Consider the following 88,290-nt stretch of genomic DNA (forward strand, 5'->3'; position numbering starts at 1 on the left):
GGGATATCAGCCATTTTTTGATGCACCGATACAACTGGATTCGACCGCACCAATTTAATGGTGGGCTGCCACCGGCTCAGGCCGAAAAAAAACTTAACGTCGTGTCCGGGATTAGTTGACCACTACACCCCGAGCCTAACGACTTCAATGTGGAGGTTCGTCAAAAAGGCTTGGCCTGGTTGGCCAAGCATAATATCCATCTGAATAGTGCCCCTCCTAAAGCTTCAAAATTACCTAGGTATTGGGCGCACTCCAACCTCCAATTGTGGAAGGCGTATTCGGGTACGTGCGCCTATCTGGCTATTTACTTTGAGTGGAGTACTGGGGCGAGTTCAACAGACCATTTCATTGCGAAGTCGACTCGGGCGGGGGACGCCTATGAGTGGGATAACTACCGTCTTTCCTGCTTGGGCGCGAATCGGAGCAAGGGCGCGCATAGTGTGCTGGACCCTATCGGACTCACACCGAATACATTTTTCCTGAACTTGGCGAAGGGAAATATTCGAGTCAATCCTGCGCTGGCTACGTTGCACAAGAAACACGCTCGCAGAACGATGACTCGCCTGAAGCTAAATGCACCTGAACTCAAGGCCGCCAGGGCACGACACTATCAGGAGTATACGGAGCACAAACACCAGAAGACCTTCAAGAAGCTATCACCCTTTGTTTGGTATGAAGCGAATCGACAAGGGTTGTTATAACCCCCTCCCAACAATGCAGGGGTGTCATTGATGTTTGTGCCACGTTCCTTAATTAATGTGTCTTCCAGGTAATCTGCTCTTCGCCGTCCGCACTGATCCGAATCCAGGTGTCGGCACTTTCCTCGCCTTCTTCCTCGACCCACGTCCCCGGCGCGCAGCGCACTTCCACGTTCAGCGCGGCAAATGCGGCGCGGGCGCAGGCGATGTCGTCGTCCCACGGCGTCTGGTCGCTCTCCAGGTACAGGCTGTTCCATTTGCCGACGGCTTTGGGCAGCCAGGTCACGGGCACGTTGCCGGCCTTGCACTTGTAGGTCTGGCCCTTCTGTACCCAGTCGGTGCACGAGCCGAGCGCTTGGGCCAGCCAGGCGGCGATGGCCTTGTAGTCGACGTCAGCGTCCTTCAGGTAAATCTCGATATCGGGTTGGCGCATGGATGTTCCTCGTTGCGGGATTCGAAAATCCATTCGCGGATGCTTAAAAGTCGCTTATTGAAGCACGAAATAGTCGTAGCGCATCGATACGGTGACCTGCAGCGGCTCAGCGGCTTCGATCACCTCGGCGCGCCGTTCGGCGCTGGCGCGCCAGCCGTGCGGTGTCATCGCCAATAGGTTGGCACGGTCCTGAGGCTCGGCCAGGCTCAATGTGAACGTCAGGGTTTCGCTGTGGGCCAGGCTCATGCCTTCGGGGACCAGGGCCAGGTGCTTGTCGTCGGTGTATTCGCGCACCTCGTCGTACAGGCGTTCGCGCAGTTCCATCAGATGGCCGCTGGTGGGGCCGACCTTCATCAAGCCGCCGCCAGGGCTGAGCAGGCGCTTGGCCTCCAGCCAGTCCAACGGACTGAAGACGCTGGCCAGGAACTGGCAGCTGGCATCGGCCAACGGTACGCGGGCCATGCTGGCGATCAACCAGGTCAGCGCCGGCTTGCGCTTGCAGGCGCGCTTGACCGCTTCCTTGGAGATGTCCAGCGCGTAGCCGTCGGCGTGGGGCAGGGCGTCGGCTATTTGGGCAGTGTAGTAACCCTCGCCACAACCGATGTCGACCCAGCGCTGCGGCGCGCGCTCGGCCGCCAGTTCTGCCAGGCGTCTGGCCACGGGGGCGTAGTGCCCGGCGTTGAGGAAGTCGCGGCGCGCCTCGACCATGGCCAGGTTGTCACCCGGATCGCGGCTGTTCTTGTGCTGCACCGGCAACAGGTTCAGGTAACCCTGGCGCGCGCGGTCGAAGCGGTGCCCGGCCGGGCACGCCACGCCATTGTCCACCGCATTGAGCGGAGCGCTGCAAATGGGGCACGCGAGCATCAGGCGAGCAACTTGATCAGGGTTTGGTAGTAGATGTCGGTCAGCACGTCGAGGTCGCTGGCGAGGATGCGCTCGTTGACCTGATGGATCGTTGCGTTGACCGGGCCCAGTTCGACCACCTGGGTGCCGAGGGTGGCGATGAAACGACCGTCCGAAGTGCCGCCGCTGGTGGACGCTTGGGTCTCGCGACCGGTGATCGCCTTGATGCTGGCGGACACGGCATCGAGCAGCGCGCCGGGTTCGGTGAGGAACGGCAGGCCCGACAGCGCCCATTCCACGTGCCAGTCCAGGCCGTGTTTGTCGAGAATCGCCGCGACCCGCTGTTGCAGGCCTTCGACGGTGGATTCGGTGGAGAAACGGAAATTGAACACCGCGGTCAGGTCACCGGGAATCACGTTGGTGGCGCCAGTGCCGGCATTGAGATTGGAGATCTGGAAACTGGTCGGTGGGAAGAACGTGTTGCCGTCGTCCCAATGTTCGGCAGCCAGTTCGGCCAGGGCGGGGGCTGCCAGATGGATCGGGTTCTTCGCCAGGTGCGGGTAGGCCACGTGGCCCTGTACACCGCGCACGGTCAGCGTGGCGCCGAGGGAGCCGCGACGGCCGTTCTTGACCACGTCACCCACCAGCGTGGTGCTCGACGGTTCGCCGACGATGCACCAGTCCAGACGCTCTTTGCGTGCGGCCAGGCGTTCGATCACGGCTTTGGTGCCGTGGTGCGCCGGGCCTTCTTCATCGCTGGTGATCAGGAAGGCGACCGAACCCTTGTGGTCCGGGTAGTCGGCAACGAAACGCTCCGACGCCACCAGCATGGCGGCCAGGCTGCCTTTCATATCGGCGGCGCCGCGCCCGCAGAGCATGCCGTTTTCGTCGATCAGCGCGTCGAACGGGTCGTTCTGCCAGGCCTGCACCGGGCCGGTCGGCACCACGTCGGTGTGGCCGGCAAAGCACAGCACCGGGCCTTCATGCTTGCCGTGGGTGGCCCAGAAGTTGTCCACGTCTTCGATGCGCATCGGCTCCAGCGCAAAACCAGCGTCGCCCAGGCGCTGCATCATCAGCTTCTGGCAATCGGCATCGATCGGCGTGACCGAGGGGCGACGGATCAAGTCGATGGCAAGTTGAAGGGTCGGCGAAAGGTCGGCATGGGCCGTCATGGGGGAAACTCCACAGCTTTATAGATGAGCAGGCAAGGCGCACAAAACGGCCGTTATCTTATAGCAAAACGGCGACCAGAGGCCGCCGTTTAGTGCATTGCGCAAGTTTTTACACAGTGCTTGCAGGCTCCACCGCCACTGCCGGTTTAGGCAACGACGAGAGGAACGCCATGACCAGCGCCGCCACGTACGGGAGCGATTGCACCAGCAGCATCACCACCCAGAAGCGCATGTCATTGCTCGGCAGGCCCTGCACCAGGTAGATCCCCAGCGCCGCGCCCCACAACAGCAGCATGATGAACATTTCTTCGCGGGCTTCGGAAATGGCCACCCAGAAGCCGTGGTTGTCGGCGTTTTTCGGTGTACGGAAGAACGGAATGCTGCTGGTGAAGAAGCCATACAGCACCGCTTTGGCGATGGTGTGGGACAGCGCCAGGCCGGCCAGGGCCGCGCAGAACGCGTCCTTGAGGTTGACGCCTACCGCACGGCGGTACAGGAAGATGATCTTGCCCACCTTGAACACGAACAACGCCAACGGCGGAATCGCGAAAATCAGCAGCGGCGGGTCGACCCGGGTTGGCACGATGATCATCGCCGCCGACCACAACAGTGCGCCGACGGTGAAGAAGATATTCATGCCGTCCGCCACCCACGGCAACCAGCCCGCGAGGAAGTGGTAACGCTGACCACGGGTCAGCTCTGTGTCCTTGCCGCGCAGCAGGCTGGCCGTGTGACGCTTGATGATCTGGATCGCGCCATAGGCCCAACGGAAACGCTGCTTCTTGAAGTCGATAAAGGTATCCGGCATCAAGCCCTTGCCGTAGCTGTCGTGGTAATACGCGGCCGACAGACCTTTCTCGAACACGCGCAGGCCCAGTTCCGCGTCTTCACAGATACACCAGTCGGCCCAGCCCAGCTCTTCAAGCACCGAGCGGCGGGTCATGGTCATGGTGCCGTGCTGGATGATCGCGTCGCGGTCGTTACGGGTGACCATGCCGATATGGAAGAAGCCTTTGTATTCCGCGTAGCAGAGCTTCTTGAAGGTGCTTTCGTTCTGGTCGCGGTAGTCCTGGGGCGACTGCACCACGGCGATTTTCGGGTCGGCGAAGTGCGGCACCATGTGCTTGAGCCAGTTCGGCGACACGCAGTAGTCCGAGTCGATCACGGCGATCACTTCAGCATCCTTGGCCGTATGCGGAAGCAGGTAGTTCAGCGCGCCGCCCTTGAAACCGGCCAGGGGCGCGACGTGGAAGAACTTGAAGCGCGGACCCAGGGTTTCGCAGTAGTCACGCACCGGTTCCCATACCGCCGGGTCTTTGGTGTTGTTGTCGATGATCAGGACTTCGTAGTCCGGGTAATCCAGGGCAGCCAGGGCGTCGAGGGTCTGTTTGACCATCTCGGGTGGCTCGTTGTAGCAGGGCACGTGGATCGACACTTTCGGGCGGTAGTCCGAATCCCCTTCGACCGGCAGGAATTCACGTCGACGCTTGTGGGTCCACACGGCTTCGGCCAGTTCGTGGGCTTCGGTCAGCAACACGATGAACACACCCAGGGCGCCGAGGGCCAGGAGCACGCCCACGGTCACGCTGAACCAGGTGCTGTATTGCTGGCTGTAGTCGTAGCCGATCCACACCAGCACCGAACCGCACAAGAACGCGATAAAGGTCAGGAAGGTACGGCCACGTTGGCGCAGGGATGAGCCGTCGATCATCAACAGGGTCAGCGACAGCAACGCAAGCACGACCGATCCGATCGCCAGCACGCGCCATTGCGGGATCGCCACCACCGGGCCTTCAAAATTGAATTTCTGCTGGCGCGCGGCGTTGAACACGCCCCAATAAGCGCCGGCCGAGCCTTCGTCGCTGACTTTCCACGGCTGATCGAAGGCCTCGATCACGAAGTAGTTGTAGCCTTGGCGATTGAGCTTATTGACCAAGGTACGCAGGTAAATGGCCTGGTCGGCAGGGGAGGTTTCGTTGCCACCGCGCATGCGTCCGTTGCTCGGCCAGCCCACTTCCGACAGCAGTAATTGCTTTTTCGGGAACAGTTTTTTCAGGTCCCTGGCGCGATCGAGTACGTACTGGCCGGCCTTGTCCATGGGAATGAATTCCCAGAACGGCAGGATGTGCGCGGCAATCAGGTCGACGTGCTTGGCCAACTGTGGGTTTTTTTCCCAAATGTGCCATTGCTCAGAGGTGGTCACCGGCACTTTTACGGCGGCGCGCACCCGGTCCAGCAGCACGATCAGTGCCTCTGGGGTGATCTCTTCACGGAACAGCGCTTCGTTACCCACCACCACTCGCACGACACTGCGCGAGTTGTTGGCAATTTCGATAGCGCGTTGGATCTCGCGTTCGTTGCGTTCCAGGTCGGGGCTGATCCAGATGCCCAGGGTCACGCGCAGGCCGAACTCTTCGGCCAGCTTGGGGATATCGCCCAAGGTGCCGTCGACCGAATAGGTACGGATGTTGTCCGTCAGCTTGCTCATGATGGCAAGGTCCTGACGCATCTGTTCGTCGCTGGGGTATTGGTTTTTCTGTGGGTACTGGCCTTGCTGGAACGGCGAGTAGGAAAAACCGGATATCTGCTCAGGCCAGTTGGGAGCGGTGACCGGGCGGTTGATCAGCGCCCAGAAGCCGGTGAACAGCGCGGCAATTGCCAGCACCACCACCAGGTTGAGTCCAAATTTACGCGATGCCATGGTTATGTCGGGTTCCAAAAGGTGTGGAACGAAAAGAGGTGCCGGCCTGCGCCGAACGGCGCGCATCCTACACCGGCCTTTCCCCGAGCGTACAGCGGACAGAGAAAAGCCGGACGTTAGTCAGCGAAAGGCCATCTAAGTTCTTTACTTGTAGCTTGTCGCTTCGAACTTGTCGCTGCGTAGTCCATAATGCGCGCCGGTTTTTGGGGTAATGGTCATGAGTACAGAAGATCCGCGGTTTGCAGGCGTCGCCCGTTTGTATGGCATTGAAGGCCTGGAACGCTTGAAAGCGGCCCATGTGGCGATCGTCGGCGTCGGCGGCGTAGGTTCCTGGGCAGCCGAAGCCATGGCCCGTTGCGGGGTGGGTGAGATTTCGCTGTTTGACCTGGATGACGTCTGTGTCAGCAACAGCAACCGCCAGTTGCATGCCCTGGACAGCACCGTGGGCAAGCCCAAGGTCGAGGTGATGGCCGAGCGCCTGCGCGGCATCAACCCGGACTGCACGGTGCATGCGGTGGCGGATTTCGTCACCCGCGACACCATGGCTGAGTACATCACCCCCAATATCGATTGCGTGATCGATTGCATCGACGCGGTTAACGCCAAGGCCGCGCTGATTGCCTGGTGCAAGCGCCGCAAGATCCAGATCATCACCACCGGTGGCGCCGGCGGGCAGATTGATCCGACGTTGATCCAGGTGTGTGACCTGAACCGCACCTTCAACGATCCCTTGGCCTCGAAAGTGCGCTCAACCCTGCGCCGTGACTACGGGTTCTCGCGCACGGTGACCCGCCATTACAGCGTGCCGTGCGTGTTTTCCACCGAGCAACTGCGCTATCCCAAGCCGGACGGCAGTATCTGTCTGCAGAAGAGTTTTGTTGGCGACGGGGTGAAGCTGGACTGCGCCGGGGGCTTTGGCGCGGTGATGATGGTCACTGCCACCTTCGGCATGGTGGCGGCCACCAAGGCGGTGGACAAGATTGTCGCCGGGGTGCGCCGGCCTTCAGAGCGGGTCAAGCCCGCCTGAGTGTCAGTGTGGCGAGTGGCTGAGTTCGCGCATGCGCTGCAGGACGGCATTCAAGCCGTTGCTGCGCGACGGCGACAGCTGGCGTGAAAGCCCGAGTTGATTGAACCAGTCAGGCAAGTCGACCGCCTGCAACTCGGGCGCCGACAATCCGTTGACCCGCGCCAGCAGCAAGGCCACCAAGCCCCGAATCATCCGCGCCTCGCTGCTGGCGGCAAACTGCCAATGACCCTGTTCCAGGCGCCCGACCAACCACACCAGACTTTCGCAGCCCTGCACCAGGTTGGCATCGACCTTGTCGTCATCCGCCAATACCGGAAGCCGTTCGCCCCATTGCATCAGCAAGCGGGCGCGTTGTTCCCAACTGCCGACGGCCTGGAAGGTTTCCAGTGCCGCGATTGCGTCGACCGGCAGGCTCATCGCAGCATGTCCAGGGCTTGGTCCAGTGCCTCGAAAAAACGTTCCAGGTCGTCGGAATCGTTGTAGAGCGCCAGGGACACACGGATCGCCCCCGACAACTGCAGCGCCTTGAGCAGCGGCATCGCGCAGTGGTGCCCGGCACGTACGGCAATGCCTTGTTCGGTCAGCAGGTGCGCGAGGTCGGCGTTATGCACGCCCTCAACCACGAAGCTGACCAATGCCGCCTGCGGTGCGCCCAGCACGCGCACGCCGTTGCGCGCTTTCAAACCGCGTAACAGGTAGTCGTGCAGCGCGGCTTCATGGGCGATGACGGCCTGCTGATCCAGTGAGCTCAGGTAATCGAGGCTCGCGCCTAAGCCGATCACGCTGGCAATCGGCGGCGTGCCGGCTTCAAAGCCCAATGGCGCGGGGCGAAAGCTTGCGCTGTGGTAGTCCGCCTGCTGCACCATTTCGCCGCCGAACTGCCAGTGACGCAGGTGGTGCAGGCCGTCGTTGCGCCCGTAGAGCACGCCGACGCCATCCGGGCCGTAGAGCTTGTGACTGGAAAATACATAGAAATCGCAGCCCAGGGCCTGTACGTCGTGGCGGCCATGGACGATGCCTTGGGCGCCATCGATCACACTCAGGGCACCGTAGGCTTTGGCCAGGGCCAACAGTGCTTCAAGCGGTTGCCAGGTGCCGAGCACGTTGGACAACTGGCTCACCGCCAGCAGGCGCGTGCGCGGCCCGATCAACGCGGTGGCGGCGTTTAAGTCAATCACACCGTCATCATCCAGAGGCAATACCACCAGCGTGAGTGCGCGGCGCTTGGCCAGTTGCTGCCAGGGCAGCAGGTTGGCGTGGTGTTCCAGGGCGCTGATAACAATTTCATCGCCCGCATTGAATAAGTGCTCAAGGCCATAGGCCAAGAGGTTCAGCGCAGAGGTCGCGCCGTGGGTGAAAACGATTTGCCCGGTGTCGCCTGCATTGAGCCACTGCGCGACCTTGCTGCGGCTGTCCTCGAACGCCTGGGTCGCGTGAGCCCCCGGCAAATGCTGGGCGCGGTGCACATTGGCTGCGCCATTGGCGTAGTAATGGCTGATGGCATCCAACAAGGCTTGGGGTTTTTGCGTGGTGGCGGCGCTGTCCAGATAGGTCTGGTCTTGCCGTTGCAGGGTGGCGATGGCCGGAAAATCGGCGCGCCAGGGGGAGGGCACAAGCATGGTGTTCAAAACTCGTATAAGCGAGCCGCCCCCCGCAGGGCGCGGCTCGCTAGTGGCATCGAGTGGCTGCTTAGTTGTGAGCGTGCAGCGCTTCGTTCAGTTCGATGGCCGATTTGTGGGTTTTGCACTCCACGGCACCGGTCTCGGAGTTACGACGGAACAACAGGTCCGGCTGGCCGGCCAGCTCACGCGCCTTGACCACTTTGACCAGTTGGTTCTGCTCGTCGAGCAGGGCAACTTTGGTGCCGGCCGTGACGTACAGGCCCGACTCCACGGTATTGCGGTCGCCCAACGGGATGCCGATACCGGCGTTGGCGCCGATCAGGCAGCCTTCGCCCACCTTGATCACGATGTTGCCGCCGCCCGACAGGGTGCCCATGGTGGAGCAACCGCCGCCCAGGTCCGACCCCTTGCCAACGAACACGCCTGCCGAGACACGGCCTTCGATCATGCCCGGGCCTTCGGTGCCGGCGTTGAAGTTGACGAAACCTTCGTGCATCACGGTGGTGCCTTCGCCCACGTATGCGCCCAGGCGCAGACGCGCGGCGTCAGCGATACGCACGCCGGCCGGGACCACGTAGTCGGTCATTTTCGGGAATTTGTCCACCGAGAACACTTCCAGCAACTCGCCACGCAGGCGTGCTTCCAGTTGGCGCTCGGCCAATTCGCCGATGTCGATCGCGCCCTGGCTGGTCCAGGCCACGTTCGGCAGTTGCGGGAACACACCGGCCAGGTTCAGGCCGTGGGGCTTGACCAGACGATGGGACAGCAGATGCAGCTTGAGGTAGGCCTCTGGGGTGGAGGTCAGTGCGGCGTCTTCGGCCAGCAAGGTGGCGACCAGCGGCGTGTGGCTTTCGGCCAGACGGCTCAGCAAAGCAGCCTGGGCGGTGTCGACGCCTTTGAGGGCGTCAGCCAGTTGCAGGGCCTGGGTCACGGTGAAGGTGATGGCCTGGTTGCCCTCGGTGTAACCAAGGATCGGCGCAATGGCGGCGACGATTTCAGCCGACGGGTTAAGCAACGGTTGTGCGTAAAACACTTCCAGCCAAGCACCTTGGCGGTTCTGAGTGCCGACGCCGAAGCCCAGGCTGAACAGGGAATTGGACATGCTGTTACCTCTAAAAATATGGAAGGCTGGCCTACTTGAGGGCCGCCGAATAACTTTCTGGCTTGAAGCCAATCAGGGTTCTGTCACCGAGATCGAGCACCGGGCGCTTGATCATCGAGGGTTGTGCGAGCATCAATTCAATGGCTTTCGACTGATCGAGATCGGCTTTGCGTTCGTCTTCGAGTTTGCGAAAGGTGGTGCCCGCACGGTTCAAAACCACCTGCCAACCGTGCTCATTGCACCATTGGGTCAAGTGTTCGCGGTCGATACCGGCCGTTTTGTAGTCGTGGAACTCATAGCTCACAGCGTGTTCATCGAGCCAGGTGCGCGCCTTTTTCATGGTGTCGCAGGCTTTGATGCCGAAAAGGTGCAAGGTTTTGCTTGAAGCGGTCAAGGAATTGCCCCCTTTTGGACGTATGAAAATGAAAGGTTACGGATTATGCCATGACCAGCGGGTTTGGGTGCCGTTCGTCCCGCGTCATGCGACGTTTGTGCAAAAGCCAGCGCGCAGCATAGATGGGTAACATAGCCGGGTAATATGGCACTTCAACGGCCAGTTGTTGCCTGATGTGTGTTGTTGCGAGTCGATTGTCCGGGAAACCCGCTTTATGCAAACCGCTTACACCGTTCTTATCCTGCTGATGCTGGTCAGCGTTTCGCGCCTGGTCGGGCGTGTCATCCCGCTGCCGTTGCCCCTGGTGCAGATTGCCGCCGGCGCACTGTTGGCCTGGCCCTCGCTTGGCTTGCACGTGGCGCTGGACCCGGAGCTGTTCCTCTTTCTGTTCCTGCCGCCCTTGCTGTTCTCCGACGGTTGGCGCATGCCCAAGCGTGAGTTGTGGCGTCTGCGCGGGCCGATCTTGACGCTGGCGGTGGGGTTGGTGCTGTTTACCGTAGTCGGCGCCGGTTATTTCATCCATTGGCTATTGCCAGCGATCCCCTTGCCGGTGGCCTTCGCCCTGGCGGCTGTGTTGTCGCCGACGGATGCCGTGGCGGTGTCAGCCATTTCCCAGAATCGCCTGCCAAAGCCGTTGATGCATATGCTTCAAGGCGAAGCATTGATGAATGATGCCTCGGGCCTGGTGACCTTCAAGTTCGCCCTGGCAGCGGCGTTGACCGGTGTGTTTTCCCTGGCGGATGCCAGCCTGACGTTCGTGTTGGTTGCCGTGGGCGGCCTGGCCGTCGGGGTGGCGCTGAGCTGGCTGGTCGGCCGGCTGCGTGCCTGGATGATCGCCCGCGGTTGGGACGACCCGGCGACACACGTGGTGTTCATGTTGCTGTTGCCGTTTGCCGCCTATGTGCTGGCCGAGCGTCTGGGCGCATCGGGCATTCTGTCGGCGGTGGCCGCCGGCATGATGCAGAGCTGGCTCGACCTGCTGCCACGCCAGACCAGCACCCGCCTGCTCAACCGCAGCGTCTGGTCGTTGCTGGAGTTTGCGTTCAACGGCCTGATCTTCCTGCTGTTGGGCTTGCAGCTGCCGGACATCATCAAGGCCGTGGCCAGCCATGAGCCGACGCTGTGGCCGACCCTGATGTATCGCTGCCTGGATGTGGTCGCAATCTTCCTGGTACTGGTGGTACTGCGTTTTATCTGGGTGCAGAGCATCTGGCGGCTGTCGGGCCTGTTGCGGCGCCTGCGTGGGAAAAGTGAGCTGACGCTTGTGCCGACTGCCCGTTCCTGCTGGCTGTTGACCGTCGGCGGTGTGCGCGGTGCGGTGACGTTGGCCGGTGTCATGTCGGTGCCATTGCTGTTGGCGCCGGGCCAGGCTTTCCCCGAGCGTGATCTGCTGATCTTTATCGCGGCCGGGGTGATCCTGTTGTCACTGGTGGCGGCCTGCATTGCCTTGCCGTTGCTGTTGCGCGGTATCGAACAGAGCCCCGATGAAAAACGCCACAACGAAGTGCGCGAGGCTTGGAAAAAGACCGCCGTGGCGGCGATCCATGCCCTTGAAGCTGAAGAGCCTGCCGGAAGTGAAGCCCCGGACGCCGCCCAGGCCGCACTGGCCGCCGAGCTCAAGGCGCGGTTGATGTCGGAATATCGCCATCAGTTGGACGTATTCAACGACTCGGCCGAAGCCCAGGCGCTGGCGCAGCAGATGGACCTGCTTGAGCGTAAATTGCGCCTCAAGGCCCTGCGTGCCCAGCGCCTGGAGTTGTACAGCCTCAGCCGTCATCACCAGATCGGTGATGACGTGTTGCGCGAAGTGTTGGCGGATCTGGATATGAGTGAGGCGAATCTGGGCGTGATGAAATAGCGGCCAGCCGGCGTTGTACTGCGTCAGCGGGTCAGTCTGTACAGTTTACGTGCGATAGCTTTGTCGCCGTCAGAAAGCCAGTTGTTGGCATCGACACCTTTGCCGTCGTGGGTGATGTAGCCGGGGTACGCGTAATGCATGACGGATTTACTGTCATAGGTTGTGACCCCCAGATGATCACCAACCGGCAGTTCCAGAATCTGGCTATAGACGAGTGCTTTGGGAAAATTGTCGCTGGCATAAGCCTTGTAGACAGCCTCTTTTTTCCAGTTGATGGTGTGCTCGGGGTTCTGGTGTTCATGCAGCAGTCCCAGGGCATGTCCGAACTCGTGCAAAACCGTTGCGCGGAATGTCTTCGAGTCATCGTTGCGGTCCAAATGCATCGTGGGCTCGCTCAGGGGGACGTTGTCCGCGTCGGTGCCAATCACGGACCAGTCTCCTTTCAGGCCTTCGTCATCTGAAATGCGGATATCACCCTCTCTGCCGCTGACGATGCGAAATTGCAGGGCCGGAGTGTTGTGGGCCCACTCCCGGATGGCATCCACCACCAGGGCGGAGCTTTTTTGATCTCGCAGGTCCAAGGCAACCGTAATGACGCCGGGCGGCCAGAGCCTGCGGGTGTCGGCCAGTCCTCTTTTTGCCCGTGAGGCGCCGGCAGGGGCTGGCGGTTCGTTGTCGGCGGGGGACGGGGTGGACGGGGGGGTGCCCGAGTTTTGGGATGTCACACGCATAGGGTCTACTCTTTGGGAGGAATACGCCGAGTAGTGGCAAGCGCGGGACATTGGGTTCCCTGTGCTATCGCACTGGGCGCCCGCACTGCAATGCACAGTGCGGGTTTTTCAGGGATTACGACTTGCGCTGAATAAATGCACGAATCCGCTCAGCCGCTTCCACGCACTCGGCCAACGGTGCAACCAATGCCAGGCGGACTCGGCCGGCGCCAGGGTTGAAGCCCTCCACTTCCCGCGACAGGTACGAGCCGGGCACTACGGTCACGTGTTCTTCCACGAACAGGTCACGGCAGAAGGCGGCGTCGTCGCCATTCACATTCGGCCACAGGTAAAAGCCACCGTCGGGGTGCTGCACATCCAGCACCGGCTTGAGGATCGCCAGCACCGCGTCGAACTTCTCGCGATACAGGTCGCGGTTCGCCAGTACGTGGGCTTCGTCCTGCCAGGCCGCGATGCTGGCGAGCTGGGTTTGCACCGGCATCGCGCAGCCGTGGTAAGTGCGGTACAGCAGGAAGGCCTTGAGGATATCGGCGTCGCCGGCCACAAAACCGGAGCGCAGGCCGGGCAGGTTGGAGCGCTTGGACAGGCTGTGGAATACCACGCAGCGCTTGAAGTCCTGGCGACCCAGCTCGACGCAGGCGCTCAGCAAGCCGGGCGGCGGGGTTTGTTCATCGAAGTACAGCTCGCTGTAGCACTCGTCGGCAGCAATCACGAAGTCATATTCATCGGCCAGGGCGATGAGTTTTTTCAGGGTGTCGACCGGGATCAATGCGCCGGTCGGGTTGCCGGGGGAGCACAGGAACAGGATCTGGCAGCGTTTCCAGATGTCCGGGGTGACGGCATCAAAGTCCGGGTTGAAGCCGTTCTCATCCAGGCACGGCAGGTAATGCGGTTTGGCCCCTGCCAGGAACGCCGCACCTTCGTAGATCTGGTAGAACGGGTTCGGGCTGACCACCAGAGCGTCGTCGCCACGGTTGACCACGGTCTGAGTGAAGGCGAACAGCGCTTCACGGGTGCCGTTGACCGGCAGGATATTGCGCGCCGGGTCCAGCCAGCCCTTGGGCACGTTGAAGCGACGTTCGCACCAGGCTCCAATGGCCTCGCGCAGCGCCGGGATGCCCAGGGTGGTGGGGTACACCGCCATTTGGTCGAGGTTGCTGCTCAGCGCTTCGGCCACGAACGTCGGCGACGTATGCTTGGGCTCGCCGATGGACAGGGCAATCGCTCGCTTGTCCGGGTTTGGCGTGACGCTGCCCAGCAGGGCGCGCAGTTTCTCGAACGGGTAGGGCTGCAGCTGGTTCAGGGCGTTGTTCATCGGTGGATCTCGTGCAAGGCGTTAAAAACTGGAAAGGGAGCGGTGGGCCGCTCCTGATATCAAATCGTCAGGCGAGTTAGCTCGACACCGGGTTCCTGGGTCACGCTCAACTGCTGCACGATCGCCGCCTGTAAGCGCAGGCACAGCTCCGGATCGGACAGTGGCTGGTTGTTGGCGTCGGTGATGAAGAACACGTCTTCCACGCGCTCGCCGAGCGTCGCAATCTTGGCGTTCTGCAGCGACAGGTCGAACTCCAGGAAGATCCCCCCTATGCGCGCCAGCAGGCCGGGTCGGTCCGGCGCACTCAGCTCCAGGACGGTCACCGGGCGCTGTGCATCGTTGGAGATGGTCACCTGTGGCGCAAAGGCAAAGTGCTTGAGTTGGCGCGGCACCCGACGCTGGATGATCGTCGGGTAGTCGTCCGGATTGCGCAGCGCTTCGGTGAGGCCTTCGCGAATCTTTTTCACCCGCGCCGGGTTGTCGCCGATGGACTCGCCTTCGGTGTCGAGCACGATGTAGGTGTCGAGGGTGAACTGGCTGCTGGAGGTGATCACCCTCGCGTCATGGATGTTCAGGTTGAGCTGGTCCATGGCCGCTACGGTCACGGCGAAGAAGTCGTGTTGGTCGGGCGCATAAATGAAGATCTGCGTGCCGCCTTCGAATTCGCGCTGAGTGGTTTCCTTGATCAGTACCAGCGGGCCGCCATCGACAGGCTGCTGCAGGATTGCGTCAGTGTGCCAGGCGACGTCGCCGGCGGTGTGGCGCAGGAAGTAATCGTCCCCCAGTTGCGACCACAGCTGTTCGACATCGTCCGGGTCGTTGCCGCCGCGCACCAGAATATCCAGGGCCGCGCTTTGGGTGCGGCGGATCTGCTCTTCGCGGTCCACTGGGTTCTCCAGGCCGCGGCGCAGGGCGCGCTTGGTTTCGGTGTACAGCTGGCGCAACAGGCTCGCACGCCAGGAATTCCATAGCGTGGGGTTGGTGGCGTTGATGTCGGAGACGGTCAGCACATACAGGTAGTCGAGGCGGGTTTCATCGCCGACGATCTGCGCAAAATCGTGGATCACCTGCGGGTCCGACAGGTCCTTGCGCTGGGCGGTGGTCGACATGACCAGATGGTTCTGCACCAGCCAGACGATCAGTCGGCTGTCCCACAGAGGCAACTGATGGCGCTGGCAGAACGCTTCGGCGTCGACGGCGCCGACTTCCGAGTGGTCGCCATGCCGGCCTTTGCCGATGTCGTGGTACAGGCCGGCCAGGTAGATCAGCTCGGGCTTGGGTAGCTTGGCCATCAACTTACTGGCCAGTGGGAATTTCTCTGACACCTGGGTGTACTGCAGCTTACGCAGATGTTTGATCAGGTTCAGCGTGTGCGCGTCCACCGTATAGATGTGGAACAGGTCGTGCTGCATCTGCCCGACGATGAAACCGAATTCCGGCAGGTAGCGTCCGAGGATCCCGTAACGGTTCATGCGGCGCAGGTTGCGGTGTATGCCGATCTTGCACTTGAACAGTTCGATGAACAGGCTGGTGTTGCGAATATCGTTGCGAAACTCATCGTCGATCAGGTGGCGGTGTTCCCGCAGCAGGCGGATGGTGTCGGCACGTACGCCTTTGATTTCCGGCTGCTGGGCCATCAATACGAAGATTTCCAGCATGGCGAACGGCGTGCGGCGGAATACGTTGTCGTTGCGCGCCTCGATGTAACCATCGTGCAGTTGGAAGCGTGCATTGATCGGCTGTGGCGGCGCTTCGTCGTCGGGGGCCAGGATCACTTCTTCAAAGTGCTGGATGATCAGGTCGCTGAGCTGGGCAATGCTCATGACCACCCGGTAATACTGCTGCATGAAACTTTCTATGCTGGTCTTGGCGTCTTCGCCCTCGAAGCCCAGCAGGGTGGCTATGGAGCGCTGGTGGTCAAACAGCAGGCGGTCTTCAGAGCGCCCGGCGAGCATGTGCAAGGCGTAGCGCACCTTCCACAGGAACTCCTGGGACGAGGCCAGCAGGGCGTTTTCGCTCTCCACCAGAAAGCCTTCGCCGGCCAGGGCGCGCAGGTTCAGGGTGCCGTATTGGCGACGGGCTACCCACAAAATCGTCTGGATGTCGCGTAGCCCGCCCGGCGAGCCTTTGACGTTGGGCTCCAGGTTGTATTCGGTGTCGTTGTACTTGTGATGACGCGCCTTCTGCTCGGCGCGCTTGGCCAGGAAGAAGTCTTTGCTCGGCCACATGTGTGCGGTACTGGTGACCTCGAGCATGCGCTGGCGTAAACGCTCGGGCCCGGCAATGGTGCGGCTTTCCATCAGGTTGGTGATCACGGTGAGGTCGGCGCGGGCCTCTTCGGCGCATTCGTCAACCGAGCGCACGCTCTGGCCGACTTCCAGGCCGATGTCCCACAACAGCGTGAGAAAACGCTCGATGGAATCGCGAAAAATCTCATGATCGGCGCTGTCCAGCAGGATCAGCAGGTCGATGTCGGAGTAGGGGTGCAGTTCGCCACGGCCGTAGCCACCGACAGCCACCAGGGCGATATCGGCGTCTTCGCTCCAATTGAACTGTTCCCAGGCCTTTTGCAGGATATTGTCGACAAACCAGGCGCGGTCCTCGATCAGTCGGCGGATGTCCCGGCCGCGGCGAAAGCGCTCGTCGAGCACCTCGCGGGCCTGGCGGATTGCCTTCTTGAACGCGGCGATGGGGCTTGCCTTCAGAGCCAGTTCCGCCTGGAACTGGCCACGGTCGAAGAGTTCGGGATCCACCTGGGGCATCGATCGGCTTTCCTTTCTATCTGTCAGTCGGTCACAACACGCTATGGGAAAACCTGAACAACCTGTCAGGCCGAGACGCGAGGGATCGTGTCGTCGGCGCGCAGGGTGAAGATCTCGTAACCGGTTTCGGTGACCAACAGGGTGTGTTCCCACTGGGCCGAGAGCTTGCGGTCCTTGGTGATGGCGGTCCAGCCGTCGCCGAGTACCTTGGTGTCGGCCTTGCCCTGGTTGATCATCGGCTCGATGGTGAAGGTCATGCCGGCCTTGAGTTCCATGCCGGTGCCGGCGCGGCCGTAGTGCAGAATCTGCGGCTCTTCGTGGAAAACGGTGCCGATGCCGTGGCCGCAGAATTCGCGCACGACCGAGAAACCGTTCTTCTCGGCGTGCTTCTGGATCACTTCACCGATGTCGCCCAGGCGGCAGCCGGGTTTGACGATTTCGATGGCCTTGTACATGCATTCCTGGGTGACCTGGGACAGGCGCTCGGCCCAGACCGGCACGGTGCCGACGTGGAACATGCGGCTGGTGTCGCCGAAATAGCGGTCCTTGATCACGGTGACGTCGATGTTCAGGGTGTCGCCGTCCTTCAACGGCTTGTCGCCCGGAATCCCGTGGCACACCACGTGGTTGACCGAGGTGCAGATCGACTTGGGGAACCCTTTGTAGTTCAGTGGCGCAGGAATGGCGCCCTGCACGTTGACTATATAGTCATGGCAGATCTGGTTCAGGGTTTCGGTGGTGACGCCGGGCTTGACGTGTTCGGCAATCATTTCCAGCACGTCGGCAGCCAGTTTGCCGGCGATACGCATGCCGGCAATGTCTTCGGCGGTTTTCAAACTAACGGTCATACAGGCTCTCTCTAGCGCGACGCGCTGAAATCAATACGGTTTACGGGCGTGCGACAAAAGGTTGCATGATTCGCACGAGCCCCAAAAAACGCGATTCTAACAGACGCGGGCTGCAAACCATGAGCCCCTGACGATCGCTTCTCTCTATAGAGTGGGGTTAAATTCGCTCTATTCAAAGGGTTACGGATCACGTGCGCACTGCAAATGTGATTGCGGGTTTCGTTTTCGCCCTTCGTGTGGTATAAAATGCGCCGCTTTCCGGGGATGCCCCGAAGAGCTTAAATCCACACACGTGTCGACACGATGACCTGGGTGCCGGAGGCCTTGATGCCGCTGGTTGGTCATTGGGATACGTGGAGGCCAAACCCGACTTATTAAGGAACTATCATGTCCCAAGTCAACATGCGCGATATGCTGAAGGCCGGTGTGCACTTCGGTCACCAGACCCGTTACTGGAACCCGAAAATGGGTAAATACATTTTCGGCGCGCGTAACAAGATCCACATCATCAACCTTGAAAAAACCCTGCCAATGTTCAACGAAGCGCTGACTTTCGTAGAGCGTCTGGCCCAGGGCAAAAACAAGATTCTGTTCGTCGGCACCAAGCGTTCCGCTGGCAAGATCGTTGCTGAAGAAGCAGCACGTTGCGGTTCGCCGTACGTCGATCACCGCTGGTTGGGCGGCATGCTGACCAACTTCAAAACCATCCGTGCTTCCATCAAGCGTCTGCGTGACCTTGAAGTGCAAGCCGAAGACGGTACTTTCGCCAAGCTGACCAAGAAAGAAGCGCTGATGCGCTCCCGTGACCTGGAAAAGCTCGATCGTTCCCTGGGTGGTATCAAGGACATGGGCGGTCTGCCTGACGCACTGTTCGTTATCGACGTTGATCACGAGCGCATCGCGATCACCGAAGCCAACAAGCTGGGCATCCCTGTTATCGGCGTAGTCGATACCAACAGCAGCCCGGAAGGCGTTGACTACATCATCCCAGGCAACGATGACGCAATCCGCGCTATCCAGCTGTACATGGGTTCGATGGCTGACGCTGTAATCCGTGGTCGTAACCACGTTGCTGGTGGTACCGAGCAGTTCGTTGAAGAAGCTCCGGTAGCCGCAGCTGAGTAATTGACGCCCTGGCGTTGACTCAGTAAGCAAAAAGGGGGCTTGGCCCCCTTTTTGCCACCTCGAAAACCGTTTGTCGGCAGCGCAGCTACATCATTTGTAACGTGCAGCGGCCTACAACACAGATTCGGGAAGAATTGATCCCCCGTTCGATCGGGTGGAATGGTTGAAAACCTATCCAAGAGGAATTTGAAAATGGCAGCAATTACTGCAGCGTTGGTTAAAGAACTGCGTGAGCGTACTGGCGAAGGCATGATGGATTGCAAGAAAGCCCTGGAAAAGGCTGACGGCGACATCGAAAAAGCCATTGATGACATGCGTGCTTCCGGCGCCATCAAGGCTGCCAAGAAAGCAGGCAACGTAGCTGCTGAAGGCGCGATCGCTCTGAAAGAAGACGGCAAATCCGCTGTTCTGCTGGAAGTGAACTCGCAGACCGACTTCCTGGCTCTGCAGGACGACTTCAAGGCGTTCGTTGCTGAAAGCGTCGAAAAAGCCTTCGCTGACAAGCTGACCGCTGTTGAGCCGTTGATCGAAGCTCAAGAAGCTGCGCGCCTGGTACTGGTCGGCAAGGTTGGCGAAAACGTCAACATCCGTCGCTTGAGCCGCGTGGAAGGTGATGTTGTTGGCGGTTACCTGCACGGCAACAAAATCGGTGTCGCGGTTGTTCTGAAAGGCGGCGACGTTGAGCTGGCCAAAGACATCGCTATGCACGTAGCGGCGAGCAACCCTGAATTCCTGCTGCCATCGGAAGTGTCCGCTGAAGCAATCGAGCGCGAAAAAGCCGTGTTCCTGAGCCTCAATGCTGACAAGATCGCTGGCAAGCCAGAGAACATTGTTGAAAACATGATCAAAGGCCGCATCAGCAAGTTCCTGGCTGAAGCAAGTCTGGTTGAGCAGGCGTTCGTCAAGAACCCTGAAATCAAGGTTGGCGAACTGGCCAAGAAAGCCGGTGCTGAAATCGTTTCCTTCACTTACTACAAAGTAGGTGATGGCATCGAGAAGCCGGTCGACAACTTCGCTGAAGAAGTTGCTGCCCAGCTGGCTGCCGCCAAGCAATAAGACAGTTTTTAACTGTCGCCGAAAGAGGCTGCCCGCTCACGCGCGCAGCCTCTTTTCAAATGGGCAGGCCGATTTTATTTGGCTTCCCTTCGGAACTGGCTTACAAAGCCGTGTTCCGATGGCGCTGTGAAAGCGTCCAGCTGGAGTGAACGCAAGCCGTAAACGGCTCGCCAAGAATTTTTAAAATACGCCGCAGGAGAGATTCGCAATGGCTCAGCAGGGCAGTGGTTATCAGGCTCGCTATAAACGCATTCTACTCAAGCTCAGCGGCGAGGCCCTGATGGGCTCGGAAGAGTTCGGGATCGATCCCAAAGTGCTCGACCGCATGGCGCTGGAAGTCGGCCAACTGGTCGGAATCGGCGTGCAAGTCGGCCTGGTGATCGGTGGCGGCAACCTGTTCCGCGGCGCTGCACTGAGTGCGGCGGGCATGGATCGGGTCACCGGCGACCACATGGGCATGCTGGCCACTGTGATGAACGCTTTGGCCATGCGTGACGCCCTGGAGCGTGCCAATATCTCGGCTATCGTGATGTCGGCTATTTCCATGGTAGGCGTGACCGATCACTATGATCGCCGCAAAGCCATGCGTCACCTGAACGCCAAAGAAGTGGTGATCTTCGCTGCCGGTACCGGCAACCCGTTCTTCACGACCGATTCTGCGGCGTGTCTGCGCGCTATCGAGATCGACGCCGACGTGGTGCTCAAGGCCACCAAGGTGGATGGCGTGTACACCGCAGACCCATTCAAAGACCCGCATGCCGAGAAGTTCGATCATCTGACCTACGATGAAGTACTGGATCGCAAGCTGGGCGTGATGGACCTGACGGCTATTTGCCTGTGCCGCGACCATAAGATGCCGCTGCGCGTATTTAACATGAACAAGCCCGGCGCCCTGCTGAATATCGTACACGGCGGCGCAGAAGGGACTCTGATCGAGGAAGGCCAACAATGATCAACGAAATCAAGAAAGACGCTCAAGAGCGTATGCAGAAATCCCTGGAGTCTCTGGCCCATGCATTTGGCCAGATTCGTACCGGCAAGGCTCACCCGAGCATCCTGGGCAGCGTGATGGTGCCGTACTACGGTACCGACACCTCTATCACCCAAGTGGCCAATATCACCGTTAAAGACTCGCGCACCCTGCAAGTTGTGGCGTTCGAGCGCAACATGCTCGCCGCGGTCGACAAGGCCATCCAGAGTGCCGGCCTGAACCTCAACCCGACTAACCTCGGTGAGTTGCTGCTGATCTCCATGCCTGCCCTGACCGAAGAAACCCGCAAGGGCTTCACCAAGCAGGCGCGCAGTGCCGCCGAAGACGCCCGTGTTGCCGTGCGCAACATCCGTCGTGACGCCTTGGGTGATCTGAAGAAACTGGTCAAGGACAAGGAAATCAGCGAAGACGAAGAACGTCGCGCCGTTGCCGATATCGACAAGTTGACCAAAGATGCCGAGGCCCAGATCACTAAGGCCACGGAAGAAAAAGAAAAGGACCTGATGGCCGTATAAGGGGTCAGGACGCCTTCATGGAAAAGACCAAGCAGACTGTACCCTCAGTGGTGCCGCGCCATGTCGCGATCATCATGGATGGGAATAATCGCTGGGCGAAAAAACGCTTTATGCCGGGTGTCGCCGGGCATAAAGCGGGTGTCGACGCGGTACGGGCTGTGATTGAGGTGTGCGCTGAGGCCAAGGTCGAAGTATTGACCTTGTTCGCTTTCTCCAGTGAAAACTGGCAGCGTCCGGTCGATGAGGTCACCGCCTTGATGGACTTGTTCTTCAAGGCGCTGCGTCGTGAGGCCAAGCGCCTCAACGATAACAACATCAGCCTGCGTATCATCGGTGATCGCTCGCGGTTCCACCCGGAGCTGCAGACCGCCATGCGCGAAGCCGAGGCCATCACCGCCGGCGCCAACCGCTTTGTGTTGCAGATAGCGGCCAATTACGGTGGTCAGTGGGATATTGCCCAGGCGGCGCAGCGGCTTGCCCGCGAAGTGCAGGCCGGCCATCTGCGGCCCGACGACATCACGCCTGAACTGTTGCAAACCTGTCTGGTGACGGGCGATCTGCCGTTACCGGACTTGTGCATCCGTACCGGTGGCGAGCACCGCATCAGCAATTTTCTCTTGTGGCAGCTGGCTTACACTGAGCTGTACTTCTCCGACCTGTTCTGGCCGGACTTCAAACACGATGCCATGCGTACAGCGCTGGCAGATTTCGCTTCCCGTCAGCGGCGCTTTGGTAAAACGAGCGAGCAGATCGAAGCTGGAGCCCGGGTTTAAATGCTTAAACAACGAATCATCACAGCACTGATCCTGTTACCCATTGCCTTGTGTGGGTTTTTCCTGCTCAACGGTTCCGGCTTTGCGCTGTTTATCGGCCTGGTGGTGACCCTGGGTGCCTGGGAATGGGCGCGCCTGGCAGGTTTCAGTGCGCAGTTGCCGCGCGTGGCCTATGCCGCTGTCGTGGCGGTGTTACTGTTTCTGATGCACACCTTGTCGAGCATCGTGGTGCCTTGGGTGTTGGGCGCGGCGGTGTTGTGGTGGGTGCTGGCGACTTATCTGGTACTGACGTATCCGCGTACCAGCGGCCAGTGGTCCAGCGTTGCCAGCAAGTTGGTCATTGGCTTGCTGATTCTGCTGCCGGCCTGGCAAGGCCTGGTGGAGATCAAGAATTCGCCGATGGGCAACTGGTTGATCATGGCGGTTATGGTGCTGGTGTGGGGTGCTGATATCGGCGCTTACTTCTCCGGTCGCGCGTTCGGCAAGCGCAAGCTGGCGCCGGCGGTCAGTCCTGGTAAGAGCTGGGAAGGCGTGTATGGCGGCCTGGCCTTGACCCTGCTGATTACCGTCGTGGTGGGCGTTATGCGCGACTGGTCGGCAAAGGGGATTTTCCTGGCTCTGGTGGGTACGGCCGTCGTCGTATTTATCTCGGTCGTGGGCGACCTCACCGAAAGCATGTTCAAGCGTCAGGCCGGGATCAAGGACAGCAGTAACCTGCTGCCGGGTCATGGCGGCGTGCTGGACCGTATCGACAGTCTCACCGCCGCTATCCCGATCTTTGCCGTACTGCTGTGGATGACCGCTTCGTGAGCCGTCTGCAACAAGTGACTGTGCTGGGTGCTACCGGCTCGGTGGGGTTGAGCACGCTGGATGTGATTGCTCGTCACCCTGAGCGCTACCAAGTCTTTGCCCTGACCGGGTTCACCCGTTTGAGTGAGTTGCTGGCGCTGTGCGTTCGCCATGCGCCGCGCTTTGCGGTCGTGCCTGAAGCCGCTGCTGCGCGCGGCCTGCAGGATGAGCTGCGGGCTGCTGGCTTGGCTACGCAGGTGCTGGTTGGCGAAGAGGGCTTGTGCCAGGTATCGGCTGACGCCGAGGTGGATACCGTCGTGGCCGCGATTGTCGGGGCTGCGGGCCTGCGTCCGACCTTGGCGGCCGTCGATGCGGGCAAGAAGATCCTGTTGGCCAATAAAGAAGCATTGGTCATGTCCGGCGCGCTCTTTATGCAGGCGGTGCGTAAAAGCGGTGCCGTGCTGCTGCCGCTGGACAGCGAACACAACGCCATCTTCCAATGCATGCCAGGTGACTACGCCCGCGGCCTTGGCCAGGTGGGTGTGCGTCGCATCCTGTTGACTGCTTCCGGTGGGCCGTTCCGGCAGACCCCGTTGGCGGAGTTGGAGCATGTGTCACCCGATCAGGCGTGCGCCCATCCGAACTGGTCCATGGGGCGCAAAATCTCCGTGGATTCGGCCAGTATGATGAACAAGGGTCTGGAGTTGATCGAGGCCTGCTGGTTGTTCGATGCGCGGCCGGAGCAGGTCGAGGTGGTGATTCACCCTCAAAGTGTGATTCATTCTCTTGTCGACTATGTGGATGGCTCAGTATTGGCCCAGTTGGGCAACCCCGATATGCGTACGCCGATCGCCAACGCCCTGGCCTGGCCGGAGCGGATTGATTCGGGCGTGGCGCCATTGGATCTGTTTGCAATTGCCCGTCTGGACTTCGAGGCGCCGGATGAGCAGCGTTTCCCGTGTCTGCGGTTGGCACGACAGGCAGCCGATGCGGGTAACAGCGCCCCGGCCATGCTCAACGCCGCCAATGAGGTGGCCGTGGCAGCGTTTCTCGAACGGCGCATCCGGTTTCCCCAGATCGCGAGTATCATCGAGGACGTCTTGAGCCTTGAGCCTGTTGTAGCGGTGAGCGACCTTGCCGCAGTATTCGAAGCGGATACCAAGGCCCGGGTTCTGGCCGAGCAATGGTTGGTCCGCAACGCGCGTTAGTCTGTGGGAGCGTTTGAGCCTTCAGGCACTGGATTGGAATGCGGAGAAATTAGATGAGTGCGCTTTATATGATCGTCGGCACCCTGGTTGCTCTGGGTGTGCTGGTTACCTTCCACGAATTCGGCCACTTCTGGGTGGCGCGTCGTTGCGGCGTCAAGGTACTGCGCTTTTCCGTCGGTTTCGGCATGCCGTTGATTCGCTGGCACGATCGTCTTGGCACCGAGTTCGTGATTGCGGCCATCCCATTGGGTGGCTACGTCAAGATGCTTGATGAACGCGAAGGGGAAGTGCCGGCTGATCAGTTGGACCAATCGTTCAATCGCAAGACGGTCCGTCAGCGGATTGCCATTGTTGCCGCGGGCCCCATCGCCAACTTCCTGCTGGCAATGCTGTTCTTCTGGGTCCTGGCTATGCTGGGGAGCGAGCAGGTGCGTCCGGTCATCGGTGCGGTCGAGGCGGACAGTATCGCGGCCAAGGCTGGTTTGGTTGCGGGGCAGGAAATTATTTCCATTGATGGCGAGCCTACCACCGGGTGGGGCGCGGTCAATTTGCAGTTGGTGCGTCGACTGGGCGAGAGCGGTACCGTCAACGTCGTGGTGCGTGAGCAGGACTCCAGCGCCGAGACCCCGCGCGCGCTGGCCCTGGACCATTGGCTCAAGGGTGCTGACGAGCCTGATCCGATCAAGTCCCTGGGGATCCGTCCATGGCGCCCTGCGCTGCCGCCGGTGCTCGCTGAGCTGGATCCGAAGGGGCCGGCCCAGGCCGCAGGTCTGAAAACCGGTGATCGCTTGTTGGCTCTCGATGGCCAGGCGCTGGGAGAATGGCAACAAGTGGTCGATCTGGTGCGTGTACGCCCTGATACCAAAATTGTGCTGAAAGTTGAACGCGACGGTGCTCAAATCGACGTCCCGGTGACCCTGGCGGTACGTGGCGAAGCCAAGGCGGCTGGGGGTTACCTGGGCGCTGGCGTCAAGAGTCCTGAGTGGCCGCCATCGATGGTGCGTGAGGTCAGTTTCGGGCCGTTGGCGGCAATTGGCGAGGGTGCAAAACGCACCTGGACCATGAGTGTGCTGACCCTCGAATCCCTCAAGAAAATGTTGTTCGGCGAGCTCTCGGTAAAAAACTTGAGTGGACCGATAACCATTGCTAAAGTGGCGGGCGCTTCTGCCCAGTCGGGTGTCGCGGATTTCCTGAATTTCCTGGCTTATCTGAGTATTAGCCTGGGCGTTCTGAATTTGCTGCCCATCCCTGTATTGGATGGGGGGCATCTGTTGTTTTATCTGGTCGAGTGGGTGCGTGGTCGCCCCTTGTCGGATCGGGTGCAGGGTTGGGGGATACAGATCGGTATCAGTTTGGTGGTCGGGGTGATGTTATTAGCCCTTGTCAATGATCTGGGTCGACTGTAACGCTTCGCTGAATTGCGAATCTGCCGCATTTTGCGGCAGTTTGTTTATTGCCAGTTGGAATAAGAAAGGACTTCATGAAACGTCTGCTGCTAACTGCGGTTCTCACCGTATTGATGATCGCCGAAGTTCACGCCGAGTCCTTCACCATCTCCGATATTCGCGTCAACGGCCTCCAGCGGGTTTCCGCAGGTAGCGTCTTTGGTGCCTTACCGTTGAACGTCGGTGAACAGGCTGATGACCGTCGCCTGGTGGAATCCACTCGTGCGCTGTTCAAAACCGGTTTCTTTCAAGACATCCAGCTGGGGCGCGAAGGTAACGTCCTGGTCATCACTGTGGTCGAGCGACCTTCCGTCGCCAGTATCGAGATCGAGGGCAACAAGGCGATCTCCACTGAAGACCTGATGAAGGGTCTCAAACAGTCCGGCCTGGCGGAGGGCGAGATCTTCCAGCGCGCCACCCTTGAAGGTGTGCGTAACGAACTGCAACGCCAGTACGTTGCCCAGGGCCGCTACTCCGCGACCGTGGAAACGGAAGTGGTGCCGCAACCTCGTAACCGTGTAGGCCTCAAGGTCAACATCAACGAAGGTACCGTGGCGGCCATTCAGCACATCAACGTGGTGGGTAACACCAAGTTTGCTGATGAAGACCTGATCGACCTGTTCGAACTCAAGACCACCAACTGGCTGTCGTTTTTCAAGAACGATGACAAGTACGCCCGTGAAAAACTCTCCGGTGACCTTGAGCGTCTGCGTTCCTACTACCTGGACCGCGGTTACATCAACATGGACATCGCTTCGACCCAGGTGTCCATCACCCCGGACAAGAAGCACGTCTACATCACCGTCAACGTCAACGAAGGCGAGAAGTACAAGGTCCGTGACGTCAAGCTGAGCGGCGACTTGAAAGTGCCTGAAGACCAGGTCAAGTCCCTGCTGCTGGTGCAGAAAGACCAAGTGTTCTCGCGCAAGCTGATGACCACCACTTCCGAACTGATCACCCGTCGTCTGGGTAACGAAGGCTATACCTTCGCCAACGTTAACGGTGTGCCGACCCCGCACGATGAAGACCACACCGTGGATATCACGTTCGTGGTTGACCCAGGCAAGCGCGCCTACGTGAACCGCATCAACTTCCGTGGCAATACCAAGTCTGCGGACGAAGTGCTGCGTCGTGAAATGCGTCAGATGGAAGGTGGTTGGGCATCGACTTACCTGATCGACCAGTCCAAGACCCGTCTTGAACGCCTGGGCTTCTTTAAGGAAGTCAACGTCGAAACCCCAGCCGTACCGGGTGTGGACGACCAGGTTGACGTGAACTACGCCGTAGAAGAACAAGCGTCGGGTTCGATCACCGCCAGCGTTGGTTTTGCACAGAGTGCCGGTCTGATCCTGGGTGGTTCCATCACTCAGAACAACTTCCTCGGTACCGGTAACCGTGTCTCCATTGGCCTGACCCGAAGCGAATACCAGAGCCGATATAACTTCGGTTATACCGACCCCTACTGGACAGCAGACGGTGTGAGCCTGGGCTACAACGCCTTCTACCGCACCACCGACTACAAAGACCTTGACGTCGACGTTGCAAGCTATGCGATCGACAGCCTGGGTGCCGGTGTCAACGTGGGTTATCCGATCAGTGAAACGTCGCGTCTGACCTTCGGCCTGACCGCGCAGCAGGATGAGATCAAGACCGGTGTCTATACCGTGGATGAGATCTTCGACTTTACCCGTCGCGAAGGCGACAAGTTCCTGAACTTCAAGGCGTCTGCCGGCTGGTCCGAGTCGACCCTGAACAAAGGCGTACTGGCAACCCGTGGCCACTCTCAGAGCCTGACCCTGGAAACCACCACGCCGGGCAGCGACCTGTCGTTCTTCAAGCTCGATTACCGCGGCCAGTTGTTCCAGCCGCTGAGCGATAACTACACCATGCGCCTGCACACTGAGCTGGGTTATGGCGACGGTTATGGTTCGACCAATGGCTTGCCGTTCTATGAGAACTACTACGCGGGTGGTTTCAACTCGGTACGTGGCTTCAAGGACAGTACGCTGGGGCCGCGTGGTACCCCAAGCCGTGGTGTGGGCGTGACCGGTAACCAAGGCACGACCGTCGACTCCGACAACGACCCACTGCCATTCGGTGGTAACGTGTTGATCCAGGGCGGTGCCGAGATTCTGTTCCCGTTGCCATTCGTGAAAGATCAGCGCTCTCTGCGGACTTCGGTCTTCTGGGACGTGGGTAACGTGTTCGACTCCAAGTGCGAGCAGATCACCAACCCAAGCGGCGTGAAGTCCAACACTCAGTGTAACGACGTGAGCCTCAGCAACCTGGCGAGCTCCGTGGGTGTGGGTGTGACGTGGGTGACTGCGCTTGGTCCGTTGAGCTTTGCTTTGGCCATGCCGATCAAGAAACCGGATAACGCTGAAACCCAGATTTTCCAATTCTCCCTCGGCCAGACGTTCTAAGCGTCTGACCCAAGATAACGACAACGGATTCTGTAGGAGTTGCATTGTGCGTAAGTTGACTCAATTGGTTCTGCTGGCCACCGTGCTGGTAACCACCCCGGCCTTCGCCGAAATGAAAATCGCCGTCCTGAACTATCAGATGGCTCTGTTGGAGTCCGACGCGGCCAAGAAATACGCCGTGGACGCCGAGAAAAAATTCGGTCCGCAACTGACCAAGCTCAAGACCCTGGAAAGCAGTGCCAAGGGCATCCAGGATCGTCTGGTAGCCGGTGGTGACAAGATGCAGCAAGGCGAGCGCGAGCGTCTGGAGCTTGAATTCAAGCAAAAGGCCCGTGACTACCAGTTCCAATCCAAGGAACTGAACGAAGCCAAAGCTGTTGCTGACCGCGAAATGCTCAAGCAGCTCAAGCCGAAACTCGACAGCGCAGTGGAAGAAGTCATCAAGAAAGGTGCCTTTGACCTGGTGTTCGAGCGTGGCGCAGTGATTGACGTCAAGCCTCAATACGACATCACCCGTCAGGTGATCGAGCGCATGAATCAGCTGAAGTAAGCCATGACCGCGACTATCAAGCTCGGCGAGTTGGCCGAGTTCCTGGGGGCTACCTTGCTTGGCTCCCCGGAGAAGGAAATCACTGGGCTAGCCACCTTGCAGGAGGCTGGCCCAGCTCAGTTGAGCTTCCTCGCAAATCCTCAGTACCGTAAATACCTGGTCGACAGCCGCGCTGCAGCCGTATTGCTGAAGGCTGCTGACGCCGAAGGGTTTGCCGGGGATGCGCTGGTCGTAGCCGACCCCTACCTGGCCTATGCGCGGGTGTCGCACCTGTTCGATCCCAAACCCAAGGCAGCTGCTGGTATTCATCCGTCGGCCGTCATTGCCGATGATGCCCAGGTTGATCCTGCGGCCAGCATCGGCGCCTTTGCGGTGATCGAGAGTGGCGCACGTATTGGTGCCGGTGTCACGGTGGGTGCCCACTGCTTTATCGGCGCTCGCTGCGAAATCGGTGCCGATGGCTGGTTGGCGCCCCGCGTCACCCTGTACCACGATGTGCGTATCGGGCAGCGTGTGGTGATCCAGTCCGGTGCAGTGATCGGGGGGGAAGGCTTTGGCTTCGCCAACTCGAAGGGCATCTGGAACAAGATCGCCCAGGTTGGCGGTGTTGTGATCGGTGACGACGTGGAAATCGGTGTCAACACAGCCGTCGATCGCGGGGCCCTGGCCGATACCGTGATCGGTAACGGTGTGAAGCTCGACAACCAGATCCAGATCGCCCACAACGTACAGATTGGCGATCACACCGCCATGGCGGCGTGCGTGGGGATTTCCGGCAGCACCAAAATCGGCAAGCATTGCATGCTCGCCGGTGGCGTTGGGCTGGTAGGGCATATCGATATTTGCGACAACGTATTCATCACCGGTATGACCATGGTCACTCACTCGATTACCGAGCCAGGGGCCTATTCGTCCGGTACCGCCATGCAGCCTGCGGCTGAGTGGCGCAAGAGTGCAGCGCGGTTGAGGCAGCTCGACGACATGGCTCGACGTCTCAAACAGCTGGAAAAGCGTGTTGGGGACGTGACCCCTGGCGGTAATGCTTCATCAGAAGGCTGATACCATTTCCATATCAAGTGTGCACAGCCGCTAGACTTGCCTCCTTGATTTGCTAGCGGGGCGTGCGTTTAGTCGCACGCCCCCAATCTTTATTACAGGCTTCCCCCCGAAATGATGGACATCAACGAGATTCGCGAATACCTGCCTCACCGTTACCCGTTCCTGCTGGTGGACCGCGTAGTGGACCTCAATGTTGAGGAAAAGCGCATTCGTGCCTACAAGAATGTCAGCATCAACGAACCGTTCTTCAATGGTCACTTTCCCGCGCATCCCATCATGCCGGGCGTGTTGATCATCGAAGCGATGGCCCAGGCTGCCGGTATTCTTGGTTTCAAAATGCTCGACCTCAAGCCTGCCGATGGCACGCTTTACTATTTCGTGGGTTCGGACAAGTTGCGTTTCCGCAATCCGGTTACCCCGGGTGACCAGTTGATCCTGGAAGCCAAATTCATCAGCTGCAAGCGCCAGATCTGGAAGTTCGAATGCCAGGCCTCGGTAGATGGCAAGCCGGTGTGCTCCGCCGAGATCATCTGCGCGGAACGCAAACTATGAGTTTGATTGACCCTCGCGCAATCATCGATCCGTCGGCCGTTCTGGCCGCCGACGTTGAGGTCGGCCCCTGGTCGATCATCGGCGCAGGTGTGGAAATCGGCGAGGGGACTGTCATCGGGCCGCACGTGATCCTCAAAGGTCCGACCCGCATTGGCAAACACAATCGTATCTACCAGTTCTCCTCGGTAGGCGAAGACACCCCGGACATGAAGTACAAGGGTGAAGAAACGCGCTTGGTAATCGGTGACCACAACATCATCCGTGAAGGCGTGACCATTCATCGAGGCACTGTGCAGGACCGTGCGGAAACCACCCTGGGTGACCACAATCTGGTGATGGCGTATGCCCATATCGGCCACGATAGCGTGATCGGCAATCACTGCATCCTGGTCAACAACACTGCGTTGGCCGGCCATGTGCACGTCGACGATTGGGCAATCCTGTCCGGATTTACCCTTGTGCACCAGTACTGCCATATCGGCGCTCACAGCTTTTCGGGGATGGGCACCGCCATCGGCAAGGACGTTCCGGCGTTTGTGACCGTATTCGGCAACCCGGCCGAGGCGCGTAGCATGAACTTCGAAGGCATGCGTCGTCGAGGCTTCAGCGAAGAGGCCATCCACGCGTTGCGCCGTGCCTACAAGGTGGTTTACCGCCAGGGCCTGACGGTGGATCAGGCATTGACCCAACTGACCGAGCCGGCAGCGTTGTTCCCGGAAGTCGCGGTGTTCCGTGACTCGATCCAGGCGTCGACCCGCGGCATCACCCGCTGATCATGGCTAATCTGCGTATCGCGCTGGTGGCAGGCGAGGCTTCAGGTGACATTCTGGGCGCAGGTCTTATGCGAGCCCTCAAAGTCCAGCACCCGGCAGTGGAATTTATCGGTGTCGGCGGCCCGCTGATGCAGGCTGAAGGTCTCACCTCCTATTTCCTCATGGAGCGTCTGTCGGTCATGGGCCTGGTGGAAGTGCTGGGTCGCCTGCGTGAGCTGTTGGCTCGACGCAAGCTGCTGATCAAGACCCTGATCGAAGAAAAGCCTGACGTCTTTATCGGAATCGACGCGCCGGACTTCACCCTCAATATCGAACTCAAGTTGCGTCAGGCCGGCATCAAGACCGTGCACTACGTCAGCCCCTCCGTGTGGGCATGGCGGCAGAAGCGCGTGCTCAAGATACGCGAAGGCTGTGACCTGATGCTCACGTTGCTGCCGTTCGAAGCCCGGTTCTATGAAGAGAAGGGCGTGCCGGTGAGGTTCGTGGGTCATACGTTGGCCGACACCATCCCGTTGCACGCTGATCGCGCAGCGGCCCGCGTCGAATTAGGCCTGGCTGACGGCCCGCTCGTCGCGCTGATGCCTGGCAGTCGAGGCGGCGAAGTCGGGCGTCTGGCCAGCGTGTTTTTCGATGCCGCCGAGCGCCTGCGAGCCCTGAAGCCGGGTGTGCGTTTCGTGCTGCCGTGTGCCAGCCCGCAACGTCGCGTGCAAATCGAGACGTTGCTTGAGGGGCGCAATCTGCCGCTGACTCTGCTCGACGGCCAGTCGCACCTGGCCCTGGCCGCCTGCGATGCGGTGCTGATCGCCTCGGGAACCGCGACGCTGGAAGCCTTGCTGTACAAACGTCCGATGGTTGTGGCTTATCGCTTGGCGCCGCTGACGTTCTGGATTCTCAAGCGCATGGTCAAGAGCCCCTACGTTTCCTTGCCCAACCTGCTCGCCCAGCGCTTGTTGGTGCCGGAGTTGCTGCAGGACGACGCAACCCCCGAAGCCCTCGCGCAAACGCTGCTGCCTTTGATCGACGGCGGCGACGAGCAGACCCGTGGCTTCGACGAAATTCATCGCATCTTGCGTCGTGATGCTTCCAACCAGGCGGCTGACGCTGTATTGAGCTTGATTGGCAACAAACAGGAAACCTTATGACGACGCAAATGGGCCTGGATTTCAGCCTGGTCGCCGAGGCCCGCGCACTGGTGGCCGGTGTTGACGAAGTCGGGCGCGGGCCATTGTGTGGCGCTGTCGTTACGGCGGCGGTGATCCTCGACCCAAGCCGTCCGATCCTGGGGCTGAATGACTCGAAAAAGCTCACCGAGGCCCGTCGGGAAAAGCTCTTCGACGAGATCTGTGAGAAAGCCCTGAGCTGGCACATCGCCCGAGCCGAAGTTGAAGAAATCGACGAACTGAATATCCTTCACGCCACCATGCTCGCCATGCAGCGCGCGGTGGAGGGCCTGCACATCACGCCCAGGATGGCGATGATCGACGGTAACCGTTGCCCCAAATTGGCGATGCCGTCCGAAGCGGTGGTCAAGGGCGATAGCAAGGTTCCGGCCATCGCTGCCGCATCGATCCTGGCCAAGGTCAGCCGTGACCGTGAGATGGCCGCGTTCGAATTGATCTATCCCGGCTACGGGATCGGCGGTCATAAAGGCTACCCGACGCCCGTTCATCTGGAAGCCCTGGCGCGCCTTGGCCCGACGCCGATCCACCGCCGTTCGTTTGGCCCGGTCCGCCTGGCTTACGAGGCGCGTGAGAGTCTCAGCGAGGTGTAGTCGCGAGGCTGATGTTTTTGCCAAGGCCCGGTACAATCCGGGCCTTGTTGTTTCCACGTATAAGACAGGATCACTATGCCGGCTTCATTCGTTCACCTGCGCCTGCACACTGAGTACTCCCTGGTCGACGGCCTGGTACGAATCAAACCCCTGGTCAAAACCCTGGTGGGCATGAACATGCCTGCAGTCGCGGTGACCGACCAGAACAACATGTGTTCCCTGGTCAAGTTCTACAAGAACGCCATGGGCGCCGGCATCAAGCCGATCTGCGGTGCCGACCTGTGGCTGTCCAACAAGGACCCGGACAATGCCCTGAGCCGTATCAGCCTGCTGGCGATGAACGGCGTGGGTTATCGCAACCTTACCGAACTGATTTCCCGCGGGTTTATCGATGGTCAGCGCAATGGCTCGATCATCATTGAGCGCGAGTGGGTGGCCGAGGCCAGTGAAGGTCTGATCATGCTGTCGGCCGCCAAAGAGGGCGAGATCGGTCTTGCGCTGCTGGGCGGCAACCCCCACGAAGCTGAAGTGCTGGCCAAGGAGTGGATGCAGGTCTTCCCGGATCGCTTCTACCTGGAAGTGCAGCGCACCAACCGCCCCAATGATGAGGAGCACCTGCACGCCGCCGTGGCCCTGGCCGACAAGCTGGGCGCGCCGCTGGTGGCGACCAACGATGTGCGGTTTATCAAGAAAGAAGATTTCGAAGCCCACGAGACCCGCGTATGCATCGGTGAAGGTCGGGCCCTGGATGACCCGCGCCGCTCCAAGAATTACAGCGAAGAGCAGTACCTCAAAAGCGCCGAGGAAATGGCCGAGCTGTTCAGCGACTTGCCCGAGGCCCTGGAAAACTCCGTCGAGATCGCCAAGCGCTGCAACATCGAAGTGAAGCTGGGCAAGCACTTCCTGCCCAACTTCCCGATCCCCGATGGCATGACCATCGACGAGTATTTCCGCAAGGTGTCGTTTGATGGTCTGGAGGAGCGTCTCAGCGTTCTGTTGCCCAAGGACACCACCGAAGATTACGAAGCCAAGCGCCAGGTCTACGTCGATCGGCTGAATTTCGAGCTGGATATCATCATCCAGATGGGGTTCCCCGGTTACTTCCTGATCGTAATGGACTTTATCCAGTGGGCCAAAAGCAACGGCGTGCCGGTAGGGCCTGGCCGTGGGTCGGGTGCCGGGTCGCTGGTGGCCTATGTGCAGAAGATCACCGACCTCGACCCCCTGGAATATGACCTGCTGTTCGAACGGTTCCTGAACCCGGAGCGGGTCTCCATGCCCGACTTCGACGTCGACTTCTGCATGGACGGTCGCGACCGCGTAATCGAATACGTGGCCGAGAAATACGGCCGCAACGCCGTGAGCCAGATCATCACCTTCGGGTCCATGGCCGCCAAGGCGGTTATCCGCGACGTGGCACGGGTGCAGGGCAAGTCTTACGGCTTGGCGGATCGCCTGTCGAAGATGATCCCGTTCGAAGTCGGCATGACCCTTGAAAAGGCCTATGAGCAGGAAGAGATCCTGCGCGACTTTATCAAGGTCGATGAAGAAGCCGCCGAAATCTGGGACATGGCGCGCAAGCTTGAAGGTGTGGTGCGTAACGTCGGCAAACACGCCGGTGGTGTGGTTATCGCGCCGACCAAGCTCACCGACTTTTCGCCGATCTACTGCGATGAAGAGGGCGGCGGCCTGGTGACCCAGTTCGACAAAGACGACGTGGAGGCGGCCGGCCTGGTGAAGTTCGACTTCCTTGGCCTGCGGACCCTGACCATCATCGACTGGGCGCTCAAGACCATCAATCGCGACCGCGCCAAGGTCAACGAAGAGCCGCTGGATATCGCGTTTATCCCGCTGGACGACAAGCCGACCTACACCCTGCTGCAAAAAGCCGAGACCACCGCGGTGTTCCAGCTCGAGTCGCGCGGCATGAAAGAGCTGATCAAAAAGCTCAAGCCCGACTGCCTGGAAGACTTGATCGCACTGGTGGCGCTGTTCCGTCCAGGCCCGCTGCAATCGGGCATGGTTGACGACTTTATCAACCGCAAGCACGGCCGCGCCGAACTGGCTTACCCGCACTCCGACTACCAGTACGAAGGCCTCAAGCCCGTATTGGCACCCACCTACGGCATTATCCTGTATCAGGAACAGGTGATGCAGATCGCCCAGGTGATGGCCGGTTATACCCTCGGCGGCGCGGACATGCTGCGTCGAGCCATGGGTAAAAAGAAACCCGAGGAAATGGCCAAGCAGCGCGGCGGTTTCATTGAGGGTTGCGCCACCAACAATATCGACGCGGACCTGGCGGGTAACATCTTCGACCTGGTGGAAAAATTCGCCGGTTATGGCTTCAACAAATCCCACTCCGCGGCCTACGGGCTGGTGTCGTACCAGACCGCCTGGCTCAAAGCCCACTACCCGGCGCCGTTCATGGCCGCGGTACTTTCGGCGGATATGCACAACACCGATAAGGTCGTGACCCTGATTGAGGAAGTGCGCACCATGAAGCTGCGCCTCGACGCGCCGGACGTGAACGCCTCGGAGTTCAAGTTCACGGTGAACGACGAAGGCCGCATCATCTACGGCCTCGGTGCAATCAAGGGCGTGGGCGAAGGCCCGGTGGAAGCGATTACCGAAGCGCGTCAGGACGGACCGTTCAAGGACCTGTTCGATTTCTGTGCGCGGGTTGACCTCAAGCGCATCAACAAGCGAACCCTTGATGGCCTGATCCGCAGCGGCGCGTTGGACCGTCTCGGCCCGTATTTCCATGATGAGCCGAAGGCCTATCAGGCCAATATCGACCGCAACCGCGCGGTGCTGCTCACCGCCATGGAAGAAGCGATCAAGGCCGCCGAGCAGACCGCCCGCACCCACGACAGCGGCCACGCCGACCTGTTTGGCGGGTTGTTCGTCGAAGAGGACGCAGATGTCTACGGCAATCACCGCAAGGCCAAGGAACTGACCCTCAAGGAACGCCTCAAGGGTGAAAAAGACACCTTGGGTCTGTATCTGACCGGCCATCCGATCGACGAATACGAAGGCGAGATCCGCCGTTTTGCCCGCCAGCGCATCATCGACCTGAAACCGGCACGGGATACCCAGACCGTGGCCGGCATGATCATCGCCCTGCGGGTGATGAAAAATAAAAAGGGCGACAAGATGGGCTTCATCACCCTCGACGACCGCTCGGGCCGGATCGAAGCGTCGCTGTTTGCCGATGCGTTCCATTCCGCGCAATCGCTGTTGCAGACCGATGCGATGGTGGTGGTGGAAGGGGAGGTCAGCAATGATGACTTCTCCGGCGGCCTGCGCCTGCGCATCAAACGCGTGATGAGCATGGAAGATGCGCGCACCAACCTGGCCGAAAGCCTGCGCTTGAAGGTGAAAACCGAAGCGCTCAAAGGCGATCAGCTACGCTGGTTGGGCGACCTGCTCAAGCGCCACCGGGGTGCATGCCCGGTCACGATGGAGTACACCGGCAGCGACGCCAAGGCCATGTTGCAGTTCGGTGAGACGTGGCGAATTGATCCTGCTGATGGCTTGATTCAAGCATTGCGTGACCAGTTCGGCCGTGACAACGTCTTCCTCCAATACCGTTGACGGCCAGGTGATAGCATTTCGCCTGATCTCGACTGAACATTTAATCTCGACCTAAACGCGCCTCTCCCTTAAGGTAGGGCGCGAATAGACAACCGGCTGGCCAGGCACGCCCTGGCCGTCGACCCAAGACGGACGCTTATGAACCCGAATTTTCTTGATTTCGAACAGCCGATCGCTGACCTGCAAGCCAAGATCGAAGAGCTGCGCCTGGTCGGCAATGACAATTCGCTGAATATCGGCGATGAGATCGCCCGCCTGCAAGACAAGAGCAGCACGCTCACCGAAGACATCTTCGGCAAGCTGACCAGTTGGCAGATTGCGCGCCTGGCTCGCCACCCGCGCCGTCCGTACACCCTGGACTACATTCAGCATATCTTCACCGAATTCGACGAGCTGCACGGCGATCGTCACTTCTCCGACGACGCGGCCATCGTGGGTGGCATCGCGCGTTTGGACGACCAGCCAGTCATGGTTATCGGTCACCAGAAAGGCCGTGAAGTGCGTGAGAAAGTGCGCCGCAACTTCGGCATGCCGCGTCCGGAAGGCTACCGCAAGGCCTGCCGCCTGATGGAAATGGCTGAGCGTTTCAAGATGCCAATCCTGACCTTCATCGATACGCCAGGGGCTTACCCAGGTATCGACGCCGAAGAGCGCAACCAGAGCGAAGCGATTGCCTGGAACCTGCGCGTCATGTCCCGCCTGAAAACCCCGATCATCGCCACCGTGATCGGTGAAGGTGGTTCTGGCGGTGCACTGGCCATTGGTGTCTGCGACCAACTGAACATGCTGCAATATTCGACCTACGCGGTGATCTCGCCGGAAGGTTGCGCCTCGATTCTGTGGAAAACCGCCGACAAGGCGCCGGACGCTGCCGAAGCCATGGGCATCACCGCCGATCGCCTCAAGGGCCTGGGTATCGTGGACAAAGTGATCGCCGAGCCGTTGGGCGGCGCCCACCGCGATCCTGCCGCTGCTGCTGCCACCATCCGTGCTGAACTGGGTTCGCAGTTGGCGATGCTCAAGAAGCTGGATAACGAAGCACTGCTGGCCCGTCGTTATGAGCGCCTGATGAGCTACGGTCTGTAAAGTCCGTTCTAAATGTGGACGTGGCCCGCCTTGGTGAGCGGGCTTGTCGAATCGTCGCACCGCCCGCGCTGGGCTGCGAAGCAGCCCTATGGGTTCTGAGGAACCCATAGTCGAACGTATCCAGGGTCGGGGGCGGTACATCTGATGAAACCCCTGCTCCCCGCCAAACTCCTGCAAGCCCTGGCTCCCTGGCGCAACGCCCCGGCCTGGCATATCGCCTTCTCTGGTGGGCTCGATTCCACCGTCTTGCTGCACCTGCTGGCCTCCCTTGCAACGACCGAAACGCTGCCGCCTCTCAGAGCGGTCCATGTGCATCATGGCCTGCAAGCGGCAGCCGATGCCTGGCCGGCTCATTGCCAAGCGGTATGTGACCGCCTGGGCGTGCCGTTGCGGGTGATGCATGTGCACGTGCAGCCAGGCGCCAGCCTTGAGCGCGCGGCCCGTGATGCGCGTTATCAGGCGTTCGAAGAGGTGACGGGAGCAGGGGAGACGCTGCTGACGGGCCAGCACCGCGAGGATCAGGCCGAAACCTTATTGTTCCGTCTGTTGCGCGGGGCGGGCGTGCGCGGGCTGTCGGCAATGCCCGTGTGTCGGCCGTTGGCGGGTGGTTACCTGCTGCGGCCGTTATTGGATGTGTCGCGCGTTGAGCTGCACGTGTATGCCCGCGAGCACCAACTGCAGTGGATCGAAGACCCGTCCAACACGGACCCGCGCTTTTCGCGTAACTACCTGCGGCAACACGTGTTCCCGATGCTGACGGCGCGCTGGCCTCAAACCGTCCCCAGTCTGGCGCGCGCCGCTGAACACCTCAGTGAAGCCCAGGGGCTACTGGATGACTTGGCCCGTATGGACCTTGAGGTCGCAGACCAACCTTCGCCCTTTGCCTGGCTGCCCCTGCCGTCACTGGCCGTTGCGTCACTGCGTGAGCTTTCCGATGCCCGTCAGCGCAACGCCTTGCGTTACTGGCTGACTCCGCTTACACGTTTACCTGACAGCGACCACTGGTCCGGCTGGCATTGCCTGCGCGATGCCAAGGGCGATGCACAGCCACTGTGGCGCCTGGCCGACGGCGAGTTGCAGCGCGGCGGCGGGCGCATCTGGTGGTTGCCGCGTGAATGGTCGGAATTTTCCCACGCAACGGTGAGCTGGCCCGATCCGCAAAGCCCACTAGAGTTACCCGGCAATGGCCGCTTGGAACTGATCGGCCAAGTGCCCCCAGGACCGTTGACGGTTCGCTATCGCCAAGGCGGTGAAATCCTAGAAGTGCCCGGTCGGGGTCGGCGTGACTTGAAGCGCCTACTCAACGAAAGTGGGCTGCCGGGCTTCGTCCGTGGCAGATTGCCGCTGCTGTATCGTGGCGAGCAATTGCTGGGTGTGCCCAGCGTTGCTGGATCTTGGGCGGTCACGACTGAAGGCTGGCAATTACATTGGATGCCACAGACCTGCGATCAAGGTTTGAGCTGATAGAGCCTTTCCGGTAGACTACGCTCCCTTCTTGATACAACTTCTGTGGATTCGCCTGAATCGCAGGAGTTGCCGATTACCAAGCAGTCTTTGCTGGGCGATTCCAAAAAATGTGTAGCGATCAACGTACCGGTGTTTCATTGCTGGTCTGTCACAACGCGGCGGTTTTTTTGAAAGGTGCACTGTGATTAATGCAGGTGATCGGGGGCTTCGGCCTCTCTTCGCTTTCCCCGGCGGCTCGGACCGCTTTAACGCAGACTTCTAGGGTTTTTCATGACGCGCTACATATTCGTCACGGGCGGTGTTGTTTCTTCATTGGGGAAAGGCATTGCCTCCGCTTCATTGGCGGCCATCCTGGAGGCGCGGGGGCTTAAAGTCACCATGCTCAAGCTGGACCCGTACATCAACGTCGACCCGGGCACCATGAGCCCGTTCCAGCACGGTGAAGTGTTCGTCACACACGACGGCGCCGAGACCGACCTGGACCTGGGCCACTACGAGCGGTTCATCCGCACGACCATGACCCAGAACAACAACTTCACCACCGGCCGTGTCTACGAGCATGTGCTGCGCAAAGAGCGTCGTGGTGACTACCTGGGTGCAACCATCCAGGTAATCCCGCACATCACCGACGAAATCAAGCGCCGCATCATCAAGGGTGCCGGCGATGCCGACGTGGCGATGGTCGAGATCGGTGGCACCGTGGGTGACATCGAATCCCAGCCGTTCCTCGAAGCCATCCGCCAATTGCGTTTCGAAGTCGGCGCCAAGCGCGCGATGCTGATGCACCTGACCTTGGTGCCGTACATCGCCACCGCCGGCGAAACCAAAACCAAGCCTACCCAGCACTCGGTCAAGGAACTGCGTTCCATTGGTCTGCAACCGGACGTGCTGGTGTGCCGCTCGGATCACCCGATCGACATCTCCTCGCGTCGCAAGATCGCGCAGTTCACTAACGTTGAAGAACGCGCGGTGATTGCCCTGGAAGACGCCGACACCATCTACAAAATCCCCGGCATCCTGCATTCGCAAGGCCTGGACGATTTCGTGGTTGAGCGTTTTGGCCTGCAGTGCAATGGCGCTGACTTGTCCGAGTGGGAAGCCGTGGTCGACGCCAAGCTCAATCCGGAGCACGAAGTCACCATCGCCATGGTCGGCAAGTACATGGAACTGCTGGATGCATACAAGTCGCTGATCGAAGCGATGAGCCACGCCGGTATCAGCAACCGTACCAAGGTCAACCTGCGCTACATCGACTCCGAAGACATCGAGAACCAGGGCACTGCGCTGCTCGAGGGTGTCGATGCAATCCTCGTACCCGGCGGTTTCGGCCTGCGTGGCGTGGAAGGCAAGATCACCGCCGTGCAGTACGCTCGTGAGAACAAGGTGCCGTACCTGGGGATCTGCCTGGGCATGCAAGTGGCCGTTATCGAGTTCGCCCGTAACGTGCTGGGCTGGAAAGACGCCAACTCCACCGAGTTCGACAGCAAGAGCGGCCACCCGGTCGTGGGCCTGATCACTGAGTGGGAAGACGCCACTGGCGCCGTTGAGACCCGTACCGAAAGCTCCGACCTGGGCGGCACCATGCGCCTTGGCGCACAGGACTGCCTGCTGGAACAGGGTTCCCTGGTTCACGATTGCTACGGCAAGGATGTGATCGTCGAGCGTCACCGTCACCGTTACGAAGTGAACAACAACCTGCTGCCGCAGATCAAAGAAGCCGGCCTGAAAATTTCCGGTCGCTCCGGTGATGGCGCGCTGGTTGAAGTGGTTGAAGCACCGGATCATCCATGGTTCGTCGCCTGCCAGTTCCACCCGGAGTTCACCTCGACTCCACGTGACGGTCACCCGTTGTTCAGCGGTTTCGTTAAAGCCGCACTGACGCAACATCAGAAGAAGGCGTAAACCTGATGGCCCAGAAGATCATTCGCGTAGGCGACATCGAGATTGCCAACGACAAGCCCATGGTGCTGTTTGGCGGCATGAACGTACTGGAAAGCCGCGACATGGCGATGCAGGTCTGTGAAGCGTACGTCAAGGTTACCGAGAAACTCGGTATCCCTTACGTGTTCAAGGCCAGCTTCGACAAGGCCAACCGTTCGTCCGTGACCTCCTATCGCGGCCCAGGTCTTGAAGAAGGCATGCGGATCTTCCAGGACATCAAGCAAGCCTTCGGCGTGCCGATCATTACCGACGTCCACGAGCCTGAACAGGCCGCGGTCGTCGCCGAGGTATGCGACATCATCCAGTTGCCGGCCTTCCTGTCGCGCCAGACCGATCTGGTCGTGGCGATGGCCAGGACCGGCGCTGTGATCAATATCAAGAAAGCCCAGTTCCTCGCGCCTCAGGAAATGAAACACATCCTGAACAAGTGCGTGGAAGCGGGTAACGACCAGTTGATCCTGTGCGAGCGCGGTTCGAGCTTCGGCTACAACAACCTCGTGGTGGACATGCTTGGTTTCGGCATCATGAAGCAGTTCGAATACCCGGTGTTCTTCGACGTGACCCACGCGCTGCAAATGCCCGGTGGTCGTGCCGATTCCGCTGGTGGGCGCCGTGCCCAGGTGCTGGACCTGGCCAAGGCGGGCATCAGCCAGTCCCTGGCCGGCCTGTTCCTGGAAGCCCATCCGGACCCGGATAACGCCAAATGCGACGGCCCATGCGCCCTGCGCCTGGACAAACTGGAGCCATTCCTGGCCCAGCTCAAGCAACTGGACGAACTGGTCAAGAGTTTTCCGACGGTAGAGACCGCGTAAGCCGCGTTTCTCCGGTAGACTTTCCCACGTTTTCTGCTCAGGCCCTCGGGCCTGAGCCTTGTCGCCTGCAAGCCTGCCCCGTTGTTCCACCCTTGCGGTCGGTCAAAAGTTTCCCTTCAGCTGCGTCGTTTTCGTCAACTTTGGAGTGTTTACAACAATGGCAAAAATCGTCGACATCAAAGGTCGTGAAGTTCTCGACTCCCGTGGCAACCCCACCGTCGAAGCCGACGTGCTTCTCGATAACGGCATCATCGGCAGCGCCTGCGCGCCGTCCGGTGCTTCCACCGGTTCGCGCGAAGCGCTGGAACTGCGTGATGGCGACAAGAGCCGTTACCTGGGCAAGGGTGTACTCAAGGCTGTAGCCAACATCAACGGCCCGATTCGTGACCTGCTGCTGGGCAAGGACCCGCTGGACCAAAAAGCCCTGGACCACGCGATGATCAAGCTCGACGGCACCGAAAACAAAGGTAGCCTGGGCGCGAACGCCATCCTCGCCGTGTCCCTGGCCGCAGCCAAGGCGGCCGCCCAGGACCAGGACCTGCCGCTGTACGCGCACATCGCCAACCTGAACGGCACGCCGGGTGTGTACTCGATGCCGGTACCGATGATGAACATCATCAACGGTGGCGAGCACGCCGATAACAACGTCGATATCCAGGAATTCATGGTGCAGCCGGTTGGCGCCAAGACCTTCTCCGAAGGCCTGCGCATGGGCACCGAGATTTTCCATCACCTCAAGGCTGTGCTGAAGGCCCGTGGCCTGAGCACCGCAGTGGGTGACGAAGGTGGTTTCGCGCCCAACCTGGCGTCCAACGAAGATGCACTGAAAGTGATCTCCGAAGCCGTGGCCAATGCCGGCTACAAGCTGGGCACCGACGTGACCCTGGCTCTGGACTGCGCGGCCAGCGAGTTCTATGAAGACGGCAAGTACAACCTGTCCGGCGAAGGCCAGGTGTTCAACTCCGAAGGTTTTGCCGAATACCTGAAGGGCCTGACCCAGCGCTACCCGATCATCTCGATCGAAGACGGCCTGGACGAGTCCGACTGGGACGGCTGGAAGATCCTCACCGATAAAATCGGCGAGAAAATCCAGTTGGTGGGCGACGACTTGTTCGTGACCAACACCAAGATCCTGAAAGAAGGCATCGACAAAAAGATCGCCAACTCGATCCTGATCAAGTTCAACCAGATCGGCACCCTGACCGAAACCCTGGAAGCTATCCAGATGGCCAAGGCTGCGGGCTACACCGCGGTGATCTCCCATCGCTCCGGCGAAACCGAAGACTCGACCATTGCCGACCTGGCTGTGGGCACCTCGGCAGGCCAGATCAAGACCGGTTCCCTGTGCCGTTCCGATCGCGTTTCCAAGTACAACCAATTGCTGCGCATCGAAGAGCAATTGGGTGGCAAAGCCAAGTACAACGGTCGCGGCGAGTTTCGCGGCTGATCGCTGAGTAGTAAAAAGTCAGCGGATTGCGTCGGAAAATTCACGATAGTGAACATTTCGGCGTTAATCTGATGGCTATCAAGCACAAGCCTGGTTCTTCCAGGCTTCGTGCTATCAGTTGCTTCAAAAGTTTTGCATGGCTGTCTTTTTTCACTGGATACCCGATATTCGATGCGCAGTCCCAATTGGTTGTTCCTCGTCTTGCTCTTGTTGCTGGCTGGCCTGCAGTACCGCCTATGGGTGGGTAATGGCAGCTTTGCCCAGGTAAAAGACCTGACCCAGCAAATTGCCGACCAGCGCGCCGAAAACGAACGCCTGCTGGAGCGCAATCGCGTGCTCTACGCCGAAGTGCTTGAGCTGAAAAAAGGCACGGAGACTGTTGAAGAGCGGGCGCGCCATGAGTTGGGCATGGTCAAGGAGGGCGAGACCCTCTACCAGTTGGCCCAATGAGCAACAGCTTACCGGCCTTCTGGGCCGTGATTCCTGCCGCGGGCGTCGGTGCCCGTATGGCCGCGGACCGTCCCAAGCAATATTTGCAGTTGGGCGGGCGCACTATTCTCGAACACAGTCTCTGCTGTTTTCTCGACCATCCAGCGCTCAAGGGCCTAGTGGTCAGTCTTGCTCCGGATGATCCCTATTGGCCCACGCTGGCCTGTTCTGTTGACCCGCGTATCCAGCGCGCAGACGGCGGTTCAGAGCGCTCGGGCTCGGTACTCAATGCACTGCTGCACTTGAACGCCCTGGGCGCCAGTGATGACGACTGGGTGCTGGTGCATGATGCTGCCCGGCCCAATTTGAGCCGTGATGATCTCGACAAACTGTTAAGCGAGCTGGCTGATGATCCTGTCGGTGGTCTGCTGGCGGTGCCGGCCCGTGACACCCTCAAGCGTGTCGACAAGCTCGGTCGCGTGGTGGAAACCGTGGATCGCAGCTTGATCTGGCAAGCCTACACGCCGCAAATGTTCCGCCTCGGTGCCTTGCACCGCGCATTGGCCGACAGCCTGGTGGCCGACGCGGTCATCACTGACGAAGCCTCGGCCATGGAATGGTCCGGCCAGGCGCCACGCCTGATCGAAGGGCGCTCGGACAATATCAAGGTGACCCGGCAGGAGGATCTTGAGTGGTTGCGGTTGCGCTGGGTTAACCGGCGTTAATCAGTTGCCGCGTCGCCCCTTCAGTGAGCGATCAACTGCTGTACTCCGGCCGTCCAGCCAACCCCTCCTTCAAAAAGTCCACCAACTTTCGAACCTTGGGCGACAAATGCCGCTGCTGCGGATACAGCGCCCACACCGCCGTATTCGGCGGCTGATGCGCCTCCAGCAGCGACACCAGCGCCCCGCTGTGCAAGTGCTGCAGTACGTAATAGTCGGGCAACTGGCACAACCCCACGCCTTGCAATGCGGCCTCCAACACCGCCTGCCCACTGTTGCAACGCCAGTTTCCCTGCACTCGCTGAGAAAACTCCCGCCCATCCTGGGCCAGTTGCCAGACGTCCGAACTGCCGATCAGGCAGTTATGTCGGCTCAACTCCGACAAACTATGCGGACGGCCGTACCGTTTGAGGTAGGACGGCGACGCGCAGAGGTACATGCGCCGTGGCGCCAGGCGGCTGGCAACCATCCTCGAGTCTGAAAGGCGTCCCAGGCGAATCGCCAGGTCCAAACCCTCTTGCACGAGGTCGAGTTGGCGGTTGCTCAGTTCGATGTCCACCCGCAACTGCGGGTAAAGCCCCATGAAGCGCGTCACCAACGGCACGATAAACCGCTCGCCGTACGCCACGGCACAGGTCATGCGCAGCATGCCCTTGGGTTCACTGGTCAGGTCGCCCACCGCGCGCAGCGCTTCTTCGCGTCCGTCTTGCAGGCGTTGGCAATGCTGGAGGAAGGTTTGCCCGGCTTCGGTCAGCGTCACTTTGCGGGTGCTGCGGTACAACAAGCGTGTTTGCAGGCGCTCTTCCAGGCGCGCGACCTGACGGCTGATATGGGACGAGGAAACGCCCAGGCGTTCGGCGGCGGCAGTGAACTGGCTGCATTCGGCCACCGCGACAAATTCATCGATGCCTTCCCAGCGGTTCTCCAACATGATGATTATCCCTGTGCAGCAATAATGTTTTGCTTTGTGCCGGATTATTAATCGCTGAGCCCTGTTTTACACTGCCGTTCTCACTTTTAAGCCCCTGGAGAAACCCGGATGATCAAGTCACGCGCCGCTGTCGCCTTTGAAGCCAAAAAACCGCTGGAGATCGTCGAAGTGGATGTCGCCATGCCCAAGGCGGGTGAAGTCCTGCTGCGCGTGGTGGCTTCCGGCGTATGCCACACCGACGCCTACACCCTGTCGGGCGCGGACCCGGAAGGCATCTTCCCGTCGATCCTGGGTCACGAAGGCGGCGCTGTGGTTGAAGCGATCGGCGAGGGCGTCACCTCGGTTGCCGTGGGTGATCATGTGATTCCGCTGTACACCCCGGAATGCGGCAAGTGCAAATTCTGCCTGTCGGGCAAGACCAACCTGTGCCAGGCCATTCGCTCCACCCAGGGTAAAGGCCTGATGCCCGACGGCACCACGCGTTTTTCCTACAAGGGCCAGCCGATTTTCCACTACATGGGGACCTCGACCTTCTCGGAGTACACCGTGCTGCCGGAAATTTCCGTGGCCAAGATTCCTAAAGAGGCACCGCTGGAAAAAGTCTGCCTGCTCGGTTGCGGCGTCACCACCGGCATTGGTGCGGTGATCAATACCGCCAAGGTCAAGCCGGGCGACACCGTGGCCATCTTCGGTCTTGGCGGTATAGGCCTGTCGGCTGTGATCGGTGCGGTCAAAGCCAAGGCCGGTCGCATCATCGCGATCGATATCAACCCGGCCAAGTTTGAAATCGCCAAGCAATTGGGCGCCACCGATTGCATCAACCCAAAAGACTACGACCGCCCGATCCAGGACGTGATCGTCGATTTGACTGACGGTGGTGTGGACTTTTCCTTCGAGTGCATCGGCAACGTGCAACTGATGCGCGCGGCCCTCGAGTGCTGCCACAAAGGCTGGGGCGAGTCGGTGATTATCGGTGTGGCCGGTGCCGGGCAGGAAATCTCTACTCGACCTTTCCAGTTGGTGACCGGTCGCGTTTGGCGCGGTTCGGCCTTCGGCGGCGTGCGTGGCCGTACGGAATTGCCTAGCTACGTGGAAATGGCCCAGACCGGTGAAATCCCGCTGGATACCTTCATCACCCACACCATGGGCCTGGAAGATATCAACAAAGCGTTTGACCTGATGCATGAAGGCAAGAGCATTCGTACCGTCATTCATTTTTGAAGCAGCGGCAAGTTGCAAGCGTCAAGCTGCAAGAGGGTTTACGCCCACATGCGGCTTGTAGCTTTCGGCTTGCAGTTGGGAGCATCCCATGAGTCTGGAAAACCTGTCGTGCCAGAAAAGCTTCGGTGGCTGGCACAAACGCTACAAGCATCATTCCGATGTGCTCGGTTGCGACATGACCTTTGCTGTGTACCTGCCGCCGCAAGCGGAGCAGGGCGGCAAGCTGCCGGTGCTGTACTGGCTGTCCGGGTTGACCTGCACCGATGAGAATTTCATGCAGAAGGCCGGCGCTCAGCGCATGGCTGCCGAACTGGGGCTGATCATCGTTGCGCCCGACACCAGCCCACGTGGTCCCGGCGTGCCGGGCGACCCTGATAACGCCTGGGATTTTGGCCTGGGGGCCGGGTTTTATCTGAATGCCACCCAGGAACCCTGGGCCAAGCATTACCGGATGCATGACTACGTGGTGCAGGAATTACCTGCATTGGTGGAAGCGCATTTCCCGGCGTCGGGCAAGCGCGGTATCAGCGGCCACTCCATGGGCGGTCACGGAGCATTGGTGTGTGCTCTGCGCAACCCTGGGCGTTACCTCTCGGTGTCGGCGTTTTCGCCGATCAACAACCCGATGGATTGCCCCTGGGGCCAGAAAGCCTTTTCCCGTTACCTGGGCGAAGAACGCTCGAAGTGGCGCGAATGGGATGCCTGCGTGTTGATCAGCGAAGCCTCGGAAAAGCTGCCGCTGCTGGTGGATCAAGGCGACCGCGACGATTTCCTCGCCGTGCAACTCAAGCCAGAAGCCCTGCAGCAAGCAGCCAAAGCGGCCAAGCATCCGCTCGAACTGCGCCTGCAACCCGGCTACGACCACAGCTACTTCTTCATCGCCAGCTTCATCGAAGACCATTTGCGACACCATGGCCGTGCTTTGCTCGGTTAATGTGAGGCAAAAGTAGGTAGAATCACGCCCTGAATTAAATCGGGGCGTTTTTTTATGCGTATTGGCCACGGCTACGATGTGCACCGTTTCGCTGAAGGCGATTTCATCACCCTGGGCGGCGTGCGCATTGCGCACCACCATGGGTTGCTGGCTCATTCCGACGGCGATGTTGTGTTGCACGCCTTGAGCGATGCCTTGCTCGGCGCGGCGGCGTTGGGTGACATCGGCAAGCACTTTCCGGACACCGACCCTACTTTCAAGGGCGCGGACAGCCGTGTATTGCTGCGCCATGTGGTGGGCCTTATCCATGCCAAAGGCTGGAAAGTCGCTAACGTCGACAACACCATCGTGGCCCAGGCGCCGAAAATGGCGCCCCATATCGAGTCGATGCGCGCAGTGATTGCCGCAGACCTGCACATAGAATTGGATCAAGTGAACGTGAAAGCCACCACCACCGAAAAGCTCGGGTTCACCGGTCGTGAAGAGGGCATCGCGGTGCACTCCGTCGCCTTGTTGCTGCGCGCATGAATGATCTGGAACTGCTGGGTCCGCGTGCCTACGGCGAGGCCCTGGGCAGCGCGGTCCTGAAGGCCACTGCCGAAGATTTTCAGGTCGACGAAGTACTGGATATCCCGCTGAGCGGCGACGGCGAGCACCTGTGGCTGTGGGTGGAAAAACGCGGCCTCAACACGGAGGAAGCGGCCCGCCGTATCGCCAAGGCTGCCGGCGTGCCGCTGCGCACCGTCAGCTATGCCGGGCTCAAGGATCGCCAGGCGCTGACCCGCCAATGGTTCAGTGTGCAACTGCCGGGCAAGGCTGACCCGGATATGAGCGCTGCGCAGAACGACACGCTCAAGATCCTTAAAACCGCCCGCCACAGGCGTAAATTGCAGCGCGGTGCGCACTCGGCCAACGGCTTTACGTTGCGTCTTACTCAGTTGGTCGGTGATACCGCCGCCATCGACGCGCGCCTGCAACAGATTGCACAACATGGCATTCCCAATTACTTCGGCGCCCAGCGTTTTGGTCATAACGGCGGCAACGTCGTGGACGCACGCGAGTGGGCGGCCCGCAAGGCCTTGCCGGAACAGCGCAACGTGCGTTCGCGGTTGCTGTCCACCGCGCGCAGCTTCCTGTTTAACAAGGTGCTGGCGGCACGTGTCGCCGATGGCTCCTGGCAGCGGGCTCAGGTCGGAGACCTGCTGGCGTTCACCGACAGCCGCAGTTTTTTCCCGGCGGGCGAGGCGGAATGCAGCGACCCACGCCTGGCGATCCTGGACCTGCACCCCACCGGGCCGCAGTGGGGCGAGGGTGATTCGCCCGCGACAGGTGCTACCCATGAACTCGAACAGGCCATCGCGGCCGGTGAGGCCGACCTGCGTGATTGGCTGGTGAATGCCGGCATGAGCCAGGAACGTCGCATTCTGCGGCTGCCCATTGGCGGGTTGACGTGGCATTATCCCGGGCCTGACATTCTGCAATTGGAATTCGTCCTGCCGGCCGGATGCTTCGCCACTGTCTTGGTGCGCGAGCTTGTTGATCTGGTGCCGGTGGGGCAGACGGACAGCCCATGCGTATTCTGATATCTAACGATGACGGTGCCACCGCACCCGGTCTTGCCGCGCTCTATGCTGCGCTGCAGGATTACGCCGAGTGCGTGGTGGTTGCCCCCGACCAGGACAAAAGCGGCGCGAGCAGTTCGCTGACACTCGACCGTCCGCTGCACCCGCAGGTCCTGGCCAATGGCTTTATCAGTGTGAACGGCACGCCCACCGACTGCGTGCACCTGGCGATCAACAGCTTGCTGGATCATGAGCCGGACCTGGTGGTGTCGGGTATCAACCTTGGCGCCAACCTGGGTGACGATGTGTTGTATTCCGGTACCGTGGCGGCCGCGCTCGAAGGGCGTTTCCTGGGGCGTACCTCGTTCGCGTTTTCCTTGGCCTCGCGCCAATTGGACAACCTGCCCACCGCTGCCTATTTTGCGCGCAAGCTGGTGGAGGCCCAAGGTTCGCTGGACTTGCCGCCGCGCACGGTACTCAACGTCAATATCCCCAATTTGCCCCTGGATCACATTCGCGGTATTCAACTGACACGGCTGGGCCATCGCGCCCGCGCGGCGGCCCCGTTGAAAGTGGTCGATCCGCGTGGCAAGGAAGGCTATTGGATCGCGGCAGCGGGCGATGCCGAAGATGGTGGCGAGGGCACGGACTTTCACGCGGTGATGCAAGGTTATGTGTCGATTACCCCGTTGCAACTCGATCGCACCTTCAGTGACGCCTTCCGCGGTCTCGATGGCTGGCTGGAGGGGCTGCGCTGATGGCTCGTGAACAAGACGACCTGCTACGTCGTGGCATCGGGATGACCTCCCAGCGCACCCGTGAGCGTTTGATCCAGCGCCTGTACGAAGAGGGCCTGTCCAACGCCCAGGTGCTCGAAGTGATCCGTCGCACCCCGCGTCATCTCTTCGTCGATGAGGCCCTGGCCCATCGTGCATACGAAGACACGGCATTGCCCATCGGCCATAACCAGACCATCTCCCAGCCTTATATGGTGGCGCGCATGAGCGAGCTGCTGCTGGCGGCGGGCCCCCTGGACAAAGTGCTGGAGATCGGCACCGGCTCCGGCTACCAGACGGCGGTGTTGTCGCAGTTGGTGGAGCGGGTGTTTTCGGTCGAGCGCATCAAGGTGTTGCAGGATCGCGCCAAGGAACGCCTGGTGGAACTGAACCTGCGCAACGTGGTATTCCGCTGGGGCGATGGCTGGGAAGGCTGGCCGGCGCTGGCGCCGTACAACGGCATTATTGTGACCGCCGTGGCTACCGATGTTCCGCAAGCGCTGCTCGATCAATTGGCCCCCGGCGGGCGATTGGTTATCCCGGTGGGCTCGGGTGAAGTGCAACAATTGATGCTTATCGTGCGCGAAGAAAACGGTTTTTCCCGGCATGTGCTCGGCGCCGTACGCTTTGTGCCGTTGCTCAACGGCCCGCTGGCTTGATCAATTTTCGTCGGCAGTGAATTCCGCTGCCGGGGATGTGTCTTACGGCGGGGTCTATCAAGTCAACACGATGGACGCAGCGATTCAACACACTGAATCATTGGTTTCAGTGGTGTGCCGGTAAAACTTCAATGCCCAGTTATACTTGCGGCATATTCCAGGCCTGATACAGGCGTACATGTTCAGCCACCATAAAGGGAGCGGCGGGTGAGTCTCACAGGTCTTGCGCAGCGTATGAGTAAAACAAGTTTTCAACGACTGGTGCTTGGCCTCGTCTTCGGTTCCTTGTTGGTAGGCTGTTCCAGCTCGCCAAGCAGCGGCGCGCGGGTCGTTGACCGCAATAGTGCCGCACCGCAAAAGCCGACGGTGACCACCGGGCAATATGTGGTGCGCAAGGGCGACACGCTGTTCTCGATCGCCTTCCGTTATGGCTGGGACTACAAGGCGCTTGCAGCCCGTAACAATATTCCTGTGCCGTACACGATCCACCCGGGTCAGACGATTCGCTTCGATGGGCGCACCGGTTCTACACCTACGGCAGTTGTGACAAACACCCGATCCTCGCCATCTTCGTCGAGCAAAACCACGATCATCACCCGGCCTGCCGGTACGCCGGCGGCGACGTCGACAAGCAAGTCGGCCCCCGCCCCGTTGCCCCCGGCAGGGCCCGCACCGACTGGTTGGGGATGGCCTTCGAACGGCGTGTTAATTGGAAAATTCTCTTCAAACGGTAGTTTGAATAAAGGCATTGATATCGCCGGGGATTTGGGACAGCCTGTTTTAGCTGCGTCTGATGGGACAGTGGTGTACGCCGGGAGTGGTTTACGGGGCTACGGCGAGCTGGTCATCATCAAACACAGCGATACCTACGTCAGTGCCTACGGTCATAACCGCAGGCTGTTGGTTCGGGAGGGGCAGCAGGTCAAAGTCGGACAGACAATTGCCGAAATGGGGTCAACTGGTACGGACCGGGTGAAACTGCACTTTGAGATTCGCCGTCAAGGGAAGCCTGTAGATCCATTGCAATTCCTACCCCGTCGTTGATGTGTTGCCAGCCTGTTCCCTCACGTAGAAGGAACAGGCTCCAGCGTTGCCAAGGATAAAGGCGTCGCTTGAGCTTGAGGTCGAACTCACCAAAGGACTATAACAATGGCTCTCAGTAAAGAAGCGCCGGAGTTTGACATCGACGATGAGGTTCTCCTTATGGAGACCGGTATCGCAATGGAATCGATGTCGAATGAGGGACCTGCAACACCTTCAGTTCGCACCAAATCCAAGAACTCCACCGCGTTAAAGCAACACAAATACATTGATTACACACGGGCGCTTGATGCTACCCAGCTGTATCTCAATGAAATCGGCTTTTCCCCTCTGCTCACTCCCGAAGAAGAAGTCCATTTTGCGCGCTTGTCGCAAAAGGGAGATCCGGCTGGGCGCAAACGCATGATTGAAAGCAACCTGCGCCTGGTGGTGAAAATCGCCCGACGCTATGTCAATCGTGGACTGTCGCTATTGGATCTGATCGAGGAGGGCAACCTGGGCCTGATCCGGGCGGTGGAGAAGTTCGACCCTGAGCGCGGCTTCCGGTTCTCGACGTATGCTACCTGGTGGATTCGCCAGACCATCGAACGGGCGATCATGAATCAGACCCGTACGATCCGGTTGCCGATCCATGTGGTCAAGGAGCTCAACGTCTACCTGCGGGCAGCGCGTGAACTCACTCAAAAACTCGATCATGAACCTTCTCCCGAAGAGATCGCCAATCTGCTGGAAAAACCGGTAGGTGAGGTCAAGCGCATGCTTGGCCTGAATGAGCGCGTGTCTTCGGTAGACGTCTCGCTGGGCCCGGATTCGGATAAAACTCTGCTGGACACCCTGACGGATGATCGCCCTACAGATCCTTGCGAGCTGTTGCAGGACGATGATCTGTCCCAAAGCATTGACCAGTGGCTATGTGAGCTCACAGACAAGCAGCGTGAGGTGGTGATTCGCCGCTTTGGCCTGCGTGGTCATGAGAGCAGCACTCTGGAGGACGTAGGCCTGGAGATTGGTCTGACTCGCGAGCGTGTGCGGCAGATCCAGGTAGAGGGGCTCAAGCGCCTGCGTGAGATCCTGGAGAAGAATGGCTTGTCGAGTGAGTCGTTGTTTCAATAAGCGCGACGCAGGACCGAAATGTGGGAGCGGGCAAGTCCGCTCCCACATTTTTTTATGCCGGTCTTACATCTTTGCCGTTCGGGCCAAATCTCGGGCATAAAAAAACCCCGCTTTTGAGGGCGGGGTCTTTTCGACTAAGTCAGTACAAGTTAGATAACTTGAACTTCTTCAGCTTGCATGCCTTTCTGACCGCGGGTAGCGATGAAAGAAACCTGTTGGCCTTCTTTCAGGCTTTTGAAGCCGTCGGATTGGATAGCTTTGAAGTGAACGAACAGGTCGTCACCGGATTGTGGAGTGATGAAGCCGAAGCCTTTTTCATCGTTGAACCACTTAACGGTACCAGTTTGGCGATTAGACATGGTGTAACTCCTTGAACAAAGTTAACTGCGACTCAGGAAAAGCCCTGGCCGAGACTGAGTGCAAAGAGCAGGAAAAATTCTTGGAGATGGTTGGATCGAAATTCAACATATCGTGTAGAGATTCTCAGTGACACAAGCAACACAGTGACGCCACCTTAACCCTTTTTCCGGAACGTGCCAATGGTATTTCCGAAGGTTTCTCTAATTTCGTGACTGGCGGTGGTATTTGCATTCACTACGCGCAGCCATCCGGGCCCCGGCCTCGCTGGGTGAGGCTTAAGGCCGCCGGCACATTCACCAAGAAAAGGCCCACGCCCTTTGAACCCCAACGCCGGCCCCGGTAAGATGCCACACAGAATTTTTCCACCTCGCTATTCAGGACACCCGCCATGAGCATCAAATCGGACAAGTGGATTCGCCGCATGGCGCAAGAGCACGGCATGATCGAGCCCTTCGTCGAGCGCCAGATGCGTGGTGAAGGTGCAGAACGCGTCATTTCCTATGGTGTTTCCAGCTATGGCTACGACGTGCGTTGTGCCGATGAATTCAAGGTGTTCACCAACATCAATTCGGCCACCGTCGATCCGAAAAACTTCGACGAAAAGAGCTTCGTCGACATCAAGAGCGACGTGTGCATCATTCCCCCTAACTCCTTTGCCCTGGCACGCACCGTGGAGTTCTTCCGGATTCCCCGCGACGTACTGACCATTTGTCTCGGTAAAAGCACCTACGCGCGCTGCGGCATCATCGTCAACGTGACCCCGCTTGAGCCAGAGTGGGAAGGCCACGTCACCCTCGAGTTCTCCAACACCACCACTTTGCCGGCGAAAATCTACGCCAACGAAGGTGTGGCGCAGATGCTGTTTTTGCAGTCCGACGAGGCCTGTGAAGTGTCCTACAAAGACCGTGGCGGCAAGTACCAGGGCCAACTCGGCGTCACCTTGCCACGGGCTTGATTGAAAGGTCCTACGCGTAAAGGGAATTAGTCTGCAGAAATTGACTCTATTGGGTGTACTGCCTCGGCGCGTGCAAAACGCGCCGGGCCACGCTTGAGGAGTGCCTTATGAAGATCGACCCGCGAATCAGCGCAGAACTTGCCCGGCTGGAACCCAACCAGATTGGTGTGCTGGCCTGGTCCCTGATGGCCGATCCCGCCTATGCGGGCGGCATCCCCGGCCAACCTGAGCCGGACTACCCACAGCCTACCGAGCCTGGCGAACCGACCCTTCCGGATGAGCCGCCACCCGCACCTGTTGCCTGAAGCCTGAGTGGCCAGTCTTTGCCTCAGCGCACTGGCCAGACCTGGTGATCGCCGATCACGAAGATTCGGTGGTCATTGGCTTGCTCCACAGGATGCCCCCCGGTAAACGCGCCGAAGGCCGGCAGAACGCTGACCCGAGCGCCCAACTGAAAGCACGGCAGACGCAGATGCTGGCGTCCTTTGCCGCGCAAGCGATACACCGGGTGCACATGCCCCGCCAGCACATGGTGGCTGGTGTGCGCATCCGGTTCGTGTTGCAAGGCAAACGGCCCCATCAACAATGGCTCGCTGACCACGTCGATCCCCAGGTCGGCAGGCGGGTCCCCCGCGCGCTTATCGTGATTGCCACGAATCAGCGTCATGGGCAGCTCGCAATGACGCGCCCGCCAGCTTCTGAGCGCGTTCAAGGTGCCGCTGGCGTGGGAGCCGGGGCCGTGCAGAAAGTCACCGAGAAAGATGACCTGCGCGCACGGCAGGGCTGCCAACAGCCGATCCAGCCGGTGCAGGTTCTCGGTGGTGGTCCCCTGCGGCACCGGTTGCCCCAGGCTGCGATAGGCCGATGCCTTGCCGAAATGCGCGTCGGCAATCAGCAGGCACCGGCGCGCGGGCCAGTAAATGGCCTTGTCCGCGAGCAACCATAGTTCTTCCCCCTCAAGCGTCACCGGGTAATGCATCAGCGTTTTCCGTTATCCGCGACCTTTTCCAGATCCTTGACCATGCGCGCAATGCGCTCCGACAGCTTTTCTGAACTCATGCTTTCGCGCATCCGCTCCACCTGTAAGGGAAAGGCCAAGGGCGTGGGCCGATCAATGACATGCATGTCCAATTTCAGCGCCGATAGGCGCAGTAATGTCTCTTCCAACCGACGAATATCCAACTCGTCACGCAGGACTTCTTCCCCCGCTTGAGTCAGTAGCAAGTTCTGCGGGTCATATTGCTTGAACACCTCAAAGAACAAACCGCTGGACGCCTGCACCTGCCGCGTACTTTTCGGCGCGCCGGGATAGCCGGCGAACACCAGCCCGGCGATGCGTGCGATTTCACGAAAGCGGCGCAGGGCCAACTCTCCGGCGTTCAGGCTGGCCGCGACGTCCTCAAGCAGATTTGCCGGGCTGAGCAACCCTGCGTTCAGTACAACCGGCCAATCTACCGCCGTAGCGCTCAGCAGTTCCAAACCGTAATCATTGACTGCGATGGAGAAGGTCAGCGGTTGCACCTGACTGACCCGCCACGCCAACAAGCTGGCCAGTCCCAGATGCACTTGGCGCCCGGCGAACGGGTACAGGAACAGGTGCCACCCCTCCCGGGATTTCAACGCTTCGGCCAACAGATGTTCGCGCGTGGGCAGGCCCGACCAGCGCAACTGCGTCTGCAACAGGGGTTGCACCGCGTGCATCTCAGGGCCCTCGAAATGCCCCTGGGCTGCAGCGTCAAAGCGTTCCACCACCGCTTGCGCCAGCTCGTTTGAAAGCGGCATACGCCCGCCATTCCAGCGCGGCACGGCAGCTTTTTTTGCGTTGCTGCGGCGCACGTAGGCAGTCATGTTTTCCACGCGCACCAACTCCAATAAACGCCCGGCAAACAGGAACCCGTCACCGGGCTTGAGCCGCGCGATAAAGCCTTCCTCGATGCTGCCCAGATTCTTACCGCCGCCGCCTTTGCTCCAGAATTTCAGCTGGATGCTGGCGTCGCTGACAATGGTGCCCACGCTCATGCGGTGGCGGCGCGCCAGGCGTGCATCGGGGACGCGCCAGACGCCGCGTTCATCGGGCTCCACGCGGCGGTAATCCGGATAAGCGGTCAGCGACAGACCACCATGGCGCACAAACCCCAGCGCCCAGGCCCAATCCGCCGCGCTGAGGTCGCGATACGCCCAGGCGCCGCGCACTTCGGTGAACAACGCATCGGGGGTAAAACCGGTGCCCAAGGCCATGCTGACCAGATGCTGTACGAGTACGTCCAGCGGCTTGTAGGGTGACTCGCGGGCTTCGATGCGGCGTTCGGCAATCGCGTCCTGGGCCGCGGCGGCCTCCACCAATTCCAGGCTGTGGGTGGGCACCAGCGTCACCCGCGACGGCCGGCCCGGTGCATGGCCGGAGCGGCCAGCGCGTTGCATCAGCCGCGCGACGCCTTTGGCCGAGCCGATCTGCAACACCCGCTCCACCGGTAAAAAATCCACCCCCAGGTCCAGGCTGGAGGTGCACACCACCGCTTTGAGATGGCCCTCCTTCAACGCGCGCTCCACCCAATCACGGGTTTCCCGCGACAGCGAACCGTGGTGCAGCGCGATCACCCCCGCCCAGTCCGGGCGAGCCTCAAGCAGCGCCTGGTACCAGATTTCCGATTGTGCCCGCGTGTTGGTAAACACCAGACAACTGCTGCTGGCGTCCACTTCGGCCACCACCTGCGGCAGCATCTTCAAGCCGATATGCCCGGCCCACGGGAAACGCTCGGCAACCGGTGGCAGCAAGGTGTCGATGATCAACTGCTTGGCCGTCTGCCCCTGCACATTGATCCCGTCGCCGTGTGGGACCAAGACCTCCAGCGCGTGGGCCTGATTACCCAAGGTGGCTGAGATCCCCCACACCATCAATTCTGGATGCCAGCGTCGCAGCCGCGCCAAGGCCAATTGCAGCTGCACGCCCCGCTTATTGCCGATCAACTCATGCCACTCATCCACCACCACCATGCGCAGGTGCGCCAGGCTGGTCTGGCTGTCGGCGCGGGCCAGCATCAGGGTCAGGCTTTCCGGGGTGGTGACCAGGGCGGTCGGTTGGCGACGGGTCTGGCGTGCACGCTCGCTGCTGCTGGTGTCGCCGGTGCGCAGGCCGACACTCCAGGGTATCTGCAAGGCCTCCAGCGGTGCTTCAAGGGCGCGCGCGGTGTCGGCGGCCAATGCCCGCATCGGCGTGATCCACAAAACGGTCAGCGGTTCAGCGGGCGGCTTGCGTTTGCCCGTGACCGGTGGGCGGGTGACGGCGAAGCGATTGAGCGCGGCAAACCATAGCGCGTAGGTTTTACCGGCGCCGGTGCTGGCATGCAGCAAGCCCGAATGGCCGTCTTTAACTGCCGCCCACACCGCTTTTTGAAAGGCGAACGGCTTCCAGCCTTTGGCGGGAAACCATTGCTTGGCGAAGTCGGTGGGTTTTGCCATACGGCAGCTGACATTCCGGAGGGTCTATTCCCACAGACCCTCCAGGCACCCCAAAGGTTTACTTCAGATTGCCACTCAAGAACTGCTGCAAGCGCTCGCTTTTCGGGTTACCCAGCACATCCTCGGGGACGCCCTGTTCCTCCACCAGACCTTTATGCAGGAACAGCACCTGGCTAGACACCTTGCGCGCAAAGCTCATTTCATGGGTCACCATGATCATGGTGCGGCCTTCCTCGGCCAGCCCCTGGATCACCTTCAGTACTTCGCCGACCAGTTCCGGGTCCAGCGCCGAGGTGGGTTCGTCGAACAACATGACCTCCGGCTCCATGGCCAGGGCGCGGGCGATAGCCACCCGCTGTTGCTGCCCACCGGAGAGAAATGCCGGGTATTGGTCCGCCACCCGCGCGGGCAGACCCACCTTGTCGAGGTAGCGGCGGGCGCGATCCTCGGCGTCTTTCTTGCTGCAGCCCAGCACCCGGCGCGGCGCCATGGTGATGTTTTCCAGCACGCTCATGTGGCTCCACAGGTTGAAGTGCTGGAACACCATCGCCAGGCGCGTGCGCAGGCGCTGCAGTTCGGCGTCGTCGGCCACGCGCATGCCGTGGCGATCGCTGACCATGCGGATTGGCTGACCATCAAGGGTCATGGCGCCGTCGTCTGGGGTTTCCAGGAAGTTGATGCAGCGCAAAAAGGTACTTTTACCTGAGCCGCTGGCGCCGATCAGGCTGATCACGTCACCGGTCCTGGCCTTGAGCGAAACACCTTTGAGCACCTCATTGTCGCCATAGCTTTTATGCAGGCCTTCAACGGTCAATTTGTACATGGGGCGTGCATCCTCAAGGCGAAAGTAGGTAGCCGCTACGGTAGGCCTGGGTCCCTGCGACATGGCCGATGACCATCCCTGCAGTGGCCATGCGGCGTAGCGAACGGGCGTAAAGCAGGCCTGCGTTTTGGCAGTACACGGGCGTTACGCGGTCGGTAATGGGGTCGATGATTTCGGCGAGCAGTTGCCCGGCTTCCAGGTGTTCGCCGGGCAGAGCGCTGAACACCAGCAGGCCGCCGACCGGCGTGACCACCGGCTCAACGCCCGCCAGCGGGGTGGCCGGGTAGGGCAGGTCGGGCAGTGGCGCCGGGTCGCCGGTAATGGCGCCGAAGTGAATCAGGTAGTTGATGATCGCCTGGCAGTCGAGGCTGGCCAGGCCGTGGTTGACGTCACCCTGGCCACGCAGCTCGACCGTCACCGAAAAGCTGCCCATGGGAATCGGGAAGCGCTCGCCGAAACGTTGCTGCAATTGCCACCACACCAGGGTGAAACACTCATCGAAGGACTGCCCGCCGGAGTCGGTGGCCAGCAAGTTGGCCTCCGAGCCGATATAGCGCGCCAGCGGTTCCACCAGCGGCCAGGCGGCAGGCGTGGTGTACAGGTGCGCCACGGCTTCGAAGTCGCAGTGCAGGTCGAGCACCATGTCCGCATCACAGGCCAGGCGTTGCAGCACCAGGCGCTGGGATTGCAATTGCGTCGCCGCGGTCTGCCCGGCCAGCGCCATGTTCAGTGCAGCGCGGATCAGTTCGGCGTTGTGCTGGGGATCGTCACCGAGCAGGTTCTCGACCTGATCGCCCACCTCCTCGCTGAGGTCGACAAACAGGCGATTGAAGTTCTGCCCGCTTTCCAGCTCATAACGGCCCAGCGGGGTGTCCATCAATACCTGTTCCAGGCCTGCCGGGTTGGCGATGGGCACCAGCACGATCTCGCTCACCAAGCGCCCGGCGGCCGCCAATTCGGCCAGGCGCACCTTCAAGTGCCACGCCACCAACATGCCCGGCAGTTCGTCGGCATGCAGCGATGACTGTATGTACACCTTGCCCGTGGCCTGGGGCGGGCCGAAGTGAAAACTGTGAATCTGCCGCGCGGTGCCGGGCACCGGCGCGATCAGCTCGTGTACCTGATGACGCATACGGTCTCCTTAGTGGCTAGGCCCGAGAAAGGCCAGCCAGCGGCGCTCCGCGAGCCGGAACAGGCCGACCAGGGCGAAGGTCACGGCCAGGTAGATCAGCGCCGCGATGCCGAACGATTGAAAGGTCATGAAGGTGGCCGAGTTGGCGTCCCGCGCGACTTTGAGAATGTCCGGGATGGTGGCGGTAAACGCCACCGTGGTCGAGTGCAGCATCAGGATCACTTCGTTGCTGTAGTAGGGCAACGAGCGGCGCAGCGCCGAAGGCATGATCACGTACGCGTACAGCTTCCAGCCGCTGAGGCCGTAAGCCTTGGCCGCTTCGACTTCGCCATGGGCCATGCTGCGGATCGCTCCGGCGAAAATCTCCGTGGTGTAGGCGCAGGTGTTGAGCGCGAAGGCCAGGATCGTGCAGTTCATCGCATCACGAAAGAACGCATCCAGCACCGGTTGAGCACGCACGGCGGCGATGCTGTAGATGCCGGTGTAACAGATCAGCAACTGTATATAGAGCGGCGTGCCGCGAAACAGGTAGGTGTAGAACTGCACCGGCCAACGCACCAGGCGCTTGCGCGACACGCGGGCGATGGACAGCGGAATCGACACGACAAAGCCGATGATCAGCGCGGCGCTGAGTAACCACAAAGTCATTGCCAGGCCGGTGATGTGCTGGCCGTCGCTGTAAAGGAACGGGCGCCAGTATTCCTGCAAGAGTTCGATCATCGCACTGCCTCCCGGGCGCCTGCGGAGTAGCGACGTTCCAGGCGTCGCAAGACAAAGTTGGACGCGCTGGTGATCAGCAGGTAGATCAAGGCGGCCAGCACCAGGAAATAGAACAGTTGATAGGTGCTCTTGCCGGCGTCCTGGGCGGCTTTGACCAGGTCGGCCAGGCCGATGATCGACACCAGCGCGGTGGCCTTGAGCATCACCATCCAGTTATTGCCGATGCCCGGCAGGGCAAAGCGCATCATCTGCGGGAAGGTCACGTAGCGAAACCGCTGCCCGCGCTTGAGTCCATAGGCGGTGGCGGCTTCCAACTGGCCACGGGGCACGGCAAGGATCGCGCCGCGGAACGTCTCGGTGAAGTACGCACCGTAGATAAAGCCCAGGGTGATGACCCCGGCGCTGAATGGGTCGATCTCGATGTACTCCCATTCCATAAAGTCGGTAAGGCCGGTCAGCCAGGTTTGCAGGCTGTAGAAAATCAGCAGCATCAGCACCAGGTCGGGTACACCGCGAATCAATGTGGTGTAGAGCTGGGCGGGAATGCGCAGGAAGGGCAGGCTGGAGAGTTTGGCGCTGGCGCCGAGCAGGCCCAGCAACACGCTGACGGCCAGGGACAGCACCGACAACTTGAGGGTCATCCAGGTGCCTTGCAGCAACAACGGGCCGAAACCCTTCAGGCTGAACGCGCTCAGCCCGAGGGTTTGCAACAGATCTTCGAACATAAATCAGGACCTATGGCGATAAAAAAGCGCCCCTCCAGCGGAGGAGCGCCCCAGGCATTATTTGCCGCTGTACAGGTTCAGATCGCCAAAGTGTTTTTTCTGGATAGTGGCGTAGGTGCCATCATCGTGTAACGCTTTGATACCTTTATCCAAAAGCGCCTTGAGCTCAGTGTTACCTTTTTTGATACCGATCGCGGTTTTCGACGGCAGCAGCGGGTCATCAATTGCCGCGCTGACTTCGTAGCCGGCCCCGGCCGGCGACTTCAGAAAGCCCAGTTCGGCTTGCAGCATGTCTTGTACGGAGGCGTCGAGGCGGCCGGAGGTCAGATCAGCGTAGACCTGGTCCTGGTTGGCGTAGGCCTTGGTGGTCACGCCGGCCTTGTCCAGCACGGCCTTGGCGTAGGCTTCCTGGATGGTGCCTTGCTCGTAGCCCACGGATTTGCCCTTGAGCGACTCAGGGGTGGAGTAGCCCGCGCCTTTTTTGAACACCAGCGAGGTTGGGCCGGAGAACAGTTCGTTGGAGAAGTCGATAGCCTTTTCACGCACCGGGGTCACGGTCATGGACGAAATCACGCCGTCGAACTTGTTGGCCTTCAGGCCTGGAATCATGCCGTCGAAGTCACTTTCGACCCACTTACACTTGACCTTCAGCTCGGCACAGATGGCATTGCCCAGGTCGATATCGAAGCCTACCAGGCTGCCGTCGGCGGCTTTGGATTCGAACGGTGCGTAGGACGGATCGACACCAAAACGCAATTCCTTGTATTCCTTGGCCAGCGCGGTACCTGCGGCCATGCACAGAGCCAGTGCAGAAAGGGTCAGCAATGCTTTTTTCATTATGTAATCCCTGGAAACCAAGATAAGCGCTTGTGGCGCGTTTAGGACTGTTACTGAACGGTGTCAGACGGGTCACTGGTAGCAATTTCTGCACCATAGTTCCGAATGCGCTTGCGAATGGTCGTTTTAAAAGGAAGGAAGAGGGTTTTTGGAGTGTAGGTGATGCCCATTTTTGGGCATCGAAAAAACGCTGCTTTTTTTTGGTGCGTGTCTGGTCAACTTAACAAGTCCTGCAAGGTTGCCAAGCTGTCGGCCTCGTCCACCGCTTTATCCTGCCGCCAGCGCAGCATCCTGGGGAACCGCACCGCGATCCCGCTCTTGTGGCGCTTGGACAGGGCAATGCCTTCAAAGCCCAATTCGAACACCATGCTCGGTGTCACGCTGCTGACCGGGCCGAATTTCTCCACGGTGGTCTTGCGCACAATCGCGTCGACTTTGCGCATTTCCTCGTCAGTCAGCCCTGAATAGGCCTTGGCGAACGGCACCAGGCTGCGCTCGCTGCCGGGCGGGCCATCCCACACGGCGAAGGTGTAATCGCTGTACAAGCTGGCGCGCCGGCCGTGCCCGCGTTGGGCGTAGATCAATACCGCGTCGACGCTGAACGGGTCGACTTTCCATTTCCACCACAGGCCCATGTCCTTGGTGCGACCGACGCCGTAGAGGCCGCTGCGATCCTTGAGCATCATGCCTTCCACGCCGAGGCTGCGGGAGGCTTCGCGTTGCCGGGCCAAGTCCTGCCAGGTGGCGCCCGTCAGCAACGGCGAAGGCCGTAAGACGGGCTGGTCGCACCTGTCAATCACCTGCTCCAATCGGGTGCGACGTTCTGCCAGGGCGTGGTTGCGCCAATCCTCACCCTCATGCTCCAGCAGGTCATAGGCCAGGATCGCCACCGGCGCATCCTCCAGTACCTTTTTGCTCAAAGTCTTGCGACCGATGCGCTGTTGCAACAGGGCGAACGGCTGCACCGCGTCCTTCCACACCACGATTTCGCCGTCGATCACCGTGCCGTCGGGCAGGCCACTGACCAGGCTGTGGAGTTCCGGAAAGCGTTCGGTGACCAACTCTTCGCCTCGGGACCAGACCCACAACCGGCCCTCGCGTTTAACCAATTGCGCGCGAATACCGTCCCACTTCCACTCTACCTGCCAGTCCGCGGGCGGGCCGAGCAGGGCATCGAATTGTTCCGGCGGTTGCGCCAGCCCATGGGCCAGAAAAAACGGATAAGGCTGACCGCCCCGCTGCGCATGCTCGTCAGCGGATTCGGCGGCAATCAGTTTGAGGTAGCCCTGTGGCGTAGGACGATTGGACAGATCGGTGTAGCCCACCAGACGCTGGGCGACCCGCTTGCTGTCCAGTCCGGCCATGGCCGCAAGCGCGCGGGTCACCAGGAGTTTGGACACGCCGACGCGGAAGCTGCCGGTGATCAGCTTGATGCACACCATCAGGCTGGGTTGATCCAGTTGCGCCCACAGCGCCGGCAAACGCTCGGCCAGGTCCAGGGGCGACAGGCCGCGCAGGGGCAGGAGCTTTTCTTCGAGCCACACCGCCAGGCCGTCTTCTGAGGTGTAGGTCGATTCGGGCAGCAGCAGGGAAATGGTCTCGGCGAGGTCGCCCACCGATTGGTAGCTCTCCTCGAACAGCCACGGCTCGATGCCGGCGGCTTCGGTTGCCATGTCCCGCAGCAGGCGCGTGGGCACCAGCTGTCGGGGCCGCCCGCCGGATAAAAAGTACACCGCCCAGGCGGCGTCCTGTGGGGGAGCCTGCAGGAAATAGGCTTGCAACGCCGCGAGCTTGGCGTTGCTGGAGGTGGTGGCGTCGAGGTTGGCGTACAACTCGGCGAAGGCCTTCATGCCGTGGCTTCCTCTTCATCATCGCCGTATTCGGTGCTGAAGCCTTGGGCGTCCAGGCCTTTCTCGCGCAGGTGGCGCACCAAGACGCCGACGGAGCCATGGGTAACCATCACCCGCTCAGCGCCGGTTTGCTCGATGGCCCACAACAGACCAGGCCAGTCGGCGTGATCCGACAGCACAAAGCCACGGTCCACCCCACGCCGCCGCCTTGTGCCGCGCAGGCGCATCCAGCCGCTGGCGAAGGCGTCGCTGTAGTCGCCAAAGCGCTTGATCCAACTGCTGCCTCCGGCGGACGGCGGGGCGATGATCAGGGCCTGGCGCAGCAACGGGTCGGTTTTTTTGAAGTCGCCGGCGTAAAGGGTCTCGGGAATGTAGATGCCGGCCTCGCGATAGACCCGGTTCAAGGGCTCCACGGCGCCATGGCTGAGAATCGGGCCGATGCCGGCGTCGATCCCATGCAGGATGCGCTGCGCCTTGCCGAAGGAATAGCAGAACAACACGCTGGCCTTGCCGAGCGCGACGTTGCCCTGCCACCAGTCGTTGATGCCGGCAAAGATCTGCGCCTGGGGCTGCCAGCGGTAGATCGGCAGGCCGAAGGTGGATTCGGTGATGAACGTATGGCAGCGCACCGGCTCGAAGGGCGCGCAGGTGCCATCGGGCTCGACCTTGTAATCGCCCGACGCCACCCAGACTTCGCCCCCATATTCCAGGCGCACCTGGGCCGAGCCGAGCACGTGCCCTGCCGGGTGGAAACTCAAGGTCACGCCGTGGTGCAGCAACCGTTCGCCATAGGCCAGGGTTTGCAGGTTGATGTCCTGGCCCAGGCGCGAACGCAGGATGCCTTCGCCGGGCGCGGCGGCCAGGTAGTGGGTGTTGCCGGTACGCGCGTGGTCGCCGTGGGCATGGGTGATGACCGCACGTTCAACCGGGCGCCAGGGGTCGATGTAGAAATCTCCGGCAGGGCAGTAGAGGCCCTCGGGGCGTGCGATGACAAGATCCATGGGCGTGCCGGGGGCGATGGGCTTATCAGGTATGAGGCGGGGGCGAACGCAGAAGTTCTATCGGAATGCACGCGGCGCCAATGTGGGGGGAACGCCCTCCCGCATTTGGCGCCGGTGACTTCAGATTATTTGCCCGGCGTGAGGGTCAGCCTGGCTTTGCCATACACTTTCTCGAAGTTTTGCGGCTGCATCGGAAAGCTCAGGTATTGCGCCTTGAGCGACGGCTCGATGCCATTGGCATAGTTGGGGCTGGCCGGGTTGCCGGATTGGCCGATGCCGCCTTGGCCCATCATCGGCTCCGTCTGGCTGAAGTCGACGATCATGCGCAGCGCCGGCACTTGGGTGGTGTCGAAGCTCTGCCCCCAGTTATACGGCGCGGGGTTCAGGGTGTTGTGGTCGCCGCCGGACGCCAGCGGGCCGCGGATCACTTCGCCCGTGGTGTTTTTCCAGGTGGTGCTGTGCAGTTTGCCCCATTGCCAGGCTTTGTGATCGGCACCCAACTGGCTGTCGCCGGCAGTTATCGCCGCGGCGAGGCTGCGGGCGAGGATCGCCGGCTTGTCTTCCTTTTGCGCGGTGCGCAGGTCATCCCAGAACGGGCTGTCTTCGCGGCCCAACAGGTGGTCGGCTTGCGCGGCGTAGGACAGGTTCGCGTTGCTCACGAAGGCTTTCCAACTGGCGCTGGTTTCCGGGCCCAGTTCGTCGAGGAAGATCTGTCGGGTGCTTTCCTGCAGGAACAACTCGTACAGCGCAGCGTCGGCGGATGTCGACGCGAGGCGTCCGTCGAAGGCCATCAGGCGAGCCAGCGCTTCGCGGGCCTTGGCCTGCTCGGCGGCGGGCAGGGCATCAATCGCCTGTTTCAGCGGTTGGGCCATGCCCGGTGCCTGGAACATGGTCTTCAGCTTGGCGGCGAAGAGGGTGGTCTGGTCGTATTGCATGGCAATCATGCTGCGCGTGTCGTGCTTGCCGGCATTGGCCAGTTGCGCCAGGCGCTCGCTGCGTTCCGGCGCATCCCAGGAATTGGACAACTGCATGCCGTAACCGCGCGGCGCGGTGCGCTGGTTGGCGGTGCCGATCCAGCCTTGGGCCGGGTCCTGATCGTAGGGGTGCAGCATCGCGTCGGCGTAACCGTCCCAGTCAAAGCGCGTGTCCCAGCCTGGCGAGGGCAAAAGGCCTTCGCCTTCGCGGCGGTTGGGGAAGCGGCCGGTGACCTGCCAGCCAATACTGTTGGCGTCGGCAAACACCATGTTCAAAGCGATGGCGCGGATTTCCCGGGTAGCGTCCGATGCCTTGCCGATGTTTTGTGCGCGGGACAGGTCGAAGAACGCGTCCAGGCTTTTGTCGTCCTTGAAATCGGCGGTTTGCAGGGCCAGGCCCAAGCCGCTGGTCAGCGCCTGGCTGCTGTTGAGCAGGGCGCCGTGACGGGTTTCGTACACCACTTCGCGAATCGAGCGCTGGCCTTTGACGAAGAAGGTTTCGTTACGCACGCCGGCCGGCAGCCATTTGCCGTTGTTCTCGTAGTACAAGGCGTTGCCTTGGCGTTTGACCTTTTCGAGGAACAGGTCCTGGGTGTCACCCTTGACCGTGCTCATGCTCCACGCCACTTTGCCGTTGAACCCGGACAACAGCGTCGGCAGCCCGGCAATCGAGGCGCCGACGGCCTGGTATTTCGGTGCGCGGATCTGCACATAGTTCCACGGCGACGGGGCCTGCGGCTGGGCGGCGAGGTCGTTGGCCAACAGGCTTTTGCCGCTGCGGCTGCGTTGCGGGCCGATGGCCCAGTTGCTCGAGGTGGTGACAGCCAGCGAGTTGAGGCTGCTCAGTTGCTGGCTGACGGTATCGAGCCCTGCAAGGCCGGTGATCTGGCCGAGGTTCACCCCTTTGAGTTTCTCGGCTTCGGCCAGGGGGATCGGTTCATCCGGTGCGCTTGGGGTGAGCCAGGCCAGCTTGTCGACGCCGACTTTTTGCGCGAGCACCAGGGCGGCCAACTCTTCCTGCAGGTTGGCCGATTCGCTGAAATTGAGCAGGCAGAACAGCAACGCCGAATCTTCCGGCTTCCAGTACTCGGGCTTATAGCCGGTCTGGGCCAGGTCCGGCGGCAGCTTGTCGCGGTAGCGGAACAGATAGGCGTTGACGCCCCGCGCATACACTTCGAAGAAGCGCTTGAGGCGTGGACTGGAGGCGTTATACAGCTCGCCGGCGCTTTTTTTCAGGTTGACCGCGCGCATAAAGCGGTCGACATCCAGCACCTGCGGCCCGGACATCTCTGCCAGACGACCCTGGGCCAGCAGACGCAGCGTGACCATTTGGGTGATGCGATCACTGGCATGCACATAGCCAAGGCTGAACAGCGCGTCGTGGAAGGTGTTGCTCTCGATCAGCGGCATGCCTTGGGCATTGCGGCGCACCGAGACGTTCTGGGCCAAGCCTTTGATCGGTTGCACGCCGGCAACCGGTGGCAGGGTGTCCTGGGTGCTCTGGAGCTGGCAACCGGCCAGGCTTAATGCACTGGCCACTGCCGCGGCAACGCCGAACCGGGGAAGAAAATGTGAGAGGGCTGGCGAGGCCATGGCAAAGCTCCTGCGGGGGGTGGCGTCAGTAAAGGCGCTACGTTAGTGAGCGCGGCGAAACGACGCAAGCAGCAGTTTTGGCAATTGCGTGAGAACTTGAATCTTGCACAAACCAGTGTGGCGGCGGCTTGACGGCGCAGGCCTTCAGGTCAGGGTTTCGGCAGGTCCAGGTTCATGGCCTTGCGTCGGCCCTGGCGAGCAGTGTGAGGGAACGCGCTCCCTCACACACGTGAGCAGCCGGCGCGCTTTACGCCCCGTGGCACTTCTTGAATTTCTTCTCGCTGCCGCACGGGCACGGATCGTTGCGACCCACGTCCTTCAAGGCGTTGCGCACCGGCTCCTGGTGAGCGTGGCCGCAGTTGGGACCGTGGACATGGCCGTGGTCGTGATCATGGTGATCGTGATCGTGGTTGCAGTCAGGACCATGCACATGGGGTTGCTGAGTCATTGATGTCGCTCCGGAATAAAATCGCCGGGGATTATCACGCCATTGTGGGCGACCTGCACGTCATAACCGATGAATAATCCGGTTTTCAGCTCACCTTCCAGGCGATAGGGCACGGGTTTGTCGGGATTTTTCAGCATATGCACCACGTCGCGAATCTGCGGCCACAGGTTGGTGCGCACCGATACCTTGAAGAACGCATGGCCCCGGGGCGGGACGGTCAGCCATTCGTTGGACTCGCCTTCGGTGAGCACAAAGTCGTCCAGGGTGACCTTATAGATCAGGCCGCGCACGGTCAGGTCGGCGTCTTCACGGTTGTCCACGCGAAAGTACAGTTTGAACTTCTGCTCCAGCAGCTTGGCCCGCACCACTTCGACTTTGACCAGGGACACGTGGGGCGGCGGCGAATCGTCTTCGAACCAGGACGCACAGCCGCTCAGGCCAAACATTAACGCCAGCATCAAGCTGTAGATCCGGAGCATGGCGTGGGTCCTTGGTGGTCAGAAGTAGCCGGCGCAGCACTTCTTGAATTTTTGTCCGCTGCCGCACAGGCACGCATCGTTGCGCCCGGCTTTGACTTGCACCGTAGGATCGATGAAGTACCAGCGCCCGTCATTCTGTACGAAAGAAGACTGTTCGCGGTGACTATGTTCGCCGCTGCTGTCATGCCAGCGCGCGGTAAAGGTCACGAAGGCATGTTCCGGCTGGCCGCCGAACACCTCGGAGCTTTCCACCTCAAGGCCAAGCCAGGTGCTTTGGGCGCTCCAGGCGCTGATGGCGTCGCGGTCCAGGCCGGCTTGTTGCGCTGGCAGCGTGGTGGCCACCAGGTAGTCCACCAGGCCCAGCACATAGGCGCTGTAGCGCGAACGCATCAACGCGCTGGCGCAGGGTGCCGGGTGGCCAGCGTGATAATGGCCGCAGCAGGCATCCAGCAGGTTGCCACTGCCGCAGGGGCAAATGGATGTACTCATCGGGTTTACCACCAATACTTTCCGAAGTTTTCCGGGTTGGCCCAGAAGCGGGCGTTAAGCCAGTCCGGCACCTGTTTATAGTCAAGCAGATCATAGGTAAACAGCGTCAGCACCTGCTCGTCACGCTCGAAGCGCTCGCCGGCCTGCAGGGCCAGGGAGAAGAAATCGGTGTCCTTCCAGTCGCAAGCGCCCAGGTCCACCAGCACCGCAATGCGGCTGGCATTGAGGTTGCGAATGCCGCCGAGCAGGGTCAGGCCTTGCGGTTTTGACAGGTGCTCCAGGCAGTCCACCACCAGTGCCAGGTCAAACCGCTGGGCGGCGAGTTCGCCGGGCAGCGGCCCAGGCGCCGCTACGCACACTTGGGTGTCGGGGTGCGCCTCTTTAAAGGCATCCAGCGCCGGAAACCTGCTGGCGCCACACAGCAGCAGACGTTTGGGCTGGTGCAGGTCGAGCAGGGCGGCCAGCGCTTGCTGGGGTGTACGGGCAGAAATACCAGCGGTCATCGCAGATCCTCACATCAGGACCATAGAGACTAGCGCGGCTGAGCGTGCGGGCCTAGAGCGGGCGGCTGCGAAAAGTCTCATACAGGGCGTCATCCTCAATGAATACGGGGGCGTGGCGTAGTGGCGCAGTTGAAAAGAGCGGTCTTTACTCCACCCATCGGCCCCCGCCGATCCCCTCAGGAGAAAACAGATGAGCATCATGCGGACAGCTCTACCCTTGGTTCTGCTAACCGGAGTATTGACAGGTTGCGCAGGCTTGCAAAAGACTGACTGGCCCACCTGCGCCGCGGTTGGCGGTGTGACCGGTGCGGCAATCGGTGCGACGGAAAGCGCGGCGTACGCGGGTTATGGCGCGTTGCTGGTTGGCGGTATGGCCGGTGCCTACTGCTGGGTACATGGCGACGGCGATGAGGACGGCGATGGTGTGCCGGACAGCCGCGACAAGTGCCCAGGCACGCCAAAAGGCGTGCAGGTGGATGCCAATGGCTGCCCGCCTGCGCCACCCGCCGCCGTGGTTGAGGAAGTGGTGGTGGTCAAAGAAGAAACTATCGTGATTCGCGATGTGCATTTCCAATTCGACTCGGCCAAGTTGACCGCTGCGGACCAAACCAAGCTTGACACCATCGCCACCCGCCTGAAGCAGGAGGCCCCGAGCGCTCAACTGCGGGTCAGCGGGCATACCGACAGCGTCGGTGCGGATACCTATAACCAGAAACTCTCGGAAAAACGGGCGCATTCGGTCACCGATTACCTGATCAGTGCGGGTGTGCCTCGCAGCAACTTTGTGTCGGTGACCGGTGCGGGCGAAAGCCGTCCTGTTGCCGATAACAAAACCGCTGAAGGCCGCGCCCTGAATCGTCGTACAGAAATCCAGATCAACCGCTGACAGCCTTAGCCCCTGTGGTTCCCACAGGGGCATTGTCGGTGAGCCGCGCTTAAACCATCCCTCCTCAAGTTTTTTGAACCTTCACTGGCAAATCGCCTGTAGAAGTCGTTACTGTGCGTCCAAAGAAAAATTTGAAAACACTCAGGAGCCCCATGATGCGTAAGGTTTTTCTGTTGGCCCTGCTGGTCAGCCCCATTGCCCTGGCCCAGAGCGTCAGTGTTGAAACCAACTCGTTGATGCGCCTGCCCAGCAGCACCGGCGTGTTGCAACTGGAGCGTCTGGATGTGGCGGATTACGGCACGTTGTTGATCCCTGCCACCATCAGCCAGGTGACGGTGGATGAACTGCACCTGGGCCGCGACGCACGCATCGCCATTGTGCCCGGCACTGCCGCGCTGCAATTGCAGGTGGGGCATGCACAACTTGAGCATGGCAGTCAGATCACATCGCGCGGCGCGCCCGGCACCCATGAAAAACCCGCCAAGGCCGGGCGCGACCTGACCTTACGCATCAATAACCTGAGCGCAGAAGAGCTGTCGGTGGATGCCCGTGGCGGTGCCGGTGCCCAAGGGTACGCCGGGCTGGATGGCGCCAACGGCGAAGACCCCGGCTGCACCTGGGGTTCGGCGGGGCGTGGTTTTAACGGCGACAACGGTGGCGATGGCCTGCCGGGTGGCGCGGGCGCGCAGGTGCGCGTCGAGCTGCCGAAGGACTTCCCTGCCGACAAGATCAAGGTCTGGGTAGATGGCGGTGCTGGCGGTCTGGCTGGCGTGGCGGGAAAACCCGGCAAAGGTGGGGAGTCCAAAGGCTGCCTGGTGTACCGCGCCGACGGTGGCGAGAAAGGCCGTCCAGGGTTGGAAGGGCAGCCAGGGCCGGTGGGGCCTGCGGGTTCTGTGACCATCCAAAGGCTCTGATTTACCTGATCTGACGCTGTCGCGGGCAAGCCCGGCTCCCACACTTGGAATGCATTTCAAATGTGGGAGCCGGGCTTGCCCGCAATGAGGCCCTCAAAGGAGCCCTCAGAACATCGGCCGAGCCGAAGCAATCGCCACCACCACCAAACCCACAATCAAATTAACCCCTACCAATTTGCGGATCTGCCCCAGCGCAGCCGCGCCCGCCGGCCAATCCTCTGCCGCCACTGCCGCTTTCAACGCCGGGAATTTCAAGGCCTGAATGCGGATGAACAGCGCGGTCATCACCAGGTACAAGCCCATCATCACCTGCACATAACGCGGCGCGGTCTCAAACCCGCTGAAGCGCAGGTGCAGCAGGCCCACACCGCTGATCGGCAAAATCAGGACGGTGACCCACACCCACACGAAAAAACGTTGAAACACATTCGCCCACAGTTTGAGCCGGGCAGGGCCCTCAAGTGCCGCCACAGCGGCGGGACGCAGGATCATCCAGGCGAAAAACATACCGCCAACCCAGATCAGGGCGGCCAGTACATGCAGGGTGTAAGCGAGGCTAAACGCGGTCATTGTGGTACTCCGTTCTGCGCGGGATTAATTAGCGGGGTATGATAGCGGCCGATCCGAACCACTGAAAATTTATCCAGCGTTTTTTGCGCCCGACTATCCATGATCAGCACTGAACTCAAAACCACGATCCAGGGCGCCTATTCGCGTTTTCTCGAAGCCAAGAGCTTGAAACCGCGGTATGGCCAGCGCCTGATGATCGCCGAAGTGGCGAAGGTCCTCGGGGATATCGACACCGACGACGAAGGCCGTCGCGAGGGTGAGCCTGCGGTCGTGGCCGTCGAGGCCGGCACCGGTACCGGCAAGACCGTGGCCTACAGCCTGGCCGCGATCCCCACCGCCAAGGCCGCCGGCAAACGCCTGGTGATCGCCACCGCCACCGTCGCCCTGCAGGAGCAGATCGTCTACAAGGACCTGCCCGACCTGATGCGCAACAGCGGCCTGAACTTCACGTTCGCCCTGGCCAAGGGCCGTGGCCGCTATATGTGCCTGTCCAAACTCGATGTGTTGTTGCAGGAAGGCCACGCGCAAACTGCCACGGCGTCGCTGTTTGAGGAAGAAGGCTTCAAGATCGAAGTCGATGAAGTCAGCCAGAAGCTGTTTACCAGCATGATCGAGAAACTGGCCGGCAATAAATGGGACGGCGACCGCGACAGCTGGCCCACCGCCCTGGAAGATGCCGACTGGGCACGCCTGACCACCGACCATAGCCAGTGCACCAACCGCCATTGCCCCAACTTCGGCCAGTGCGCCTTCTACAAGGCCCGCGAAGGCATGGGCAAGGTCGACGTGATCGTCACCAACCACGACATGGTGCTGGCCGACCTGGCCCTGGGCGGCGGCGCCGTGCTGCCCGACCCGCGCGACACGCTTTACGTGTTCGACGAAGGCCATCACCTGCCGGACAAGGCCATCGGCCACTTCGCCCATTACACGCGCCTGCGCTCGACCGCTGACTGGCTGGAGTCCACGGCCAAGAACCTCACCAAATTGCTGGCCCAGCACCCGCTGCCGGGCGACCTGGGCAAATTGATCGAACAGGTGCCGGAGCTGGCGCGCGAGATCAAGACCCAACAGCAGTTCATGTTCAGCGCCTGCGAACAGGTGGCCGATTTCAAACCCGGCGAAGACGTGGAAGGCCGTGAACGGCCGCGCCATCGTTTCGTCGGCGGGCTGATCCCCGAACACATGCGTGAAATGGGCATTGAGCTGAAAAAGGGCTTTTCGCGCCTGACCGACCTCTTCACCCGCCTCACCGATCTGCTCAAGGAAGGCATGGATGGCGAGGTCAATATCGGCATCGCCAGCAACCAGGCCGAAGAATGGTACCCATTGTTCGGCAGCCTGTTGTCACGCGCCCAGGGCAATTGGGAGCTGTGGACCGCCTTTACCGTCGAAGACCCGGAAGACAACCCGCCCATGGCCCGTTGGCTGACCTTGTCGGAAAGTGGTGCGCTGTTTGATATCGAGGTCAACGCAAGCCCCATCCTCGCCGCCGAAATGCTGCGGCGTAACTTGTGGAACGTGGCCTACGGTTGTCTCGTGACCTCGGCCACGCTGACCGCGCTCGGCACATTCGACCGCTTCCGCATGCGCGCAGGGCTGCCGAAAAAGGCCGTCACCGCGGTGGTGCCGAGCCCGTTCCACCACGCCGACGCCGGCGTGCTGCGGGTGCCCGACCTCAAGGCCGACCCGCGGGACGCGCCGGCGCACACCGCGGCGATCATCCGCGACTTGCCGGAGCTGGTGGAAGGTTCACGCGGCACCCTGGTGCTGTTCTCGTCACGCAAACAAATGCAGGACGTGTTCGACGGCCTTGACCGCGACTGGCGCAAGCAGGTGTTTATCCAGGGCAATCTGTCCAAGCAGGAAACCCTCAACAAACACAAGGCGCGGGTGGACGGCGGCGATTCCAGCGTGTTGTTCGGCCTGGCCAGTTTTGCCGAAGGCGTGGACTTGCCGGGCGCTTACTGCGAGCACGTGGTGATCGCGAAGATCCCGTTCTCGGTGCCGGATGATCCGGTCGAGGCGGCGTTGGCCGAGTGGATCGAAGCGCGGGGCGGTAACCCGTTCATGGAAATCTCGGTGCCGGATGCGTCCCTCAAGCTGGTGCAGGCCTGCGGACGCTTGCTGCGTACCGAAGAAGACCGGGGCACCATCACCTTGCTTGACCGTCGTTTGGTCACCCAGCGCTACGGCAAGGCAATCCTTAATGCCTTGCCGCCGTTCCGGCGCGAAATTTCTTAAGCCACCGTGGGCGGTTTCGCCCACTTTGTGGTCTATCTCATGTCGTTTATCAGGCCATTCATCGGCCGTCCGGGAGAACCTTGTTCGTATGATTCGCACGCTGCCCGCCCTTTTTGCCCTGCTGTTCGCTGCGCCCTTGATGGCCGCGCCCACCGGGCAACAAACCCTGTTCAACTTCGTCCGGCCTGCCGATGTGGTCAAGGTGGCGACCCAGGACGCCAGCCTGCCGCAATACAACGCCGAACAAACCCCCGAAGGCGAGGTGCTGCGTCGTATCACCTTTAACCCGGCCGCTGAACCGAGCCTGGTGCTCAGCCCGCAGAGCGGCGTGTGGGACTGGTCGCAGTCCAGCGCGGTGAGTCTGCGTATCCAGAGCGCCATGGACTGGGCGCTGACGCTCTATGTCAAAGTGCAGAGCAGCGACGGCAAGACACTGGTCAGCCGCGTCGACCTGCCGGCCGGCCCGGCCCAGACCCTGCTGATCCCGCTGCAAGCCAATTCGCCATTGAGCCAGGGCATGAAGGCCGGCCCGCCGATGCCGATCACCGTCGAGGGCCAGCGCGTGTTGCTGGCCGCCAGTGCGGGAGACATCGACCGCAGCCAGGTGGTGTCGGTGACCTTGTCGATGCTCAAGCCCGATGCCGCGCAAAGTATCCTGCTCGAACGCTTTGGTGTGCAGGACAGTGAGCCGGTGCTCAAGGCCGCCTATAGCGAACTGGTCGATGCGTACGGGCAAGCCACCCGCGCCCGCTGGCCGGAGAAGGTCAGCAGCGACGAACAACTCAAGGCCGCCGCTGCCAGGGAACAACAGCAGTTGCAGGGCTGGCTGGCCGCGCGGGACAAATCCGCGCTGGACCCCTACGGTGGCTGGAACAAGGGCACGGCTTTCAAGGCCAGTGGTTTTTTCCGTACCGAGAAACGTGACGGTCGCTGGTTCCTCGTGACGCCGTTGGGCCATCCGTTTTACTCCCTGGGCGTCAACACCGTGGCGCCGGACAACAGCCAGACCTACGTCGCCGGCCGTGAATGGATGTTTGCCGCGCTGCCCAAGGCCGGTGAACCGTTCGACAAGTACTACGGCAGTGGCGATCACCGCACCGGCAACGGAGCCGGTGAAGGGCGCAGTTTTGGTGCCGGGCGTTGGTACGATTTCTACGGGGCCAACCTGCAACGCACCTATGGTGGCGAGCGCTTTGACCACAAGCGCTGGATGACCCACACCCTCGACCGCCTGCAAGCCTGGGGCTTCAATACCGTGGGCAACTGGAGCGACGAGGCGCTGAACACCGCCGATCGCGTGCCGTACACCTTGCCGCTGTCGATCGTCGGCGACTACGCCAGCATCAGCACCGGCACCGACTGGTGGGGCGGCATGCCGGACCCGTTCGACCCACGCTTTGCCATGGCCACCGAGCGCGCCGTGGCCATTGCCGCCCGCGATCACCGTGACGACCCGTGGTTGATTGGCTTCTTTGCCGATAACGAACTGGCCTGGGCCGGGCCGGGGGATGATCCGAAATCCCGTTACGCCCTGGCCTACGGCACGCTGCGCATGACCACCGACGTGCCGGCCAAACGTGCGTTCCTCAAGCAACTGCGCGACAAATACCGCAACGAGGCCGGTCTGTCCAAAGCCTGGGGCATCCAACTGGCGGGCTGGGAGTTGATGGAAGATCCGGGCTTTGAGCCACCGATGCCCAGCCCTGAACACCCGGAAATCGAAGCGGACTTCAAATACTTCCAGAAGACCTTCGCCGATGCCTATTTCAAAACCATCTCCGACTCACTGAAATGGCATGCGCCGAACCAGTTGTTGTTGGGCGGTCGCTTTGCAGTGAGCACGCCTGAAGCTGTGGCGTCCTGTGCGCAGTATTGCGATGTGTTGAGCTTCAACATGTACACCCTCAAGCCCCAGGACGGTTACGACTTCGCGGCGTTGCGCGCACTGGACAAGCCGGTGTTGATCACCGAATTCAACTTCGGCTCGGCCGACCGTGGCCCGTTCTGGGGTGGCGTGACGCAATTGGCCAAAGAAGAGGACCGGGGCGCGGCCTATGCCAACTTCCTCAAGCAGGCCATGGCCGAGCCGTCGATTGTTGGCGTGCATTGGTTCCAATACCTGGACCAGCCGGTGACCGGGCGTTTGCTGGACGGTGAAAACGGCCACTTCGGCCTGGTCGGGATCACCGATGTGCCATTCCAGGGCTTTGTCGACAGTGTGCGTAAAAGCAATCTGGCGGCGGTCGATCAATTGGGCAAGCAAGCGCAAAAGGCCGAGGCCGCGAGCGTTATTCGCGAGGGCGAGGGGGGCAAGCCCGGGCACGAAGGCAAAGGCCCGGGGCAGGGCGCCGGGCATGCCGGAGGGCACGCCGGTAATGGCCATTGATTGAGCGTTGACGGGTTCACAAAACCCGCAAGGACTGGAACAATGGCGCGCACTTTTTACAGGGTTTTTCGAGGGGGCTTAGGTGCAGATTCAGGGTCATTACGAGCTCCAGTTCGAAGCGGTACGTGAAGCGTTCGCCGCGTTGTTCGATGACCCGCAGGAGCGTGGCGCCGGGCTGTGCATTCAGATCGGCGGCGAAACCGTCGTCGACCTGTGGGCCGGTACCGCCGACAAGGACGGTGCCGAGGCCTGGCACAGCGACACCATCGTCAACCTGTTTTCCTGTACCAAGACCTTTACCGCCGTCACGGCTCTGCAATTGGTAGCCGAAGGCAAATTGCAATTGGACGTGCCTGTCGCCAGGTATTGGCCGGAATTTGCCGCCGCCGGTAAAGAAGCCATCACCCTGCGCCAACTCCTCTGCCATCAGGCCGGGTTGCCCGCGATCCGCGAGATGTTACCCACCGAAGCCCTGTACGACTGGCAATTGATGGTCGACACCCTGGCCGCCGAAGCACCGTGGTGGACGCCCGGCCAGGGGCATGGCTACGAGGCCATCACCTACGGCTGGTTGGTCGGCGAATTGCTGCGCCGGGCTGACGGGCGTGGGCCGGGTGAGTCCATCGTGGCGCGGGTGGCACGACCGCTGGGGTTGGACTTCCATGTGGGGCTGGCGGACGAGGAGTTTTATCGCGTCGCCCATATAGCGCGCAGCAAAGGCACTATGGGGGATGAGGCCGCACAACGTTTACTGCAAGTAATGATGCGTGAACCCAATGCCATGACCACCCGTGCGTTCGCCAACCCTCCATCTATTTTGACCAGCACTAATAAACCTGAATGGCGACGCATGCAGCAGCCAGCGGCAAATGGTCACGGTAATGCGCGCAGCCTCGCCGGTTTTTATAGTGGTTTGTTGGACGGTAGTTTGCTCGAAGCCGACATGCTTGAAGAGTTAACCCGTGAACACAGTATCGGGCCGGATAAAACATTATTGACGCAAACCCGTTTCGGCCTGGGCTGTATGTTGGATCAGCCACAGCTGCCCAACGCGACGTTCGGCCTTGGACCGCGTGCTTTCGGGCATCCTGGCGCGGGTGGCTCGGTTGGCTTTGCCGATCCGGAGCGTGATGTAGCGTTTGGTTTCGTAACTAACACATTGGGGCCGTATGTACTTATGGACCCACGGGCGCAGAAGTTGGTCGGAATATTGGCCGGTTGTCTGTAAACCCCTTGCCGTTTCACGTTTTTTTGTTACAAAGGCAACTATAAGAAGGCGCTGAACGAAATTTTGTAACTTTAATGTTCTGTAAGCGTCTGTTTAACGGGTCATTCAGACCCCCGTTTTTTCTCATTTTGTGGATATCTCATGTTATCGAACAAGTCCTTGGCACTGGCCCTTTGCCTCACTATGACTGGCTGCGCACAAACTCCACAAAATGATGCCGAGGGTGGGCATTGGTGGTCATTTGGATCTGACAAGGCCGCTACCAAGGACGCGGTCACCCAAACCGACACGAAGCCGGATGCCAAACCCGCCGCGGGTGCCAAGCCTGCCGCTCCGGTAGCTGCTGCCGCCGCTGCGCCGGCCCCCGCCGCCAAGGCGGATACCGGCTCCAGCTGGTGGCCGTTCTCGTCCAAGAGCGACGACGAAAAGGCTGCCGACGCCAAGGCCGCCGACTTGAAAGCCGACCTCAAGGCCGCAACACCTGCGCCATCCGCCGCGCCTGCCGTCGCCAAGACCGACAGCGAAACCCACTGGTGGTGGCCGTTCGAAAGCAAACCCAAGCCGCTGGCCAAGGTCGACGTGACCAACGTGCCGATGCCCGACCCGAAGATCACCCAGGCCTGGTTGGACGACTATGAGCCGCGCCTGCGTGCCGCCATCAAGGACAGCAACCTGCAACTGGAGCGTCGCGACAACGTACTCGTCGTGATTGCCCCCGTAGACGGTTCCTACAACCCCAAGCGCCCAGCGATGCTGTTGCCCGTTACCCTCGGCCCGTTCACCCGTGTGGCCAAGGCTGTTGAGGCCGATCCGAAGACCGCCGTGCTGGTCTTGGGCCACGTCGACGCCACCGGCAGCGCGCCAGCCAGCCAGGCGCTGAGCAAAGAGCGTGCGCAGTCCATCGCGTCCATTTTCAGCCTCAGCGGCCTGAAGCAGGATCGCCTGATGCTGCGTGGCATGGGCGACCTGATGCCACGTGCCGCCAACGACAGCTCTCAAGGCCGCGCCTTGAACCGTCGCATGGAAATCATGTTCACCCAGCGCACCACCATGCTGGCCCTGCTGAGCAAGTACAACTCGGGCAAAACCCCGCCAGTGGCTGACATGGTAGCGGTACAGGACGTTCCCGCACCGGCGCCGGCGGCCAAGGCCCCTGCGAAAAAGGCTACGGCGACCAAGAAAGCGGCCGCCAAGCCGGCTGCCAAAAAAGCCGCCGCCAAGCCCGCAGCGAAGAAAGCCGCCCCGGCCAAAGCCAAGGCCGCTGCACCGGCAACCGATCAGGCGAAAAACTGAGCTGCTGAACCACAAGGATAAAGCCCCATGACCCAGGCACTGGCCGATATGCGCCGTGACTACACACGGGATGGTTTGAGCGAGGCCCAGGCCCCGAGCGAGCCGTTTACCTTGTTCCACCAGTGGTTTGGCGAGGCGGTGAAAACCGAGCAGCCACCGGTGGAGGCCAATGCCATGACCCTGGCCACGGTCGATCAGGACGGTCGCCCGCACTGTCGCATCCTGTTGCTCAAGGGCCTGGATGCGCAGGGCTTTACCTTCTTCACCAACTACCAGAGCGCCAAGGGCGAACAGCTCGCCGCGCGGCCGTTTGCAGCCATGACGTTTTTCTGGCCGACCCTTGAGCGCCAGGTGCGTATCGAGGGCAGGGTAGTCAAGGTCACGCCCGAGGAGTCGGACGCTTATTTTCAGGTGCGTCCTTTGGGCAGCCGCCTGGGTGCTTGGGCGTCGCCGCAAAGCCGGGTCATTCGTGACCGTGAAGAACTGCAGGACCTGCTCAAGGCCACCGAGCAGCGCTTCAGCGATACGCAGCCCGATTGCCCTGAGCACTGGGGTGGCTATCGCCTGTTGCCCGAGCGCATCGAGTTCTGGCAGGGCCGCGCCAGCCGCTTGCATGACCGTCTGAACTATCGCCTGCAAGGGACCGACTGGGCCCGTGAGCGCCTGGCGCCCTGAGCTGCACCTTTCGTCACTCCACCTGAATGATGCCCTTCACCCCGACGTCTCTGTTAAAGAGGTGTCGGGTTTGTAGTGCTGCGCGGCATTCTTCAGCCAGTTCGGCAGGTCGCTGCGTTTGATCTTCAGCGCGCGGGCCTTTTCCAGCTGTTGCAGCATGAAGGTACGCTTGGCTGGGTCGCCCTCGGCCAGCGACAGCGCAAGGTCGCGGTCCACCCAGCGTTTGATACGCAGGTATAACCAGCCATGGAAATACAGGCCGGCGAGGGTAGTGACTACAATGATCAAGTAATCCATGAAAACCCCGGTTACGAGAGGGTGCTACCGTTTATCGAGTTTTGTGGTGGTGGCAGTCTGTACTAGGGCTGAATGAAAACAATTTTTTGCCGGGCTTGCCGTGACAGGCGTCAAGTCGCGGCGTCTAATGATCACCTGTCCTTTGGAGTTGATGCTATGCGTAAGTCCGTTTTACTGGTTGCCTGCTTTACCACCCTGTCTTTGCTGCTGGGTGGCTGCGCCTCGAGTCTGACCGGCGACTCGTATTCCCGTGATGAAGCGCGTCGTGTACAGACCGTGCGCATGGGTACCATCGAATCCCTGCGTCCGGTGAAAATCGAAGGCACCAAGACCCCAATCGGCGGCGCGGCCGGTGCCGTTATCGGTGGTGTGGGCGGCAGCGCTATCGGCGGTGGCCGGGGCAGTATCGTGACGGCCGTGATCGGCGCTGTCGCCGGCGGCCTGCTGGGTTCGGCCACTGAAGAAGGCCTTACCCGTACCCAGGGCGTGGAAATCACCGTTCGCGAAGACGACGGCAGCATGCGCGCTTACGTGCAGGCCGTGCAGGAGAACGAAATCTTCCGCATTGGCGACCGTGTGCGCATCATGACGGTTGACGGTACCAGCCGCGTTACCCGCTAAGCGGTAAAGCAGCAGGCAAACAAAACCCCAGCCGGGTGACCGGTTGGGGTTTTTTGTGGGCGTGGTTTGCCGGAGCCCAAGCGTTTATGTGGCTCGCCATCGTCTCATCGCGTAACCGCTGCAGTTCCAGGCCGGCTCCGGCCAGACGCATCGAGGGGCTTGCCTGGCAACGGGCCGGCAGCGAGGCCATCAGACACAATTTCAGCGACACGGGAACGCGCGTGTCCAGAAGCGCCAATACATCCAGTGCGAAGGTGGTGTCGGTGCTCATCAGCTGCTTGCCCTTGATCTTCACGCCGACGGACAGGACGAGCAGCGCCTACCTGCAATTGTGTGTGCAATTGCGCCATCACTGTATCGGTGGCGAATGCAGGAAAGATTCTAATATTAATGCTGAAATCATTAGAGACCCCCCTCATGAGTGACCACCGCCCCTGGGCCCGCGAAGCCATTCGCATTATTGAAGCGGATTTCCAGCGCAGCGCCGACACACACCTTATCCCCTTGCCGTTGCCAGGTTTGCCGGGGATCGAGTTGTACTTCAAGGATGAGTCCAGCCACCCTACCGGCAGCCTGAAACATCGGCTGGCGCGCTCGCTCTTTCTGTATGCGCTGTGCAACGGCTGGCTCAAGCCCGGCGCGCCAGTGATCGAAGCGTCCAGTGGTTCCACGGCGATCTCCGAGGCGTACTTCGCGCGTCTGCTTGGCCTGCCGTTTATCGCGGTGATGCCGGCCACCACCTCTCAGGAAAAGATCGCACAGATTGCCTTCTACGGCGGCAAGAGCCATTTGGTGCAGGATCCGACACAGATCTACGCTGAATCCGAGCGCCTGGCGCAGGAAAGTGGCGGCCATTTCATGGATCAGTTCACTTACGCCGAACGCGCCACCGACTGGCGCGCGAACAACAACATCGCTGAGTCGATCTTCCAACAAATGCGCTTCGAACAGCATCCCGAGCCGAGCTGGCTGATTTCCAGCCCTGGCACCGGCGGCACCACCGCCACCCTGGGCCGCTATGTGCGTTATCGCCAGCATTGCACCCGTGTGTTGTGCGCCGATGCCGAGCGTTCGGTGTTTTTTGAGTACTACCAGACGGGCGATGCCGGTCTGCGCCTGGACTGCGGTTCGCGCATCGAAGGCATTGGCCGGCCACGGGTCGAAGCATCGTTTTTACCCAAGGTGATCGATGCAATGGTCAAGGTGCCGGATGCGTTGTCGCTGGCGGCCATGCATTACCTGGCCGAGCGACTGGGGCGGCGAGTCGGCGGCTCGAGCGGGACCAACCTGATAGGCGCCTTGATCGCGGCACAGCAGATGAAAGCGGCGGGGGAGTCGGGTTCGATCGTGGCGATTTTGTGTGATGGGGGCGAGCGCTATGCGACGACCTATTACGATCAGGCGTGGCTGACCGGGCAGGGGTATGCGTTGGAAGACTTGGTCGCGGTGGTGGCGGCCAGCGTCGAGCGGGGCGAACCGTTGCCGCAGAGCATTCTGCGCGCAAACATCTGACACACGACGCAAACCAATGTGGGGCGGAGTGCAAGGCTCCCACATTGGCTCCGTGGCGTTCTTAGGCTTCGATACCCAGCATGTCGCGAGCCAATGCCTCGGCAATTCGAATCCCGTCAACGCCCGCCGACAGAATCCCACCGGCATAACCGGCGCCTTCACCTGCCGGGAACAGACCTTTCACGTTCAAGCTCTGCATCGAATCGTTGCGGGTAATCCGCAGCGGTGACGAGGTGCGGGTTTCGATCCCGGTCAACACGGCGTCGTACAGCGAGTAGCCTTTGATCTGCTTCTCGAACGCCGGCAGCGCTTCACGGATCGCCTCAATGGCGAAGTCCGGCAACGCCAGGGCCAGATCGCCCAGGGACACGCCCGGTTTGTAGGACGGTTCCACACTGCCGATGGCCGTGGAGGGCTTGCCGGCAATGAAGTCACCGACCAACTGTGCCGGCGCCTCGTAGTTGCTGCCACCGAGGATGTACGCGTGGGACTCCAGGCGCTCCTGCAACTCGATACCGGCCAGCGGGCCACTGGGGTAGTCCACTTCCGGGGTGATGCCGACCACAATGCCAGAGTTGGCATTGCGCTCGTTACGCGAGTATTGGCTCATGCCGTTGGTCACCACGCGGTTCGGCTCCGACGTGGCGGCGACCACGGTGCCGCCTGGGCACATGCAGAAGCTGTAGACCGAGCGGCCGTTCTTGGCGTGGTGCACCAATTTATAGTCGGCAGCGCCCAGTTTCGGGTGTCCGGCGTACTTGCCCAGGCGCGCGGCGTCGATCAGCGACTGCGGGTGTTCGATACGGAAGCCCACCGAGAACGGCTTAGCTTCCATGTACACACCGCGGCCGTGGAGCATGCGGAAGGTGTCGCGGGCGCTGTGGCCCAGGGCGAGGATCACGTGTTTGGAGAGGATCTGCTCACCACTGGCGAGTACTACGCCGTGCAGTTGACCGTCCTCGATCAACACGTCGGTGACGCGCTGTTCGAAGCGCACTTCACCGCCCAGGGCGATGATCTGCTCGCGCATGTTTTCGACCACGCCGGTCAGGCGGAACGTACCGATGTGCGGCTTGCTGACGTAGAGGATTTCTTCCGGCGCACCGGCCTTGACGAACTCGTGCAGCACTTTGCGCCCGTGGAATTTCGGGTCTTTGATCTGGCTGTAGAGCTTGCCGTCGGAGAACGTCCCCGCGCCGCCTTCGCCGAACTGCACGTTGGACTCGGGGTTGAGCACGTTTTTGCGCCACAGGCCCCAGGTGTCCTTGGTACGCTGACGCACTTCCTTGCCGCGTTCGAGGATGATCGGCTTGAAGCCCATCTGCGCCAGCAACAGCCCGGCGAAGATGCCGCAGGGGCCAAAGCCGACCACGATGGGGCGTTCGACCAGCCCTGCCGGTGCCTGGCCCACCACGTGGTAGCTGACGTCCGGCGCCGGGTTGATATTGCGGTCATCGGCAAACTTGAGCAGCAGGGCGGCTTCACCCTTCACATTCAGGTCGATGGTGTAGATGAAACACAGCTCCGACGACTTTTTGCGGGCGTCGTAGCTGCGCTTGAACAGGGTGAAATCGAGCAGGTCATCACTGGCGATCCCCAGGCGCTGCACGATGGCGGGCCGCAGGTCTTCTTCGGGATGGTCGATGGGCAGCTTGAGTTCGGTGATTCGTAACATGACGGGATCCGGTAGGCGGCGGGCAAATAGGCCGGCTGTTTTGCAAACCGGCGATTATAAGCCCCATTGGCGATTTTCCGTCAGGTAAAAACAGCGCAGGGCTGAGTCAGTCGTCGCGCGAGCCGCCAAACGCCGCGCAGCCACGTTGCACCTGACCGTTTACACGCAACTCTGCGGTCATGTGTTGCAGGCTGCCGCTGACACTGTCCACACAGCGCTGCGGGGCTACCCATAGCTCGACGTGCTGGTTGTTGGCTTCGGTCATCAGGTTGAAGCGCCCGTCACCGATTTGCTCTTCCACATACGGGACCGCCAATGGCGGCTGGCCTTCACGCTCCAGCACCATGCCTTTTGCCGTGACGTTCATCGCCCACGCCGGCTTGTGGCCGTTGGCGCGCAAGGTCATGCGCTTGAAGTCCGGATCGTCGCAGGCCGACGTCGACCGCTCGACACGGTACAACTGCTGCAGCTCCACTTCGCCCTGGGTACCGCTGGCAACACCGGAGAATTTGCCGCGCAGGTCGGTGAACAGCGCGCCTTGCTGGCCGGCAAGGGACGCCGCTTCCTGCAGGATGCTGGTGCCGCCGGTGTCCTTGACCACGTAGTTGCGCTGGTCGTGGCACGGTTGAAACAACAGCTTGCCACCCACCACGGTGAGTTCACCCTGCATGCGGGTCAGCCCGGCGGTAGAGGGCTTGGCCGGCTCGCTTTCGAACATCTGGCAGGCGGCGAACAGGGGAAGCAGGGCAAACACAGCGAGGGTACGGGCGGCACGCATAAGGGGTCTCCAGACAAGTGCCGCCACGTTACGCAGGCTGGCGATGCATCACAAGCCCACTCGCCAGCTTCAGGCGTTTCTGACAGACCTGGCAGTCAGCCAACGATAAAGGTCTGGCCCGTCTGCAAGCCTTCCACGCTTTTCGCGTAGGCCAATGCCACATCGGCGCCACTGACCGGTTTGTAACCGCGGAAATACGGCGCGTAGCTGCCCATGGCCTCTTCCAGCACCGTCGGGCTGACGGCGTTGATGCGCAAGCCCCGTGGCAATTCAATTGCCGCCGCTTTGACAAAGGCATCGATGGCACCGTTGACCAGTGCCGCCGACGCGCCGGTACGAATCGGATCACGGTTGAGGATGCCGCTGGTCAGGGTGAATGAGGCGCCATCGTTGGCGTACTCACGGCCGATCAACAACAGGTTGACCTGGCCCATCAGCTTGTCACGCAGTCCCAGTTCGAAGTCGCTGTCGCGCATGTCCTCCAGGGCGACGAAATTCACGCTGCCCGCCGCGCACACCAAGGCGTCGAATTTTCCCGTCTGCTCAAACAAGCTGCGGATCGAGGCGCTGTCGCTGATATCCACCTGGAAGTCGCCGCTGCTGCGGCCGATGCTGATCACTTCGTGGCGCTCGGCCAGTTGCGCCTTGACCGCTGAGCCAATGGTGCCGCTGGCGCCAATCAGTAGAATTTTCATGCTGCTGTTTCTCCACGGAGTCAGTGAAGGTTCAGTCTAGAGTGGCTTTTTAAGCGGATAAACGTGCTAATGGGCAACTTTTGGTTTTCATTTGGAAACAATCCATGAGCGAAATGGATGACCTGGTGGCGTTTGCCGTATTGATCGAAGCCGGCAGTTTTACCCTTGCCGCCGAGCAGTTGGGGTGCAGCAAGGGCCAGTTGTCCAAGCGCATCAGCCAGCTGGAAGCGCAGTTTTGTGTGGTGCTGCTTCATCGCACCACGCGCAAGCTGAGCCTCACCGCTGCCGGCGCGGCGTTGTTGCCACAGGCACAGGCCTTGGTGGTGCAGGTGGAACGTGCCCGCCAGGCATTGGCCCGGCTCAAGGATGATTTGGCCGGGCCAGTGCGTATGACGGTTCCGGTTTCGTTGGGCGAAACCTTCTTCGACGGCTTGCTGCTGGAATTTACCCAGCGGTACCCGCAGGTGCAGATTGAACTGGAACTCAACAACAGCTACCGCGACCTGGCGCGGGACGGTTTTGACCTGGGGGTGCGTTCAGGCTCGATTGAAAACGAACGGCTGGTAGCCAGGCCGCTGTTGGCCTGGCACGAGATGACCTGTGCCAGCCCGGCGTACCTGGCGCAGCACGGCGAACCCCAAACCCCCGCCGACCTGGCGGCGCATACGTGCTTGCTCAACAGCCATTACAGCGGTCGCGAAGAGTGGCTGTATCACCAGCAGCACGAGTTGTTGCGGGTCAAGGTGAGTGGCACGTTCGCGTCCAACCACTACAACTTGTTGAAGAAAGCCGCGTTGGTGGGCGCGGGCATCGCCCGTCTGCCGTCCTACGTGCTGCAGGCGGAATTGGCTGACGGTCGATTGCGCTGGCTCCTGCGCAATTATCAGACGCGCAGCCAGCCGATGTACCTGGTGCATCCCTATCAAGGTGGCCTGCCGCGCCGCACTCAGGTATTGGCCGATTACCTGGTGGACTGGTTCAAACGCAGCGGCGAAGCGCTGGATCGGCTTTAACTAGCGGTAGCGCCGCGCAATCAGTTGGTCGATGGACAAGCGCCCTGGCCCCTTGGCGACCAACAGCAACAGCAGCGCAAGCCAGGTGCCGTGGGTTGGATAAGCATCCGGGTAGACGAACAGTTGAATGGTCAGGGTCATGCCGATCAAGGCCAGTGCCGAGAAGCGCGTGGCGAGCCCCACCAGAATCAGCACCGGAAAAAAGTGCTCGGCGAAAGCCGCCAGGTACGCAGCGACTTCCGGCGACAGCAGCGGCACGTGGTATTCGCTGCGAAACAGCGGCAATGTCGAGGCGGCCAACTTGGGCTCGCCAAGCTGGAAGGTGCCGTTGACCAGATCAATCGCCAAGCCTTCGACCTTGGTTTGCCCGGATTTCCAGAACACGGCGGCAATCGAAAAGCGTGCGATAAATGCGATCAGGCTGTAGGGGATTGTGTCGAACAGTGCGATGACCCGTGTGATCGGGTTCGGAGCCTTGGCGTTCATGGCGATACCTTTTGTTCTGGGAGCAGGTGGGTAATGGCGTCGCGGCTGATCAGCAGCGACAGGCACTGTTGCAGGTCGAATTCGGCCGAGGTTTCAAGGGCCACGGCCACGGCAGGTTCCAATGGCGTACCGCGGTTCAGGCTGTCGATAAATGCCACCGAGCCGCTGTCGACGGCAAACACCTTGACCTCCAACCCTTGACGCAGGACCAGTGCGCTTTGGGCATGCCAGGGATTCAAGTCGGTAACCGCGCCGTCGGTTTGGTGTGCCGCCCATACCGCGACGACGGCGTAGGGCGAATTGAGCGTGGCGAGGGACGGGTGCAGACCCAGGCGTAACTGCCTGAGGTCTGCCTGACCGTGCAGTTGCTGGAGCACGCAGGACTGCTTCAACGGCGGGATATCCGCCGCGTGATAGGCGCTCACTCGCAGGCGCTCAAGCCGTGCAATGTCCGCCAGGTAGGGCACGCCCGCTGCAGGCTCGAAGCGCTGGATGAAGTCGGCCAATGTGCTGCCGTATTCGCTGATCAACGGGCTTTTTGGCGGGAATGCTTGTACGTAAACGCCGGCCATCGCGCGAAAGAACTCATCGCCCACCAGTTGCAACGTCACGGGGTAGGCGCTTGCCAGTGCGTTGATCAACGCGCTGTGGACATTGTTGCAGTACACCGCAAAGCGGCTTTGCGGGTCCGCCCCGTTGCTGCTGAACCAGCCGTCCGGGCAAGGCAGGTTCGGCGCCAGCAGCGCAGCGGAAAATTTGGCTTGCAGGCTCATGAGGATGCCCTCGCCAGATGCCATTCGGCCTGCCGGGCTTCGGCCATCAATACGCTGAAGGCCGGCACCTGGTTATCCCGCTCGATCAGCGTGGCCTTGGGGCCGGTGCGCGCCAGTAGCTGCTCGTACAAACGCCACACGGCGTCGTCGATCGGCGCACCATGGTCATCGATCAGCAGGCGGTCACCGAGGCTGTCGGTGTCTTCGGCAAAACCAGCCAGATGAATCTCACCCACCGCGTGCAACGGCAAGGCGTCGATGTAGGCCAACGGATCGCGCCGGTGGTTGATGCACGACACGTAGACGTTATTCACATCGAGCAGCAAGCCACAGCCGGTGCGGCGGATCACTTCGCGGATGAAGTCGGTCTCGTCCAGGGTGGAGCGTTGGAACTGCAGGTAAGTGGAGGGATTCTCCAGCAACATCTGCCGTTTCAGCGTGCTCTGTACCTGGTCGACGTGTTCGCATACCCGGTTCAGGGTGTCCGTGTCGTAGGCCAGCGGCAGCAGATCATTGAGAAACACCGGGCCGTGGCTCGACCAGGCCAGGTGTTCGGAAAAGGACTGGGGTTGATAGCGGTCGATCAGCACGGCCAGGCGGGCCAGATGCTCACGGCTCAACGCGCCTTCGCCGCCGATCGACAGGCCCACGCCATGCAGTGACAGCGGGTACTGCTCGCGGATCAACCCCAGGTAGTGATGGAGCGGGCCGCCGGCGACCATATAGTTTTCGGCGTGCACTTCAAAAAAGCCGATATCGGGAGCGCTCTGGAGCACGTCGCTGAAGTGCTCGTTCTTCAGCCCCAGCCCGGCCCGAGAGGGCAGGCCGGGCGCCTGAGTCTGGGAGATGGCTTGCCGGGATGAAAGGGTCATCATCAGTACTCAGGCTGTGCTGGGTTTCAGGACTTGGCGGTAAAGGCTGCTTCCTGGCCGAAACCGGTCGGCGAGGTGGAGCTGGGAGTTTTGGTGCAGGTACCGGCGGGGACCAGCTTCCAGGCGTTCGCCTGGTCTTTGGTTTTCGAGGTGCCGGCGCAGGAAGTGCCAGCGCCTGCGGCGCAATCGTTCTTGCCGGCTTCAGCGACGCCGAAGCATTTCTGCATATCGTCAGCGGCGTGTGCCGTGGTGCTCAGGGCGGACAGGCTCAGCGCGGAACTCAGGGCCAGAACGAGGGAGGCGGCGGACAGTTTGGTCGTCATGGTGTATCTCCAGCAGTGGGTTTTGAGGAGCAGGCTTGAATGCCTGCTTGCACCACTAGAGACGCGAGGACGATGTTCATTACACGGTCAGGCGAAATACTTTCAAACAACGAAAAAAAAGTGGGAGGGGGGCTTATCCCCCCCTCCCACTTTCAGACCCGGTTCATCCAGCCACCGGTTTTTAACCGCCCAGGTACGCCTCACGCACCTTCGGATCGGTCAGCAACTGCTCGCCAGTGCCCTGCATCACCACCCGACCGTTTTCCAGTACATAGGCGCGGTCGGCGATTTTCAGCGCCTGGTTGGCGTTCTGCTCCACCAGGAACACCGTCACACCGTCCTTGCGCAGCTGTTCGATGATGTCGAAGATCTGCTGGATGATGATCGGCGCCAGACCCAGGGACGGCTCGTCCAGCAGCAACAGCTT

Annotated in this window: 83 protein-coding genes and 1 pseudogene; 45 read left to right on the top strand and 39 right to left on the bottom strand. The window is 60.7% G+C overall.

The genetic code is table 11. The features are described from left to right. Positions 1-753: 753 nt before the first annotated feature. The 4 genes from KZX66_RS24325 to KZX66_RS24340 form a co-directional block, all read right to left on the bottom strand. Positions 754-1,131 (bottom strand): hypothetical protein, encoded by a 378-nt coding sequence (locus KZX66_RS24325; protein ID WP_248083780.1) that lies wholly within the window; start codon positions 1,129-1,131, stop codon positions 754-756. A gap of 54 nt (positions 1,132-1,185) precedes the next feature. Beyond that, positions 1,186-1,995 carry a putative RNA methyltransferase gene (locus tag KZX66_RS24330; RefSeq protein WP_248083781.1) on the bottom strand — a complete coding sequence of 270 codons (810 nt, stop codon included), beginning with the start codon at positions 1,993-1,995 and terminating at the stop codon, positions 1,186-1,188. Continuing rightward, a complete protein-coding gene (dapE, locus tag KZX66_RS24335; RefSeq protein WP_248083782.1) occupies positions 1,995-3,146 on the bottom strand; it encodes a succinyl-diaminopimelate desuccinylase in 1,152 nt (383 codons plus the stop codon). Before dapE ends, KZX66_RS24330 begins: the two co-directional genes overlap by 1 nt. A gap of 109 nt (positions 3,147-3,255) precedes the next feature. Then, the gene (locus KZX66_RS24340) at positions 3,256-5,847 is read right to left on the bottom strand and encodes a glycosyltransferase (RefSeq protein ID WP_248083783.1); all 2,592 of its coding nucleotides are present in this window, start codon (positions 5,845-5,847) and stop codon (positions 3,256-3,258) included. A 211-nt stretch (positions 5,848-6,058) separates the two neighbouring features. Here KZX66_RS24340 and tcdA point away from each other — a divergent pair, with 211 nt between their 5' ends. Further along, positions 6,059-6,874: a tRNA cyclic N6-threonylcarbamoyladenosine(37) synthase TcdA gene (tcdA, locus tag KZX66_RS24345; protein ID WP_032891671.1), complete on the top strand. Its 816-nt coding sequence runs from the start codon at positions 6,059-6,061 to the stop codon at positions 6,872-6,874. A 3-nt stretch (positions 6,875-6,877) separates the two neighbouring features. Here tcdA and KZX66_RS24350 read toward each other — a convergent pair whose 3' ends face one another. From KZX66_RS24350 to KZX66_RS24365, 4 genes are all read right to left on the bottom strand, one after another. Beyond that, the gene (locus KZX66_RS24350; RefSeq protein WP_248083784.1) at positions 6,878-7,291 is read right to left on the bottom strand and encodes a SufE family protein; all 414 of its coding nucleotides are present in this window, start codon (positions 7,289-7,291) and stop codon (positions 6,878-6,880) included. Beyond that, entirely contained in the window at positions 7,288-8,493 is a 1,206-nt protein-coding gene (locus KZX66_RS24355) for a cysteine desulfurase (protein ID WP_248083785.1), read from the bottom strand. Before KZX66_RS24355 ends, KZX66_RS24350 begins: the two co-directional genes overlap by 4 nt. 70 nt (positions 8,494-8,563) lie before the next feature. Next, positions 8,564-9,598: a 2,3,4,5-tetrahydropyridine-2,6-dicarboxylate N-succinyltransferase gene (dapD, locus tag KZX66_RS24360; protein ID WP_248083786.1), complete on the bottom strand. Its 1,035-nt coding sequence runs from the start codon at positions 9,596-9,598 to the stop codon at positions 8,564-8,566. Positions 9,599-9,629: 31 nt separating this feature from the next. After that, positions 9,630-9,992: an ArsC family reductase gene (locus tag KZX66_RS24365; protein ID WP_017529704.1), complete on the bottom strand. Its 363-nt coding sequence runs from the start codon at positions 9,990-9,992 to the stop codon at positions 9,630-9,632. Positions 9,993-10,206: 214 nt separating this feature from the next. Here KZX66_RS24365 and KZX66_RS24370 point away from each other — a divergent pair, with 214 nt between their 5' ends. Next, positions 10,207-11,850, top strand: a complete 1,644-nt coding sequence (locus KZX66_RS24370; RefSeq protein WP_248083787.1) for a Na+/H+ antiporter — start codon at positions 10,207-10,209, stop codon at positions 11,848-11,850. Positions 11,851-11,873: 23 nt separating this feature from the next. Here KZX66_RS24370 and KZX66_RS24375 read toward each other — a convergent pair whose 3' ends face one another. The 4 genes from KZX66_RS24375 to map all read right to left on the bottom strand — a co-directional run bounded on the left by KZX66_RS24375 (position 11,874) and on the right by map (position 17,506). After that, the gene (locus tag KZX66_RS24375; RefSeq protein ID WP_248083788.1) at positions 11,874-12,581 is read right to left on the bottom strand and encodes a M12 family metallopeptidase; all 708 of its coding nucleotides are present in this window, start codon (positions 12,579-12,581) and stop codon (positions 11,874-11,876) included. Positions 12,582-12,696: 115 nt separating this feature from the next. Continuing rightward, positions 12,697-13,896 carry a succinyldiaminopimelate transaminase gene (dapC, locus tag KZX66_RS24380; protein ID WP_248083789.1) on the bottom strand — a complete coding sequence of 400 codons (1,200 nt, stop codon included), beginning with the start codon at positions 13,894-13,896 and terminating at the stop codon, positions 12,697-12,699. Between the two features lie 59 nt (positions 13,897-13,955). Then, positions 13,956-16,658, bottom strand: a complete 2,703-nt coding sequence (locus tag KZX66_RS24385; RefSeq protein WP_248083790.1) for a [protein-PII] uridylyltransferase — start codon at positions 16,656-16,658, stop codon at positions 13,956-13,958. 65 nt (positions 16,659-16,723) lie between these two features. Then, entirely contained in the window at positions 16,724-17,506 is a 783-nt protein-coding gene (gene map / locus KZX66_RS24390; RefSeq protein WP_012722594.1) for a type I methionyl aminopeptidase, read from the bottom strand. A gap of 387 nt (positions 17,507-17,893) precedes the next feature. On the opposite strand from map, the gene rpsB reads away from it, so the two are divergent. The 23 genes from rpsB (at position 17,894) to ispD (ending at position 44,040) form a co-directional block, all read left to right on the top strand. Further along, positions 17,894-18,631, top strand: coding sequence for a 30S ribosomal protein S2 (rpsB, locus tag KZX66_RS24395; RefSeq protein ID WP_003189158.1), 738 nt, complete (start codon positions 17,894-17,896; stop codon positions 18,629-18,631). Positions 18,632-18,823: 192 nt separating this feature from the next. Then, a complete protein-coding gene (gene tsf, locus KZX66_RS24400; RefSeq protein WP_248083791.1) occupies positions 18,824-19,687 on the top strand; it encodes a translation elongation factor Ts in 864 nt (287 codons plus the stop codon). 208 nt (positions 19,688-19,895) lie between these two features. Next, the gene (gene pyrH / locus KZX66_RS24405; protein WP_003172271.1) at positions 19,896-20,639 is read left to right on the top strand and encodes a UMP kinase; all 744 of its coding nucleotides are present in this window, start codon (positions 19,896-19,898) and stop codon (positions 20,637-20,639) included. Next, a complete protein-coding gene (gene frr, locus KZX66_RS24410) occupies positions 20,636-21,193 on the top strand; it encodes a ribosome recycling factor (RefSeq protein ID WP_169368370.1) in 558 nt (185 codons plus the stop codon). The genes pyrH and frr overlap by 4 nt, the downstream gene beginning before the upstream one ends. A 17-nt stretch (positions 21,194-21,210) precedes the next feature. Continuing rightward, a complete protein-coding gene (gene uppS / locus KZX66_RS24415) occupies positions 21,211-21,966 on the top strand; it encodes a polyprenyl diphosphate synthase (RefSeq protein ID WP_248083792.1) in 756 nt (251 codons plus the stop codon). Then, positions 21,967-22,776: a phosphatidate cytidylyltransferase gene (locus tag KZX66_RS24420; RefSeq protein WP_248083793.1), complete on the top strand. Its 810-nt coding sequence runs from the start codon at positions 21,967-21,969 to the stop codon at positions 22,774-22,776. Next, positions 22,773-23,963 carry a 1-deoxy-D-xylulose-5-phosphate reductoisomerase gene (gene ispC, locus KZX66_RS24425; protein WP_248083794.1) on the top strand — a complete coding sequence of 397 codons (1,191 nt, stop codon included), beginning with the start codon at positions 22,773-22,775 and terminating at the stop codon, positions 23,961-23,963. Before KZX66_RS24420 ends, ispC begins: the two co-directional genes overlap by 4 nt. Before the next feature lie 53 nt (positions 23,964-24,016). Then, on the top strand, positions 24,017-25,369 hold the full coding sequence (rseP, locus tag KZX66_RS24430; protein WP_248083795.1) for a sigma E protease regulator RseP: 1,353 nt from the start codon (positions 24,017-24,019) through the stop codon (positions 25,367-25,369). Positions 25,370-25,443: 74 nt separating this feature from the next. Then, the gene (gene bamA, locus KZX66_RS24435) at positions 25,444-27,831 is read left to right on the top strand and encodes an outer membrane protein assembly factor BamA (RefSeq protein ID WP_248083796.1); all 2,388 of its coding nucleotides are present in this window, start codon (positions 25,444-25,446) and stop codon (positions 27,829-27,831) included. Positions 27,832-27,877: 46 nt separating this feature from the next. Beyond that, the gene (locus tag KZX66_RS24440; RefSeq protein WP_003172279.1) at positions 27,878-28,381 is read left to right on the top strand and encodes an OmpH family outer membrane protein; all 504 of its coding nucleotides are present in this window, start codon (positions 27,878-27,880) and stop codon (positions 28,379-28,381) included. A 3-nt stretch (positions 28,382-28,384) separates the two neighbouring features. Further along, positions 28,385-29,440: a UDP-3-O-(3-hydroxymyristoyl)glucosamine N-acyltransferase gene (gene lpxD / locus KZX66_RS24445; RefSeq protein ID WP_248083797.1), complete on the top strand. Its 1,056-nt coding sequence runs from the start codon at positions 28,385-28,387 to the stop codon at positions 29,438-29,440. A 111-nt stretch (positions 29,441-29,551) separates the two neighbouring features. Continuing rightward, positions 29,552-29,992, top strand: a complete 441-nt coding sequence (fabZ, locus tag KZX66_RS24450) for a 3-hydroxyacyl-ACP dehydratase FabZ (RefSeq protein ID WP_003172281.1) — start codon at positions 29,552-29,554, stop codon at positions 29,990-29,992. Beyond that, complete coding sequence (gene lpxA / locus KZX66_RS24455) at positions 29,989-30,765, top strand: acyl-ACP--UDP-N-acetylglucosamine O-acyltransferase (RefSeq protein ID WP_032891646.1); 777 nt, start codon at positions 29,989-29,991, stop codon at positions 30,763-30,765. Before fabZ ends, lpxA begins: the two co-directional genes overlap by 4 nt. Positions 30,766-30,767: 2 nt before the next feature. Next, positions 30,768-31,907, top strand: coding sequence for a lipid-A-disaccharide synthase (lpxB, locus tag KZX66_RS24460; RefSeq protein WP_248083798.1), 1,140 nt, complete (start codon positions 30,768-30,770; stop codon positions 31,905-31,907). After that, on the top strand, positions 31,904-32,536 hold the full coding sequence (gene rnhB / locus KZX66_RS24465; RefSeq protein ID WP_248083799.1) for a ribonuclease HII: 633 nt from the start codon (positions 31,904-31,906) through the stop codon (positions 32,534-32,536). Before lpxB ends, rnhB begins: the two co-directional genes overlap by 4 nt. 75 nt (positions 32,537-32,611) lie before the next feature. Continuing rightward, positions 32,612-36,133, top strand: coding sequence for a DNA polymerase III subunit alpha (gene dnaE, locus KZX66_RS24470; protein ID WP_248083800.1), 3,522 nt, complete (start codon positions 32,612-32,614; stop codon positions 36,131-36,133). Between the two features lie 138 nt (positions 36,134-36,271). Continuing rightward, positions 36,272-37,219, top strand: coding sequence for an acetyl-CoA carboxylase carboxyltransferase subunit alpha (locus KZX66_RS24475; protein WP_248083801.1), 948 nt, complete (start codon positions 36,272-36,274; stop codon positions 37,217-37,219). Positions 37,220-37,363: 144 nt separating this feature from the next. Continuing rightward, positions 37,364-38,683 carry a tRNA lysidine(34) synthetase TilS gene (gene tilS / locus KZX66_RS24480; RefSeq protein ID WP_248083802.1) on the top strand — a complete coding sequence of 440 codons (1,320 nt, stop codon included), beginning with the start codon at positions 37,364-37,366 and terminating at the stop codon, positions 38,681-38,683. A 273-nt stretch (positions 38,684-38,956) separates the two neighbouring features. Beyond that, positions 38,957-40,588 (top strand): CTP synthase, encoded by a 1,632-nt coding sequence (locus KZX66_RS24485; protein WP_248083803.1) that lies wholly within the window; start codon positions 38,957-38,959, stop codon positions 40,586-40,588. 5 nt (positions 40,589-40,593) lie between these two features. Further along, positions 40,594-41,439, top strand: coding sequence for a 3-deoxy-8-phosphooctulonate synthase (kdsA, locus tag KZX66_RS24490; protein ID WP_248083804.1), 846 nt, complete (start codon positions 40,594-40,596; stop codon positions 41,437-41,439). 157 nt (positions 41,440-41,596) lie between these two features. Beyond that, complete coding sequence (gene eno, locus KZX66_RS24495) at positions 41,597-42,886, top strand: phosphopyruvate hydratase (RefSeq protein WP_029297253.1); 1,290 nt, start codon at positions 41,597-41,599, stop codon at positions 42,884-42,886. A gap of 171 nt (positions 42,887-43,057) precedes the next feature. Further along, positions 43,058-43,336 carry a cell division protein FtsB gene (gene ftsB / locus KZX66_RS24500; protein ID WP_248083805.1) on the top strand — a complete coding sequence of 93 codons (279 nt, stop codon included), beginning with the start codon at positions 43,058-43,060 and terminating at the stop codon, positions 43,334-43,336. After that, positions 43,333-44,040, top strand: coding sequence for a 2-C-methyl-D-erythritol 4-phosphate cytidylyltransferase (gene ispD, locus KZX66_RS24505; RefSeq protein ID WP_248083806.1), 708 nt, complete (start codon positions 43,333-43,335; stop codon positions 44,038-44,040). Before ftsB ends, ispD begins: the two co-directional genes overlap by 4 nt. A gap of 31 nt (positions 44,041-44,071) precedes the next feature. Here ispD and KZX66_RS24510 read toward each other — a convergent pair whose 3' ends face one another. Then, on the bottom strand, positions 44,072-44,968 hold the full coding sequence (locus tag KZX66_RS24510) for a LysR substrate-binding domain-containing protein (protein ID WP_248083807.1): 897 nt from the start codon (positions 44,966-44,968) through the stop codon (positions 44,072-44,074). Between the two features lie 108 nt (positions 44,969-45,076). Between KZX66_RS24510 and KZX66_RS24515 the strand changes: the two genes are divergently transcribed. The 8 genes from KZX66_RS24515 to rpoS all read left to right on the top strand — a co-directional run bounded on the left by KZX66_RS24515 (position 45,077) and on the right by rpoS (position 52,274). Beyond that, positions 45,077-46,189 carry an S-(hydroxymethyl)glutathione dehydrogenase/class III alcohol dehydrogenase gene (locus tag KZX66_RS24515; RefSeq protein ID WP_017137160.1) on the top strand — a complete coding sequence of 371 codons (1,113 nt, stop codon included), beginning with the start codon at positions 45,077-45,079 and terminating at the stop codon, positions 46,187-46,189. Between the two features lie 88 nt (positions 46,190-46,277). Continuing rightward, the gene (fghA, locus tag KZX66_RS24520; RefSeq protein ID WP_248083808.1) at positions 46,278-47,123 is read left to right on the top strand and encodes an S-formylglutathione hydrolase; all 846 of its coding nucleotides are present in this window, start codon (positions 46,278-46,280) and stop codon (positions 47,121-47,123) included. 54 nt (positions 47,124-47,177) lie between these two features. Further along, positions 47,178-47,651 (top strand): 2-C-methyl-D-erythritol 2,4-cyclodiphosphate synthase, encoded by a 474-nt coding sequence (gene ispF / locus KZX66_RS24525; RefSeq protein WP_248083809.1) that lies wholly within the window; start codon positions 47,178-47,180, stop codon positions 47,649-47,651. Next, the gene (gene truD / locus KZX66_RS24530) at positions 47,648-48,706 is read left to right on the top strand and encodes a tRNA pseudouridine(13) synthase TruD (protein ID WP_248083810.1); all 1,059 of its coding nucleotides are present in this window, start codon (positions 47,648-47,650) and stop codon (positions 48,704-48,706) included. Before ispF ends, truD begins: the two co-directional genes overlap by 4 nt. Next, a complete protein-coding gene (surE, locus tag KZX66_RS24535) occupies positions 48,694-49,443 on the top strand; it encodes a 5'/3'-nucleotidase SurE (RefSeq protein ID WP_248083811.1) in 750 nt (249 codons plus the stop codon). The genes truD and surE overlap by 13 nt, the downstream gene beginning before the upstream one ends. A gap of 41 nt (positions 49,444-49,484) precedes the next feature. Continuing rightward, the gene (locus KZX66_RS24540; protein ID WP_248083845.1) at positions 49,485-50,120 is read left to right on the top strand and encodes a protein-L-isoaspartate(D-aspartate) O-methyltransferase; all 636 of its coding nucleotides are present in this window, start codon (positions 49,485-49,487) and stop codon (positions 50,118-50,120) included. Positions 50,121-50,327: 207 nt separating this feature from the next. Then, positions 50,328-51,164, top strand: a complete 837-nt coding sequence (locus KZX66_RS24545) for a peptidoglycan DD-metalloendopeptidase family protein (protein WP_248083812.1) — start codon at positions 50,328-50,330, stop codon at positions 51,162-51,164. Positions 51,165-51,269: 105 nt separating this feature from the next. Then, the gene (gene rpoS, locus KZX66_RS24550; protein WP_248083813.1) at positions 51,270-52,274 is read left to right on the top strand and encodes an RNA polymerase sigma factor RpoS; all 1,005 of its coding nucleotides are present in this window, start codon (positions 51,270-51,272) and stop codon (positions 52,272-52,274) included. A gap of 149 nt (positions 52,275-52,423) precedes the next feature. Here the strand turns inward: rpoS and KZX66_RS24555 are convergent, their stop codons facing one another. Beyond that, positions 52,424-52,633, bottom strand: coding sequence for a cold-shock protein (locus KZX66_RS24555; protein ID WP_002554837.1), 210 nt, complete (start codon positions 52,631-52,633; stop codon positions 52,424-52,426). Positions 52,634-53,022: 389 nt separating this feature from the next. Here KZX66_RS24555 and dcd point away from each other — a divergent pair, with 389 nt between their 5' ends. Together dcd and KZX66_RS24565 are read left to right on the top strand one after the other, a co-directional pair. Next, positions 53,023-53,589, top strand: a complete 567-nt coding sequence (dcd, locus tag KZX66_RS24560; protein ID WP_248083814.1) for a dCTP deaminase — start codon at positions 53,023-53,025, stop codon at positions 53,587-53,589. Between the two features lie 107 nt (positions 53,590-53,696). Continuing rightward, positions 53,697-53,894 carry a hypothetical protein gene (locus KZX66_RS24565; RefSeq protein WP_010212420.1) on the top strand — a complete coding sequence of 66 codons (198 nt, stop codon included), beginning with the start codon at positions 53,697-53,699 and terminating at the stop codon, positions 53,892-53,894. A 23-nt stretch (positions 53,895-53,917) separates the two neighbouring features. Here the strand turns inward: KZX66_RS24565 and pdeM are convergent, their stop codons facing one another. The 14 genes from pdeM to KZX66_RS24635 all read right to left on the bottom strand — a co-directional run bounded on the left by pdeM (position 53,918) and on the right by KZX66_RS24635 (position 68,622). Beyond that, complete coding sequence (gene pdeM, locus KZX66_RS24570) at positions 53,918-54,568, bottom strand: ligase-associated DNA damage response endonuclease PdeM (protein WP_248083815.1); 651 nt, start codon at positions 54,566-54,568, stop codon at positions 53,918-53,920. Further along, on the bottom strand, positions 54,568-57,048 hold the full coding sequence (locus tag KZX66_RS24575; protein ID WP_248083816.1) for a ligase-associated DNA damage response DEXH box helicase: 2,481 nt from the start codon (positions 57,046-57,048) through the stop codon (positions 54,568-54,570). The genes pdeM and KZX66_RS24575 overlap by 1 nt, the downstream gene beginning before the upstream one ends. A 58-nt stretch (positions 57,049-57,106) precedes the next feature. Beyond that, on the bottom strand, positions 57,107-57,871 hold the full coding sequence (locus KZX66_RS24580) for an ATP-binding cassette domain-containing protein (protein ID WP_248083817.1): 765 nt from the start codon (positions 57,869-57,871) through the stop codon (positions 57,107-57,109). 13 nt (positions 57,872-57,884) lie between these two features. Continuing rightward, positions 57,885-59,003 (bottom strand): succinylglutamate desuccinylase/aspartoacylase family protein, encoded by a 1,119-nt coding sequence (locus tag KZX66_RS24585; RefSeq protein ID WP_248083818.1) that lies wholly within the window; start codon positions 59,001-59,003, stop codon positions 57,885-57,887. Positions 59,004-59,012: 9 nt separating this feature from the next. Next, positions 59,013-59,723: an ABC transporter permease gene (locus KZX66_RS24590; protein ID WP_248083819.1), complete on the bottom strand. Its 711-nt coding sequence runs from the start codon at positions 59,721-59,723 to the stop codon at positions 59,013-59,015. Then, positions 59,720-60,448, bottom strand: coding sequence for an ABC transporter permease (locus KZX66_RS24595; protein ID WP_003172331.1), 729 nt, complete (start codon positions 60,446-60,448; stop codon positions 59,720-59,722). Before KZX66_RS24595 ends, KZX66_RS24590 begins: the two co-directional genes overlap by 4 nt. Positions 60,449-60,505: 57 nt before the next feature. Beyond that, positions 60,506-61,285 (bottom strand): transporter substrate-binding domain-containing protein, encoded by a 780-nt coding sequence (locus KZX66_RS24600; RefSeq protein ID WP_025855157.1) that lies wholly within the window; start codon positions 61,283-61,285, stop codon positions 60,506-60,508. 215 nt (positions 61,286-61,500) lie between these two features. Further along, on the bottom strand, positions 61,501-63,135 hold the full coding sequence (locus KZX66_RS24605; protein WP_248083820.1) for an ATP-dependent DNA ligase: 1,635 nt from the start codon (positions 63,133-63,135) through the stop codon (positions 61,501-61,503). Continuing rightward, positions 63,132-64,136, bottom strand: coding sequence for a ligase-associated DNA damage response exonuclease (locus KZX66_RS24610; RefSeq protein WP_248083821.1), 1,005 nt, complete (start codon positions 64,134-64,136; stop codon positions 63,132-63,134). The genes KZX66_RS24605 and KZX66_RS24610 overlap by 4 nt, the downstream gene beginning before the upstream one ends. 125 nt (positions 64,137-64,261) lie before the next feature. Then, positions 64,262-66,703 carry a penicillin acylase family protein gene (locus KZX66_RS24615; protein ID WP_248083822.1) on the bottom strand — a complete coding sequence of 814 codons (2,442 nt, stop codon included), beginning with the start codon at positions 66,701-66,703 and terminating at the stop codon, positions 64,262-64,264. Between the two features lie 247 nt (positions 66,704-66,950). Beyond that, positions 66,951-67,151, bottom strand: a complete 201-nt coding sequence (locus KZX66_RS24620; RefSeq protein WP_003189235.1) for an SEC-C metal-binding domain-containing protein — start codon at positions 67,149-67,151, stop codon at positions 66,951-66,953. After that, the gene (locus tag KZX66_RS24625) at positions 67,148-67,630 is read right to left on the bottom strand and encodes an LEA type 2 family protein (protein WP_248083823.1); all 483 of its coding nucleotides are present in this window, start codon (positions 67,628-67,630) and stop codon (positions 67,148-67,150) included. Before KZX66_RS24625 ends, KZX66_RS24620 begins: the two co-directional genes overlap by 4 nt. A gap of 18 nt (positions 67,631-67,648) precedes the next feature. After that, positions 67,649-68,119, bottom strand: a complete 471-nt coding sequence (locus KZX66_RS24630) for a YchJ family protein (RefSeq protein WP_248083824.1) — start codon at positions 68,117-68,119, stop codon at positions 67,649-67,651. 5 nt (positions 68,120-68,124) lie between these two features. Then, positions 68,125-68,622: a DUF6231 family protein gene (locus KZX66_RS24635; protein ID WP_248083825.1), complete on the bottom strand. Its 498-nt coding sequence runs from the start codon at positions 68,620-68,622 to the stop codon at positions 68,125-68,127. 190 nt (positions 68,623-68,812) lie between these two features. On the opposite strand from KZX66_RS24635, the gene KZX66_RS24640 reads away from it, so the two are divergent. Further along, on the top strand, positions 68,813-69,508 hold the full coding sequence (locus KZX66_RS24640; protein ID WP_248083826.1) for an OmpA family protein: 696 nt from the start codon (positions 68,813-68,815) through the stop codon (positions 69,506-69,508). A 155-nt stretch (positions 69,509-69,663) separates the two neighbouring features. After that, positions 69,664-70,422 carry a collagen-like protein gene (locus KZX66_RS24645; RefSeq protein ID WP_248083827.1) on the top strand — a complete coding sequence of 253 codons (759 nt, stop codon included), beginning with the start codon at positions 69,664-69,666 and terminating at the stop codon, positions 70,420-70,422. 105 nt (positions 70,423-70,527) lie between these two features. Here KZX66_RS24645 and KZX66_RS24650 read toward each other — a convergent pair whose 3' ends face one another. Then, a complete protein-coding gene (locus tag KZX66_RS24650; protein WP_248083828.1) occupies positions 70,528-70,992 on the bottom strand; it encodes a CopD family protein in 465 nt (154 codons plus the stop codon). Between the two features lie 99 nt (positions 70,993-71,091). Here KZX66_RS24650 and dinG point away from each other — a divergent pair, with 99 nt between their 5' ends. From dinG to pdxH, 5 genes are all read left to right on the top strand, one after another. After that, on the top strand, positions 71,092-73,236 hold the full coding sequence (dinG, locus tag KZX66_RS24655) for an ATP-dependent DNA helicase DinG (protein ID WP_248083829.1): 2,145 nt from the start codon (positions 71,092-71,094) through the stop codon (positions 73,234-73,236). Between the two features lie 88 nt (positions 73,237-73,324). Then, complete coding sequence (locus KZX66_RS24660; protein WP_248083830.1) at positions 73,325-75,622, top strand: beta-galactosidase; 2,298 nt, start codon at positions 73,325-73,327, stop codon at positions 75,620-75,622. 82 nt (positions 75,623-75,704) lie between these two features. Further along, the gene (locus KZX66_RS24665; RefSeq protein WP_248083831.1) at positions 75,705-76,850 is read left to right on the top strand and encodes a serine hydrolase domain-containing protein; all 1,146 of its coding nucleotides are present in this window, start codon (positions 75,705-75,707) and stop codon (positions 76,848-76,850) included. Between the two features lie 141 nt (positions 76,851-76,991). Further along, entirely contained in the window at positions 76,992-78,143 is a 1,152-nt protein-coding gene (locus tag KZX66_RS24670; RefSeq protein ID WP_248083832.1) for an OmpA family protein, read from the top strand. A gap of 27 nt (positions 78,144-78,170) precedes the next feature. Continuing rightward, positions 78,171-78,818 (top strand): pyridoxamine 5'-phosphate oxidase, encoded by a 648-nt coding sequence (gene pdxH / locus KZX66_RS24675; protein WP_248083833.1) that lies wholly within the window; start codon positions 78,171-78,173, stop codon positions 78,816-78,818. Between the two features lie 36 nt (positions 78,819-78,854). Here the strand turns inward: pdxH and KZX66_RS24680 are convergent, their stop codons facing one another. Next, positions 78,855-79,115 (bottom strand): hypothetical protein, encoded by a 261-nt coding sequence (locus KZX66_RS24680; RefSeq protein WP_248083834.1) that lies wholly within the window; start codon positions 79,113-79,115, stop codon positions 78,855-78,857. Positions 79,116-79,271: 156 nt separating this feature from the next. Here KZX66_RS24680 and KZX66_RS24685 point away from each other — a divergent pair, with 156 nt between their 5' ends. After that, entirely contained in the window at positions 79,272-79,736 is a 465-nt protein-coding gene (locus KZX66_RS24685) for a glycine zipper 2TM domain-containing protein (RefSeq protein WP_003189251.1), read from the top strand. Here the strand turns inward: KZX66_RS24685 and KZX66_RS24690 are convergent. Beyond that, on the bottom strand, positions 79,726-80,007 hold the full coding sequence (locus tag KZX66_RS24690; RefSeq protein WP_248083835.1) for a hypothetical protein: 282 nt from the start codon (positions 80,005-80,007) through the stop codon (positions 79,726-79,728). The genes KZX66_RS24685 and KZX66_RS24690 overlap by 11 nt on opposite strands. A 146-nt stretch (positions 80,008-80,153) precedes the next feature. On the opposite strand from KZX66_RS24690, the gene KZX66_RS24695 reads away from it, so the two are divergent. Continuing rightward, positions 80,154-81,248, top strand: coding sequence for a PLP-dependent cysteine synthase family protein (locus tag KZX66_RS24695; RefSeq protein ID WP_248083836.1), 1,095 nt, complete (start codon positions 80,154-80,156; stop codon positions 81,246-81,248). A 61-nt stretch (positions 81,249-81,309) separates the two neighbouring features. Here the strand turns inward: KZX66_RS24695 and KZX66_RS24700 are convergent, their stop codons facing one another. From KZX66_RS24700 to KZX66_RS24710, 3 genes are all read right to left on the bottom strand, one after another. Further along, entirely contained in the window at positions 81,310-82,923 is a 1,614-nt protein-coding gene (locus KZX66_RS24700) for an NAD(P)/FAD-dependent oxidoreductase (RefSeq protein ID WP_248083837.1), read from the bottom strand. Between the two features lie 106 nt (positions 82,924-83,029). After that, the gene (locus tag KZX66_RS24705; protein ID WP_248083838.1) at positions 83,030-83,701 is read right to left on the bottom strand and encodes a hypothetical protein; all 672 of its coding nucleotides are present in this window, start codon (positions 83,699-83,701) and stop codon (positions 83,030-83,032) included. A 95-nt stretch (positions 83,702-83,796) separates the two neighbouring features. Beyond that, the gene (locus tag KZX66_RS24710; RefSeq protein WP_248083839.1) at positions 83,797-84,396 is read right to left on the bottom strand and encodes a short chain dehydrogenase; all 600 of its coding nucleotides are present in this window, start codon (positions 84,394-84,396) and stop codon (positions 83,797-83,799) included. 104 nt (positions 84,397-84,500) lie between these two features. Between KZX66_RS24710 and KZX66_RS24715 the strand changes: the two genes are divergently transcribed. After that, positions 84,501-85,409 (top strand): LysR family transcriptional regulator, encoded by a 909-nt coding sequence (locus tag KZX66_RS24715; protein ID WP_248083840.1) that lies wholly within the window; start codon positions 84,501-84,503, stop codon positions 85,407-85,409. Here KZX66_RS24715 and KZX66_RS24720 read toward each other — a convergent pair whose 3' ends face one another. The 5 genes and pseudogenes from KZX66_RS24720 to KZX66_RS24740 form a co-directional block, all read right to left on the bottom strand. Then, positions 85,410-85,895, bottom strand: a complete 486-nt coding sequence (locus KZX66_RS24720; RefSeq protein ID WP_248083841.1) for a DoxX family protein — start codon at positions 85,893-85,895, stop codon at positions 85,410-85,412. Next, positions 85,892-86,668 (bottom strand): DNA-binding domain-containing protein, encoded by a 777-nt coding sequence (locus KZX66_RS24725; protein ID WP_248083842.1) that lies wholly within the window; start codon positions 86,666-86,668, stop codon positions 85,892-85,894. The genes KZX66_RS24720 and KZX66_RS24725 overlap by 4 nt, the downstream gene beginning before the upstream one ends. Next, positions 86,665-87,543, bottom strand: a complete 879-nt coding sequence (locus KZX66_RS24730; protein ID WP_248083843.1) for a DUF692 domain-containing protein — start codon at positions 87,541-87,543, stop codon at positions 86,665-86,667. The genes KZX66_RS24725 and KZX66_RS24730 overlap by 4 nt, the downstream gene beginning before the upstream one ends. A 23-nt stretch (positions 87,544-87,566) precedes the next feature. Continuing rightward, entirely contained in the window at positions 87,567-87,863 is a 297-nt protein-coding gene (locus tag KZX66_RS24735) for a DUF2282 domain-containing protein (protein WP_248083844.1), read from the bottom strand. Positions 87,864-88,044: 181 nt separating this feature from the next. Continuing rightward, a pseudogene (locus tag KZX66_RS24740) lies at positions 88,045-88,290 on the bottom strand (ABC transporter ATP-binding protein); the annotation flags it as partial.

The sequence above is a fragment of the Pseudomonas sp. EYE_354 genome (assembly GCF_023148575.1).
GTDB lineage: Bacteria > Pseudomonadota > Gammaproteobacteria > Pseudomonadales > Pseudomonadaceae > Aquipseudomonas.

Excerpts from the sequence above, each read along its gene's own strand:
- KZX66_RS24565 (WP_010212420.1), top strand. The coding sequence starts at position 53,697 with ATGAAGATCGACCCGCGAATCAGCGCAGAACTTGCCCGGCTGGAACCC.
- fabZ (WP_003172281.1), top strand. The coding sequence starts at position 29,552 with ATGATGGACATCAACGAGATTCGCGAATACCTGCCTCACCGTTACCCG.
- tcdA (WP_032891671.1), top strand. The coding sequence starts at position 6,059 with ATGGTCATGAGTACAGAAGATCCGCGGTTTGCAGGCGTCGCCCGTTTG.
- KZX66_RS24375 (WP_248083788.1), bottom strand. The coding sequence starts at position 12,581 with ATGCGTGTGACATCCCAAAACTCGGGCACCCCCCCGTCCACCCCGTCC.
- KZX66_RS24610 (WP_248083821.1), bottom strand. The coding sequence starts at position 64,136 with ATGGATCTTGTCATCGCACGCCCCGAGGGCCTCTACTGCCCTGCCGGA.
- map (WP_012722594.1), bottom strand. The coding sequence starts at position 17,506 with ATGACCGTTAGTTTGAAAACCGCCGAAGACATTGCCGGCATGCGTATC.
- KZX66_RS24640 (WP_248083826.1), top strand. The coding sequence starts at position 68,813 with ATGAGCATCATGCGGACAGCTCTACCCTTGGTTCTGCTAACCGGAGTA.
- dinG (WP_248083829.1), top strand. The coding sequence starts at position 71,092 with ATGATCAGCACTGAACTCAAAACCACGATCCAGGGCGCCTATTCGCGT.
- dapD (WP_248083786.1), bottom strand. The coding sequence starts at position 9,598 with ATGTCCAATTCCCTGTTCAGCCTGGGCTTCGGCGTCGGCACTCAGAAC.
- pyrH (WP_003172271.1), top strand. The coding sequence starts at position 19,896 with ATGGCTCAGCAGGGCAGTGGTTATCAGGCTCGCTATAAACGCATTCTA.
- KZX66_RS24330 (WP_248083781.1), bottom strand. The coding sequence starts at position 1,995 with ATGCTCGCGTGCCCCATTTGCAGCGCTCCGCTCAATGCGGTGGACAAT.
- uppS (WP_248083792.1), top strand. The coding sequence starts at position 21,211 with ATGGAAAAGACCAAGCAGACTGTACCCTCAGTGGTGCCGCGCCATGTC.
- KZX66_RS24605 (WP_248083820.1), bottom strand. The coding sequence starts at position 63,135 with ATGAAGGCCTTCGCCGAGTTGTACGCCAACCTCGACGCCACCACCTCC.
- KZX66_RS24510 (WP_248083807.1), bottom strand. The coding sequence starts at position 44,968 with ATGTTGGAGAACCGCTGGGAAGGCATCGATGAATTTGTCGCGGTGGCC.
- KZX66_RS24370 (WP_248083787.1), top strand. The coding sequence starts at position 10,207 with ATGCAAACCGCTTACACCGTTCTTATCCTGCTGATGCTGGTCAGCGTT.
- KZX66_RS24635 (WP_248083825.1), bottom strand. The coding sequence starts at position 68,622 with ATGACCGCTGGTATTTCTGCCCGTACACCCCAGCAAGCGCTGGCCGCC.
- eno (WP_029297253.1), top strand. The coding sequence starts at position 41,597 with ATGGCAAAAATCGTCGACATCAAAGGTCGTGAAGTTCTCGACTCCCGT.
- KZX66_RS24475 (WP_248083801.1), top strand. The coding sequence starts at position 36,272 with ATGAACCCGAATTTTCTTGATTTCGAACAGCCGATCGCTGACCTGCAA.
- KZX66_RS24585 (WP_248083818.1), bottom strand. The coding sequence starts at position 59,003 with ATGCGTCATCAGGTACACGAGCTGATCGCGCCGGTGCCCGGCACCGCG.
- KZX66_RS24515 (WP_017137160.1), top strand. The coding sequence starts at position 45,077 with ATGATCAAGTCACGCGCCGCTGTCGCCTTTGAAGCCAAAAAACCGCTG.
- KZX66_RS24645 (WP_248083827.1), top strand. The coding sequence starts at position 69,664 with ATGCGTAAGGTTTTTCTGTTGGCCCTGCTGGTCAGCCCCATTGCCCTG.
- truD (WP_248083810.1), top strand. The coding sequence starts at position 47,648 with ATGAATGATCTGGAACTGCTGGGTCCGCGTGCCTACGGCGAGGCCCTG.
- KZX66_RS24385 (WP_248083790.1), bottom strand. The coding sequence starts at position 16,658 with ATGCCCCAGGTGGATCCCGAACTCTTCGACCGTGGCCAGTTCCAGGCG.
- KZX66_RS24710 (WP_248083839.1), bottom strand. The coding sequence starts at position 84,396 with ATGAAAATTCTACTGATTGGCGCCAGCGGCACCATTGGCTCAGCGGTC.
- KZX66_RS24355 (WP_248083785.1), bottom strand. The coding sequence starts at position 8,493 with ATGCTTGTGCCCTCCCCCTGGCGCGCCGATTTTCCGGCCATCGCCACC.
- KZX66_RS24555 (WP_002554837.1), bottom strand. The coding sequence starts at position 52,633 with ATGTCTAATCGCCAAACTGGTACCGTTAAGTGGTTCAACGATGAAAAA.
- bamA (WP_248083796.1), top strand. The coding sequence starts at position 25,444 with ATGAAACGTCTGCTGCTAACTGCGGTTCTCACCGTATTGATGATCGCC.
- KZX66_RS24580 (WP_248083817.1), bottom strand. The coding sequence starts at position 57,871 with ATGTACAAATTGACCGTTGAAGGCCTGCATAAAAGCTATGGCGACAAT.
- surE (WP_248083811.1), top strand. The coding sequence starts at position 48,694 with ATGCGTATTCTGATATCTAACGATGACGGTGCCACCGCACCCGGTCTT.
- KZX66_RS24590 (WP_248083819.1), bottom strand. The coding sequence starts at position 59,723 with ATGATCGAACTCTTGCAGGAATACTGGCGCCCGTTCCTTTACAGCGAC.
- KZX66_RS24690 (WP_248083835.1), bottom strand. The coding sequence starts at position 80,007 with ATGAGCACCGACACCACCTTCGCACTGGATGTATTGGCGCTTCTGGAC.
- KZX66_RS24700 (WP_248083837.1), bottom strand. The coding sequence starts at position 82,923 with ATGTTACGAATCACCGAACTCAAGCTGCCCATCGACCATCCCGAAGAA.
- lpxA (WP_032891646.1), top strand. The coding sequence starts at position 29,989 with ATGAGTTTGATTGACCCTCGCGCAATCATCGATCCGTCGGCCGTTCTG.
- KZX66_RS24695 (WP_248083836.1), top strand. The coding sequence starts at position 80,154 with ATGAGTGACCACCGCCCCTGGGCCCGCGAAGCCATTCGCATTATTGAA.
- KZX66_RS24485 (WP_248083803.1), top strand. The coding sequence starts at position 38,957 with ATGACGCGCTACATATTCGTCACGGGCGGTGTTGTTTCTTCATTGGGG.
- KZX66_RS24575 (WP_248083816.1), bottom strand. The coding sequence starts at position 57,048 with ATGGCAAAACCCACCGACTTCGCCAAGCAATGGTTTCCCGCCAAAGGC.
- KZX66_RS24350 (WP_248083784.1), bottom strand. The coding sequence starts at position 7,291 with ATGAGCCTGCCGGTCGACGCAATCGCGGCACTGGAAACCTTCCAGGCC.
- KZX66_RS24540 (WP_248083845.1), top strand. The coding sequence starts at position 49,485 with ATGACCTCCCAGCGCACCCGTGAGCGTTTGATCCAGCGCCTGTACGAA.
- KZX66_RS24325 (WP_248083780.1), bottom strand. The coding sequence starts at position 1,131 with ATGCGCCAACCCGATATCGAGATTTACCTGAAGGACGCTGACGTCGAC.
- KZX66_RS24730 (WP_248083843.1), bottom strand. The coding sequence starts at position 87,543 with ATGATGACCCTTTCATCCCGGCAAGCCATCTCCCAGACTCAGGCGCCC.
- ispF (WP_248083809.1), top strand. The coding sequence starts at position 47,178 with ATGCGTATTGGCCACGGCTACGATGTGCACCGTTTCGCTGAAGGCGAT.
- pdeM (WP_248083815.1), bottom strand. The coding sequence starts at position 54,568 with ATGCATTACCCGGTGACGCTTGAGGGGGAAGAACTATGGTTGCTCGCG.
- rpoS (WP_248083813.1), top strand. The coding sequence starts at position 51,270 with ATGGCTCTCAGTAAAGAAGCGCCGGAGTTTGACATCGACGATGAGGTT.
- kdsA (WP_248083804.1), top strand. The coding sequence starts at position 40,594 with ATGGCCCAGAAGATCATTCGCGTAGGCGACATCGAGATTGCCAACGAC.
- rnhB (WP_248083799.1), top strand. The coding sequence starts at position 31,904 with ATGACGACGCAAATGGGCCTGGATTTCAGCCTGGTCGCCGAGGCCCGC.
- KZX66_RS24615 (WP_248083822.1), bottom strand. The coding sequence starts at position 66,703 with ATGGCCTCGCCAGCCCTCTCACATTTTCTTCCCCGGTTCGGCGTTGCC.
- KZX66_RS24420 (WP_248083793.1), top strand. The coding sequence starts at position 21,967 with ATGCTTAAACAACGAATCATCACAGCACTGATCCTGTTACCCATTGCC.
- KZX66_RS24735 (WP_248083844.1), bottom strand. The coding sequence starts at position 87,863 with ATGACGACCAAACTGTCCGCCGCCTCCCTCGTTCTGGCCCTGAGTTCC.
- dapE (WP_248083782.1), bottom strand. The coding sequence starts at position 3,146 with ATGACGGCCCATGCCGACCTTTCGCCGACCCTTCAACTTGCCATCGAC.
- KZX66_RS24685 (WP_003189251.1), top strand. The coding sequence starts at position 79,272 with ATGCGTAAGTCCGTTTTACTGGTTGCCTGCTTTACCACCCTGTCTTTG.
- KZX66_RS24715 (WP_248083840.1), top strand. The coding sequence starts at position 84,501 with ATGAGCGAAATGGATGACCTGGTGGCGTTTGCCGTATTGATCGAAGCC.
- rpsB (WP_003189158.1), top strand. The coding sequence starts at position 17,894 with ATGTCCCAAGTCAACATGCGCGATATGCTGAAGGCCGGTGTGCACTTC.
- KZX66_RS24670 (WP_248083832.1), top strand. The coding sequence starts at position 76,992 with ATGTTATCGAACAAGTCCTTGGCACTGGCCCTTTGCCTCACTATGACT.
- KZX66_RS24660 (WP_248083830.1), top strand. The coding sequence starts at position 73,325 with ATGATTCGCACGCTGCCCGCCCTTTTTGCCCTGCTGTTCGCTGCGCCC.
- KZX66_RS24720 (WP_248083841.1), bottom strand. The coding sequence starts at position 85,895 with ATGAACGCCAAGGCTCCGAACCCGATCACACGGGTCATCGCACTGTTC.
- KZX66_RS24630 (WP_248083824.1), bottom strand. The coding sequence starts at position 68,119 with ATGAGTACATCCATTTGCCCCTGCGGCAGTGGCAACCTGCTGGATGCC.
- ispD (WP_248083806.1), top strand. The coding sequence starts at position 43,333 with ATGAGCAACAGCTTACCGGCCTTCTGGGCCGTGATTCCTGCCGCGGGC.
- ftsB (WP_248083805.1), top strand. The coding sequence starts at position 43,058 with ATGCGCAGTCCCAATTGGTTGTTCCTCGTCTTGCTCTTGTTGCTGGCT.
- lpxB (WP_248083798.1), top strand. The coding sequence starts at position 30,768 with ATGGCTAATCTGCGTATCGCGCTGGTGGCAGGCGAGGCTTCAGGTGAC.
- dapC (WP_248083789.1), bottom strand. The coding sequence starts at position 13,896 with ATGAACAACGCCCTGAACCAGCTGCAGCCCTACCCGTTCGAGAAACTG.
- KZX66_RS24340 (WP_248083783.1), bottom strand. The coding sequence starts at position 5,847 with ATGGCATCGCGTAAATTTGGACTCAACCTGGTGGTGGTGCTGGCAATT.
- dnaE (WP_248083800.1), top strand. The coding sequence starts at position 32,612 with ATGCCGGCTTCATTCGTTCACCTGCGCCTGCACACTGAGTACTCCCTG.
- KZX66_RS24705 (WP_248083838.1), bottom strand. The coding sequence starts at position 83,701 with ATGCGTGCCGCCCGTACCCTCGCTGTGTTTGCCCTGCTTCCCCTGTTC.
- dcd (WP_248083814.1), top strand. The coding sequence starts at position 53,023 with ATGAGCATCAAATCGGACAAGTGGATTCGCCGCATGGCGCAAGAGCAC.
- KZX66_RS24620 (WP_003189235.1), bottom strand. The coding sequence starts at position 67,151 with ATGACTCAGCAACCCCATGTGCATGGTCCTGACTGCAACCACGATCAC.
- KZX66_RS24680 (WP_248083834.1), bottom strand. The coding sequence starts at position 79,115 with ATGGATTACTTGATCATTGTAGTCACTACCCTCGCCGGCCTGTATTTC.
- KZX66_RS24625 (WP_248083823.1), bottom strand. The coding sequence starts at position 67,630 with ATGCTCCGGATCTACAGCTTGATGCTGGCGTTAATGTTTGGCCTGAGC.
- fghA (WP_248083808.1), top strand. The coding sequence starts at position 46,278 with ATGAGTCTGGAAAACCTGTCGTGCCAGAAAAGCTTCGGTGGCTGGCAC.
- tsf (WP_248083791.1), top strand. The coding sequence starts at position 18,824 with ATGGCAGCAATTACTGCAGCGTTGGTTAAAGAACTGCGTGAGCGTACT.
- frr (WP_169368370.1), top strand. The coding sequence starts at position 20,636 with ATGATCAACGAAATCAAGAAAGACGCTCAAGAGCGTATGCAGAAATCC.
- rseP (WP_248083795.1), top strand. The coding sequence starts at position 24,017 with ATGAGTGCGCTTTATATGATCGTCGGCACCCTGGTTGCTCTGGGTGTG.
- KZX66_RS24600 (WP_025855157.1), bottom strand. The coding sequence starts at position 61,285 with ATGAAAAAAGCATTGCTGACCCTTTCTGCACTGGCTCTGTGCATGGCC.
- KZX66_RS24595 (WP_003172331.1), bottom strand. The coding sequence starts at position 60,448 with ATGTTCGAAGATCTGTTGCAAACCCTCGGGCTGAGCGCGTTCAGCCTG.
- pdxH (WP_248083833.1), top strand. The coding sequence starts at position 78,171 with ATGACCCAGGCACTGGCCGATATGCGCCGTGACTACACACGGGATGGT.
- KZX66_RS24725 (WP_248083842.1), bottom strand. The coding sequence starts at position 86,668 with ATGAGCCTGCAAGCCAAATTTTCCGCTGCGCTGCTGGCGCCGAACCTG.
- tilS (WP_248083802.1), top strand. The coding sequence starts at position 37,364 with ATGAAACCCCTGCTCCCCGCCAAACTCCTGCAAGCCCTGGCTCCCTGG.
- KZX66_RS24650 (WP_248083828.1), bottom strand. The coding sequence starts at position 70,992 with ATGACCGCGTTTAGCCTCGCTTACACCCTGCATGTACTGGCCGCCCTG.
- lpxD (WP_248083797.1), top strand. The coding sequence starts at position 28,385 with ATGACCGCGACTATCAAGCTCGGCGAGTTGGCCGAGTTCCTGGGGGCT.